At 45.5% G+C, this 115,343-nt stretch carries 91 protein-coding genes (1 of these 91 only partly in view); 42 read left to right on the top strand and 49 right to left on the bottom strand.

Annotation, left to right across the window (positions count from 1 at the left end):
* The first annotated feature begins 3 nt into the window (after positions 1-3).
* Positions 4-4,119 (top strand): sialate O-acetylesterase, encoded by a 4,116-nt coding sequence (locus QE357_RS12580; RefSeq protein WP_309707870.1) that lies wholly within the window; start codon positions 4-6, stop codon positions 4,117-4,119.
* A 455-nt stretch (positions 4,120-4,574) separates the two neighbouring features.
* Here the strand turns inward: QE357_RS12580 and QE357_RS12575 are convergent, their stop codons facing one another.
* Positions 4,575-5,024, bottom strand: a complete 450-nt coding sequence (locus tag QE357_RS12575) for a GNAT family N-acetyltransferase (RefSeq protein ID WP_309707867.1) — start codon at positions 5,022-5,024, stop codon at positions 4,575-4,577.
* Positions 5,025-5,267: 243 nt separating this feature from the next.
* Between QE357_RS12575 and hisG the strand changes: the two genes are divergently transcribed.
* The 4 genes from hisG (at position 5,268) to QE357_RS12555 (ending at position 9,239) form a co-directional block, all read left to right on the top strand.
* Positions 5,268-6,131 carry an ATP phosphoribosyltransferase gene (gene hisG, locus QE357_RS12570; RefSeq protein WP_106638255.1) on the top strand — a complete coding sequence of 288 codons (864 nt, stop codon included), beginning with the start codon at positions 5,268-5,270 and terminating at the stop codon, positions 6,129-6,131.
* Positions 6,132-6,149: 18 nt separating this feature from the next.
* Positions 6,150-7,418, top strand: coding sequence for a histidinol dehydrogenase (hisD, locus tag QE357_RS12565; protein WP_309707857.1), 1,269 nt, complete (start codon positions 6,150-6,152; stop codon positions 7,416-7,418).
* A 107-nt stretch (positions 7,419-7,525) separates the two neighbouring features.
* Complete coding sequence (gene hisC / locus QE357_RS12560; RefSeq protein ID WP_309707855.1) at positions 7,526-8,590, top strand: histidinol-phosphate transaminase; 1,065 nt, start codon at positions 7,526-7,528, stop codon at positions 8,588-8,590.
* A gap of 97 nt (positions 8,591-8,687) precedes the next feature.
* Positions 8,688-9,239, top strand: coding sequence for a hypothetical protein (locus QE357_RS12555; RefSeq protein WP_309707851.1), 552 nt, complete (start codon positions 8,688-8,690; stop codon positions 9,237-9,239).
* A 111-nt stretch (positions 9,240-9,350) separates the two neighbouring features.
* On the opposite strand, the gene QE357_RS12550 is transcribed toward QE357_RS12555, so the two are convergent.
* Positions 9,351-10,184: an IS3 family transposase gene (locus QE357_RS12550; RefSeq protein ID WP_309704883.1), complete on the bottom strand. Its 834-nt coding sequence runs from the start codon at positions 10,182-10,184 to the stop codon at positions 9,351-9,353.
* Positions 10,185-10,186: 2 nt separating this feature from the next.
* On the bottom strand, positions 10,187-10,693 hold the full coding sequence (locus QE357_RS12545; RefSeq protein WP_309704884.1) for a transposase: 507 nt from the start codon (positions 10,691-10,693) through the stop codon (positions 10,187-10,189).
* 380 nt (positions 10,694-11,073) lie between these two features.
* Between QE357_RS12545 and QE357_RS12540 the strand changes: the two genes are divergently transcribed.
* The 3 genes from QE357_RS12540 to QE357_RS12530 all read left to right on the top strand — a co-directional run bounded on the left by QE357_RS12540 (position 11,074) and on the right by QE357_RS12530 (position 17,530).
* Positions 11,074-14,436, top strand: coding sequence for a UvrD-helicase domain-containing protein (locus tag QE357_RS12540; RefSeq protein ID WP_309707849.1), 3,363 nt, complete (start codon positions 11,074-11,076; stop codon positions 14,434-14,436).
* 133 nt (positions 14,437-14,569) lie between these two features.
* The gene (locus QE357_RS12535) at positions 14,570-16,675 is read left to right on the top strand and encodes a Tex family protein (protein WP_309707847.1); all 2,106 of its coding nucleotides are present in this window, start codon (positions 14,570-14,572) and stop codon (positions 16,673-16,675) included.
* 228 nt (positions 16,676-16,903) lie between these two features.
* Positions 16,904-17,530, top strand: coding sequence for a C40 family peptidase (locus QE357_RS12530; protein WP_309707844.1), 627 nt, complete (start codon positions 16,904-16,906; stop codon positions 17,528-17,530).
* Here the strand turns inward: QE357_RS12530 and QE357_RS12525 are convergent.
* The 6 genes from QE357_RS12525 to QE357_RS12500 form a co-directional block, all read right to left on the bottom strand.
* Positions 17,527-17,814: a GNAT family N-acetyltransferase gene (locus QE357_RS12525; protein ID WP_106638250.1), complete on the bottom strand. Its 288-nt coding sequence runs from the start codon at positions 17,812-17,814 to the stop codon at positions 17,527-17,529. The genes QE357_RS12530 and QE357_RS12525 overlap by 4 nt on opposite strands.
* A gap of 71 nt (positions 17,815-17,885) precedes the next feature.
* On the bottom strand, positions 17,886-18,899 hold the full coding sequence (locus QE357_RS12520) for a glycosyltransferase (RefSeq protein WP_309707840.1): 1,014 nt from the start codon (positions 18,897-18,899) through the stop codon (positions 17,886-17,888).
* 65 nt (positions 18,900-18,964) lie between these two features.
* Complete coding sequence (hemL, locus tag QE357_RS12515) at positions 18,965-20,257, bottom strand: glutamate-1-semialdehyde 2,1-aminomutase (RefSeq protein WP_309707838.1); 1,293 nt, start codon at positions 20,255-20,257, stop codon at positions 18,965-18,967.
* A gap of 54 nt (positions 20,258-20,311) precedes the next feature.
* On the bottom strand, positions 20,312-21,976 hold the full coding sequence (locus QE357_RS12510) for an ABC transporter substrate-binding protein (protein WP_309707836.1): 1,665 nt from the start codon (positions 21,974-21,976) through the stop codon (positions 20,312-20,314).
* Positions 21,977-22,121: 145 nt separating this feature from the next.
* Positions 22,122-23,921, bottom strand: a complete 1,800-nt coding sequence (gene yidC, locus QE357_RS12505) for a membrane protein insertase YidC (RefSeq protein ID WP_309707833.1) — start codon at positions 23,919-23,921, stop codon at positions 22,122-22,124.
* Positions 23,922-24,191: 270 nt separating this feature from the next.
* Positions 24,192-25,850: a CTP synthase gene (locus tag QE357_RS12500; protein ID WP_106638246.1), complete on the bottom strand. Its 1,659-nt coding sequence runs from the start codon at positions 25,848-25,850 to the stop codon at positions 24,192-24,194.
* A 200-nt stretch (positions 25,851-26,050) separates the two neighbouring features.
* Between QE357_RS12500 and QE357_RS12495 the strand changes: the two genes are divergently transcribed.
* The 4 genes from QE357_RS12495 to QE357_RS12480 all read left to right on the top strand — a co-directional run bounded on the left by QE357_RS12495 (position 26,051) and on the right by QE357_RS12480 (position 30,509).
* Positions 26,051-26,497 (top strand): hypothetical protein, encoded by a 447-nt coding sequence (locus QE357_RS12495; RefSeq protein ID WP_309707821.1) that lies wholly within the window; start codon positions 26,051-26,053, stop codon positions 26,495-26,497.
* A 125-nt stretch (positions 26,498-26,622) separates the two neighbouring features.
* Complete coding sequence (locus QE357_RS12490) at positions 26,623-26,940, top strand: hypothetical protein (protein WP_157830458.1); 318 nt, start codon at positions 26,623-26,625, stop codon at positions 26,938-26,940.
* A 1,025-nt stretch (positions 26,941-27,965) separates the two neighbouring features.
* Complete coding sequence (locus QE357_RS12485; RefSeq protein ID WP_309707818.1) at positions 27,966-30,173, top strand: heavy metal translocating P-type ATPase; 2,208 nt, start codon at positions 27,966-27,968, stop codon at positions 30,171-30,173.
* Positions 30,174-30,296: 123 nt separating this feature from the next.
* Positions 30,297-30,509: a heavy-metal-associated domain-containing protein gene (locus tag QE357_RS12480; protein ID WP_106638243.1), complete on the top strand. Its 213-nt coding sequence runs from the start codon at positions 30,297-30,299 to the stop codon at positions 30,507-30,509.
* An 85-nt stretch (positions 30,510-30,594) separates the two neighbouring features.
* Here QE357_RS12480 and QE357_RS12475 read toward each other — a convergent pair whose 3' ends face one another.
* Together QE357_RS12475 and QE357_RS12470 are read right to left on the bottom strand one after the other, a co-directional pair.
* Positions 30,595-31,812 (bottom strand): saccharopine dehydrogenase family protein, encoded by a 1,218-nt coding sequence (locus QE357_RS12475; protein WP_309707815.1) that lies wholly within the window; start codon positions 31,810-31,812, stop codon positions 30,595-30,597.
* A gap of 169 nt (positions 31,813-31,981) precedes the next feature.
* Positions 31,982-32,428: a hypothetical protein gene (locus tag QE357_RS12470; protein ID WP_309707813.1), complete on the bottom strand. Its 447-nt coding sequence runs from the start codon at positions 32,426-32,428 to the stop codon at positions 31,982-31,984.
* Between the two features lie 132 nt (positions 32,429-32,560).
* Here QE357_RS12470 and QE357_RS12465 point away from each other — a divergent pair, with 132 nt between their 5' ends.
* Both QE357_RS12465 and QE357_RS12460 read left to right on the top strand, forming a co-directional pair.
* Positions 32,561-33,703: a DEAD/DEAH box helicase gene (locus QE357_RS12465; protein ID WP_309707811.1), complete on the top strand. Its 1,143-nt coding sequence runs from the start codon at positions 32,561-32,563 to the stop codon at positions 33,701-33,703.
* Between the two features lie 148 nt (positions 33,704-33,851).
* On the top strand, positions 33,852-34,640 hold the full coding sequence (locus QE357_RS12460) for a tryptophan-rich sensory protein (protein ID WP_309707808.1): 789 nt from the start codon (positions 33,852-33,854) through the stop codon (positions 34,638-34,640).
* 133 nt (positions 34,641-34,773) lie between these two features.
* Here the strand turns inward: QE357_RS12460 and QE357_RS12455 are convergent, their stop codons facing one another.
* From QE357_RS12455 to QE357_RS12445, 3 genes are all read right to left on the bottom strand, one after another.
* Entirely contained in the window at positions 34,774-35,592 is an 819-nt protein-coding gene (locus QE357_RS12455; protein ID WP_309707806.1) for a hypothetical protein, read from the bottom strand.
* Between the two features lie 628 nt (positions 35,593-36,220).
* On the bottom strand, positions 36,221-37,510 hold the full coding sequence (locus tag QE357_RS12450) for an acetyl-CoA hydrolase/transferase family protein (RefSeq protein WP_106638237.1): 1,290 nt from the start codon (positions 37,508-37,510) through the stop codon (positions 36,221-36,223).
* Between the two features lie 167 nt (positions 37,511-37,677).
* Entirely contained in the window at positions 37,678-38,109 is a 432-nt protein-coding gene (locus QE357_RS12445; protein ID WP_309707803.1) for a hypothetical protein, read from the bottom strand.
* 154 nt (positions 38,110-38,263) lie between these two features.
* Here QE357_RS12445 and lepB point away from each other — a divergent pair, with 154 nt between their 5' ends.
* A complete protein-coding gene (lepB, locus tag QE357_RS12440) occupies positions 38,264-39,409 on the top strand; it encodes a signal peptidase I (protein WP_309707801.1) in 1,146 nt (381 codons plus the stop codon).
* Positions 39,410-39,495: 86 nt separating this feature from the next.
* On the opposite strand, the gene QE357_RS12435 is transcribed toward lepB, so the two are convergent.
* From QE357_RS12435 to QE357_RS12420, 4 genes are all read right to left on the bottom strand, one after another.
* Positions 39,496-39,882, bottom strand: a complete 387-nt coding sequence (locus tag QE357_RS12435; protein WP_309707798.1) for a hypothetical protein — start codon at positions 39,880-39,882, stop codon at positions 39,496-39,498.
* Positions 39,883-39,966: 84 nt separating this feature from the next.
* Entirely contained in the window at positions 39,967-42,117 is a 2,151-nt protein-coding gene (locus tag QE357_RS12430; RefSeq protein ID WP_106638233.1) for a glycosyltransferase family 39 protein, read from the bottom strand.
* A gap of 307 nt (positions 42,118-42,424) precedes the next feature.
* Positions 42,425-44,323 carry a CocE/NonD family hydrolase gene (locus QE357_RS12425; protein WP_309707793.1) on the bottom strand — a complete coding sequence of 633 codons (1,899 nt, stop codon included), beginning with the start codon at positions 44,321-44,323 and terminating at the stop codon, positions 42,425-42,427.
* Between the two features lie 31 nt (positions 44,324-44,354).
* Positions 44,355-44,825: a hypothetical protein gene (locus QE357_RS12420; protein ID WP_106638232.1), complete on the bottom strand. Its 471-nt coding sequence runs from the start codon at positions 44,823-44,825 to the stop codon at positions 44,355-44,357.
* A 248-nt stretch (positions 44,826-45,073) separates the two neighbouring features.
* On the opposite strand from QE357_RS12420, the gene lepA reads away from it, so the two are divergent.
* From lepA to hslV, 4 genes are all read left to right on the top strand, one after another.
* Positions 45,074-46,864, top strand: a complete 1,791-nt coding sequence (gene lepA / locus QE357_RS12415; protein ID WP_106638231.1) for a translation elongation factor 4 — start codon at positions 45,074-45,076, stop codon at positions 46,862-46,864.
* A gap of 240 nt (positions 46,865-47,104) precedes the next feature.
* Positions 47,105-48,232: an acyl-CoA desaturase gene (locus QE357_RS12410; protein ID WP_307143294.1), complete on the top strand. Its 1,128-nt coding sequence runs from the start codon at positions 47,105-47,107 to the stop codon at positions 48,230-48,232.
* A 325-nt stretch (positions 48,233-48,557) separates the two neighbouring features.
* Positions 48,558-50,234: a pyruvate dehydrogenase complex dihydrolipoamide acetyltransferase gene (locus QE357_RS12405; protein ID WP_309707788.1), complete on the top strand. Its 1,677-nt coding sequence runs from the start codon at positions 48,558-48,560 to the stop codon at positions 50,232-50,234.
* A 190-nt stretch (positions 50,235-50,424) separates the two neighbouring features.
* The gene (hslV, locus tag QE357_RS12400) at positions 50,425-50,970 is read left to right on the top strand and encodes an ATP-dependent protease subunit HslV (RefSeq protein WP_106638228.1); all 546 of its coding nucleotides are present in this window, start codon (positions 50,425-50,427) and stop codon (positions 50,968-50,970) included.
* Positions 50,971-51,222: 252 nt separating this feature from the next.
* Here the strand turns inward: hslV and nspC are convergent, their stop codons facing one another.
* Both nspC and rfaD read right to left on the bottom strand, forming a co-directional pair.
* Entirely contained in the window at positions 51,223-52,356 is a 1,134-nt protein-coding gene (gene nspC, locus QE357_RS12395; RefSeq protein ID WP_309707785.1) for a carboxynorspermidine decarboxylase, read from the bottom strand.
* Between the two features lie 185 nt (positions 52,357-52,541).
* Positions 52,542-53,507, bottom strand: a complete 966-nt coding sequence (rfaD, locus tag QE357_RS12390) for an ADP-glyceromanno-heptose 6-epimerase (protein WP_106638225.1) — start codon at positions 53,505-53,507, stop codon at positions 52,542-52,544.
* Between the two features lie 361 nt (positions 53,508-53,868).
* On the opposite strand from rfaD, the gene QE357_RS12385 reads away from it, so the two are divergent.
* Positions 53,869-54,291: a 6-carboxytetrahydropterin synthase gene (locus QE357_RS12385; RefSeq protein ID WP_106638224.1), complete on the top strand. Its 423-nt coding sequence runs from the start codon at positions 53,869-53,871 to the stop codon at positions 54,289-54,291.
* Between the two features lie 115 nt (positions 54,292-54,406).
* Positions 54,407-55,507: a lipid-A-disaccharide synthase gene (gene lpxB / locus QE357_RS12380; protein ID WP_309707781.1), complete on the top strand. Its 1,101-nt coding sequence runs from the start codon at positions 54,407-54,409 to the stop codon at positions 55,505-55,507.
* A gap of 56 nt (positions 55,508-55,563) precedes the next feature.
* Here lpxB and QE357_RS12375 read toward each other — a convergent pair whose 3' ends face one another.
* The 5 genes from QE357_RS12375 to QE357_RS12355 form a co-directional block, all read right to left on the bottom strand.
* Complete coding sequence (locus tag QE357_RS12375; RefSeq protein ID WP_106638222.1) at positions 55,564-56,127, bottom strand: 1-acyl-sn-glycerol-3-phosphate acyltransferase; 564 nt, start codon at positions 56,125-56,127, stop codon at positions 55,564-55,566.
* A gap of 58 nt (positions 56,128-56,185) precedes the next feature.
* A complete protein-coding gene (locus QE357_RS12370) occupies positions 56,186-57,337 on the bottom strand; it encodes a site-2 protease family protein (RefSeq protein ID WP_309707777.1) in 1,152 nt (383 codons plus the stop codon).
* Positions 57,338-57,378: 41 nt separating this feature from the next.
* Entirely contained in the window at positions 57,379-57,990 is a 612-nt protein-coding gene (locus QE357_RS12365) for an HAD family phosphatase (RefSeq protein WP_307143286.1), read from the bottom strand.
* Between the two features lie 54 nt (positions 57,991-58,044).
* On the bottom strand, positions 58,045-58,998 hold the full coding sequence (locus QE357_RS12360; protein ID WP_106638219.1) for an acetyl-CoA carboxylase carboxyltransferase subunit alpha: 954 nt from the start codon (positions 58,996-58,998) through the stop codon (positions 58,045-58,047).
* A 163-nt stretch (positions 58,999-59,161) separates the two neighbouring features.
* On the bottom strand, positions 59,162-60,580 hold the full coding sequence (locus QE357_RS12355) for an MBL fold metallo-hydrolase RNA specificity domain-containing protein (RefSeq protein WP_106638218.1): 1,419 nt from the start codon (positions 60,578-60,580) through the stop codon (positions 59,162-59,164).
* A gap of 281 nt (positions 60,581-60,861) precedes the next feature.
* Between QE357_RS12355 and dacB the strand changes: the two genes are divergently transcribed.
* Entirely contained in the window at positions 60,862-62,340 is a 1,479-nt protein-coding gene (dacB, locus tag QE357_RS12350) for a D-alanyl-D-alanine carboxypeptidase/D-alanyl-D-alanine-endopeptidase (RefSeq protein WP_309707775.1), read from the top strand.
* Positions 62,341-62,374: 34 nt separating this feature from the next.
* Positions 62,375-62,908 (top strand): DUF1003 domain-containing protein, encoded by a 534-nt coding sequence (locus QE357_RS12345; RefSeq protein ID WP_309707774.1) that lies wholly within the window; start codon positions 62,375-62,377, stop codon positions 62,906-62,908.
* 172 nt (positions 62,909-63,080) lie between these two features.
* Here QE357_RS12345 and QE357_RS12340 read toward each other — a convergent pair whose 3' ends face one another.
* Positions 63,081-63,629 (bottom strand): hypothetical protein, encoded by a 549-nt coding sequence (locus tag QE357_RS12340; protein WP_309707772.1) that lies wholly within the window; start codon positions 63,627-63,629, stop codon positions 63,081-63,083.
* A gap of 208 nt (positions 63,630-63,837) precedes the next feature.
* Here QE357_RS12340 and QE357_RS12335 point away from each other — a divergent pair, with 208 nt between their 5' ends.
* A complete protein-coding gene (locus QE357_RS12335; RefSeq protein WP_309707770.1) occupies positions 63,838-64,140 on the top strand; it encodes a hypothetical protein in 303 nt (100 codons plus the stop codon).
* A 177-nt stretch (positions 64,141-64,317) separates the two neighbouring features.
* Here the strand turns inward: QE357_RS12335 and QE357_RS12330 are convergent, their stop codons facing one another.
* From QE357_RS12330 to QE357_RS12320, 3 genes are all read right to left on the bottom strand, one after another.
* Positions 64,318-65,607, bottom strand: a complete 1,290-nt coding sequence (locus QE357_RS12330) for an aminopeptidase P N-terminal domain-containing protein (protein ID WP_309707768.1) — start codon at positions 65,605-65,607, stop codon at positions 64,318-64,320.
* Positions 65,608-65,726: 119 nt separating this feature from the next.
* Positions 65,727-66,491, bottom strand: coding sequence for a class I SAM-dependent methyltransferase (locus QE357_RS12325; protein WP_309707767.1), 765 nt, complete (start codon positions 66,489-66,491; stop codon positions 65,727-65,729).
* Positions 66,492-66,620: 129 nt separating this feature from the next.
* A complete protein-coding gene (locus tag QE357_RS12320; RefSeq protein ID WP_106638211.1) occupies positions 66,621-67,397 on the bottom strand; it encodes a DUF1080 domain-containing protein in 777 nt (258 codons plus the stop codon).
* 260 nt (positions 67,398-67,657) lie between these two features.
* Here QE357_RS12320 and QE357_RS12315 point away from each other — a divergent pair, with 260 nt between their 5' ends.
* Positions 67,658-68,080 carry a hypothetical protein gene (locus QE357_RS12315; protein ID WP_157830455.1) on the top strand — a complete coding sequence of 141 codons (423 nt, stop codon included), beginning with the start codon at positions 67,658-67,660 and terminating at the stop codon, positions 68,078-68,080.
* Between the two features lie 40 nt (positions 68,081-68,120).
* Here QE357_RS12315 and QE357_RS12310 read toward each other — a convergent pair whose 3' ends face one another.
* Positions 68,121-68,267, bottom strand: coding sequence for a hypothetical protein (locus QE357_RS12310; protein WP_198555320.1), 147 nt, complete (start codon positions 68,265-68,267; stop codon positions 68,121-68,123).
* Positions 68,268-68,525: 258 nt separating this feature from the next.
* On the opposite strand from QE357_RS12310, the gene hisS reads away from it, so the two are divergent.
* The gene (gene hisS, locus QE357_RS12305) at positions 68,526-69,887 is read left to right on the top strand and encodes a histidine--tRNA ligase (protein ID WP_307143555.1); all 1,362 of its coding nucleotides are present in this window, start codon (positions 68,526-68,528) and stop codon (positions 69,885-69,887) included.
* 433 nt (positions 69,888-70,320) lie between these two features.
* On the opposite strand, the gene QE357_RS12300 is transcribed toward hisS, so the two are convergent.
* The 3 genes from QE357_RS12300 to QE357_RS12290 form a co-directional block, all read right to left on the bottom strand.
* Entirely contained in the window at positions 70,321-71,076 is a 756-nt protein-coding gene (locus QE357_RS12300; RefSeq protein WP_309707764.1) for an NIPSNAP family protein, read from the bottom strand.
* A 97-nt stretch (positions 71,077-71,173) separates the two neighbouring features.
* A complete protein-coding gene (locus QE357_RS12295) occupies positions 71,174-72,139 on the bottom strand; it encodes an NAD(P)H-quinone oxidoreductase (RefSeq protein WP_106638208.1) in 966 nt (321 codons plus the stop codon).
* A gap of 12 nt (positions 72,140-72,151) precedes the next feature.
* Complete coding sequence (locus tag QE357_RS12290) at positions 72,152-72,649, bottom strand: DinB family protein (protein WP_309707763.1); 498 nt, start codon at positions 72,647-72,649, stop codon at positions 72,152-72,154.
* Positions 72,650-72,867: 218 nt separating this feature from the next.
* Between QE357_RS12290 and QE357_RS12285 the strand changes: the two genes are divergently transcribed.
* A complete protein-coding gene (locus QE357_RS12285; protein ID WP_309707762.1) occupies positions 72,868-73,944 on the top strand; it encodes an L-dopachrome tautomerase-related protein in 1,077 nt (358 codons plus the stop codon).
* Between the two features lie 68 nt (positions 73,945-74,012).
* On the opposite strand, the gene QE357_RS12280 is transcribed toward QE357_RS12285, so the two are convergent.
* On the bottom strand, positions 74,013-74,201 hold the full coding sequence (locus QE357_RS12280) for a hypothetical protein (RefSeq protein ID WP_106638206.1): 189 nt from the start codon (positions 74,199-74,201) through the stop codon (positions 74,013-74,015).
* Between the two features lie 80 nt (positions 74,202-74,281).
* A complete protein-coding gene (locus QE357_RS12275; protein ID WP_106638205.1) occupies positions 74,282-74,491 on the bottom strand; it encodes a DUF2945 domain-containing protein in 210 nt (69 codons plus the stop codon).
* A gap of 57 nt (positions 74,492-74,548) precedes the next feature.
* Here QE357_RS12275 and QE357_RS12270 point away from each other — a divergent pair, with 57 nt between their 5' ends.
* Positions 74,549-75,055, top strand: a complete 507-nt coding sequence (locus QE357_RS12270) for a 2'-5' RNA ligase family protein (RefSeq protein WP_309707759.1) — start codon at positions 74,549-74,551, stop codon at positions 75,053-75,055.
* Between the two features lie 348 nt (positions 75,056-75,403).
* On the opposite strand, the gene QE357_RS12265 is transcribed toward QE357_RS12270, so the two are convergent.
* The 7 genes from QE357_RS12265 to QE357_RS12235 all read right to left on the bottom strand — a co-directional run bounded on the left by QE357_RS12265 (position 75,404) and on the right by QE357_RS12235 (position 86,255).
* Positions 75,404-76,120 (bottom strand): 3-ketoacyl-ACP reductase, encoded by a 717-nt coding sequence (locus QE357_RS12265; RefSeq protein WP_307143270.1) that lies wholly within the window; start codon positions 76,118-76,120, stop codon positions 75,404-75,406.
* Between the two features lie 130 nt (positions 76,121-76,250).
* Positions 76,251-79,445: a S41 family peptidase gene (locus QE357_RS12260; RefSeq protein WP_309707756.1), complete on the bottom strand. Its 3,195-nt coding sequence runs from the start codon at positions 79,443-79,445 to the stop codon at positions 76,251-76,253.
* Between the two features lie 365 nt (positions 79,446-79,810).
* On the bottom strand, positions 79,811-80,425 hold the full coding sequence (locus QE357_RS12255; protein WP_309707754.1) for a DUF1080 domain-containing protein: 615 nt from the start codon (positions 80,423-80,425) through the stop codon (positions 79,811-79,813).
* Between the two features lie 124 nt (positions 80,426-80,549).
* Positions 80,550-84,029 (bottom strand): pyruvate carboxylase, encoded by a 3,480-nt coding sequence (locus tag QE357_RS12250; protein WP_307143267.1) that lies wholly within the window; start codon positions 84,027-84,029, stop codon positions 80,550-80,552.
* Positions 84,030-84,480: 451 nt separating this feature from the next.
* Entirely contained in the window at positions 84,481-84,948 is a 468-nt protein-coding gene (locus QE357_RS12245) for a DUF3592 domain-containing protein (RefSeq protein WP_309707752.1), read from the bottom strand.
* Between the two features lie 521 nt (positions 84,949-85,469).
* Positions 85,470-85,637: a hypothetical protein gene (locus QE357_RS12240; RefSeq protein WP_307143265.1), complete on the bottom strand. Its 168-nt coding sequence runs from the start codon at positions 85,635-85,637 to the stop codon at positions 85,470-85,472.
* 63 nt (positions 85,638-85,700) lie between these two features.
* Positions 85,701-86,255, bottom strand: coding sequence for a CopD family protein (locus tag QE357_RS12235; protein ID WP_307143264.1), 555 nt, complete (start codon positions 86,253-86,255; stop codon positions 85,701-85,703).
* Between the two features lie 182 nt (positions 86,256-86,437).
* Between QE357_RS12235 and hemN the strand changes: the two genes are divergently transcribed.
* The 4 genes from hemN (at position 86,438) to QE357_RS12215 (ending at position 91,059) form a co-directional block, all read left to right on the top strand.
* On the top strand, positions 86,438-87,772 hold the full coding sequence (gene hemN, locus QE357_RS12230) for an oxygen-independent coproporphyrinogen III oxidase (RefSeq protein ID WP_309707749.1): 1,335 nt from the start codon (positions 86,438-86,440) through the stop codon (positions 87,770-87,772).
* A 482-nt stretch (positions 87,773-88,254) separates the two neighbouring features.
* The gene (locus QE357_RS12225; RefSeq protein ID WP_309707747.1) at positions 88,255-89,301 is read left to right on the top strand and encodes a DUF4421 domain-containing protein; all 1,047 of its coding nucleotides are present in this window, start codon (positions 88,255-88,257) and stop codon (positions 89,299-89,301) included.
* Positions 89,302-89,373: 72 nt separating this feature from the next.
* Positions 89,374-90,495, top strand: a complete 1,122-nt coding sequence (locus QE357_RS12220; RefSeq protein ID WP_309707745.1) for a lactonase family protein — start codon at positions 89,374-89,376, stop codon at positions 90,493-90,495.
* Between the two features lie 87 nt (positions 90,496-90,582).
* Complete coding sequence (locus QE357_RS12215) at positions 90,583-91,059, top strand: GNAT family N-acetyltransferase (RefSeq protein ID WP_309707743.1); 477 nt, start codon at positions 90,583-90,585, stop codon at positions 91,057-91,059.
* Here the strand turns inward: QE357_RS12215 and QE357_RS12210 are convergent.
* Both QE357_RS12210 and QE357_RS12205 read right to left on the bottom strand, forming a co-directional pair.
* The gene (locus QE357_RS12210) at positions 91,054-91,572 is read right to left on the bottom strand and encodes a GNAT family N-acetyltransferase (RefSeq protein WP_309707741.1); all 519 of its coding nucleotides are present in this window, start codon (positions 91,570-91,572) and stop codon (positions 91,054-91,056) included. The two genes, QE357_RS12215 and QE357_RS12210, sit on opposite strands and share 6 nt — an antisense overlap.
* Before the next feature lie 896 nt (positions 91,573-92,468).
* Positions 92,469-93,548: a cellulase family glycosylhydrolase gene (locus tag QE357_RS12205; RefSeq protein WP_309707739.1), complete on the bottom strand. Its 1,080-nt coding sequence runs from the start codon at positions 93,546-93,548 to the stop codon at positions 92,469-92,471.
* A gap of 361 nt (positions 93,549-93,909) precedes the next feature.
* Here QE357_RS12205 and QE357_RS12200 point away from each other — a divergent pair, with 361 nt between their 5' ends.
* The 10 genes from QE357_RS12200 (at position 93,910) to QE357_RS12155 (ending at position 108,932) form a co-directional block, all read left to right on the top strand.
* Positions 93,910-94,569: an RNA polymerase sigma-70 factor gene (locus QE357_RS12200; protein WP_307143258.1), complete on the top strand. Its 660-nt coding sequence runs from the start codon at positions 93,910-93,912 to the stop codon at positions 94,567-94,569.
* A gap of 35 nt (positions 94,570-94,604) precedes the next feature.
* A complete protein-coding gene (locus QE357_RS12195; protein WP_157830460.1) occupies positions 94,605-95,579 on the top strand; it encodes a FecR family protein in 975 nt (324 codons plus the stop codon).
* A gap of 24 nt (positions 95,580-95,603) precedes the next feature.
* Positions 95,604-99,083, top strand: a complete 3,480-nt coding sequence (locus QE357_RS12190; protein WP_309707735.1) for a TonB-dependent receptor — start codon at positions 95,604-95,606, stop codon at positions 99,081-99,083.
* 10 nt (positions 99,084-99,093) lie between these two features.
* Positions 99,094-100,971, top strand: a complete 1,878-nt coding sequence (locus QE357_RS12185) for a RagB/SusD family nutrient uptake outer membrane protein (RefSeq protein WP_309707733.1) — start codon at positions 99,094-99,096, stop codon at positions 100,969-100,971.
* 14 nt (positions 100,972-100,985) lie between these two features.
* Positions 100,986-101,678 carry a DUF3823 domain-containing protein gene (locus QE357_RS12180; protein ID WP_309707731.1) on the top strand — a complete coding sequence of 231 codons (693 nt, stop codon included), beginning with the start codon at positions 100,986-100,988 and terminating at the stop codon, positions 101,676-101,678.
* Between the two features lie 281 nt (positions 101,679-101,959).
* Positions 101,960-102,955 (top strand): glycoside hydrolase family 43 protein, encoded by a 996-nt coding sequence (locus QE357_RS12175; RefSeq protein WP_106638264.1) that lies wholly within the window; start codon positions 101,960-101,962, stop codon positions 102,953-102,955.
* Positions 102,956-103,140: 185 nt separating this feature from the next.
* Entirely contained in the window at positions 103,141-105,561 is a 2,421-nt protein-coding gene (locus tag QE357_RS12170; RefSeq protein ID WP_309707728.1) for a glutaminase domain-containing protein, read from the top strand.
* A gap of 832 nt (positions 105,562-106,393) precedes the next feature.
* A complete protein-coding gene (locus tag QE357_RS12165; protein WP_309707725.1) occupies positions 106,394-107,422 on the top strand; it encodes a glycoside hydrolase family 43 protein in 1,029 nt (342 codons plus the stop codon).
* A gap of 167 nt (positions 107,423-107,589) precedes the next feature.
* Complete coding sequence (locus QE357_RS12160) at positions 107,590-108,096, top strand: transposase (RefSeq protein WP_309704884.1); 507 nt, start codon at positions 107,590-107,592, stop codon at positions 108,094-108,096.
* A 2-nt stretch (positions 108,097-108,098) separates the two neighbouring features.
* Entirely contained in the window at positions 108,099-108,932 is an 834-nt protein-coding gene (locus QE357_RS12155) for an IS3 family transposase (protein ID WP_309704883.1), read from the top strand.
* Between the two features lie 67 nt (positions 108,933-108,999).
* Here QE357_RS12155 and QE357_RS12150 read toward each other — a convergent pair whose 3' ends face one another.
* From QE357_RS12150 to QE357_RS12130, 5 genes are all read right to left on the bottom strand, one after another.
* The gene (locus QE357_RS12150) at positions 109,000-110,085 is read right to left on the bottom strand and encodes a hypothetical protein (RefSeq protein ID WP_309707723.1); all 1,086 of its coding nucleotides are present in this window, start codon (positions 110,083-110,085) and stop codon (positions 109,000-109,002) included.
* Positions 110,086-110,262: 177 nt separating this feature from the next.
* A complete protein-coding gene (locus QE357_RS12145; RefSeq protein WP_232793825.1) occupies positions 110,263-111,534 on the bottom strand; it encodes a DEAD/DEAH box helicase in 1,272 nt (423 codons plus the stop codon).
* A gap of 321 nt (positions 111,535-111,855) precedes the next feature.
* Complete coding sequence (locus QE357_RS12140; protein WP_309707721.1) at positions 111,856-111,990, bottom strand: hypothetical protein; 135 nt, start codon at positions 111,988-111,990, stop codon at positions 111,856-111,858.
* Between the two features lie 308 nt (positions 111,991-112,298).
* Positions 112,299-114,911 (bottom strand): ATP-dependent chaperone ClpB, encoded by a 2,613-nt coding sequence (gene clpB, locus QE357_RS12135; RefSeq protein WP_309707719.1) that lies wholly within the window; start codon positions 114,909-114,911, stop codon positions 112,299-112,301.
* Positions 114,912-115,171: 260 nt separating this feature from the next.
* A protein-coding gene (locus QE357_RS12130) for an SDR family oxidoreductase (RefSeq protein WP_106638268.1) crosses the window boundary here: on the bottom strand, positions 115,172-115,343 show its 3' end. It continues 746 nt past the right edge of the window; 172 of the gene's 918 nt are visible here — the last part of the coding sequence; the start codon falls outside the window, past its right edge — the gene reads right to left on this strand; it ends in the stop codon at positions 115,172-115,174.

Below are 115,343 nucleotides of genomic sequence, written 5' to 3'. Positions count from 1 at the left end.
TATATGAAATTAAACTATACCTTCTTCATTGGTTGTCTGTACTTATTATTTTCTTCTTCTGCATTTGCTCAGGTAAACATTACCTTTCCAGTAAAACGGATCGTTTTTCAGCGAAATGCGAGCAACAATGCCAGCGTAACTGTCTCGGGTAACTATGCGAATAATGCAGATAAAATTGAAGCTCGCTTCGTAGCTCGCAATGGTCAGGGAACCAGCACTAATTGGACTCCCATAGCAGCGGGCAGTGGGGTTTTTCAGGGAACCGTCCAGGTTTCCGGGGGCTGGTATGACGTGGAGGTTCGCTCTTCGGCGGGGGGAAATGTATTATCCAGCGGTAAAGTGGAGCGAGTAGGAGTAGGGGAGGTTTTTGTTATCGCCGGGCAGTCTAACGCTCAGGGCCGCAAAGACCAAACGGACATTCCTGAACCTCAGGACGACCGGATAAACGTCATTACCAATTTTACAGAAAATGAGAATAGCAGTCAGGAACCCGGAAATTCTTTTCCGGAATTCAATAAAATGACGGCTAGTATCAAATACGCTCCTTATGGCTATACAGCCTGGCATTGGGGACATTTAGGCGACCTACTGGCTCAACAATATAACGTGCCCATTTTGTTTATTAACTCGGCTTTCTCTGCAACGGGAGCTTATAACTGGGAAGAAAGCTCGAAGGGATTGGCTACCAAGAATCCCTTTGCTGATTTTAACCTCCCCATGGGAATGCCTTATGCCAATCTCAGGATTTCTTTGCAATATTATGGAAACCTTACCGGGGTTCGGGGGGTACTGTGGCATCAGGGCGAATGGGACGGATTAAATAACACCAATCCTGAAACGTATTATAATCAGTTAAAGACGGTCATTGAAAAATCAAGGGCTGATTTTGGTGGGAAAAACCTGTCCTGGATGATTGCGAGAGTGTCCTTATATGTAGGAGCAAACAATGCAACATTTACCAGTAGTAATGTGATTCAGGGGCAGAATTTGGTCGCTGAGCGTGTCTCTAACTGTTTCAAAGGTCCTGAAACGGATAATATTCAAAATCCCAGGAATCCAGCCGATCCCGCTCACTTTTATGGTTCGGAGTATCATAAAAAGCACGGTCAGGCTTGGTTTGATGCCATCAACAGTACTAACTTTTTAGGAGCATCCCAGCCGCAAACGGCAGCCAACATGTTGCAAACGGCTTTTGCCTGTGCGGGTTCCAGTCAGTTTAGCTTAACGCTGCAAAGTGCGACGGGTCAGGGACTTTGGATAAATTCCAGTAACGGTTCTACTCAATCGGGACAAAGTATTACCGGACAAGCAGGCGTAACCTATTATGCTCGTAGCAAAGATGGAGTAGGTAATTCGTCCTTTGCTCCTCCCTTTACGGTTCCTAGCGGAATCGGTACGCCCAGCATTTCAGCCACTAGTCTTGCGTTCTGCCCCGGCGGTAGCACCACCCTGACGGCTAACGGAGCTGGTACTAATTTCGTTTGGAGTAATGGACAAACGGGAAAGAGTATCACGGTGAAAGAAGCCGGAAGTTATACGGTAAAAATTAAGGATGCGGGTGGATGCGAATCGGGTAACTCTGCTCCGGTAGAAGTGAAATTATCGTCGGCTCTTGCGGCCCCTGAAATTACGGCTTCTACTAGCGTAGTTTGTGAAGGAAGCTCGGTAGTTTTAAGTGTTCCAGCGAATAGTAGTTATCAATGGAGCACGGGAGCTACTACCCAAAGCATTACGGTAAATGCGGCAGGAAGTTATACCGTCAAGGTAAAAGATGCCTTCGGCTGTGAGTCGTCGGTTTCCAAAGAGTACAAGTTAACCACTTCGCCCTTACCGGCGGCACCAACGCTAACGGCCTCTGGTTCTGTAACTAACCTTTGTCCCGGAACACAGGTAACTCTTAGTTCGTCTGCCGGAAGTTCTTACAAATGGAGTAATAACTCAACAGCACAAACTCTGGTGGTAACTCAGCCCGGTCGTTATACGGCTCAGGTAACCAATGCGAACGGATGTGTATCGCCCGTTTCGGCGGCCATTGAGGTTACGTACACCAGTAAGCCAAACACACCCGTTATCACCGCTTCTGGTAAACTGGACATTTGCGAAGGAGAGACAATCAAGCTTTCTTCCAGCAAGGCAGATAATTATTTTTGGTCGGATAATAGCAATACGCAGGAACTGACCGTTAGCAAATCCGGCGAGTTCAACGTGTATTCGACGAATGCCAACGGATGTAAGTCAGATCTTTCCAACACTATTCGGGTTACGGTTCATGCTCTTCCTGCGAAGCCTTCGGTAGTGGCTCAGGGGCCTTCAACCGTATGTGATGGGGTGGCTGTGAACTTAAATTCTACGGTTCAGGCTGCCACGTATAGCTGGAATACGGGTGAAACTAGTCCCAGCATCAGTACTACCAAAGCTGGAGATTATACAGTACTTGTGAAAGACCAGTATGGCTGTACTTCGCCCGTCTCAGATGCGTTGAAAGTTATCGTACGGTCGTTGCCCGCTACGCCCACCATTGCGGCAAGTGGCCCGGTAACTAACTTCTGTCCTGAAAATCCAGTAACGCTTACTTCTACTTCTTCTCAAAAATACACCTGGAATAATGGCTCTGCTGATCAGTCCATTAAGGTTAGTCAGGAAGGATCATTTACGGTGAAAGTGACGGATGAATTCGGGTGTACCTCTCTGCCTTCGGCAGTGGTTCAGGTAAAACCCTTCCCGAAACCTGCGACTCCAGTAGTAACGGCTTCAAGAAATCCTTCGTTTTGTGAAGGGGAAAGTGTAACGCTTTCGTCCACGCAGGCGGATACTTATAATTGGTCAGGAAATCAAACTACGAAGGATATCGTTGTGAATCAATCCGGCGTGTTCTCGTTGTTTGCCGTGAGTACTAATGGCTGTCGTTCCGACCAGTCAAATACAGTAACCGTAACTGTTCACCCATTACCGGCAAAACCTCAGGTAGTGGCCAGTGGTTCTACTTCCTTGTGTACGGGTGGATCGGTTAACCTGACGAGCTCTTCTGGATCGGGTTATTCGTATGTGTGGAGTAATGGAGCCAACCAGCAAACCATTAATGTTTCAACGGCTGGGAATTATAAAGTGAAAGTAATGGATGCGTTCGGTTGCGGTTCGGCTGAATCGGACGCGATAGCGGTAGTGGTGAATCCTCGTCCAGATAAGCCTGTGATTCAGGTGCAGGGTTCCCCGGTATTCTGTGCGGACAAAAACGTAACGCTTCAGGCGAATTCTGCGGAGACTTCTTTTGTGTGGAGTTCAGGTGAGAAAACCTCTTCCATCGTAGTCACCAAAGCAGGTACCTACAGTGTGCAGGCGATGAACATCTATAACTGTCTGTCAGTAGCTTCTGATGCAGTTAACACTACCGTTCGAGCCTTACCTCAGGCTCCGGTGATTCGGGCGTTAGGTAACCTGGAATTCTGTGAAGGCGGAACGGTTACACTAGCCTCCGACAACTCAGCTCTGAAACATAGTTGGACTAGCAATACTGCTACTCAAAATAGTATTGTGGTTTCACAATCGGGTACTTATACGGCTCGGGTAATGGATGAGCTGGGTTGTACTTCAACCACGTCTAATGCCATTACCGTGAAAGCAGATCCCCTTCCCACGACGCCAACGATTACGCAGGTGGGTACGTATAAATTACAGGCTGGAGGCACAGGAACGGTCTTCAACTGGAAACGCGATAATCAGGCTTTGGCTACGGAAGAATCAGTAATTAAAGCCTCCGCTTCGGGTACATATACAGTTCAGGCCGCTCTGGTCTACCGATTGGCATCAGGTAATAATTTAACCTGTTTTGCCAAAGAAACGGCAAGTTTCCGCTTCGTATTGGACCCCAACAGTCAGGAACTTAGCGTTTACCCCATTCCTGCGGTCAATGGTCGGGTAACCGTTGAGACGTTAAAAGGCTTGAAAAATGTGACGATCCGCCTTTTCACTATGGCTGGAAAGCAGGTATATGAACACAAGATGGCTTCATTGGAGGATACTCAAACGATTCTCGTCAATGAAAATTCAGGTCTATTAATCATGGTAGTAGACGCCGACGGATTCCACGCCAGCAAGCGGATTGTGGTTCATTCGTATTAATAGATAAGATGAATGAGTAATAGAAAATCCCTGGTCAATTTAATGACCAGGGATTTTTGCTTTTATAGACGTAGTGACGTGACTTTTATCGCGTTTGGTTGCCTACTCGCAGTCGCTCGGCTCTTACGCCGTGGTTGGTGTCTCACCAATTACAGTTTGCATACAAATGGCTGGTGAGACACCAGCCATGGCGGGAGATCTGATCCAAATGTATTTTAATACCAATCGGCCAGAGGCCTATCATTATTTCGTCACTCGGCTCTGCCGAGCGACTGAGGGTAGAGGTGGTTTTTCTATAATGTAGAGACGCGATGAAGTCGCATCTGGTTAAGAGGCAGCTTTTTAGCTGTGGTTGGTGTCTCACCAACTACAGTTTGTGTACAAATGGCTAGTGAGACACTAGCCATGGCGGGGATTATTCCTATCGCCTGACTAGACGCTATCTCATCGCATTTCTATAAATTTTTTTTCATGCAAATGCTATTATCCATGCCTATATACTGACCGTAGTTAGGAATAGGTTGGTAGCCACTGCGGGTATAAAGAGCAATGGCTGGTTGCTGGCGTTTTCCCGTTTCCAGTACGCAGTATTCATACCCCAATGCTTTCGCCCAGGTTTCCAGTTCCGTTAAAATCTGAGGAGCAATCCGTTCGCCGCGGCGTTCGGGCTTCACAAACATTCGTTTTACTTCAGCAGATTGCTCGTCAAAGGCCTTAATAGCTCCACAACCTACCGGTTCTTTTTCATCATAAGCGACGATAACCTCTTTGATAGAATCAACTTTATTGTATTGATCGTAAAACGCATGTTCCTCTCCATCGGTAATGGCAAGATAGGCGTCGAGTTCTTTAATTAACAGTCGGAAATCGGAGTTTTCAGAATTGGTTCGCAGAAACGTAATCATGGTTTTAGTAAAGCCTGGGCGTTAAGAAAGGAAAGACATTTTCACTTTTGCGAAGTAAGAAGAAAAGAGTTATATACCCAAAGGCCGCCCGATTCTGGCTCTCAATGCAGCAGTAGCTTCCCTAATCGAACAAATCCTGCCAAACAATCTTCGTTCGATGAGTCTTATTCCGTACGAATAGCTAATTTTGGGACCTAAATCGTACGTATTCCGAGCTGATGCCCGGAGCTTTAGTATTTACTCATGAGCCAGGATTTCCTCCGTATAGCCGTTCAAAAGTCCGGTCGCCTCAGCGAAGACTCTCTTTCCTTATTTAAAGAATGTGGAATCAAGTTCGATTCCAAAGCCGGAAAACTCAAGACCACTGCCAGCAATTTCCCCGCTGAATTTCTCTTCCTTCGGGATGATGACATTCCCGGTTACGTAGAAGACGGCGTGGCCGATATCGGGATTGTGGGCGAAAACGTACAGGTAGAAACTGGACGTAAGGTAGACATCGCCAAGAAGTTAGGTTTCTCGAAATGCCGTTTATCCATTGCTATCCCTCGCGGCGATAGTTATGAAGGGGTAAAAGACTTGCATGGAAAAAGCATCGCCACCAGTTACCCCGTCATTCTGGGCAACTTCCTGAAAGAGAACGAAATCGAAGCCGAAATTCACGAAATCAGTGGTTCGGTAGAAATCGCACCCAGTATAGGCTTGACCCACGCGGTTTGTGATATCGTTTCTTCCGGTAGCACGTTACTGGCTAATGGCCTTTCGGAAGTGGAAGTAATCTTCCGTTCGGAAGCGGTAATGATTGCCAATACTTCGCTCAGCGAAGAGAAGAAGGCGATTCTTTCGAAATTGCTGTTCCGTATTCAGGCCGTTCAGACAGCCAAGAATAACAAATATGTAGTACTGAATGCCCCTAATGAGAAGCTGGATGCCATTACGGCTCTGCTTCCCGGCATGAAAGCCCCAACCATTGTTCCGTTGGGAACGGAAGGCTGGTCTGCCGTTCATTCGGTATTAAGCGAAGAAGATTTCTGGGATAAAATTGATGCCCTGCGTCTGGCCGGAGCCGAAGGAATTCTGGTCGTGCCGATTGAAAAGATGATTTACTAGTTTCGAACGCATACACTCATGCAACTTATTCGTTATCCCGAACCGGAAACCTGGGGCTCCGTTTTAGCTCGTCCGGTGCAGCAAATGGCTCAGATTGAGCAGTTGGTTCAACCCATTTTGCAGCACGTCCGGGATCATGGCGATGCAGCCCTGCGGGAATACGCATTAAAATTTGATCAGGTTCAACTGGATCGTCTGGATGTTCCTCTGGACGTAATAGAAGCGGCCGAGCATCTGCTTTCTGCCGAACTGAAAGAAGCCATCCAGCAGGCGGCTTCCAATATCGTTACCTTCCACTCAGCCCAACGGCAGTTACCCGAAAAGATTGAAACCATGCCCGGCGTGACCTGCTGGCGTAAATCAATCGGCATCGAGAAAGTTGGGATTTACATTCCCGGCGGCACGGCTCCCTTATTTAGCACAGTGCTGATGTTGGGCATTCCGGCTCAGTTGGCGGGTTGTAAGGAGATTATCTTATGCTCACCCAGTCAGCACCCCGCCATTCTTTACGCGGCCAAGCTGGTGGGGGTCACCAGGGTATATAACATCGGAGGAGCCCAGGCCATTGCAGCCATGGCTTACGGCACAGAAAGTATCCCTCAGGTATATAAGATTTTCGGACCGGGCAATCAGTTTGTAACGGCAGCGAAAATGCTGGTGGCTAAAGAAGGCATCGCGATTGATATGCCCGCCGGCCCGAGCGAGGTCGCCATATTTGCCGATGAATCCGCAAATCCCGCTTTCGTTGCGGCTGATTTGTTATCACAGGCAGAACACGGTAAAGACAGTCAGGTATTACTGGTTTCTACTTCGGAAGAAGTATTAACCCGTAGTATGAAGGAAGTAACGAAGCAGGTTCGGGAGTTACCCCGCGAGGATTTTGCCACGCCGGCTCTCGAAAACTCTAAAGCCATTCTGGTAAAAGACGAACGTGAAGCCCTTGATTTATTAAACGCTTACGCGGCTGAACACTTGATTCTGTCCGTAGAAAATGCCGAGGCTTTATCCGAGGAGATTACCAACGCAGGTTCAATTTTTCTGGGTCATTACACGCCGGAATCTGCGGGCGATTACGCTTCGGGAACGAATCACACCTTACCCACGAACGGTTACGCCCGGGCGTATTCCGGTGTTTCGCTGGATAGTTTCGTGAAGAAAATTACGGTACAATCCATTTCGCAGGAAGGACTGAAAAATATCGGTTCTACCATCATGGAAATGGCCGCCGCCGAGTCCCTCGACGCCCACAAAAAAGCCGTAGAAATTCGACTGAAAGAGTTGGGCTAGTTTTCAGTTGACGGTTTTCTGTTTTCAGTTTTTAGTCATTAAAAAATGATTTCAGTAAACCTGGCAGGTAGCACTGTAAACTGAAAACTATAAACTGAAAACAGAACATGTTTATTCTAGAAAAACTAATACGTCCGCACTTGCTGGCTTTGACGCCTTACTCTTCCGCTCGGGACGAGTATAGTGGCAAAGAAGGCGTGTTTCTGGATGCCAACGAAAACCCGCTGGGTTCTTCGACTAATGAAAATTTTAACCGTTATCCTGATCCGTACCAATGGGCGGTAAAGGAGAAACTGGCTCCGATCAAAGGCGTTCGTACGAGTCAGATTTTATTAGGAAATGGCTCTGATGAGCCCATTGACCTTTTGGTTCGGGCTTTTGCTGAGCCAAAGGAAGATCATATCCTGATTTTGCCACCTACGTATGGGATGTATGAGGTTTCGGCCAATATCCAGAATGTGGCGGTAAAAAAAGTGCCTTTAACTACCGACTTCCAGATTGATGTGGATGCCGTTCTGGCAGCGGTAGAAGAGCATACCAAGATTATCTGGTTATGTTCGCCTAATAATCCCTCGGGCAACCTGCTGCGTCGGGAGGATATTTTGCGAATTATTGAAGGAACGTCGTGTATCGTGGTGGTGGATGAAGCCTATATTGACTTCGCTGCCGATGCGACCATGGTTCCTTTACTCAATCAATATCCTAATCTGGTGGTGTTACAGACGTTCTCCAAAGCTTGGGGACTGGCTGGTTTACGCGTGGGGATGTGTTTTGCCAGCGAAGCGATCATTGCTCTGCTGAACAAAATCAAATCGCCTTATAATATCAGTAGCATGACCCAGCGGTTGTTACTCGAAGCCCTGGATCATGTCGAGAAGAAAAACGAAATGGTGGAAGTAATCGCCGTGAACCGTACGCGGTTACGCGAGCGTCTGGAAGCCCTGCCGAATGTTGAACACGTATTTGCGACGGACTCTAACCAACTGTTAGTCAAGTTTCAGGATTCGGCGGCTGTTTTTTCTTACCTACTTGAACACAAAATTATCGTTAGAGATCGTTCTAAAGTCAAACACTGCGACAATTGCCTCCGAATCTCGGTCGGCACTCAGGAGGAAGATGATGTATTGATGCAATCATTACAACAATTTGCTCGGGAGCTTGTCCATAGTTAATGTTAGTTTTGCTTGTGTGTTGTGAAGGAGATCTGTCTCGGGTCTCCTTCACTGTATGCAAGGTTTCCTCCAGCCGAATCACCTATCTAATTGGTCCATGAAAGTATTCATTATCTCTGCATTGGTAACCCTAGGCTTGGTTACTTCTTCCCTTGAAAGTAAAGCCCAGGAAATCAACACCTCTCCTCAACGCAAGTATGCGGTTGGCTTTAAAGTAGGAGAACCCCTGGGCCTGAATGCCCGTATTTATACCCGAAACAACCGTGGCCTGGACCTAAGCTTTGGTACATACGGAATGCTTTGGGGCAGTAACCGTAAGTATGGCCCACACGGCAGATTCAAGAATACAGGCTGGGCCTTAAGTGCCAATTATATCTTTCACACGGATAACGAAGGGAAAAATTTCCAGGCTTATTACGGCTTTGGTGGACAAATCACCAGCCGCCGAAGTTATCCCGAGCGTCTAGCTCCTTATAATGCTTACGAAAACCGGACGGGTATTGGAGCGAGTGGTCTGGCTGGTGTAGAATACTTCCTGCCTCAGTCGCCCTTGTCTATCTTCGTCGATGCCGGTTTGTACCTGGAAGTGATTCCTGTTCCGGCATTCATGCACGTGCAGGCCGGTATCGGAACCCGTTTTAATTTCTAATATTAGGTTAGACAGGTAGGAACCTGCCTTATTGTAGGAACCAGTTGGATAAAACCACGGCCCAAGTAGAGACGCGACTTTGGACTAGCCCCAAGAAGTTGGACGGTTGTTTTAAAAGCCAGCGTTGATGCGGAAGTCTACGGGACTCATACCCTGTAGGTTCAAACGGATTCGCTGGTGATTGTAATAGTGAATGTACTGCCTGATGTCTTTTTCTAAAGCCTGGATACATTCATAACTGTTAAGGTAAAATAACTCACTTTTAAGCGTACCAAAAAAATTTTCCATCACCGCATTATCCAGACAATTCCCCTTTCTGGACATACTTTGGATCAGACCCTGCTTTTTCAGTCTTCTCTGATAGGGTTTCATCTGATATTGCCAGCCCTGGTCCGAGTGTAACAAGAGCCTCGTAGGAGCAGGCAATTTAGCTAAGGCCTCTTCCAGCATCCGACTTACCTGTTTAAAATTGGCTCGCTCCGAGAGATCATAACTGACAATCTCACCATTGTAAAGATCTAGTATGGGGGATAAATACAGTTTTTGAGCACCCACTTTGAACTCGGTGACATCGGTCACCCACTTGGCAAAAGGCTTTTCTGCTGTAAACTCCCGATTCAGTAGGTTGGGAGTGGTGGGAGCCTTTTCTCCCCGATAGGACCGGTATTTTTTGAGGCGAATCCGGCTTCTGAGCTGCAACTCTCCCAAGAGTTTGAACACCGTTTTATGATTGAGCGTATAGCCTTCTGCCCGTAGAACAGAGGTCAGGCGTCGGTAGCCATAGCGTCCCTGATGTTGCTGATAAAGCTGGCTCAGCCGCTGTTTATGGGGAGCATACTTGCCTAACCTATCCCTGCTTTTGAGTTGATAGTAGTACGTACTGCGGGCGAGCTGAGCGGCCCTTAGTAGCAGCGATAGATCATAATCAGGCCTTAATTCATGCACAATCAGGGCTTTTTGCCTTTTTTCTGGGCCTGAATCAAGGCTCGTAACTTTTTTAGGTAAGCCACCTCCGCCTGCAGTCGTTTATTCTCCTCAACGACTCGCTCGTATTCACTGGCGGGCACTCGACTCGATTGGGATGAAGCCATAGGGGGGAAATCGTTAAGCTCATCGCTCTGCTGGGGGTAATTTGCCAGGGCCCTGTTAATCCAACCCCGAAGCACACTAGTCGAGCGAAGAGAAAAAGTCAAACAAACTTCCCGCAAAGATAAGTCTTGAGTCAGAAAAGCGGCAACGGCGGCAGTTTTGATCGATTCGGAATAGCGATGTTGATGCGAAACGCATGCCAGAGCCGATGGCCCAAAGGCTTCATACCCATCGATCCATCGTCGTAGCATGGACTCGTGAATACCGTAAGCTCGGGCTAGGGCGTGAATCGATGCTTTACTCGACTTGGCCGCTTCCACCGCTGCTTTCTTAAAGGCATAACTATACTTCTTTTTCTTTTGCATTGCTCCTTTCAGTTAATGTCTAACTTTTCGGGGGCAATCCACTTTATCGCGTCTGGGTAAGAGGCGGTTTTGTTACCTTGACGCCATGTTTGGTGTCTCACCAAACACAGTTTGCGTATAAATGACTGGTAAGACACCAGCCGTGGCGGGGTTCTTTCCATCCCCCAGCCAGACGCGATAAAGTCGCGTCTCTACCATTTCAAAACTAAAACTTCTGGTTAAACTGTGTACATCACAGCTTCCTATACCCATTTATTTGAAATATCATTTTTAGACAGTCTCTAAGATTTTCAAGAGAAAGTAACAGGAATTGTAGGAAAGCATTGTAAATTCATACTTCATACAAGCTAAGCAGGCTCAGCCTGCTTTTTTCTTCATTAATGTTTACCATCTATGCTGCCTCTGCTGGTTCTGGAAAGACCTTCACGCTAACGAAAGAATTTTTAAAGCTTGCCCTAGCCGATCATCCTGATCTTGAAGAAGAGGGAAAATGGAAATTCAGTCCGTATTACTTTCAGCATATTCTGGCGGTAACCTTTACCAACGATGCCGCTCACGAAATGAAGAAGCGGATTCTGGATACCTTGCTGGATTTAAAAAAGTATCAGGATCTTGACCCCGCCCGTCAGAAAAAAGTAAAGGCTTTGCGGGAGTTACTATTGGTCGAAATCACGGATCCTGTCACGGGTGCGGGGATTAGCGAAGCAGAATTACAACGACGGGCCGCCCAGACTTTTCAGGTGTTACTACATCAGTATGGACGCTTGTCGGTATCCACCATCGACAGTTTTACGCAACGCGTAGTATCCGCTTTTACGGAAGAATTAGGCATTCCTTATAACTTCGAAGTAAGCCTCGAATCGGACGTACTGGTGGCGGCTGGTGTGGAGCAGTTACTTTCCAAAGTAGGCCAATCGGAGTTTAATCAGTTAACGCTGGTGCTGGAAGAATTAGTGGCAGAACTAGCCGATCAGGGAAAGAGCTGGAAGTCGCTTCAAACGGAGTTATTATCCGTTGGAAAAAAAATACTGGACGATAAGCACCGCGATGCCTTAAAGAAACTGGAAGATTTAAGCATAGCCGATTTCTGGGAAATTCGAAAGAAAATACGGGACTATTGTGCTTGCCAGGATACCGAGTATCGGCGTTTGGGGAAAGTAGCGGTAGAGTTAATTGAAGAAAAGGCAACTTTATCCATTGCCGATTTTAGTTATGGAGCCAACGGGGCGGCGGGTTTTCTCCAGAAAATTCGGGATGGCCATAAAACGTTTGCCGAAGGAATTTCCAGCCGTCTTTATTCCGTCGTTCGTCGGGAGCAAAACTGGCTGAAGGCCAAAGTCGCTTTACCCATCTTGTCCAGTTTTGAAACCATTGAATCGGAGCTGGAAGTGGTGGGGCGAGAGCTAATACAACTGCACGAATCCCAAATTCAGAAGTACACCCTCTGTCTGGAAATTGATAAACATTTGCATAAACTGGCCTTGCTCAAGCAGTTATCCGACGAAGTAAAGGCCATTGAAGATCATTCCGGACAAATTCACATTTCGCGGTTCAATCAGTCCATTCTGAACATTGTCCTGGAAGAACCGATCCCGTTTCTCTACGAACGCCTCGGCGAGAAGTTTCATCATATCCTGATTGATGAGTTTCAGGATACTTCCCAGCTTCAGTGGCTCAACTTTATGCCGCTGATTGACAATAGTTTATCCGCCGATTACTACAATCTTGTGGTAGGCGATGCCAAGCAAAGTATCTACCGTTTTCGGGGTGGAGAAATGGAGCAACTGGTGTATTTGCACGAAGGGAAAGACCTTACGCCCATGTTACCCGCTGGCAATGAGATTAACTGGAACGTGGGCGACCGACTTTTAACGATTAAAGGTAAGCTAGTGCCTCAGGTGCTGGACTTTAACCGTCGGAGTTGTCGGGAAATTATAGATTTTAACAACGATATTCTAAAACATATCCTGGCTAACCAGGTGCCAGCAGATTGGGAGGTAACTCCTCGGATTTACAGTGCTTACGTTCAAAAAGCACCCGATAACCCTAAATGTGGCGGCCATGTGCAAATTGATTTTCTGGATAGTGAGAGGCCAGCCACGCCCGAGTTTATTCTGAACCAAATCTCGGAATGCCTTGCCGACGGGTACGAGTATAAAGACATTGCGATCCTTTGTCGAAAGAACAAACACGCTCGTGAACTAGCCGATACCCTGACTTCCCAAGGGATTCGGGTAATCTCGGCGGATTCGTTATTGGTCAGTGCCTCACCAGTGGTTAACCTGGTTATTGCTTTTTTACGAGTACTGAATACGCCCGATCAGCCGCTGGCCAAATATGAAGCGGCCTATTTATTCCTCAAGGAAATTCAGGGGCAGGTTCCTGAAGAACAGGTAAACACCCGCATTCGCCAAATGGTGGAAGCACCGGATATGGGTGCATTCTGGACCTGGGTACGGGAAAAAGAGCTGGAAAAAATAGCTGATTTACCGAAGGAAGTAGCCAGCACCCAACTCAATGCTTTTCTCATGCAGAAAGCCAGTCTGTTTGAAAGTTGTGAGGAGTTAATTGCTCGGTTCAAACTCTTTGATAAACCTGATCAAGCGGCTTATTTATTCCGTTTTCTGGATTATGTACAGGATTTTTCAACGCGAAAAAGCGGCCATTTAAGTGATTTCTTACTCGACTGGGAGCAGCAGAAGTTCAAGCTTTGCGTAAGCTCACCGGAAGGGGCTAATGCCGTACGGATTCAAACGATCCATAAATCCAAAGGGCTTGAATTCCCAGTTGTATTACTGCCTTACGCCAACTGGAGCTTCAAAAACAACCTCTGGGATGAAATCTGGGGCGATCTGGAAAGCATGGAGGCTGAGGAGTTAACATTGGTGTCAGCGGATGATAAACCATCCCGTAGTTTGAAAGTGGCTCCGTTTTCGGTTTCCCAACGCCTGGCAGCTACCCACTTGAAAGAAGCCTACGAAAAAGAAACAGAACAGACCTTTCTGGACAATCTGAATTTACTATACGTAGCCCTGACTCGCCCCGTCGAAAGGGTGTATATCTCGATGGAAACCAAGCTTTCGAAAAAAGGGGAGGTAACGGGACTAAAAGATACCGTGGGGGTATTCTTTTCGGATTATGTAAATGCCTGCGAAGGCACGCACATACTCAAACAGGGGGAAAAGCGAGTTAAGTCAGAGAAAAAAGAACAGGAAGATAAAGTGGTAATTACGGGAGTTATCACCCAAGATCGCCGGGGTAGTATGCGTCTGCGGCGGCAGAAAGATCGGTTAAGTGAGCTGGATTCTTTTGCCATGCAGAAGGATTGGGGGAACAAAGCTCACATCGTCATGCGGGAAATCAACTCCCCTGAAGATGTACCCATCGTAATTGATCGGATGCAGAAAAGGGGCTTACTAGATGAGACGCAGGTGTTGCGAATGACGGAAGCCATTAATCGGATTTTGAGCAAGGAAGAAATGAAACCTTACTTTGAAATGCCCGCAGAGTTTTTATCAGAACGGGAAATTCTCATGCCCAATGGAGAAGTCATTCGCCCCGACCGGGTAGTCATTCGTCCCGATCAGACCGTCGCTATTCTTGACTATAAGACGGGTCAGGCCAGGGATAGTCATAAAGATCAAATCAAAAAATACGCCCGTCGTTACCGCGAAATGGGTTATAAACACATCGAAGGCTGGATCGTCTATCTGGAATCCGGCGAATTGGTTCAGGTTAGTTAATGGTTCGTTTTCTGTTATCACGAACCACAGCGTTATGCAGAGTTTGGCACTGAGTAACGCTGAGTAAAACATTGTGAAACTCTGTGGTTATTCAGTAACGAACTAACTTTCCTTCAATCCTAAATACTTCATTATGAATACCGCAGTAGCGTTTATCTCAAGTCAGTTATCCCTTTCGGCTCGTTCGGTTGAGCAAACCATTCAATTATTAGATGAAGGCGGAACCGTGCCTTTCATTGCCCGCTATCGGAAAGAAGCTACGGGCAGTCTGGATGAAGTCCAGATTCAGCATATCAAAGACCAGTACGAGAAGTTTAAGGAGGTTGAGAAACGTCGGGAGAGTATAATCCAATCCATTAGCGAGCAGGGCAAACTTACGGCTGATTTGCGAAAGCAACTGGAGCAGGCCACAACGTTAACTCAACTCGAAGATTTATACCTGCCGTATAAACCCAAGCGTAAAACCAAAGCCAGCATTGCGATTGAAAAAGGCCTGGAACCTTTGGCAAAACTGATCTTCGAACAACGTGAACGAGACATTGAAGCAAATGCCCAGAAATTTATTACTGATAAAGTTCTGACGCTGGAAGAGGCTTATCAGGGAGCCAGTGATATTATGGCCGAATGGATTTCTGAAAATGCCGACGCCCGTACAGCCGTTCGACGGGTTTTTGAGCGGGAGGCCATCGTTTATTCAAAGGTAAAAAAGAACAAGGAAACCGAAGGAGCCAAGTATCGGGATTACTTCGATTTCTCGGAAGAATTACGCAAAATTCCCTCGCACCGATTGCTGGCCATGCGTCGGGGAGAAGAAGAAGGGATTTTATCGGTGAGTATCACACCGGATGAGGAAAATGCTCTTAATCAGCTAGACCGATTGTTCGTTCGGGGGCAATCTCCCGCAAAACCTTTTGTCGAAGATGCCATTACTGATAGTTACAAACGTCTGATTAAGCCCAGTATCGAGAACGAATTTGCCAAGCTTTCCAAAGAAAAGGCCGATGCTGAAGCGATTACGATTTTCACGGGTAACCTCCGACAATTGCTACTATCTTCACCTTTGGGACAAAAACGGGTATTAGCCATTGACCCCGGTTACCGAACGGGTTGCAAAACCATTTGTCTGGATGCTCAGGGTAACCTGGTTGCCGATACTGTGATTTATCCTTTTGATAAAAAACAAGAAGCTGAAGGTAAAATTCGTCAACTCATTGCTACCCATAGAATGGAAGCTTTAGCTGTTGGTAACGGAACGGCAGGACGCGAAACGGAAGATTTCCTCAAAAGCTTAAATCTGGATTTACCCATTTTTATGGCTTCGGAGCAGGGGGCTTCCATTTACTCAGCTTCGGAGGTAGCCCGAGAAGAATTTCCCGATAAAGACATTACCGTTCGCGGAGCCGTGTCCATTGGTCGGCGATTGATGGACCCCTTGGCTGAGCTAGTAAAGATCGATCCCAAATCCATTGGTGTAGGTCAGTATCAGCACGATGTGGATCAAAGCGATTTGAAGAAGAGTCTGGATACCGTTGTCGAGAGCTGTGTGAACGCCGTCGGGGTTAACCTGAATACGGCCAGCAAACACTTGCTGAGTTATGTGTCAGGGCTGGGTTCTTCGCTGGCTCAGAACATTGTTACCTATCGCAAGGAGAACGGGGCATTCAAGTCCCGAAAAGAACTTATGAAGGTGCCACGGCTGGGCAGTAAGGCTTTTGAGCAGTGTGCGGGATTCCTTCGTATTCCTGAAGCGGGCAACCCTTTGGATAACTCGGCAGTTCACCCCGAAAGTTATGGCATCGTTGAGCACATGGCAAAAGATCTGGGTATTACCGTTAAACAACTCATTGAACAGCCCGAACAGCGAAAAAAGGTTTCGTTAGCCAAATACGTTACTGAAAAAGCAGGATTACCCACCCTACAGGATATTATCTCTGAGTTGGAAAAACCCGGTCGGGACCCTCGTCAGCCCCTGGCTGCATTTGAATTTGATGCTTCCGTTCGCAAACCTGAAGACTTGAAAGAAGGCATGATTCTGCCCGGAATTGTGACGAATATTACCGCTTTTGGTGCGTTTGTAGACGTTGGCGTAAAACAAGACGGCCTTGTTCACGTTTCTCAATTAGCCAATCGTTTCGTGCGTGATCCGAATGAAGTCGTTAAGTTACAACAACAGGTTCAGGTGAAGGTAGTAGAGGTCGATTTAGCCCGCAAACGGATTGCCCTGAGCATGAAATTCTAAGCTTATACAAGTCTTTTATCGGATTCAGGGATCTGAAAAATATGCTTGAAAAATTGTCGTTTTCAAAGCTGAAACATTACCTTCAAGCCGATAAGAGACTTTTCTATGCAAAGTTTTTTACGAGCCAACCACTTTTAATAAGTTGAAAATCAGACCTGTTCTGTGATTCGCTTTCATCATTTACTTAAACTTCGGCCTATGAGTTTTCGGATATTTCCGCTCCTTTGTATGCTGAGTATTTTACTTAGTTCCTGTGAATTATTTCGTACCACTACGCGATCAGCTCCGGCCACCCGGCAAACCGCTGGTCGTGCGGTACATCGGCCTGCTGCCGGTAACGCTGGTCACGTAGCCCGCTCGGCGGGAGGAACCGCTTCCAGTAATATGGCCTCCCGGCCTTATATTCCGATGACTAAAAAAGCGGAGTATAACCCCAAGGCGGTTCGTTACAACAATTATGTCGTTAATGACTTAATCAACACGGCGAAAAGTTACGGCGGAACGAATTACCGTACGGGTGGAGGCACCAGTGTGGGGCTAGACTGCTCGGGGCTAGTTCAGGTAAGTTTCAAACAGATTGGCTTGAAATTACCCCGCACCGCCTCCGAACAGGCTGTGGTAGGGCAGACCATTCACGTGAATGACTTACGCCCCGGCGACCTCGTTTTTTTCAATACCGATTTTAAAGGAAAATCCATCTCCAAAATCAATCACACGGGCATAGTTACGCACGTGAACGGAGATCAGGAGGTTATGTTTATCCATGCTTCCAGTAGCCGCGGAGTCATTGAAGATAACCTGTACGCGGATTACTGGCAGCGGGGATTTATCAAGGCCACTCGGCTGCTTGACTAAGCCCGAAGTCTTTCCCAGTCGGGGTGTCTCTGCAGATAGATCCGAATAAAAGGGCAGTACGGCACCATTTTCAACTGGTTTTCTTCAAGGTATTGAAAAACCTTTTCAACGATGGCTGAGCCTACCCCTTGCCCCTCGTAATGCTCCGGTACTTCGGTGTGATCCAGTGCCAGCGTCTGATCATCCAGCCAGCGGTAGGCTACAATAGCCATGTCGTTTTCAAGGGGTAACTCAAATTGTTGATCAGCTTCGTTATGGTGAAGGGCTATCTTCTTGATTTCCATAGAGATAAGTTGGTAATGCTCAAGTAAAAACGTTGAATATCCCTCGCTGAAAGGTGAGGGATATTTTTGAATCAGGCGGAAGGATAATCTACTTGTTCTCCCGTATGAATGGTGCCTTTGGGTTCACGCAGGTACTTCCATCCTTCACTTATAAATCCTGTTCCATAGCCAATCATTTGCACAAAAACGGCCTGAATACTGAGACTTGCCACTGTAATGCTTTTATTCTGTCGCCAGGAATCAAAGAAAATCATCAGGCAGTACATCAGTAATACCAGCACTGAAAATTGAAACAAGGGTTTGAAAATAAGCAGTTGCAGCGGGAAACTGAAAATCCAGACGGTAAAGGCCGCCGGGAAAAAATGAACCAGCTTTAACGTATCCGGGAAAAAGCGGGTTATGTTAATCCGGGCCCGACCAAAGAACTTCAACTGGCGGAAGAAGGCCGGGAAGTTACTGCGGCGTTTATGGTAAATGAAAGCTTCGGGTATCAGGGCACTTTTAAAGCCCAAAGAAAGGGCTTTGATACTAAAAATGATGTCTTCCCCCATGCGGGTAATGCGAAAGCCGCCCGTCTCCTCCCATACGTTTCGGCTCAGTCCCATATTAAAGCTCCGGGGATGAAAAGTTCCTCCGGCGTTTTTCGCTTTGCCACGAATGCCTCCGGTCGTGAACAGGGAAGTCATGGAGTAACTAATGGCTTTCTGAATGGGGCTGAAACTGGGATGGTCGCGGTCAGGTCCACCAAATAAATCCAGCTTTTGCCGATCAATTTCCCGATTGACAATTTCCAGGTAATTCGGCTCTACCAGAGCGTCCGAATCCAGAATAATAAACCAGTCGCCCGTGGCTCGTTGCATGCCGTAGTTACGGGCAAAGCCCTGTCCGCTGTTTGGTTTTTCGTAATAATGAATCGCCATTTGAGCGGCAAACAGCTTGGCTACTGCTTCCGCCCGAATCTGGGACCCATCCTCAACCACGACCACCTCAAAATAGGGGTAGGTTTGCCGGGCTAAAGTTTCAAGTAACTCTGCCAGTTCGTCCGGGCGATTATAAACGGGAATAATGATTGAAAAACGACGCATAGAAAACGAAAGAAGGACAAAACTATAAAGCTTTGCCCTTCTTTGTATATGAAATTTTGAACGAATTACGCTCCGCCTAATACTTCGATCAGGGATACTTCGTGAGCCGCGATGATCTGGTCTACGATTTCATCCGTCAAGGCATGCGAGAGGAAGAGGCTTTCAAACTGCGAAGGAGCTAGGTAGATACCACGTTTGAGCATCGCCTGGAAGTAGGCTCCGAAAAGCGTCAAATCAGAAGCCTTCGCTGAATTGAAATCGGTTACTTTTTCTTCGTTAAAGAAAAGCGTGTACATCGAACCAATCCGGTTGATCGTATAGTTTTTCCCAGCTTTCTTGTTTCCGGCTCGTAATCCATTTTCCAGCTTGGCTCCAATACGATCCAGCTCGGCATAAACGCCGGGATTTTCATTCAGGTACGTCAACATGGCTTTACCCGCCGCCATCGCGATGGGGTTACCCGAAAGCGTTCCTGCCTGATAAACCGGGCCCGCCGGAGAAACGAAATCCATGATTTCTTTTCGTCCGCCGTAAGCTCCTACGGGCATACCACCGCCAATGATTTTCCCTAAAGTAGTCAGATCAGGACGAACGGAAGTAATGCCCTGGAAACCGGAAGCTGAAAGCCGGAATCCGGTCATTACTTCATCGAAGATTAATAAAATTCCTTCCTGATCGCAGAGTTCGCGAAGACCTTCCAGAAAACCAGGTTCCGGCAAAACCAGCCCCATGTTACCTACGACGGGTTCCAGGATGATTGCTGCGATTTGGTTTTTGTTGGCATCAACCAGAGCTTTAACTGCAGTCAGGTTGTTAAACGGTGCGGTTAAGGTATCATTTGCCACCCCCTTAGTCACACCGGGGCTGTCAGGAACACCCATGGTTACGGCACCGCTACCGGCAGCAATCAGAAAGCTATCGCCATGCCCGTGGTAACATCCTTCAAACTTGATCATTTTTTCGCGACCTGTGAAGCCACGAGCCACACGAATGGCCGACATGGTAGCCTCCGTTCCAGAGTTAACCATGCGAACTTTCTCAATCGAGGGAACCATCGAGATGATTAACTCGGCCATTTCTACCTCACGACGCGTAGGAGCTCCGAAAGAGAAGGAATGCTGAACGGCATCCGAAACAGCCTTTTGAATCATTTCGTTGGCATGCCCCAGAATCATCGGACCCCAGGAATTAATCAGATCAACGTAGGTGTTATCGTCTTCATCGACCAGATAGGCTCCTTTCGCCGATTTAATAAAGATCGGGTTACCACCCACCGCCCGGAACGCCCGAACCGGAGAGTTCACACCGCCCGGAATGACTTCTTTTGCTTGCTGAAAAAGTTGTTCTGAATTAGTCATAGTATAGAGCTAAGCAGAGTAACCGAGGCATTTGCCTGTCTGGTACTTCGCTTATTATTTGACGGGAATGAATTGATAGTTACTGAATTTAAGAATCGTAAAGTTCTGATTGTCGTTGGATTGACGATAATCGAAACCGCCCAGCGTGTACCCGTTTGTATAGGCCTGACTGTGGGCTCCTTTTGTAAAATCCGAACCAAATTTCCCCAGCATCCGACCAAAAAACAGCATAGTGTCATAGCCCAAATAAGCATAAGTAGAGGGGAAAAGGTTATACGTATTCAGGTATTGCTGACGAAATTCCAGCGTAACCGGTTCGGCATCGTTGGCGTACATGGAGTCAAAAAAATAAACCTGAGGACCTTTAAAAGTGTAAGCGGATGCCGTTGCCATGTTGAAGGATTGATAAGAAACCAGCAGAGGCGACGGAAGCGTACTTTTATTATACCAGGACATCACGCTTGGGCCGGAATTCTGGTAAAGTGCCAGGATATGTCCGGGCTTTTGTGCTTTTAAATCCGTAGTAATCGTTTCGCTCAATCCGCGTTTCAGTCCCAGAATTTTAAATCCATTTTCTTTTGCCAGGGATGCATACGTAACCGCCAGCAACGAATCCTGACGACTGCTACCATAGGTGATGTACGTGGTTTTAGGCGTAAAACGGTTGGCAAATTGTAGCAATGCTTTCGCCTGTGATTCGGTGGAAGGCTGGGTTAAATACGTCAGATTCTTGAGCAGGGAGCTATTGGTCGAAATCGGGTTAACAATGGGAATATTCCGTTCCGCCGCCCAGGCAGAAGCAATTTCGTAACTAATCGGATACAGCGGCCCGATTAATAAATCCGTTTGCTGAAATGGTTCGTTTCCAATGAGCCGCTTCATGCTGGCTTCTGAATTATCTACTTCATACGCCTGAATATTGATGGTAACCGATTCTTTCTGAAGCTTCTTTACCGCCATCTGAATGCCATCGTATAAGTCTATAATAAACTGATTTGAGTTGTTGGAAGTACCTAACTCATTGAGCCGGAATGGGAATAATACGGCTACATTATACGACTGTTTTTTACCTTTTGCGGGAACGTTAACCGTAGGCTTTTTCTCCGTTATCGCTTTTTCAATGGCTTTGGGCTTGATAGAAAAACGATTGATGAGTTTATCTGCCAAATCCAGATCGGCCTTGCTGGACGAGCGTTTACGAATGAGATAAACCAGGTTTTCAGCGATAACAGGATCCGTCGAGTACTTGGCATTCAACTGTTTTAACGTGGAAATATCCGTGCATTGAGACAGGTAATAATTCTCCATCGTGCGGGCATCTTCCGAGATTCTGGAGTCGGGGAGCCGTTTGAGAGCGTCTACTGCCGGGATGTATTGTTTTTCTTCGAAGAGGATATTGGCGTAGAGGTAACGGGCCTCGTCAATTTTATTCCATTTGGGATAACGAGTTTCAAGCTGACGCAGATAGGAGCGACTTTCCGCAAGTTTATTACTCTTGAGCGAGGCCAGAGCCATAAAGTAATGACTGTACGGAACGAGTTCGTTCTGGTAACGGGAGGAAGTCAGCGGAGCAAAGTATTCACGGGCCTGCTCGTATTTTTTTTCGCGAATGGCCCGCTCGCCTTTCTGATATGCCTGTTGATACTCCTCAGGAATCGTTTGAGCAATGGAGGTGAGGGTAAAGAAAATTCCCAGAAAAAGGATGATGGTTCTACACATGAAAAAGTCTTTAAGCAAAAATAGGAACAGGATCAGTGAGGGACGCTATTTCTAAAAAGGTTTCGTGAAAAAGAAGATGCCATTAAAGTACAAAAAGCCCCCGACCAGTGCAGTGAGGGGCTTTTCGTAGCTTCATGAGCTGAAATTATTTTTTCTTCTTAGCCTGAGCTTCTGCCTGCTTTTTCGCCTCTTCTGCGGCTTTCAGTTGCTTATCAAGCATTTCTGAGAATTTCGAACGTTTTTTCTCGCCTGTAGCGATTTTACGACGGTTTTCATTCAGAATAGCTTTGATTTTGTCTTCGTCCACAAATCGCTTAATGATCTGCTGTTGTCCAACGGTAATCAGGTTGGATACCAGATAATACCAGGCCAGACCCGCAGGGAAGGAATTCATAATGAAGAAGAACACCAGTGGCATGATGTAACCCAGCGTACGGTAATCCACCGGACCAGCCGCAGCGGGAGTCGTCTGGTTGTTATAATACGCAAACAGAATGCTGGAACCCGTCATCATCAGGGTAAACAAGCTGATGTGATTACCAAGAACGGGCAATGAGAAACCGAAATGAATCAAATCGTCATACGCCGAAAGGTCATTTGACCACAGGAAAGGCTGCTGACGTAACTCAATCAGGTTTGGGAAAAGGAAGAACACCGACATCAGAATGGGCAGCGTGAGTAACTGTGGGATACAACCGGAAAGGGGGTTGACACCTACCTGCTGATACAGTTTCATTTGTTCCTGCTGCATTTTCTGAGCATCGTCACCGATCTTTTCTTTCAGTTCGTTTAACTCAGGTTGCAGCACCCGCATTTTCGCCATCGAGATATAACTCTTGTACGTTAAAGGAGTCAGGATTAACTTGATGATTAATACCAGAACCAGAATCAGAATACCGTAGTTCGAAATAAATCCACCCAGAAGGTTGAATAGGGGAACGAACACAAAACGGTTGACGGGTTTCAGGAAAGCATAACCCAGGTATACGTTTTCGTTGAATTCGGGAGCTACCTGCGAAGTCAGTTGGTAATCGTTAGGGCCAAAGTATAACTTGAATTTACCCTTACCCGCTGCCAGATCAGCCGCCGGGATTTGCACTTCTGCTTCCAGCGTTTTCAGGTTTTCCTGATTGTTATCAGGGAAGGCCGTTGATTTCAGCTTAACTCCTGAAAGATTGGTGCCTTCACCTATCAGACCCGAAACGAAGTACATTTGCTTGAAGGAAAGCCATTTAGCGGGCTCTTCGAGCGTTTTTTCTTCCGTTCCTGAACTATTGGGGCTTAAATGATCGAAAGATTCGTCAGCAGTGAAGTAGTTAATGGTACTCTCGTTACGGAGTTTATTCACATCCTTTTCTGTCCGATCTACTTTGTGTGACCAGAACAGACGAGCGTTGCCACCAAAATTTTTAGCGGCCACGTCATAGGCGATGGAGAATCCGCTACCACCTAAGGTATAGCGTTGTTCGATGGTTTGACCACCCGCCAGAGCGAGGGTAAATACTACTGAACCCGAACCTGCTTCCGCTACTACCTGGCTTTGGCTGTTCGTGGCGAAAAATAATTGGCTCACGTCTACTTTACCGGGGCCATTGGGTAACTCAAGACCGAGTTTAGAACCTTTTTCGTCGAACAGGTATAGAGGTTTCTGATCGAAGGTCTTGTAGTTTTTCAGTAATACTTCTTTAATCTGACCACCCTTCGTGCTGAATTTGACGCGAACGTCTTTGTTCTCAAGGATGACATCTGAAGCAGTGCCTTTGGCGGCTGATGCGAATGTTCCTAAGGCGGCGGTATCAAGCGTGGCGGTAGGGGCGACGTTTTTCTGAGGGACTCCGGCTTGCTGGGGTTTCTGGGGTTGCGGCTTTTCTTCAGGCACCAAAAGCTGATACCCAAGTAACATGCCAACAATCAAAAGCAACCCAATGATGGTATTACGATCCATAAGGATGTTTTAAGTGGGGAGATTATTCGTCTCCGGCTGGTAATGAAATGAGACAATTTAAAAATAAGCACGCAAAGTTCGTAAACAATCACGAAAGCCCGACCTATGGATTCAATTTTTCCAGAAATGAATGGAAATTTAGTTTGAACGGTAAAGTCGGCACGAACAGAAGTCAAGCTTATAAACGTAGAAATTACCCAGTCGAAACTAAAGAACACTTTAGAGACAACTGGGTAACTACTTATTAACTAGTGCATTAAGAACATGATCTTAGTTAGCAGGTACGCTAACAGACTCCCGCTTTGCCAGCGAGTAAGTCAATGCGGCTTTCACGAATTTCACGAAAAGCGGAGCCGGGTTTAACACCGTACTTTTATACTCAGGGTGGAACTGAACCCCAATAAAGAAGGGGTGTACTTCTGATTTCAGCTCGATAATCTCAACCAGTTTGCTCTCGGGGTTAATACCGGATGTAACCAGTCCCGCCGCATTCAGTTGTTTCAGGTACGCGTTATTGAATTCATAACGGTGACGGTGACGCTCGGAAATTTTCGTCTTTCCGTAGATCGCATGAGCTAAAGAATCCTTTTTCACATCGCAGGGCCAGGCTCCCAGACGCATCGTACCGCCTTTGGCCTTAATGCCTTTTTGCTCGGCCATCAGATCAATAACGGGGTTTGGCGTTTCAGGCTCCAGTTCGGACGAAGAAGCATTAGCGATACCAGCCACGTTACGAGCGTACTCGATAACGGCCATTTGCATCCCTAAGCAAATACCAAAGAAAGGAATCTTGTTTTCGCGAGCCAGTTGTACCGCCCGGATTTTACCTTCCAGACCGCGTTCTCCGAATCCCGGAGCGACCAGAATGCCATCCATACTCAGTAATAAGTCGATAGTATCCTGTTGTTCCAGCGTTTCGGATGAAATCCATTCTACTTTCACGCGGCATTCGTTTTCGGCACCTGCGTGGTTGAACGCTTCCGCGATGGATTTATACGCATCTTTCAATTCAACGTATTTACCGACCAGAGCCACGGTAATTTCTTCCGTTGGGTTTTTGAATTTACCCAGGAAGTCCTTCCACGAGTCCAGATCGGGTTCCTGATCGTTATACAGGTTGAGTTTGTAGAGAGCCCGCTGATCGAGTTTCTCTTTTTTCATCAACAAGGGAACGTCATAGATCGTATCGGCATCGATGGACTCGATTACGTCATTAGGCTGTACGTTGCAGAACAAAGCGATCTTCCGACGCATGTCAGTTGGGATCGGATGCTCCGTGCGGCAAACCAGAATGTCAGCTTGAATACCGGATTCTGAAAGCGTGCGTACCGAGTGCTGCGTGGGCTTGGTTTTTAACTCACCCGCTGAACTCAGGTAGGGTACCAGCGTCAGATGAATAAAGAGCGTGTTGTGTTCTCCCAATTCGTACTTGAGCTGACGGGCCGCTTCAATGATCGGTAAGGATTCGATATCACCTACGCAACCTCCAATTTCCGTAATGACAATATCAAACTGGCCGGTATTACCTAAAGCCGTAATGCAGCGTTTGATCTCGTCCGTAATGTGAGGAACCACCTGAACCGTCTTGCCAAGGTATTTACCCTCGCGTTCGGCCATGATGACGTTGTAGTAAATACGACCCGTGGTAACGTTGTTGTCCTGAGACGTAGGAACGTTCAGGAAACGCTCGTAGTGACCTAAATCTAAGTCGGTTTCGGCCCCGTCATCGGTAACATAGCATTCGCCGTGCTCATAAGGATTGAGCGTTCCGGGATCTACGTTGATGTAGGGATCAATTTTTTGAATGGTAACTGAAAGGCCCCTGGCTTGCAGAAGTTTAGCTAACGAGGAGGCGACAATGCCTTTGCCGAGAGAAGATGCAACCCCGCCCGTAACAAAGATATATTTCGTCGGTTTGACCGTGGACATGAAACGACGTGATGTTTGTGTACGGGATGCAAAGATAATAGCAAAAAAGTAGATTTGAAGGTATAGGCTAGACAGTTTTTTTTGAAGTGGGAGGTAAGATTTTGGTCATCAGCGGGTTGTGTAGCTCAAAAAATGTTTAAAAATAACAGAGTTTCCAACCTTAAAGTAAAATCTGGGGTCTGATTGAAAACTTATATCCTATGAAAAATATACTTTTAATTCTGGTTGGATTATCTCTGGTAATGTCCTGTAAAAAGGAGGCCGAAGTCAAGGTTGATGCTTGTATGAACGCCGGGGCAACGGACGTCAGTACTGCAGAAAAACTACTGGTAGGCATTTGGCAACTAAAATATAGTAGGGGCTGGACCTATTCTGAAGATGTCCCATCGGTAGTGTTAGCCTTTCAGGACAACAAGCAGGTAACTGTGTCTAAAAACAATCAGGTCATTTACAAAGGAGTTTACGGCATTAAAAGCTCAAATCAGTCGCTGTTTTTAATGGATTCATCCGGTAAGTATCAATACAGAGGAACGGACTATCTAACGGGCCAGATTCAGGTGTGTGAGCAGAATTTAATCATAGATCAGGGTTCTGCGGCAGATTGGCCCATTTATGGCTATACTAGAAAAGATACTTTACAGAAATAAAAAGAGCCTGGATTTGCAAATCCAGGCTCTTTTTATGCGAGATATGTTGTTAAAACGGCACTTATTGGGCTATTGTTGTGTTTATGAAAAATAAGGCCATAGTTTTTCATGAAATTAACCCAGCAATGCAGCAGCAACCAATTTATGAACTAAATATTCAGCCTTACCCAGCTTTGGCTGAACAGCGGCGACGCCCTCCTTCAGTGGTGTATTTCTCTAATTTAACTAAAACGGTAGAATTCTTATTAACCACTTTACAGATTCATGGATGGGACGCTCAACTGAGTTACTCGACCATCTACAGAAACTTACAGATCAGGGACAAATTCTGGCAGGATTACGAAGTGAGTGGAGTGAAATTCTTCCGGGTCACGATTTCCAAACAGCTATTGAACCCGGTGTTACCAACCGTAGAAATGGAAGATTATCCTAGAAAACGGTAAATGAGTTTTGAGCGGCCGCCGCTGCGGTTTTGAGTTTTGAGCGACCGTCGCTACGGTTTTGAGTTTTGAGCGACCGTCGCTACGGTTTTCAGTTTTGAGTTTTCAGTTTTCAGTTTTGAGTTTTCAGTTTTGAGTTTTGAGTTTTGAGTTTTCAGTTTTGAGTTTTGAGTTTTGAGTTTTGAGTTTTCAGTTTTCAGTTTTCAGTTTTCAGTTTTCAGTTTTCAGTTTTCAGTTTTCAGTTTTCAGTTGGAAAGTGAAAACCTATAAAGGTAGGGAAGAGGTTTTGAAATGAGAATTATAACCCCGGAGGGCGTTGAACCTGAATAGCCCCGGATGCTAATCCGGGGTTCCCTATGGATGGACCCTGCCTATGGCTGGTGTCCTCACCAGCCGGTCTGCCAAAGAATAATGGTTGGTGAGGACACCAACCATGGCGGAAAGTGCAAATTTATAAGGGTAGAGAAGACGTTTGGAAATGAGAATAATAACCCCGGAGGGGTTGAACCTGGATAGTCCCGGATGCTAATCCGGGGTTCCCTATGGATGGACCCTCCCCATGACTGGTATCCTCACCAGCCAGTCTGCCAAAGAATAATGGTTGGTGAGGACACCAACCATGGTGTAAAGTGCAAATCTATAAGGGTAGAGAAGGCGTTTTGAAATGGGAATCATAACCCCAGAGGGGTTTAATTATGAATAGCCCCGGGTGCAACCCGGGGGAACAATTTGGGGACGACGATTAGGGAAGGCGTTCCCCGAATTGTAATTCTCTGGCCATGTCTCAATTTCTGAAGGAAGTGGTTGGTGTCCTCACCAACCACAGGGGAAGTTTACACCAACCACGGAGAAGGGGCTGTTCCTATTCAACTCCTCTGGGGGTTAAGTCACTCATTTTATAAACACCTTCTCTACTTTTTTCTTCCCAACCCAGAATCCTCCACCCAAAATCCTGCAACGATCTTCTGAAAAGTTGTAAAGGAAACCAGTCCAGAAAAGGCGAAATTTGTAGAGTAATGAAAACGGACATGGAAACAACAGAAGCAGCAGTGAATAAAGTACGTATACCCGTAACAGGTATGAGCTGTGCGGCTTGTGCTCGCAGTGTTGAGACAGTGCTTTCCAAACAACCCGGCGTTTCTGAAGTAGCGGTTAATTTTGCGGATGAGTCGGCTCGGATTACGCTCAATCCTCAAGAAACCTCATTAGAAACCTTACAGAAAGCCGTCCAGAATATAGGATATGGCTTAATTCTGGATGCTGAAAATGCTCAGGAAAAACAGGCCCAGTACAAAGAAAACCGTCTGAAAAATCTTCAGAAAAGCCTGATCTGGTCGGCGGTCTTCACCTTTCCGGTTTTTATACTCGGCATGTTCTTCATGGACTGGCCGCCTGCCAATTACCTCATGTGGGCCTTAAGTACACCCGTGCTCTTCTGGTTTGGCCGCAAGTTTTTTGTCAATGCAGTAAAGCAGGCCCGTTATGGGCAAACGTCGATGGATACACTCGTGGCCATGAGTACGGGTATTGCGTATGCATTCAGCGTTTTTAATACCGTATATCCTGAATTCTGGCATCGCCAGGGCTTACATCCGCACGTTTACTTTGAGGCGGCGGCTGTTGTGGTGACCTTCATTCTGGTAGGTAAATGGCTGGAAGAGCGGGCAAAATCCAATACGTCATCCGCCATTAAAAAACTGATGGGTTTACAGCCTCAAACGGTTATTCGGGTTGAAAATGGGGAAGAAGTAGAAGTTGCCTTATCCGAAGTAGGCGTAGGAGATCGGCTCGTAGTAAGGCCGGGCGATAAGATTCCAGTGGATGGTCAGGTAAAGTCAGGACAATCGTATGTCGATGAAAGCATGATTTCTGGGGAACCCGTTCCTGTAGAAAAATCAAAGGGTAAAAAGGTATTCGCGGGAACCGTCAACCAGCAGGGAAGTTTTCACTTCATTGCTCAGAAAGTAGGCTCAGAAACCTTATTGGCTCAGATTATTCAAATGGTGCAGGAAGCTCAGGGAAGCAAAGCCCCTGTACAGCGGATGGTGGATACAATCGCCGGAATCTTTGTGCCCGTTGTGGTCGGTATTTCGATCATTACTTTCATCGTATGGCTGATTTTGGGGGGCGAAAACGCTTTAACCTATGCCTTACTTAATGCCATTACGGTATTGGTAATTGCCTGTCCTTGTGCCCTCGGGCTGGCTACGCCGACGGCGATTATGGTGGGAGTAGGGAAAGGAGCCGAGTTAGGCATTCTGATTAAAGATGCCGAAAGTCTGGAGCGAGCTCATCGGGTTACAACGGTGATTTTAGATAAAACCGGAACCATTACTGAAGGAAAACCAACGGTTACCCAGACGCTCTGGAAAGATGAACGCTATAAAGCCGCATTGATGGGACTGGAAAGTCAATCAACGCACCCCCTGGCTCAGGCGGTAGTGACCTATCTCAAAGCTGAAAAGATCAAATCGGCTTCATTCAGTAATCTGGAGAACGTTCCCGGAAAAGGTATTCAGGGGATTGCCGATGGTGAGCTTTTTCAAGTGGGTAATCCCAAATGGATGCAGGAACAGGGCTTTTCGCTGGACGGCTGGCCCGTGTCCCAGTGGCAGTCAGAAGCCAAAACGGTAATTGTCTTTGCTAATCAACGGGAGGTCATTGGATTATTGGCTGTTACCGATCCCGTGAAAAAAACGTCTCGCGAAGCCATTACGCAACTGCATAAAAATGGCATCGAAGTCATGATGCTGACGGGCGACAATGCTCAAGCAGCGGCAGCCGTAGCCCGTGAAGTAAACCTGGATCAGTTTCGGGCGGAGGTCTTACCGGGCGAGAAAGCCGATGTGGTGCAAGCATTACAGGCTCAGGGAAAAGTAGTGGCCATGGTAGGCGATGGCATCAATGACTCGCAGGCACTGGCTCAGGCAGATGTTAGTGTCGCCATGGGGCAAGGCTCGGACGTGGCGATGGATGTCGCAAAAATGACGCTCATTTCAAGTGATTTGCAGCAGTTACCCAAAGCTTTACGACTCTCGCGATTAACCGTCAAGGCTATTCGTCAGAATTTATTCTGGGCCTTTATTTATAACCTGATTGGAATTCCCATTGCGGCGGGTGTGTTATTCCCCGTGAATGGATTTTTATTAAACCCCATGATTGCCGGAGCCGCTATGGCTCTAAGCTCAGTATCGGTGGTGACGAATAGCTTATTACTGAAATATCGTAGGGTTTAATTTTGAATGAGTGAAGGATAGAATGAGTGAATTTTTGCTTTGACTCATCACCATAATGGTTTGGTGCCTTCATCAATTAACCTAGGAAAAAACAACTGAAAACAAACAACCGTAAACTAACTCATGGAAACGCTTCAATTTAAAACCAATATCAACTGTAGTAACTGTGTCGCTAAAGTTTCTCCTTTTCTGAATCAGGAAGATTCGATTGATCACTGGAAAGTGGATACTAACAATCCTGATAAAATTCTCAGTGTCGAAGGAGAGGAACTGGATTCGGATGAGATTATTAAAACCGTTGAGAAAGCCGGTTTTAACGCGGAAGTAGTTGGTTAATTCAACTTCATGAAAGTTTTTAACTTTCGGGAAGTTCAGTAAAAAAGGAGGCCGATTCTAACTTAGAATCGGCCTCCTTTGCTTATTAGGCTTCTACTGACAGCGGTTGGTTAACCGCTTCGTGCCAGGGTAAACCGTGCTGGTTCAGTAACTCCATGAATGGATCTGGATCAAGTTCTTCGCAGTTCCAAACGCCGGGTTGCATCCAAACGCCGTCGCACATCAGCTTGGCACCGATCATTGCGGGAACACCCGTTGTATAACTTACACCCTGAGCTTGTGTGTCTTTATAGGCATCCTGGTGTTTACAGTTATTCCAGACGAAATAGGTCTTCTCTTCACCGTCTTTACCGATACCACGAATCTGGCAACCAATAGAGGTTTCGCCCGTATAATTTTCGCCCAGCGTTCCGGGTTCGGGTAATACGGCTTTCAGGAATTCCAGTGGAACGATGTCCTGGCCCTGGAATTTGATGGGCTGAATGCTGGTCATTCCGACATTTTCAAGAACCTGAAGGTGAGTAATGTACTGCTGACCAAAAGTCATCCAGAAACGAGCCCGTTTCAGGGTTGGAAAGTTATTCACCAGCGATTCGAGTTCCTCGTGGTAAAGTACGTAACTTTCTTTTTCACCTACGTTAGGATACGCAATGGGCTTGTGAATGCTCATCGCGGGGATTTCTACCCATTCCCCATTTTCCCAGTAACGACCCGGTTGCGTAATTTCCCGGATGTTAATTTCTGGGTTAAAGTTCGTGGCAAACGCTTTTCCGTGATCACCCGCATTACAGTCCACGATATCCAGGTACTGCATTTCGGAGAACTGATGTTTGTTTGCGTAGGAAGTAAACACCTGCGTAACACCGGGGTCAAATCCGCAACCCAACAGAGCCATCAAACCCGCTTCTTTGAAGCGTTCCTGATAAGCCCACTGCCAGGAGTATTCAAACTTGGCTACATCTCTAGGCTCGTAGTTGGCCGTATCGAGGTAATGCGTTCCCGTTTCCAGACAGGCATCCATGATGGTCAAATCCTGGTAAGGAAGAGCCACGTTGATGACCATGTAAGGCTTAAATTCATTGATTAATGCAACCAGTGCAGGAACATTATCCGCATCAACGGCTGCGGTTTGGATAGGCGTAGGCAGACCGTGTTCGGCTGCTTCCGCTGCAATTTTATCGCATTTAGACTTTGTACGAGAAGCCAGCAGAATTTCACTGAAGGAATCCGGGTTCATGGCTACTTTTTTGGCAACTACGTTACCAACGCCACCTGCACCAATAATTAAGACTTTCTTGCCCATTTTCAGTTGTGTATGAACGAACGAGTGTTTTGAGGGTTCTAAACGTAACCAACAACAGAAGTTACCCCTTTTCAGACCTGAGCCCTAAGGCTGGATTTTAGCTTCTTTTGAGTTCTTCGGCCGCAAAAATAGTAGTTCCAGTGAAAAAGGGGTGACTATTCCTCGTTGTTTACAAAAATTTAAAACCAAAAACAACTCCCCACACAAAGACATAATGGGCGAAAAAGATGGCCACGAGATAGGCCGAAAGCTTTACCCGGGGTGGTCGGGGATGAATTTTAAGCACAGTGCCCCAGAAGCCAACAGCCAGAATTCCGCTGGCCGTACCCAGAATAAGAACAGACCACCAGTCGGGCTGTAGAAGTTCTTTCCACCAAATCCAGCCATAGACCAATGCAAAAGCAAAGCCTATAGCGTAATGAACCAGCGTGCCAACAATCACCGCCAGGGGGCTTGTCGATAATTCACCGTTGGGTCCGGCCTGGAAGGTAAGTAAGGTGCCTAATACATTGATAACTTTTGTTCTATAACCCGTTATAAAACTTAGGATATACATGAATAAAGTCATGGCAGAAGTACCCGCCAGACTGGCGATAAAAAGGGCAGGAAAGTTCATGGATTGGTAAATTGGTTTCCTCAACTGGGTAAAGAAGTATTCCAATTTTGACCGTAATGGGTGCTAATACTCAAGTAAAAATAAAATAAACTTTTGCCTTAGTATCTTTGCAGGGTATTGTTATCAATTCTTATGTCATTCCACTCTCTGGGTCTATCCGAGGCTTTACTTCAAGCCATTGCCGAGCAGTCATACACCACACCTTATCCTATTCAACAAGAGGCCATTCCGGTTATTCTGAATGGAAAAGATGTGTTGGGAATTGCTAAAACCGGTTCGGGGAAAACCGCCAGTTTTGCCTTGCCTGTTCTGGAGTTACTTCAGAAAACCTCGCCCGCCCGCAATCGCTTTATCAAAGTTCTGATTCTGGTGCCCACGCGGGAATTAGCCGTTCAGATTGCCGAAGTCTTTCAGGGATTTAGTAAAAAATTACCCCGAAAAGTGCGAACGCTAGCGGTATACGGTGGAGTTTCCATCAATCCTCAAATGCAGCATCTGCCCGGAACGGACGTATTAGTGGCCACGCCCGGACGTTTGCTTGACCTGCTGGATAATCATGCTCTTTCGCTGGCTCAGGTTAATACGTTGATCTTGGATGAGGCCGATAAAATGCTGAATCTGGGTTTTGAAGAAGAGATGAATAAAATCTTCGCCTTATTACCCCGAAAGCGTCAGAACCTCCTGTTTTCGGCGACACTAGCGGATTCAGTAGACGTGGTTCAAAAAAAGATATTAACCCAACCCGTTAAGATTGAAATAGAAGAACCCGAACTTGACCTCGATCAGATTCACCAGATCGCTTTTGCGGTAACAGCCGAGCGGAAGGGCCCGTTTTTACGCTACCTGATTAAGTCTGAAAACATGAAGCAAGTGCTGGTCTTCGTTTCATCCACCCGAACGGCTGATAATCTGGTTGTCAAGCTGAACAAGAACGGCATTCAGGCGTATGCCATGCATGGTCAGAAAAGTCAGGGAGCGAGGATGATGGCGTTGAACCGCTTTAAATCCGGTGAAATTCAGGTATTAGTCGCCACCGACCTGATTTCTCGTGGAATTGATATTCAGTTTTTACCCTACGTCATTAATTTCGAACTACCTCGTTCCCCGAAAGATTATGTCCACCGGATTGGCCGGACGGGTCGGGCTGATGCTTCCGGCGAAGCCATTTCGCTGATTACACCTGAAGATGAACATCATTTCAAGATTATTCAGAAAAAGATGAAAAAGCGGGTAGAAATTCTGGAGAGCAACCACATCGATTTACACGGGTATTAATGAGGCTCAGTTGATAGTTCTGAGTCGTTGTTTATTCGTATTTTCATCAGCGGCAGTGTCGCGATACGTCACAAGGAAACGAATTATTTGGCACTGGTTTTTAAAAAATAACGGAAAGAGTTAATACAGAACAAAACCTTTATTTTTTATGAATACCATTTCCATTCAACGAGTAGGTACCGCCATTGCTGTTGTAGGTAGCATTGTCGGTACTTATTTTTTTACCCGTTCCCGAACCCAACGTAAAAGCTCTTTTAGCAAGCAGCGGAAAGAGGTAGACGAAAATCTGTTAACTCCGGCCAATGAAACCTTCGGGATTATGTGGCCCACGATTTATACCGGAACTACGGCTCTCGCCGTTCACCAGGCCTTACCCGATCAGCTCGATAATACCCGTTACCAGAAAGCGGTGCCTTGGTTAGTAAGTAGTTACGCTTTAAATAATGTCTTTACGTACTTCTTTGCTAAAGATGATTTGCTAAGTCGTCGTGCTGCGGCTTTAACTACGATTGCCTTATTACCCAATGCGTTGATGCTGCATAAAGCACTGGAAATTGGTAAAACCAACGTTCCGCAGCCGGAACGCACTTTTCAAAAATCGATCAGTCTATATGCTGGTTGGTTAACGGCAGCTTCGGTGATTAGTGGAGGAAATTTGTTGTTACAATCGGGCATTAAAATACCTGAATCCTTAAAAGGGCAATTAACCTGCGGGGCTTTATCGCTGACGGCTACGCTGGGCATAGGTGTCGCCCGCAAACTGAATGATCCTTATTATTTAATTCCGTTCATCGCCGCCCTTGCTGGAATCGCCGCGAAACAGAAGAATGAGCGGAAGGAAGTAGCCCTTTGTGCTGCTACGCTGGCTATAACGGTTGCTGGAGCTTTTGCCAAGCAGTTACAGGAATCCAAGCCTTTGGAACGTATTGAAGAATAGAGGGATTTTATGGTAAATATAACTTCCCGAAAACAACGTGCCCCGGTTTAAACTTTCGGGAAGTTATAGAATTCTTACCTAGATTTACAGAATCAATTAATTGTAGAAGAAAAAAAAGTTACTGCTAAGAACATTAGATCGTATCATTTTTCTTAACAATTGCCATTCCTCTTCTTGTTTTTGAAGCATCAAAGCCGACGGCAATCCGCAAGTTAATATGGCTACCAGATAACCCTGATACAAAATTGGTTGGATTGACAGATAGTCGGGCTTTATAGAAAAAGAAAGCTCGTTCCTGATAATCACTTTTTGTTTTAAAAATACGACAAATTTCGATTCCGGCAGTTGGACCATATCCGATTAAAATCCGATCATCATCTTTATTTTTGCGGGGAGTAAACTCATTAACAGCAGCTCCAACAAAAGGAATATATACCCAATGATTGCGTTGAATTTTTCGCCCGTAAGTTAATTCTATGGCGGCCAGGTTCGTTTTAGTAGCAGGTAACCAGTCTCCTTTTCTGTAAAAGTAATCTCTGGTTTTATTGCCTCCTAAATTCATGTCAAAGCTGATTCTGGATTTAGCATGATCGAAGGAGAAACCCAAATTGAAGCTAGTAGCATCCGTAAAATACGATTTTGTCTTTCCTAGGAAAAGGTTTCTGCCAATGCCCGTATACAGGCCAATACTCCATTGAGTAAAGGTTTCAACTACCTCAACTTCAGGTGTTTGTTTGATTAACTCTGCAACTTTATTAGCCCAACGTTGAAGTGTAGCGGCGGACGGATCGGCGGTTAATTCCTGTTCAAATGCATTTTGCATTTGATTGGTGTTCTGTCTAACCTGAGCGTATAAATCATCCAGAATTCGTTGGGCGTGCTGAGGAGAATCCTTAATATCTCCAAGCTGCATAACCTTATATTTCAAAACTCTTGAAGCATAGCCCTGCATATCAAAAATAATCTGAGCGTATTTTAGATTTCTCGGATCTTCAGATTCCAGAGTCGAATGCCTCGGATCAAAAACTACTTCAGAAGTAACAATGGGTCTGAAACGCTGAAAGGTTATGGGGTTAATTTCATAATTAAAATTTAACTGTATATCCAGATAATTTCGAGTAGTAACTTCTGAAAAATTTCGAAAGGACAGTTCAGTAGAGGGTGTCCAAATGATACGGTTTGACTGAGCAAAAGAGCTTACCGAAATCACTAATAAACCAATTACTTGATAGAGACGGGACATGTTAGGAAGGTGCAATTAAATGACTTACAAATGTACCGATTTTAAGAATTTATTACCAAAGGAAATAAGCACCTACGAAAAGAATCAGCTTAATATATGGGTTCTTTGTCTTCCTAAGTAATGCATACAGCGAGGCAGTCAGAACTAAAGTTTCCAGCGGTCTGTGCGAGATGTCATCTCGTTCCTACCCAAAATAGATATGTATTGATGTTTCTGAATCTTTATTTAATACTTGGGCCAGTTGGAGGGTAAAACCAGAAGTAATCAATAGTGAATTAAATGAAATATAAAAGTCCGGCAAGCAATTGCCGGACTTATGAACGGGATTGGATAGCAGTTAATAACGCATTTGCTGTAATCGATCAAAAGCGGCTTCTTCCAGAGCTTCCTGATGGTCAGGGTGAGCAATGTGAATCAGAGCTTTAGCTCGCTGAGCCAGGTTTTTACCGTATAAATCAGCAACGCCGTATTCGGTCACGATGTAACGCGTGTGGGCACGTGTCGTTACCACGCCTGCTCCCTGTTTGAGAAGAGGTACAATTTTAGATTCACCCCGATTAGTAACCGAAGGAATGGCAATAATGGCTTTCCCATTCTGAGACAAGGTGGCTCCCCGAATGAAATCCATCTGACCGCCTACGCCCGAATACATCCGTGTCCCGATGGAATCAGCACAAATTTGTCCGGTAAGATCTACTTCAATAGCACTGTTAATGGCCGTTACTTTAGGATTCTGACGAATAATGGCCGTGTCGTTAACATAACCAATATCCAGCATAGACACCCCCGGATTATCATCAATAAAATCGTAAAGCTTACGACTACCAACGGCAAAGCTTGACACAATTTTTCCGGGGTGTATTTTCTTATGTTTACCCGTAATGATTCCTTTATGAACCAGAGGTAATAACCCATCGGAGAACATTTCGGTATGAACACCCAGATCGCGGTGATTTTCCAGATAGAGTAATACGGCATTAGGAATACCGCCAATTCCCATCTGAATGCAGGCTCCGTCTTCTACCAATCCCGCTACATTCCGACCAATGGCCGATTCGACGTCCGTGGGTCGGCTCAATTCATGCTCATACAGCGGACGATCCACATAACTCATCGCCGTAAATTGCTGAACGTGAACAATTCCGTCTCCGTGTGAGCGGGGAACCTGCGGGTTAACCAGAGCGATTACTTTCTTCGCGGATTCAACGGCAGCTCTACTCACATCCACTGAAGTCCCAAGCGAACAATACCCGTGCTGATCCGGCGGTGAAACCTGAACGATAGCGGTATCCAGCGGCCAGATTCGATTTCGGAATAAATTGGGTACCTCACTTAGAAAAATGGGCAGGTATTGGGCGTATCCTTCCGCAACGGCTTTCCTCAGACTTGAACCAATAAAAATGGCATTGGGGAAAAAAGCGTGGCGAGCTTCGGGCTCAACCAGAGGAAAAGTTTTTCCCTCCAGGTGCATGTGAATGGTGTGTACGTCCTCCAGTTCGGATGCTCGCTGGGCCAGGGCCTCAATCAACGGCATGGGCGTAGCGGCGGCGGCCTGTATAAATACACGTTCGTGACTTTCAATATGACGAACCGCCTCAGCGGGCGATACATAGCTGTAATGATTCATGGTAATCTTTTGTCGAAAGAAAGGTCAAATTTGACGCGTCAAATTCGTACAAAAAATGAAGAATATCAGCTTTTGAAGAAAATTATTTAGAAATATTCTAAATAATCAAACTTTCCATGAAGTTAGATGGCCGATGCTCAGGAGGGTAACCCTTGAAGAGAGGTAATTTACTTGACCCGAATGTACTTTTCAACGATGGTATGATTAATACCCAGTTCTTTGATTTCCTCCTTGCCCGTTTGAATGAGGGTATCCTGACGAAATTCAACCGTAAACTGAAAGCTTTTGCCTTCATAAGGCCGATAGCTGCAATACTCTACGTGTTCGGTGTATTGGTCCCCTTGCCAAGTGTAGGTACCACCGCCTCCGGCAAAAAAGGCAGTAGACGAATCTTTCCCGGCCTTCAAATCATGATTCAGAAAGGAGAAGTGAGTGTCATTGAGGATCTTGATCATTTTCCGACCGGAAAGGTCATCCGAAGTAGTCTTTCCCGCTTCAATTTTCTGGGCAGCCACCAGTTCCCAGCTTCCTTTTAATTCATTTTTGGGTTGACACGCGGTAATGAAAAGGAGAGCGAAAGCACAAAAGGCGAGTTTCATTAGAGTATCATAGGTTTTATAAGTCGTGAAGTAACAAAAAAGCATTGGATTTGAGTGTCTTTCTACTCAGATCATGGACCGTTGGTGTAAAAGATTTAGAGTCAGCTTCAAAAGCTTTCTACTTTGAGACCAAGTCTTTATAACTATCGGTCCTATGTTCAAATTCAAGTCAAAGAAACCAGCTTCGGCGAGGAGAGAGTGGTTAAATTCACTGGTGTTTGCGGTCATAGCTGCTACACTGATTCGTTTTTTCACTATGGAAGCCTTTGCCATTCCTACGCCTTCGATGGAAGCAAATCTGATGGTAGGCGATTTTCTGTTGGTGAGTAAGCTTCATTACGGCTCCCGCACGCCACAAACGCCCCTGCAATTACCATTGACGCACCAGAAAATCTGGGGTACTGATTTGCCTTCTTATACCGATGTCATTCAGTTACCTACGTATCGGCTGCCCGGATTCACGGAGGTGAAAAATAATGATGTCGTCGTATTTAATTTTCCTCCCAAAGTGAACGGCGAGAAGGACCATCCGGCCGATTTGCGAAAACATTTAATTAAGCGATGCATCGGTATGGGTGGAGATGTGATTGAGGTGCGTCAACAGCAAGTGTATGTCAATGGAAAGAAACAAGCCATGCCTGAGAAGGCTCAGACAAGTTACCTGCTCAAAACCAGTGAAGTGCTAGACGAGCGTTTCTTTAGAAAGTATAATCTGGTGAATGATTACCAGTCAGCCGAGGGCCCATTTATTAACTGGAACCCTATAGAGGTATATAATCAAAAAACACAAAAAAATGAACTTGTAGGGTATCAGATTCAGACTACAGAAGCTACAGCCCAGCAGTTACGCCAACTGGATTGGGTAAAAGGAGTAGAACCCTTAACGGCTTTGGCGGGGGAGAAAGAATCGGGCATTTACGGTACCTCCGTTTATCACTGGAACCGGGATAACTTTGGTCCTTTAGTCGTTCCCAAACAAGGAATGACCATTCCCATAAATGCAAAAACCATTGCCCTTTACGGACCGGTCATTGAACGTTACGAGCATTTAGAAAACGTGAAAGTAAACCCTGATCAAGTTGAAATTAACGGTAAAAAGATTCAATCGTATACCTTCAAACAGGATTATTATTTCATGATGGGAGATAGCCGACATAACTCCGACGATTCACGATACTGGGGCTTCGTTCCCGGCGATCACATCGTAGGGAAAGCCGTGTTCGTCTGGATGTCCATCGACCCGGTAGCGGCACAGGTCTGGAATAAAATTCGCTGGAACCGGTTGTTTTCGGTTATATAACTAAAGAATGAGGCTAATGTCTCATTCTTTAGTATTTTTCGGCCTTATGGTTGGTGATGCTCCGCTAACTCTAACCATAAAGTAGCTTACTTAAGTTGCTTGACTTGTTTCTTAACATCCGTATAAAATGAATCAGGTAATTTGGGAAAATTCTTTCTATACGCTTCTTCTAAAAATGTAAGGATTTCTGAAAGATCTTTGGGATGTTTGGCTAAGTCTTTTCTTAATTCATGAATAATTCCCTTACTAATGGCTGTATAATAGCCATATTTAGCAGTGGGGTACATATCTTTAAGCTTATGAGTGCCCCACTTCGCATCTCCAATTTCTGAAGTGTCTCCTTGGGCAATCAAATCAAATTGACGAGCTGCAAGTGTATTATAAAGTTCTAAAGCTTTCTCTGTACGAAGCTCTTGGGCCGCTGTGCAAAAGGAAAAGCTTAAAATTGTAAAAAAAGTGATAGTGATTTTCATAAAGTAAGGTTTATTTTAACTTCCTGTATAGCAAATCATGCATATGTTGTAGGAATAAACTCCATACTTGTACAAAGAAATAAATTAGTAAAGGAATTTTTTATTAGAAAAAGCTTTCAGTTTAGCTAGGCAATGTTCTGAAGAACGATAAATTGTATCTATTTGATTAGTTAAAAACAATTCACGGATTAACAATGGATCATCACCTAATATGTATTGATACGTAAAAGGGGTATTAGCATTTTTTAATTTATTAAACTCTTTTCTATACCTAACGTATTGAATATTACTAGGGATTTTTTTGTTATCTCTAATTATGTTCCAATAATGATAGAAACCTTCCTGCCCCCTAAATATGATTCCAATATTAGAACCAGCAGTAATGTGAGGCAATAAGGTTTTAATGCTATTATAATGATGAATATGATTAATAAAAGCCAATTCTTGTTCACTTTTATTAAAAATAGTTGCGTTTTTCAATTCATTATAGTACCCTGAACGATCTAATATATCAAATATTTGTTTTCGGTTCGAAAAAGATTGCCCCTTTTTTAAAGGATAGCAGTCAGTAGAAGAGTTAAAATTGTAATAATGACAAAGATCTTTTTTTAATGTAATATTATCGGGCTTGTCTGGTATACATACGTATGCCGGGACATAACTTGTGTACTTTTTAATGTAATATCCGAAAGGGATGATTGGCTTACTCGGATTAGCAAATACGAGGAAAAGAGAAATTAATAGTAGGGGTATTGTTAAATAAGATAATCTAAGGTTTTTGTATTGAGTGTATACATAAGAAACAATTATAACACCCAATGAAAAAAAAGGCATATGTGTTCGAGTACTCCAAGCTTGGTATTTTAACAAAGTACAAAAAAGAATAAAACCAGCAAAGGTACAAATCAAAAGTGAGACTAATGAATTGGGCTTTTTTACGAAGAGAAAGATAATACTGCCGACAATGATCAATAACAAGTGAATGTTATTAGGAATCATATCTTCATGAATGGTAAAGCGTATTAAGAAGGGATCTAGTCTTTGAGATATTTCGTCTACGTTAACTCCAAGCCAATGATGAAAATGTACAATAACTTTCTCATTCAAAGTGTTAATTTCATTATTTGGCACACCGATATGCAAGCTTATGTTCTTTACTATACCTGAAATAGTATATTTTAAAGAATGTTTGCCAACAGGAATATTCTCCACAAAAAGATCATCCCCCGGTATGGGACCTATTGCTCTTCCGAAAACTTCATAGTTTCGTTGTATAAAAGGATAAAATACTATAGATTGAACAATAATGAATAGGAGTAAAATACGTATAGCATATGAAAATTTATACTTTTTAAGAATTTTAATGCCAAAATAGAAAGCGAAAGGAAGTGTAAAAATAAATACAGTATATTTTGTAAATCCTCCAAAAGCTAAGGAAGTGATAAATATAAATATTATTTTACTGTTATGATTTTTAACTAAGCTAAAACCAGCATAAACGAATACTAGAAAGAAAAAGCAGGCTACTAGATCAACCTGAGTACTAGTGCTTTCGAAAATAAATATAGGTATTGTTAACAATAAAATTGTAGCCAAGTATTGCCCTCTGATAGTTATTCCCAAAAGCTTTGCTAATAGACCTATTGTACATAAAGAGCCTATAAATGCTGTATATTGTACTAATCCTGCAACATGATCAGTATGAGCGAGTAGAATACTATCAAGAACAAGATATTCTGCAAATACATTGAGATACAACTGCTGGAGATGCTGAGTAGGATAATGGTTTAGATTGCCATTGGTAATCCAGTAAATAATCCTGTTCAGATGGTAGGCATGGCTGTCAAAATTATTGGGAGATACATAAACTGATAAAAAAAGCAAGGGTAAAAGTATGCATAAGCAAATCAAAGTGGTGCTAATTTTATAAGGATATGTTTTAATAATAAATAAATCTTTGTATAGACTTACTATAAAATTATTATGTTTTAGTTTAAGAATAAATGCTGTACTACTTATAATTAGTACAAATCCCCAATAGATAGAAGCAGTATTAGATGAAATAAAATTGAAGTAGGAGGCTGTTTCATTGTAAATAAATACTAGAGTAGATAATGATAGTAAGGTAAAAATTAAAGAAATCCGAATATTACTATAAAATCCTAATTCTTTATTGCTATCATAATTGAGAATAAAGATAACTAAAAAAGTTAATATCAGTAGTAAATAACTCATGGGTAGGATGTTTAGGAGAACACTAGTTTATACAGAATTAGTTATCTACTATATCCATTTCTCAAAAAGGTTATCAATGCGATTTCACCTATTACTCACCATTGTTGATATTTAGCGAAGTATCACCAATGATGATGGGTAATAGAGATTAAAATAATTTACATAAAATGTAATTGATAATTAAAAAAACTAATAGGCAAAAGTCAGTACTACTTATTTCAGAATGAACAGATTATTGAAATTTTTCATATATGAAAAAGGGCGAAGAAACTCTTCGCCCTTTTTCTATATAACCTAACTTAACAACCTACTTCACCACCCGCACCTTCACATGCGAAGGCTGGCTGGGCGTAGAATATACCTTGTGCATAGCCTTCTGGAAATCGGATTCGCTGGCTTTATAGATGTTTACAAATTTCTGAGGGTTGCGGTCTACCAGCGGGAACCAGGAGCTTTGGACCTGCACCATGATTTTATGGCCCTTCTTGAAGCAATGAGCCGCGTCCTGCATGTCGAATTTTACTTCTTCTACCTTGTTAGGTACCATAGCCTCGGGTTTGGAGAAGCTTTTACGGAATTTGGAACGCATCACTTCGCCGCGTACCATTAACTGGAAGCCACCCATTTTTGTCCCCGGAATCGGGCTGTTGTTAGGAGCGTCGCCGGGGTACACATCAATGAGTTTTACCACAAAATCTGCGTCAGTTCCGGTGGTAGAGACAAATAAATCGGCCATAACGTTACCCGAAATGACTACGTCTTCCGTGAGCACGTCTGATTCGTACACCAGCACGTCGGGGCGGGTAGCTGCAAAACGCTGATCTTCGTACATAAAGTCAGCTCCACGGACGTTACGAATTTCGCTGGTAAAAGGCACGGGCTTGTTGGGGTCGCTCAGGTATTCCATAAAGCTGGTGGGAGTCGCTTTCGGAGCCTCGAAGGATAACTTACCGTTTGCGTGGAAGTACAAGTTTTTTTCCTGTGACTGCTTCGGCGGCCAGGCGTCGTACTTTTTCCAGACGTTCGAACCCGTTTCGAAAATATAGGCTTTCGGTAATTGTGGGTCTTTTTCGCCTTTCAGGTGATGATTGAAAAAGGCCAGCTCGATGTTTTCCCGGTAAAAAGGCCCGGTATCTGAATCGAAGCGGATGTTACCCAGCACATCGCCCTTCACCCGTGACCAGCCGCCGTGAATCCAGGGACCCATCACCAGAAAATTGGAAGTTTTCGGGCTGTTTTTTTCGATTCCGGCAAAGGTCTTCAGCGGACCGTATAAATCTTCCTGATCAAACCAGCCACCCACGGTTAAAATTGCCGGAGTAATGTTTTTCAGGTGCGGCACGGGCGTGCGGGACTTCCAGAATTCGTTATAACTCTCGTTCTCCATCATCTGATTCCAGATGACGTTTTCGCCCTTTAAAATCTTCTCGTTAATATTCTTGATCGGTCCAATATTCTTGTAAAACTCGTAGGAATCAGGCGTTCCGAAGTTGCTGAATTGGGGAGCCGTCTGTGTGGTAGGCTCGGGGCGGGGAGCACCGTAGGAAGACAGAAACGAGAAAGTTCCCATCAAAAAGAAAGCTCCATTATGGTGGCGGTCATCACCCATGAACCAGTCCGTTACCGGAGCCTGGGGCGAGGCCGCTTTCAGAGCCGGGTGGGCTTCAATGGCCGTCATAGTCGTGTAAAAACCCGGAGCCGAGATGCCCCAGGTACCTACTTTGCCATTATTAGTGGGGAGATTTTTCAGTAACCATTCGATGGTATCATAGGTATCTGAGCTTTCGTCAACATCGGTTTTTTTCGTCTTGTTAGGGATGAAGGGCTTTACCGCCACAAATTCGCCCTCAGACATGTATTTACCCCTGACATCCTGGTAGACAATAATATAGCCTTCCTTGGCAAAGAGCATCGAAGGGCCCAGACTCATTTTATATTTATCTTCCCCGTAAGGAGCAACGCTGTACGGCGTACGATCCAGCATAATGGGATATTTCTTTGACTCGTCTTTAGGTACATAAATCGAAGTAAATAGTTTCACCCCGTCCCGCATCGGAATCAGACGCTCGAGCTTACTATAGTTCTTGCGGATGTAGAGAGAATCTTCCCGCAAATTCCCGGGAATTTGGGCGAAAGAATCCGTCGCAGTAGTAGCCAGTAGGATGCTGGTTGCTACCGTGACCATGGTTTTGAAAACGTGTTTCATATCAAATGGTTATGTGAATGCAAGAAAGGCTTTAGTTCGCAGGGGACGTGAGAGCATCGCGATTACGAATCCAGACGGCTTGTTGCAGGCGGTTATTCGCCATGCCGCTAACAACGCCGTTTCCGAGTCCAATGGCAATACCGGCTCCCCACCAGGCCCAGTAAGAGCGGCCTCGATTACCACTCACCTGGGTCAGACCCACAATGGTAGTGCCGAGGGACGCAACGGTTAGGATCGACGAGATATTTTTAAGCTTACGGTACCCCCGGTATTCAGCCATACCGTAAGGGGAGAACTCAAACTCCTTTTGCAAGTTGCGTTGACCTAAACCGGACGAATAGGCTTGACCTCCTTTGGCAAAGCGGGTGCCATTGGCAAAAACAAAAATGGTTTCACGGTCATAAGCCCGGCGAAGGCTGTCCCGGCGGAAGTCCTGGAGCGTTTGAGATTTGGCGGGATGAAGACCCGCCAGTAAAAGCACTAAAATCAGTAATTTCTTCATGGGAGAGGGTTTACTTCTTCCATTGCAATATCGGACGAAGAGTTGATTTTTTCACACGAATGCGATTTCCCGTATTCATTTAAGGCCTTTTCGCAGGAGTATTGCGACTTTTCAATAGATTGAGTGTATTTTTGTAGATTGGAAGGAAAGTCGAGTACACGCGTCCCGGCGTTTCGATTCATTCCAGGTATTCAGATAGCCTATAAGCTAAAAGCCAGCAGCCTTGGCTGTTCAACTAAACATAACACGTGAATAACATTCGCAATTTCTGCATCATTGCCCACATTGACCACGGCAAGAGTACATTGGCAGACCGACTAATTGAGCAAACCCAGACCGTATCCCAGCGACAAATGCAAAATCAGTTGCTGGATGATATGGATCTCGAACGTGAACGGGGCATTACCATCAAGTCGCATGCCATTCAGATGGATTATACGTTTGAGGGTCAGAAGTACGTGCTGAACCTGATTGACACGCCGGGTCACGTCGATTTTAGTTATGAAGTAAGCCGTTCCATCGCTGCCTGCGAAGGAGCCTTATTGGTAGTGGATGCTTCGCAGGGTATTGAAGCTCAGACGATCAGTAACTTGTATCTGGCTTTGGGACATGATCTGGAAATTATTCCTGTATTAAATAAAATTGATTTACCGGGTGCCATGCCCGAGGAAGTATCCGACCAGATTGTGGATCTGATTGGCTGCGACCGTTCCGATATTATTCATGCATCGGCGAAAGAAGGCATTGGCATTGCGGAAATTCTGGCGGCGATTATTCACCGTATTCCAGCCCCCAAAGGTGATCCCCAAGGAGGATTCCAGGGTTTGATTTTTGATTCGGTATTTAACTCTTACCGGGGTATCGAAGTAATCTTCCGGGTATATAACGGCGAAATTCGTAAAGGCGATAAGATTAAATTCATGGCGACGGGCCGTGAATATTTTGCTGATGAAATTGGCGTATTACGTCTGGAAAAGGAACCCCGTGACGTAATTAAAACGGGTGACGTAGGGTATCTGATTTCGGGTATCAAAACGGCAAAAGAAGTAAAAGTAGGGGATACGATCACCCGGATGGATAATAAGGCTACGGAAGCGATCAAAGGATTCGAGGATGTGAAGCCGATGGTATTCGCCGGGATTTATCCCGTGGATACCAGTGAATTCGAAGAACTTCGCGAAGCCATGGAAAAGCTGCAACTGAACGATGCAGCCCTAATCTGGGAACCCGAAACATCGGCGGCCCTGGGCTTTGGTTTCCGTTGCGGTTTCCTGGGCATGCTGCACATGGAAATCGTGCAGGAGCGGCTGGAGCGTGAGTTCGATATGACGGTGATCACCACAGTTCCTTCGGTACAGTTCAACGTGGAGACGACGAAAGGGGAACACCTGAAAGTATCGGCTCCTTCGGAAATGCCCGAGCCTAACCACATTGATAACATTGAAGAACCCTTCATTGCGGCTCAGATTATCACCAAAAGTGAATACGTCGGAGCCATCATGAAGCTTTGTATGGATAAACGCGGCGTGCTGAAAAATCAGGTATATCTGACTTCAGACCGAATTGAGCTGCAATTTGAAATGCCACTTTCTGAGGTAGTTTTCGACTTTTTTGATCGTCTGAAAACGATTTCCCGCGGGTACGCTTCGCTCGATTATCAATACCTCGGATTTAAAGAAGGCGACATGGTGAAGCTGGATATTATGCTGAACGGGGAGAAAGTAGATGCCCTGTCGGCCATTGTTCACCGGGATAAAGCCTATGAGTGGGGCAAACGTCTGTGTGAGAAACTCCGCGAGTTATTACCTCGTCAGCAATTCGAAATTGCTATTCAGGCTGCTATCGGACAAAAAATCATTGCTCGCGAAACGGTAAAAGCTCTTCGGAAAGACGTATTGGCGAAGTGTTACGGTGGTGACATCAGCCGGAAGCGAAAACTGTTAGAGAAACAGAAGAAAGGTAAAAAGCGGATGCGTCAGGTGGGTAACGTAGAAATCCCGCAGGAAGCGTTTATGGCCGTTCTGAAACTAGAGAGCTAGCAAGTAGTTCAGGTGTGATACGGTTTGCATGTGTAAGCAACTGAATGACCCCTTTTATATCATCCGTATCGTTTCGTACTGTACAAGTATAAAAACACGGGTTTTGAAAAAGACTCGTGTTTTTATATACATTATACAAGCTACTTCGTTTTTATTCTCGTAAGTTTGAGGGATTGCCTTTACCAAATAAAGCCTAACCTACATTTCTTACACTTTCATCTAACCCTTTTTTTACTCTGAATGTCGAAACTCCGATTTGTTGACAAGCGGCGATCTACTTTCTTCGCCGATGCCCGCCACCGAGTTGATGCGTACTTCACTGAAAACAACATTCCTAAAACTGGAAACCGTGCGATGTGGAACAAGACCATCTTTTATATGGTCGTTTTTTGGGGTCTCTACGGACTGATCATTTCCAATCAGTTCAACGTTTGGGTGATGTTAGTGCTTGCCATTGCTTTAGGCATGACCTGTGCCTTCATTGGTTTTAATATTTGCCATGATGCCGTACACGGCTCTTTCGCCGCAGATTCAAAAACAAATAAGGCTTTAAGTTTGTGTTTTCACTTGATTGGTGGAAATCCTTACGTCTGGAGCCTTTCCCACAATGTGGTGCATCATACGTATACGAACATTCCTGGTCACGATGAAGATCTGGAAATTGCTCCTGGTTTGGTGCGTATTCACCACGAAGAACCGAATAAAAAGATTTACCGTTTCCAGCATTACTATGCCTTTTTGCTATACGGACTGGCTTCGTTGAGCTGGGTATTACGGAAGGACTACGTAAAGTTCTTTCAGAAGGATATTGGAAAAACGGCCAGCGGCAAACACCCCCGTAAAGAGTATTTCAACCTCTTTTTCTATAAAGCGGTTTATTACGCACTCTTCATCGTGCTGCCTTTGTGTGTGCTTTCCATTACCTGGTGGCAGTTTCTGATTGGCTTCCTGGTGATGCATTACTTTGAAGGACTGGTGCTGGGTTTAGTGTTTCAGTTGGCCCACATTGTGGAACATGCTGAATTCCCTGAGCCTAATGAAGACGGCAACATCGAAGAATCCTGGGCAGTCCATCAAATGCAGACCACGGCAAATTTCTCCTGTAACAGCCCCGTGGCTACGTTCCTATGCGGAGGTCTGAATTTCCAGATTGAACACCACTTGTTCCCCAAGATCTGCCACATTCATTACCCCGAGATTTCTAAAATCGTGAAGGCCACTGCGGCTGATCACGGCATTCATTACATTGAGAACAAAACCTTCTGGACGGCTCTGCAATCCCACTACCGGGTTTTGAGAAAATACGGGAAAGAGGAGTTTACACTGGAATCCGTAGAAGAACTTCAGCCTGTGGCCGTTCGAGCCTAATATTCTGATGGGACGAAGAAAATCGTTAGGCTTTGATTATCAGGAATTGTAATTGTATAATTGTAATAATGAAATGAGAAAAGAGAGAAAACCCCTGCTGGTTTCTCTCTTTTTGCTTTATTTTGAGGGATTATTCAGGATTCTTTCCGAATCAGACGCAAAAGCTGAATCAAAAGGTAATCTTAAATGGTTGTATATAAATAGGTTTAAACGAACTGATAATCAGTAGCATTGGAAAACTTAATAGGTTCCAATGCCGAAATCTGAGAATCAGACGTATTTTTGACTCGCAATTCTGTTCTAAACCCTTTCCGTTAGTTTACACATGGCAGAAGTAATTCGTATGCCCCTCCTGAGCGACACGATGACTGAAGGGGTCATCGCTGAGTGGCTCAAAAAAGTGGGCGATACCGTTAAATCCGGGGATATCCTGGCTGAAGTTGAAACCGACAAAGCCACGATGGAACTGGAAAACTACGCAGATGGTACCCTCCTGTACGTAGCCGCCGATAAAGGCCAGGCTATTGAAGTAAATGGTGTACTGGCTGTGGTAGGTAAACCAGGTGAAGATTATCAATCTCTTCTGGATGGTGAAGGTGGATCATCTAATGGTGCAGCCGCTGAAACTAAAGCAGAACCCGCTCCTGCTGAACAACCCAAAACTACTGAAGAGCCTAAAAAAGCAGAAGCCCCCAAAGCTGCGGTTGACTTATCCAGTATTAAAGCTACGGCTGTTCGCATGCCTCTGTTGAGTGATACCATGACTGAAGGTGTCATTGCCAACTGGGTAGTGAACGTAGGTGATAAAGTGAAAAGTGGTGACATTTTGGCTGAAGTCGAAACCGACAAAGCCACGATGGAACTGGAGAACTACGACGACGGCGTTCTGCTGTACATCGGGGTAGAAGCAGGTAAAGCTGCTCAGGTAAACCAAATCATTGCGATCGTAGGTGAAGAGGGGGCCAACTTCCAGGCTATTCTGGATGCTGAAAATGGCACTTCGTCGGCTCCTGCGGAAGCAAAAGAAGAAGCTCCTGCCGCATCTGTAAATGGATCTTCCGCTGAAGCTAGCCAGTCTAGTGATGCAGAAGGCCGTATCAAGGCTTCTCCCTTAGCTAAGTCTATTGCGAAAGATAAAGGTATTAACCTGTCTGACGTAACAGGTTCCGGTGAAAACGGACGTATTGTTAAGAAAGATCTGGATACCTTTACGCCAGCAGCGAAAGAAGCTCCATCTCCAGCGGCTGCCGCTACTCCAGCTGCAAAACCGGCTGCGGCGGCTCCAGCTCCGAAACCAGCGGCGGTTCCTGAACCAGTCGGTGAGTACGAAGATCTGCCCGTAACGTCGATGCGTAAAACCATCGCTCGTCGTTTATCGGAGTCTCTGTACACCGCTCCACATTTCTATCTGACGATGGAAATTACGATGGATAACGCGATGAAATTCCGGGGTCAGGTGAATGAAGTTTCTCCCGCAAAAATCTCTTTCAACGACTTTGCGATTAAAGCTGCGGCTTTGGCTCTGAAACAACATCCTGCCGTTAATGCTTCGTGGTTAGGTGATAAGATTCGTCGTTATAAATACATCAACATTGGTGTAGCAGTAGCGGTTGAAGATGGTCTGGTCGTTCCTGTGGTTCGTAATGCTGATCAGAAAACACTTTCTACGATTTCTACGGAAGTGAAAGATTATGCAGGTAAAGCGAAAAGCAAGAAACTTCAGCCTAAGGAGATGGAAGGTTCTACCTTCAGTATCTCTAACCTGGGTATGTTCGGCGTAGAAGAATTCAATCCGATCATTAACTCCCCTGATTCCTGTATTCTGGCCGTTGGCGGAATCAAGAAGACCGTAGGTGTTAACGACGCTGGTGAATTCTTTGTTACCAACATCATGAAAGTAACTTTAGCGTGTGATCACCGGGCCGTAGATGGTGCCACGGGTGCAGCCTTCCTGCAAACGTTCAAGCAACTCATCGAGGATCCCATGCGTATGCTGGTATAAATAGTTTGTTGTTAGTTTTTAGTTGATGGTTGTTAGAAATCAATTACAATTAAAACTAACTCATCCTTAAAATAAAAGGATTGATTGTTAGGTGTAGTTGAACTAACAACCGATTAACAGTCAACCAACAACTAAAAAGCGGCTCCGGAATGTTATTCGGGGCCGTTTTTATAACCATGAAAATGATACTATGAAACCCGTGGAAATTCATTCGACTACCGTATTAGGAATTGTGCATAACGGCGAAGTAGTCGTTGGTGCCGATGGACAGGCAACGATGGGTAATACCGTTGCGAAATCCAATGTGAAAAAAATTCGTAAGCTGGCTGGGGGTAAAATCATAGCTGGTTTTGCAGGAAGCACTGCCGATGCGTTTACTCTGATCGAACGTTTTGAGGAAAAACTCAATGCCTATGGTCAGAATATGAAACGGGCGGCCATTGAATTAGCCAAAGACTGGCGTACTGATCGCTACTTGCGGAAATTGGAAGCCATGCTGATCGTGGCTAATGCGGAAGAAATATTAATTATTTCAGGAACGGGAGATGTCTTGGAACCCGAAAATGGCATTGCGGCTATTGGTTCCGGTTCAAACTTCGCTCAGGCTGCCGCAATTGCTCTGAAGAAGCATGCGACAAATCTGACAGCCGAAGAAATGGTTCGCGAGAGCCTTCACATCGCTGCGGATATCTGTATTTATACGAACCATAATCTGGTTGTAGAGAAAGTAGGGTAACTATCATTGATAAAAGCTGGCATTGACATACCTAACTAGTAAGGGATATGCCGATGCCAGCTTTTTCGCTGGCTTCATGAGTTAGTGGAATTGTAGTAACAACAAACAAGTGATGGCTAGGGTAGTTGATGCCAGCCTTTCCGTTGGCATCACGAGTTATTGGATTCTAGTAATGAAAGAATAAGCAATGCTGAAAATGAAAGATGCCAGCTTTTTTGCTGGCATCGATAATATTTCCGTCAATCGAAATTTCTAAGAAAGACGATCTTTATAACTTTCATATCCATAACTACGAACGAGCTGGAAGGTATCATCTTCTTTCCAGATACCAATGCTGGGCAGGTTAACTCCATTAAAGGTCGTCGTCTTTACCATCGTGTAGTGAATCATATCATCCAATACAATCTTGTCGCCTTCTTTCAGCTCTTCATCGAAACTATAATCGCCCATGTAATCGCCAGCTAGACAGGTAGTTCCTCCCATGCGATACGTAGGTTTACCAGCCACAGGGTCCTGATGAGCTCCTAAAATGCGGGGTTTGTAAGGCATCTCCAGCGTATCAGGCATATGAGCGGAGAATGAAACGTCCAGCATGGCAACATCAATACCCTGAGCGTCTACTACATCCAGAACGGTAGAAACCAGTACTCCCGTTTGCCAGCCGACGGCTGAGCCCGGCTCCATGATGATTTTCAGGTGTGGGAATTTCGCTTTAAAATTCTTTAACACCTGAATTAAATGTTTGGGATCATAATCGGCACGGGTAATGAGGTGACCACCACCCATGTTGAGCCATTTCACCTGCTGTAACAAATCCGCAAAGCGTTCTTCTACATGTACGAGTGTCCGCTCCAATGTGTGAGAATCGTTCTCACAAAGGGTATGAAAGTGCAGACCTTCAATTTCAGCGGGTAATTGTTCAGGCAACATGGCCCGGGTAACGCCTAAACGAGACCCAGGAACGCAGGGGTTATATAAATCAGTGGTAACTTCAGAATACTGAGGGTTAATGCGAATCCCTACCGAAACGCCGGCAGCAGCAGCCTGCTTTCCAAACTTCTCAAACTGTCGCCAGGAATTGAAAGTCAGGTGAGAAGACCGTTCAATTAACTCTGCAATTTCGTCTTCGCGAATGACTGGGACGTAACTATGAGCTTTTGTACCCCATTCTTCATTAATGAGCCGGGCTTCATTGATACTACTGGCAGTAGCTCCTGCCAGGTATTGCCGCAGAAGGGGAAAGGTGCTGAACATGGAGTAACCCTTCAGGGCACAAATAATCTCCACACCAGCTTGTTGCTGTACGTACTTAAGCAGAGAAAGATTACGCTTCAATTTGGCTTCTTCGAGCACAAAACACGGAGAAGGAATCAGATTATAGTTCATGCTGACAAAAATAGCTATGGCTTTCAGAAATTATTGAGAACCTATAGAATCAAATTGTTAACTACTCGAATGAGTTCGATTCTAGGCGAAAAGTTTATTTGAATTTGAGAGAGAAAGTTTTAAAAAAATAACGCCTGAAGAATTCTTCAGGCGTCGGTATTTTCAGACACGAAAACGTTACGTTATTAAACGTACTTGGCGTCGTTCAGGTACTTCGTTACGTATTCGGTTACGCCTTCTTCCAGCGTGTGGAAAGGTTTGTCGTAACCAATCGAACGAAGTTTGCTCATGGATGCTTCCGTGAAATATTGGTATTTATCGCGAATGTCAAGCGGCGTATCGATGAAGTCAATGTTAGGTTCCAAGTTCATGGCTTTGAATGTACTCGTAACCAGATCCAGGAAAGTACGGGCTTTGCCACTACCGAGGTTATAAATCCCGGAGTCTTTGCGACTGTACATCAGGAACATACAAACTTCAACCACATCGCGGACGTATACGAAATCACGCATCTGTTCGCCGTCTTTAAAATCGGGATTATGCGAACGGAACAACTTCATACCACCCGTCGATTTAATCTGACGATGAGCGTGCATAATCACCGAAGCCATGCGGCCTTTGTGGTATTCATTAGGACCGTATACGTTGAAGAATTTCAGGCCCGCCCAGAAGAAAGGCTTCTCTTCCTGTTGTAGGGCCCAGATATCAAACTGATTTTTTGATTCTCCGTAGGGGTTCAATGGTTTCAGTTCTGGAATGAGACTTTCATTATCTTCATACCCTAACTCACCTAAACCATAGGTTGCAGCTGACGAAGCGTAGACCAGGGGAATCTGATAGGCTACGCATTTCCGCCAGATTTGTTTGGAATAATTAACGTTTAAATGATCTAAGATCTCGTAATTAAACTCCGTGGTATCGGTGCGGGCTCCAATGTGAAAAATGAATTCTACTTCATGATAATTCTGATCGAGCCACTCAAAGAAATGCTCCCGATCAACGTATTCCTGAATGTTTTTATCTTCTAGATTTTTCTGTTTTTCAACATTCGAAAAATCATCAACGGCAATGATAAAATTGAATTTATCCTCGTTTAACCGTTGAATAAGATTACTTCCTATAAAGCCAGCGGCTCCGGTAACGATAATCATAGATCCTCGCAGTGTATGGAGAGTTTCGTTCGAATAGAAATTCTTTAAATAGAGAACAAAGGTAGGGGCATCGCTAGGTAAAACCTAGTCAAGATTTTGTGAAAAAATTGTATTTATTTAATAATATTCTTAATAAGTGTAGACTTTAGCGTAGGTGAAATAGTACGTAATTAATAAATCGACTAAAAATTGAAAGCTAATTTCTGCTCAAATTCAGGAAAAGGAAAAATGTGGTTTTAGTTTGAATCGAAAAGAATAAATAGTAATAGAAAACCGTACCTTTGCGGTCTGTTTTGATCGGTGCTAGGTCGTTCCCACCGGATCAGAATCGGAAAATGTGGAACTTAGCAAGCACTGAACGATGGTATATGTATCAAGAGTAGAGCATTTTAATGCAGCCCACCGGGTTTATAATCCGAGTTGGAGCGATGAACAGAACTACGAGGTTTTCGGCAATTGTGCCAATCCTTACTTCCACGGTCATAATTTCGAACTGATCGTTACGGTGAAAGGCCTTCCGCACCCCGATACGGGCTTTGTGATGGATATGAAGCAGTTAGGCAAATTGGTTAAAGAACACATCGTTGAGAAGGTAGACCATCGCAACCTGAATCATGAGGTTGATTTTCTGAAAGATAAAATTCCGACCTGTGAGGTATTCGTCATGGAAATCTGGAAAATTCTGGCGGATAAAGTAACCGAATCCACCGCAGGCCGCAGCCAGCTTCACAGCCTAAAACTAATAGAAACTCCCAAGAATTTTGTGGAGTATTACGGAGAATAAACTAGTTTTCAGTTTGCTGTTTTCAGTTTTCAATTTCGAGTAACGGGCTTTTACTTGCTTATGCCATTTTAACTGAAAACTGCAAACTGAAAACAGTAAACAGTAAACTAAGCCCATGAAGTACTTTCTCATTGCCGGCGAGCGTTCGGGTGATTTACATGGTTCCAATCTCATCAAGGGCATTTTGCAGCACGACGCTTCGGCTGAGATTCAATGTTGGGGTGGGGAGTTAATGGAGGAAGCCGGAGCTCATCTACTGCATCATTACCGCGACTCCGCGTTCATGGGTTTCTGGGAGGTTGCCAAAAATTACGGAACCATCCGACGGCAGATGAAGGAGTGCAAACAGCATATACTTGCGTTTCGTCCCGATGTTCTGATTCTAATTGATTACGCTGGCTTTAATCTTCGCATGGCGACTTTCGCCAAACAACACCAGATTCGCACGTTCTATTATATCTCGCCCAAAGTCTGGGCCTGGAATCAGAAACGAGCGTTAAAAATCAAGCGGGTAGTGGATCGGATGTTCTGCATCTTTCCCTTTGAAGTCGATTTCTTCCGCAAGTTTGATTATGAAGTAGATTATGTGGGCAATCCTTTGCTGGATGCCATTGCTTCGTTTCAGCCCAATCCTGCTTTCAAAGCTAAACACGGACTGGACGAACGTCCGATCGTGGCCATACTGCCGGGTAGTCGGGTGCAGGAAGTGAAGCGGATGTTACCGAAGATGTTGTCCGTGCGGAATCAGTTTCCTCAGTATCAGTTCGTAATCGGAAAAGTTTCGAATCTTTCCGATGCGTTATACGCAACGGATGTAGCCGATCTATCGTTTGTGACGGATGCTTCATATGATCTACTATCCGTTGCTCATTCGGCTCTGGTTACCTCAGGGACAGCTACGCTGGAAACGGCCTTATTCAATGTTCCCGAAGTGGTTTGTTATGAAGCAGGAAGTTTAACCTACCTGATCGCCAAACAATTAGTCAAAGTCCCATTTATCTCTTTGGTGAATTTGATTGCGGATAAAGAAGTAGTAAAGGAGCTAATTCAGGAGGAATTTAATACCGAACGAATTGCGAAGGAATTAAAGCTGACGTTGGAAGGAGCATCCCGCCAAACGATGCTGCAGGAATACAAACGACTTCAGGAATTGATAGGTCAACCCGGAGCCTCCGAACGTACCGGAGGGCTAATGGTGAAGGCTTTGAAAAAGTAATGGTACCGTTAGAATAGAACTTCCCGAAGGGTTTAAACATTCGGGAAGTGAGTAGACTAAGCTTCCGATAAGTAATGCTGAATCCAGGATTTACGCGTTCCCTGCACCGTATTAAAGAAGCGGGCGATTTCGACTTTATCCTGATTCCAGTTGCCGGTAGGGCGAAAAGGTTCTCCGAAGTAAACCAGCTTTCTGGCGTAATCAAAAGCACAAAATATAATCGGAACCTGAGCTTTTAAGGCCATATAATAAAAACCCGTCTTCAGCTCCGTAACGTCGCCACGGGTACCTTCGGGAGTAACGCAAATGCGAAATTCCTGGTGATTGTTAAACAGGTCTACCACACTATCTACAAAGTTTTTGGTTTTGCCGCGATCAACCGGATAACCACCCATGGCCTTCATAAACCAGGCTACCGGAGCAGGTTTAAATAACTCTTTCTTACCCAGGTAATAAATCCAGTGACCTATAGCGGCCCGAGCTCCAACGCCTACGAAAAAGTCTTTAGATGTGGCGTGGGGAGCTACCATCAACACGTATTTGGATAAACTCGTTGGATAGGGACCTGCGAGCTTCCAGCCTGCTAAGCGAAATAGAGAAGCGGCAATCCAGCGAAACATTTTTTGTGTTCAGTTTAGAGTGTACGGTTTACAGTTTTGAAAAACAGGGCTTCAGGACTTACTCAAACATGATGAATGGTTTCGGACTAAAGCAAAGTACAAAAACCAGTAAAGAAAACCAGCCGAGTAACTGACGTTTCCAGCCAATGGGTACTTCGATTTCCGCTGGCGGATGGTAAACCCCCAGAAAACGTCCCAGCATGACCGCAAAAAGCAAAAATCCACGGTAACCTTCAACGGCTGGGAAAAAATAACTAATCACCAATTGCATCAGTACCATGCCCAAAGCCAGAGCAGCCACCGTCCAGCGATCGGGATGCAGGCGGCTCATGGCCATGAAATTCAGGCCAATATAGGCTGCCAGATAACCCGCCTGAATGAGAAACTCGTCGGTATTACTCTGGTTAAAGTCCTGATATTTAAACCAACCGAGGCCCGCGTAAAACAGAAAAGCCACAAAGATGATGGGCGAAATAATACGATGCCAGCGACGACCTACTAATCCATACAGAATGTGCCCGCCGTCTAACTGACCGATTGGGAAAAGGTTGAGAGCCGTGAAAAAGAGTGACAAATACCCCGCAAACAGAAAGGGATAATTCGCCATGTCGTACGGAGAAGGAACGGGTCCGGTGGCAACGAATTTCTCGAAAAACCAGAATAATAAGTTATCGCCCAGTTTGACAGCTCCGCGTCCGGCCAGAGCTTCTTCGGTATAGACGTGTTGCGGATATTGATCACCCAGGGCTTTCCACTCGGGGTGAATGGTGAAGATATAATCTGCGGGTGGTAAGTGCGTAAACCCGTACCAAAGCAGGCCCAGAGCAACGAAAAAACCCGCCAGTGGCCCCGCAATACCAATATCAAAGTATTGCTTGTTGGTCTTGACCCGGCTTCTAAGCTGAATAAAGGCCCCCATGGTGCCCATGGTGGTAAAAGGGCCAAACCAGAGTGGAATATAAAAAGGTAGGGTAACTTTTACCTTATTGTAGCGAGCCGTGAAATAGTGACCAAACTCATGAAACGTTAACACCAGCAGAAAAGGAACGGAAAAGTATAATCCCTCTAAAACCTGCGTAAACGTAAGTGGCGGATTCGCATAAAACAAGGAAGTACCATGCATCCACTCGGCTCCGGCGATAGTGGTGGTAACGAGGGTTACTACGAATAAGAGTATCTGAATGAATAGTCGACGCCGGGTGCGGCTCATAGATATACGTTTTCTTAAGTGTGGGCTGAATGAATAAATGGCTAGTAATCCAGCAATTTATCCAGAACACTGCCAATGGGATTCAACCAGATCGTTTGTATGCCAACGGTGGCAGCCGCTTCAATATTATCGGCGTTGTCATCAATGAAGAGGGTTTCTTCCGGTAATAATCCGCCACCTTCCCGCAGAGCCTGTCGGTAAAATTCGGGATCTGGTTTCATGAAACCCATTTCGTAGGACAAAAAAGGTTTCTCAAAAAGACTCATAAAATCGTACCCAAGCGAATCGGCACGCTTCAGAATCTCCGTTACATGGATGGAATTAGTGTTACTCAGTAGGAAAACGCGGTATTTTTTAGCCAATTCCTGAATACGTGCCAGACGTTCTACGGGCATTTCGAGTAATAAAGCACACCAGGCCTTATCGATTTCTTCGTCCGTCCAGCTTCCGTTAAATTCATTGCGGAGCGAATTACGAAAATCGGCTTCGTTTACTTTTCCAATTTCAAATTGATGAAAGAAAGCTTTTTCGTGAAAAAGTCGGGTAGCTTCTTCTTCCGAAAGATTAGCCATTTGAGCAAAAGCCCGGTAAGTCAGCGGAACGTCAATATCAATAATGACATTCCCCATATCGAAGATAATATTCTTGATCATAAGATAGGTTATGAAGGAAAAATGGTTTCGAGCCGCAACCCGAAACCATTCGTATTATTCTGAAAAAACGCCCATTTTCGAGAACTTCTCGATTCGTTGATCAATGCGTTCTTCGGGAGACAGGGCTAACAAGTTATGAATACGGGTAAGTAATTCATTCTTGAGAATTTCAGCCATTCGGTCGTGGTCGAGGTGAGCTCCTCCCAGTGGTTCAGGAATGATTCCATCAATCAGACCATTATTACTCATGTCCGTTGCCGTTAACTTAAGAGCTTCGGCTGCCTGTTCTTTGTAATCCCAGCTTCTCCAGAGAATAGAAGAGCAGGATTCGGGTGAAATAACAGAATACCAGGTGTTTTCCAGCATTAATACCTGATCGCCAATGGCAATCCCTAAAGCACCACCAGACGCACCTTCACCGATGATGACACAGATCACGGGAACTTTCAGCATGAACATTTCCCGTAAGTTACGAGCAATGGCTTCTCCCTGACCGCGTTCTTCCGCTTCCAAGCCGGGAAATGCACCGGGCGTATCAATCAACGTAACAATAGGAACATTGAATTTCTCCGCCATTTTCATCAGGCGAAGGGCTTTGCGGTAACCCTCAGGGTTGGGCATTCCGAAGTTACGGAACTGACGTTCTTTGGTATTACGGCCTTTTTGCTGACCAATGATCATGACGGGCTGCCCATCCAGAGTGGCAAAACCACCGACGATGGCTTTATCGTCAGCTACCTGGCGATCTCCGTGAATTTCAATGAAGTCCGTGCAGATGCGGTGGATATAATCCTGTGTATAAGGGCGATCGGGGTGACGTGAAACTTGGACCCGCTGCCAGCGAGTCAGGTTACGGAACGTCTCTTTTTTAAGATCTACTAGTTGGTTTTCTAATACCGTGGTGGCCGAAGAAACGTCTAGATTTTTTTCGGCGGCCAGCCGTTTCATTTCCTCAATCCGGGATTCCAGTTCGGCTATGGGCCGTTCAAAGTCGAGTAAAGTTCGCATAAACAAGTTTCTGGGTTCCTATTCGTTAGCCAGGGGCTACGTACCAAAAATGGTTAGGGCGGTGCAAAAGTAATAAGAAAAGCGGGTGATCGCAGTTCTTTTGACGTTTAGCTACCTAGTTTTAACGGATTTGCGGTTGAATGGGTGGCTCATTACGAAGTTATTATAAATCGTAACTCTGCCCTTTAAGCGGAATTTCCACGTTTGCATACCCTTCGTCGTTCAGTAAATTAGCGAAGGTCTGCATGGATTTTTCTTCCCCGTGAATCAGGAAGATACGCTTTAATCGCGTCGGAGACTGGTATTTAACAAAATTCACCAGATCCTTCTGATCGCCGTGACCACTAAAGACATCGATTTTTTCAATCTTTGCCTGTACCGTATGTTCTACGTCTTTGACACGCAAAGTATTCTGACCATTCAGTAGTCGCCAGCCCAGGGTATCTTCAGCGGCATAACCTACTAAAAGAATGGTACAGTACGGGTTTCCAATGTTAGCTGCCACGTGCTGTTCGACCCGACCGCCAGAAACCATCCCTGAAGCCGAAATGATGATGCAGGGTTCGTTATGGTTGGAGATGGCCCGGCTGGCTTTTTCGCTTTCAACGAAAGTAAGGTTCTTGAAATCAAATAACCGACCATGCTTTTCCTTGAAATCCTTTGCTTCCTGATTCAGGTATTTAATATTGCGTTCGTAGACTTTCGTTGTGGAATGAGCCAGCGGACTATCACTGAACACCCGAATGGGTTTGAAACCTTGCTCTGAGTATAAGCGGTTGAGTGTAAACAGCAACGCCTGCGTTCGGCCCACCGAGAAGGCTGGAATAATCAACCGACCGGGAATGTTAATGCAGGTTCTGCGAATAACATCCGCCAAAGCTTCCTCTGGCGAGCGGGTGTCTTCGTGCAGACGGGCTCCATACGTACTTTCGCAAATCAGGTAATCTACCTGTGGTACGGGAAAAGGCTCGCTGTGAAGCGGATAGTTTTTACGACCCAAATCGCCCGAAAAGCAGAGGGTTTTCGTTTCTCCGTTTTCAGTAATTTCCAGCACGATATGAGCAGCCCCTAATAAGTGACCTGCCGGAATAAAGGTAATCCAGAGACCTTCCTGAACCTGAAATTTCTGATTGAAGGCAATCGGAACAAAGTTTTCCAGCGAGTCATCGACGTGCTTATCCAGATAGATGTCGCCTTTCTTCTCAATCCGGGCCATGCGTTTCCTTTTCTTGTTGGAATCGCCGGTAGCCCGGGTTAATCGTTTCTGGTTCAGATGGGCGGCATCCAGTAATAACAGCCGGGTCAGATCATAACTAGGGGAGGTGCAGAGCACTTGTCCTTCGTAGCCATCGCGGTAGAGGTTGGGAATGTTACCGGAATGGTCAATGTGGGCATGCGTTAGCAAAACCAGGTTAATCGTCGTAACATCAAACGGAAATAATGCTTTTGGCTCTTCTTCTTCCTCCACGCTGCGACTCATGTTGGTGCCGCAATCCACTAGAATCCGGTAATTATTCGCCAGTTCCAGCAAATACATACTACCCGTGACCTGCCGGGCAGCACCCCAAAAAGTTAGTTTCATTGTATATCTTCAAAGCCACTATAGCCCAAGCACTCTAGTCGAAAGGCCGGTTCTATTAGGTACACCTAAAATCGAAGGGTCGTTTGTCGAGAAGAGATTTCCACTTTGCTGCCTGAAGAATAGAATATTCGATTCAGAAGGGCACAGCCCCGTATTCAGGCGGAAAAGCGGTGTAAATTCGCGTCGGGCTACACCAGTGGCTTATGGTTAGTGACTAGCAAATCAGGCAAATCTACCAAAAGAAACCCGAACTTGAGCATCCTCAGTATATCCAAACCCGAATGAACCGCATCTATTTCCTGATTATTTCCGTCTTTTTTGCTTCTTCCTCGTTTGCTCAAAACATTGACACGTTGGCCCAGGAGGCTCTGATTCGCCGATTGGACTCTTTGCAAAACAGCTTTTTTATGCAGCATGGAAGCGTTTCGGCCTGCATCAAGTCCGTGAAAACCGGGCAAACGGTATTGGCTTTCCACCATCGGAAATCGGTGCCTCCGGCCTCAACTATGAAGCTGATTACCACCGCAACAGCTCTGGCCGTATTGAATCAGAGCTTTACGTATACCACGACGCTTGAGACAGACGGAGTTATTCGAAATGATACCCTGTTTGGTAACCTGTGGATTCGGGGTTCGGGCGATCCTTCGCTGGGCGGTGGCCGTTTTAAATCAACACCGACCTTACCCACCTTATTAAAAAGCTGGGCGACGGCTTTGCGAGATAAAAAAATACGTCATATGACGGGTCGCGTTATCGGAGACGGTAGTGTTTTTGACGAAAATAGTATCCCCGGCGGCTGGCCCTGGGAGGATTTGGGTAACTATTACGGAGCTGGAGTTAGTGGACTCAACATGAACGAGAATAAATTCCGAGCTGTTTTTAAACCCGGTACTGAGCTTGATGATCCAGCAGGCTTGATTCGTACGGAACCTGCCTTGCCCGGTTATACCTTGATTAACCGCGTGAAAACCGATGGTCCCCGGTCGGGCGATCAGGTCACTATCTATTCAACGCCGCTGGGGTCTCAGTATTTCCTGGAAGGATACGTACCCCAGGGTCCGGCGGAATTCGGGGTACAGGGAAGTCTGGCTAATCCCAGTTTGTTCACGGCCACCGCTTTGCAGCAAGTATTACTGGAAAATGGCATTACGGTGGGCGATACCTCGCAAACGTCTTTCGATTTTTTGAGAAGAAATCAGGCCTTAGCTTTTCGGGATACGCTGGCAAAAGTTCAATCACCCACCTTAAAAGACCTGGCAACCGAATGTAATTTCCAAAGTATTAACCTCTACGCCGAAGCTTTTCTGAAAACCATTGGAGTGGCGTTGAATTACGGAAATACGACGCAGGACGGAGTAAAAGCTCTGGAAAAAATCTGGACATCGAAACGCGTAAGTCTGGCTGGGTTTCGGATTAAAGATGGAAGCGGACTGTCGCCCCAAAGTGTGCTTACACTCGACACGATGACAGATATCCTGGCCGTAGCCGCCCGGGAATCTTACTTCCCGGCTTTCTATTCGACCATTGCTGTGTTGGGGAAAAATGGAACGGTTAAGAACATGGGTAGGGGTACCAAAGCAGCCGGTAATGTCAGAGCTAAGAGTGGAAGTATCGGAGGGACCCGGGCTTTTGCGGGCTACTTCAATGGAAAAAACGGGCAGCTTTACGCATTTGCCTTCAATATTCAGCAGTATGATTTAAACTTCGGCAGTTCCACTCGTGAACTGGAAAAGTTAATGGTAATGATGGTCAATTTATAAAATAAATTATTATAACGATTTAATAACGTTAAAAATGATGAATGATTCACATAAGTTCAGAAAGCTCGCTCACTTGAAAAAAGTGGAAACGGAACTCGAAAGCTCGGATCAGACCTTGCAGCAGGTACATTCGTGGGTAAGGGAAACGATTGTAGATGAGACTTTAATCACGCAGAAAATTTCGGAAACGGAGGCAGACGAGCAGCCCAGTTTCGGTAATCGCATGGCCGATGGGGTAGCGGAATTTGGGGGAAGCTGGAAGTTTATTCTCAGCTTCATGGCCTTTCTCATCATCTGGATTGCGATTAACAGTCTCTACTTTATTCTACAGAAACCCTTTGATCCTTATCCATTTATCCTGTTAAATCTCATCCTTTCCTGCGTAGCAGCCATTCAGGCTCCGATTATCATGATGAGTCAGAACCGACAGGAAGCTAAAGATCGGCAACGGGCCAGGAACGATTATGCCACGAATCTGAAAGCAGAAATCGAAATTCAGCGTTTACACGATAAAATGAATTTTCTGCTGGATGAAATTGCAGATTTAAAGGCGAAGCTTGGGCAGTGAAAGGTTGGGATTATAACCCCGCTCTTTCGGATTGTAAATCCGAAAGAGCGGGGTTATAATTTGTTGAACTAAGTTAATTATCCTTTCTAAAAAAGATTAATTTCTTAGAAAAGCGTTCGTGACGCTGAGATTTTCTAGAAAATATTTAAGTCACACTGAGTTTACTTGGCTTTTATTTAAATAATGTCCAATTCTCAATTTTTAACTGGCCACCCCAGTATGGGTAATTGTTTTTTTGAAAAAAAATACCTAATACACGATTTTTATAAATAAAATTACCGCAATTAATTTTAAATTTTACAACCGATTTAGGTAATAAAATTGGACTGCTAGGGAAATTTATTTCATAAAATAAAGGTCTAAAATGTGAAGAGTTATACTTGCGAACAAATATTTCACTGATCTTTTCATCATTGGATACAGTGTCTTTTAAGATATAAATAGCATTTTTGGGGGATAGCGTAAGAGTATCAGTTGAGTTATTGTTAATAGTAAGGTAAAATGATTTTTCATCTATAGCTTGTAAGTCAACTTTTATTTTTGATTTTGCGAAGGGATCTCCACTCAGGTTAGTATCAACTTTATCAAATGTTGAAAAAACATAATCTTGTTCAATCTGTGGTACATCTATGATGCTGAATTCCTCTATTGTCACTTCTTTTTTTTCACTTAAAGTACAGCAAATACAAATAGCTAATAGGAGGATAGGTAATGCTTTCATAAGTTGAAATATATTTATTGCTAATATTAAATTAATTATTGAATCTGAATAATGAAAAGTATAGATTGATTTCAATACTCTAAGTGTTATTCTCATTTGCAACGCAAATTCTCGAGAAAAGCGTTAGCGAGGATTACAAATCCTGGACAGAAGGCTTTCGGATTTACAATCCGAAAGAGCAAGTGCCCAAACGAAGCTCTTTTAATCTATGATGGACAACATTATATTAGTTATCATACTTGCATTACCAATTATTATGAATGTAAAAGGGTACTATCATTTACGATTAGGAAGATATTATTATGGAGATAACTTCTCGAAAATATTTTTTGTCCCTTTTACTAATCCTTTCTTTTGGATCAAAGCTGCAATGCCATTCGCTATTACACCACGTTCTAATTTAAAAGATGAATTGATTTTAGTAAATAGAGTAAATGCATTAGTTTATCTATTCTGGATAGATTTACTTTTATTATTGTTAACAGCAATTATCTATCAAATTATTTCATAAGTTAGTCCAAAATTTCATTGCGATTCTTGAGAAACGCGTATATAATGCTAACACTAACATTATATACGCACCTCCGCAACACCGTCCCAAACAAACCGATTTCAAAAAAAAGACTCTGGCCCATGAACGAGCCAGAGTCTTTTTTAGAATTAAAATTGGAAACTGTAAGCTGAAAACTTAAGCATTCATCAGCGTTTCAATTTCGTCGGCATCTACTGGGATGGAGGCCATCATGTCGATGTTGCCGCCTTCCGTAATCAGAATGTTGTTTTCCAGACGGATGCCTAGTCCTTCTTCGGGAATGTAAATACCTGGTTCGCAGGTAAAGACCATTCCGGGTTCGAAGCGACGGTATTTACTGCCTACATCGTGTACGTCAAGGCCGAGGAAGTGAGAGGTTCCGTGCATGAAGTATTTTTTGTAAGCCGGCCAATCAGGGTCCTGATTGTCAATGTCATGCTGACTGATCAGTCCCAGACCTTTCAGCTCGCTTTCCATGATTTTACCTACTTCGTAGTGATATTCATCCCAGAGGTTTCCGGGCACAAGCATCGCTGTAGCTTCTTTCATAACGCGATGAACAGCATCGTACACCTGACGCTGGCGGGGTGTATAACGACCCGAAACCGGAATGGAACGCGTTAAATCGGCATTGTAATTGGCGTACTCGGCAGCCACGTCTAGTAGGATAACGTCACCCGCTTTGCATTGCTGATCGTTAGCCAGGTAGTGAAGTACACAGGCATTCGCTCCTGAAGCAATAATAGGCTCGTAAGCAAAGCCTTTGGACCGCTGACGAACGAATTCGTGTAATAATTCGGCTTCAATTTCAAATTCCCACACACCAGGCTTCACAAAGGAAAGCAAACGACGGAAGCCATCTTCGGTAATTCGCATGGCTTCCTGAAGCAGCGGAAGTTCTTCTTCCTGCTTGATGGCCCGAAGGTTATGCATCAACGGAGCCAGACGCTCGAATTTATGAAGAGGATACAGTGACTGATATTTTTGTACAAATCGAGCCTCACGAGTTTCCACTACGATGTCTGCCCGAGTATGTTCATTGGCATTCAGGTAGATATGCTCGGCTTCAAAAATCAGGGTACGAATAATCGTATCAAATTGACGAGTCCAGTAAACGGTCTGAATACCGGATACTTCCCGAGCGTGTTCTTTCGTATATTTATATCCTTCCCAAACGGCAATGTGCTCGTTGGTTTCTCTCAGGAAGAGAATTTCACGGTGTTTTTCATCGGGAGCATCGGGGAATAATACCACAATGCTTTCTTCCTGATCAATACCTGAGAGATAAAAGAGGTCGCTATTTTGACGCAGACGTAGCGTTCCATCGGCATTGGTCGGCAGAATGTCGTTGGAGTGAAAAATAGCGATAGACTTGGGTTTGAGCAGGTTACTTAAACGATGGCGATTACGGATAAATAGCTTGTTCGGAATGGGGTGATATTTCATGCGTTTAATTGATTTCGCGTTCTGGTAAAAAATGACAGGATGAAGAAGCAGTGAGATATTACTTGCTAATCACGGTTCGATCATCAACAGTCTGCCAAAACCACCTGATGGCTTAGACACTATTTTTGGCAGTAGTAAATAATCTCCTTGCTGGGCAAGGCATAACGTTCCACTTTTTCGCGGGGCATTTCCAGCACAAAGCGATCCTCGCGAACGTTAAAACCACCTTTGGCTAACTCCTGACCATAGTCTTGTCCGAAGAGCCGGAGGTGGTCATTTTGCCAGAAAATACGCTCGCGTTCTTTAGGATCGGTAATCGTCGGATCTTCGAAGGTATAAGGCTTAGACCAGTCCTGCGGCGATTGAATAATGGCCCAGCCGCCGGGTTTCAGTACCCGGTGCAATTCCCGAGTGGCCTGATGGTAATCGTCAACGTGTTCGAGAACGTGGTTACAGAAGGCCACATCGAAGGTGTTATCAGGGAAAGGTATCTGGTGAATATCCATTTTTACCTTCGCCAGTGGACTTTCAATATCCGCCGTGATATAGCCATCTCCGTGTATTTTCTCGAAACGTTCCATGAAGCAATGCTCCGGAGCTACGTGAAGTACTTTCTTTTTTCCCTGGAAAAAATCGGTTCTTTCTTTTAGAAACAGATACATGAGTCGGTGCCGCTCCAGAGCCAGACAATTAGGGCACAGAGCGTTGGCTCTCGACTGTAAACGTCCGTAGGGTAAGAAACGACGAAAGGTTTTGCCACAAATGGGACATTCCTTGTCATTTCCACGTAAGAAAAAAGCAGTGATTTTCAGGGGAATATAACTAACCCGTTGTAAAACGGGTCGGGGTACTGTACGAAGAACTAAGGAGATTAATCGCTTCACTTAATGAAATGCTAAGAGTGATAGTCGGCAAAGATAAGACATCTGCGTTATCTGCGGATGTTTGACTGGCTGGCAAATAAAAAAGGGTAGAGCCCCGCTCTACCCTTAGGTCTATAACGAATGGAAGGCTTATAACTCCCGAATCCAGATGTTACGGAAGCTTACGGCATTCCCATGATCCTGTAAACTGATGGGGCCTTTGCCGTGAGGGACATTTTTAGGAGCTCCAATGTATTCCGTTGAACCCTGAATTTTCGTGTGGTTCTGTACAACAATACCGTTGAAAATCACCGTTACATAAGGAGGGGTCTCCACGCCACCATTCTGGTTAAAGCGGGGGGCCGTATAAATAATATCGTAAGTATTCCATTCACCCATCGGACGAATAGGGTTAATCATCGGAGCCGTTTGTTTGTAAATCGACCCGGCCTGACCGTTACGATAGGAGCGGTTCTGGTAGCTATTCAGCACCTGAACTTCATACATACCCTGCATGAAAATACCGCTGTTTCCTTTACCCTGACTTTTTAGTGTTTCGGGTTCGTTAGGCGAACGCCATTCGATGTGGAGTTGGTAATCCTGGAAATCCTGCTTGGTGGAGATATTACCGGCACCTTTCACAACCGTAAAAGCACCGTCTTTTACTTCCCACTTGGCGGGGCTGCCATCTTTTACAGAAACCCAGTTATCCAGATTTTTACCATCAAAAAGAACAATGGCGTCGGATGGGGGAATACCGTAAGCTTTTCCGGGAGTTACCGTTGGAATTTCGGGGTCCCAGAACTCAGTTTCTTCAGGTTTAACGAGGTAGTTTTTCTTGACAGCTCGTTGGTCCTGAGCTGAAACATAACCCAGGGCAGTTAATGATAAACACAGCGAGAGTGTTAGCTTTTGAGCGATCTGCATTGGTCAATACAAAATTTGAAAGTAAGATTGTGGCTGGAAATTACGCCAACAGATTCGTATATAGCTAATTTTTCAAAAAAAAAGGATTTTTTGGTACATTTTTGGTATAAAAATATAAAAATTCGGTTATATACGATAGTCCTGTTCAGAAACAGAAAACGTTTAAGCAGCGATAAGCTTAGTAGGAATTAAAAAAGTTAGGGTTCTGTTTTGATGGATCATACGATCCCCCTGGTACTCTTAAATATGTCCTTAAGGTTATGAAAGTTATTGAAAATAAAAAGGCACCCGGAAGGCAACTCGTCAAGCACATGAGTTTGCGGACCAAGTGGATTTTGCTGTCTGTTTTTAGTATGATTTTATCCAGCTATGGGATCATAGTGCTGGTACGGGCGGTTTGGCTTCAGGCGGCGGGGGAGGTCTTTAACCGCTGGTTTCTGTTGGGAATTTATGCCCTGGTATTAATGATTACCGGGTTTATCATGTATGGAAACGCGTTGCGAATTCGTACCCGGATGGACACCCGACGGGAGATGCGTCGTTTTATTCGAAAAAATCGGCGATTATTTGCCAAACCCAAGGCGATGATCGTCAAGAAGAAAACGCAACGGACCAAGCAACAAAACCCGGATAAGGAGAAACCTAAAGAAGCTACAAAAGAAAACCCTGCTAAACAATCGTAGCAGGGTTCCAGAAAATTAAGTTAACCATTGTGTTAACTACTTATTTCTTTTCGAAAGAAGCTTTGATTGCTTCTACGTCTACTTTCTTGATAGTAGGTTTCAGTGTAAGGCGTTTGATCGTCGTTACTTTGTTATTCGCGATAGCCTTATTTCTGCGATCCTTGCGTTTCAGTTGTGATACACCCATGATTTTGGAAGTTTGGTATTACTGGTTACCGGTTCGAGTAATCCAGGAATACCTGATTCTCATACTCAGAACCTAAAATGAGCCGCAAAAATACTGGTTTTTCGGCAAATGTCAAATCTCATTCCTCCGAAATATCAAGGAAATTTAGATTAATACGGAAGTAAAGGGCTTTCCCTACTATTTTTGCAGCATCAAATCATTCATTTAGCTTTTATTCGGGAGATTTCCCCTGCTTCCGGCATCCATACCATCATGAGTATACAAAAACCCAGCCTTCCCCGAGGGACCCGCGATTTTGGTCCAGAGCAGATGGTGAAGCGGAATTTTATCTTTGATACCATCCGTCGTACGTTTCAGAAATATGGTTTTCAGCCGCTGGAAACACCCACGCTGGAAAATCTCTCGGTGCTGATGGGTAAATACGGCGAAGAAGGCGACCAACTGTTATTTAAAGTACTGAATTCGGGTAATTTTTCTGAAAAAATTCAGCCTTCCGATCTGGAAGAAGGCTATAAGAAGTTAACTCCAAAAATTGCCGAGAAAGGCCTGCGTTATGACCTGACGGTGCCCTTTGCCCGTTACGTGGTGATGAATCGGGGTGAGTTAACCTTTCCTTTTAAACGTTACCAGTTACAGCCCGTCTGGCGGGCCGACCGTCCGCAAAAAGGACGTTACCGGGAGTTTTATCAGTGTGATGCTGACATTGTAGGTACGGATTCCTTGCTCTGCGAAGCCGAAATCGTAGCGATGTTGCACGAAATTTTCCAGGGACTTTCCATCGAAAACTTCACGATCAAGATTAACAACCGTAAAATTCTGAGTGGAATTGCGGAAGTAATTGGCGTAGCCGGCATGGAAACGACTTTGTTCGTAGCAATTGATAAACTGGATAAGGTAGGTAAAGAAAAGGTAGAGGAAGAGTTGCGGGAAAGAGGAATTTCAAACGATTCGATCGATAAACTGCAACCTCTATTCAGCAGCCTGACTTCTAATGAAGAAACTTTTGCCAGTTTGAAAAGCTGGTTGCAAAGCTCTGAGGTAGGAATGAAAGGCGTGCAGGAACTGGAAACGCTATGGCAGATGGTTCGCACGATGGGGCTCCCGGAAAACCAGATTCAACTCGATATTACCCTGGCTCGGGGGCTGAGTTATTACACCGGAGCTATTTTCGAAGTGAAAGCCAATGGCGTTCAGATAGGGAGTATCTCAGGCGGAGGGCGTTACGATAACCTGACGGCTGCTTTTGGCGTGCCTAATCTGTCGGGCGTTGGTATTTCGCTGGGAGTAGACCGGATTTATGATGTGATGGAAGAACTGAAACTCTTCCCCGAGAATCAGCGTGTAACGACGAAGGTTCTTTTCACTAATTTCGACGCTCAGGCAGAGATGTATTCATTGCCTTTATTACAAAAAGCTCGTCAGGCAGGTATCAATGCCGAATTATACCCTGATTCTGCCAAGCTTAAAAAACAGCTTGATTACGCCGACCGTAAGAAAATTCCTTTTGTGGTATTAATCGGTTCAACCGAAATGGAAACGGGGGAGTTAACCCTAAAAAATATGACTACCGGTGAGCAACAGAAAGTTACCGCCGAAGCATTAATTGAGTTATTGAAGTAAGGGGACAATGGGTTAATTGTATCCACATCAAAGCAAAAGGGCACCTAATCATCAGGTGCCCTTTTACTTTTCCTCTGCCAGCGTGACCCGGCCAGCTTTTTTGCTGGCAGCCATAACGCATTTCCCTTTCTCTTTCATCCAGAGCGAAGGAACTTATGCGAATTTACGAACCTACTTGGTTTTAAGGGAACGTTAATAAACTCAGAACCGCCTCATGCTACAGAAGGTCTCTCACTTCGTTCAAGATGACACTTAGGAGAAATTACTATTTGCAATCACTGGTGCGAGACTCCATTTCGTTCCTAAAATAAGGCAGGTTCCTACCTGCCGTTATCCCTCAAGCCTGTCACCACAGCGAAGGGAGGGAACCCTCAAAGTTTCAAAAGCTACGATTCGCGTGAGAGTCCGACGATTATATATTTTAAATCCTCGCTTAAATTTGAGAAAAAGTGACGGGCTCCAAAAATACGCGTTGAATTCTAGACACCGTATTGGCGTATTCGGGAAGACCGGAGATTCGTTTCCAGTCGGCATCGTTACCAAATTTCTTCCAGTTAGCGTCTCTTACTTCCATGGATGGAAAGGTTAGCAAGTACGTCAGGCAAGGCAGGGAATCGCCAATTTTCACTTCACCAAAAAATACGGGCGTTAATCCTACCTTATTAAAGACCTGAATCTCAGCGTCGTTGAACATCGCAATTTTGCGGCGAACGGCGTCTTCGCTAAAGCCCTCGTAGGTTCTTAATTCAAAAATCCGACTTTCGTTTTTAGGCACAGCCAGTTGGGGAAATCCCGAAAAAGCCTGCATGAAAGAAGATTTATAACGAGCGTAAGAGGCTCGGTCAGGTAACAAATTCCGGTAGCTTTCGCTGGCTTTCTGGTACTCCGAATCCTGAGATAAGCGACTATTTACTTCAGCAAAAGCGTTGATTGAAGGGTAGGGAATTAGCACGTATAAAAGTGGGGGTTCGCCTTTTCCTAATTCCCGAAACACGCCCACATTTTTAATTCCCTGGCGGTTAAGGGCTGGCACCAGGGCCGACTTTAGATAATTTTCCTGAGCATTCCCTTTCAGTTCGTAAACCCGTAATTCGAAATAACTTGTGGTGTCAGCGGAAGTAGAAAAAGGTTCTGCCACGGCAGCAGTACCCGCCATTAGTGTAGACGAGACGAAAGTCCGACGATTCATGAATGTGTAGAGGTTATTGATTTATTCGATCAAATATAATAGACAAAAATCCCGTCAGTAATGATTCTGACGGGATTTTTGAAAAGGTATTGACGATTTAGATCGTAAGAATGATCTTTCCAATGTGTCCACCCTCTTCCATATACGTATGAGCTTCAGCAGCCTGTTCCAGTGGAAAAGTTTTGGAAACGTGCGTTTTCAACTTCCCCTGAGCCACCAGCGGCCAGACCCGCATTTCCACATCGGCAGTTAACTGGGCCTTGAAATCGTCGGTACGGGGCGAAAGTGTGCTGCCGGTTAGGCTCAGTCGTTTCGTCATAATATCCATGATGTTAATCGTCGATTTGACGCCTTCCATTCCCGCCAGCCAGCAGAGGCGACCTTCCGGTTTAAGAATTCGCAGGTGTTTAGCCGTGTAATCGCCACCAATGTAATCCAGAATTGCGTCAACACCGATGGGAGCTAGCTCCTTTTCAAAATCCTGGGTTTTATAGTTGATGCAACGCTCGGCTCCCCAGCTTTGGGCAAAGGCACATTTTTCGTCGGACCCTGCTGTGGCAAACACCCGAACGCCAAAGGCCCGAGCCAATTGAATAGCCGTTAAGCCAATGCCGCTGGTACCTCCCTGAATGAGCAGGGTTTCTCCCGTTTGTACCCGCATTCGCTGGAAAACATTACTCCAGACGGTTAAGACAGTTTCGGGTAAACCCGCCGCTTCTATCATCGAGACGTTTTCAGGAATGGGTAAGCAATGACGGAAATCGGCTACGGCATACTCAGCGTAACCCCCGCCACGAATCAGGGCACACACCCGATCTCCTTTCTTCCAGTGGGTTACTTTCGGCCCGCAGGCACAGATCGTTCCGGCTACTTCCAGACCCAGAATTTCTGGAGTATCTTCTGGCTTGCCGTACTTGCCCTGCCGCATCATAACGTCGGCCCGGTTCAGGCCCGCTGCTTCTACTTTAATAATTACCTGATTTTCGACGGGTTGTGGCGAAGGGCGTTCGGCTAGTTGCAATACTTCCGGGCCACCAGCTTGGGTAACTATGATTGCTTTCATGGGTAAAGAGGTTTAAGATAACACACGAATTGTCACGAGTAACTGGCCTACATGTCGCATGGTATGCTCTGCCGAATGAACATAAAGGCCAAGTACGGTAGAAGGTAACTGAGCCCGGCCCACGCCACGTACCTGGGTCAGTTGATCGGGATGGGTCTGGCGAAGTTGCTCCAACGCTTTTTCTACCTGAGTATTAAAACGCTGCACCAGCTCTTCCGTACGTACATCGGTTGCCAGGCCTTCAGCCCTGAGGTATTCCAGTTGCGTTTCCGTAAGGGCTTCGCCGCGAGCATAGGTGTACAGGCGATCAAGAACGCCCGTCAGGTGTTGCAGGTGAAAACCGGGTGAAGCTAGTTCAGAAGGACGCTCCCAGAGACGAACCGAAGGAAAATCCTGGGTGAGTTCAGCTAGTTCTTCCCGAGCCTGAAGCAAGGCATGAGCTACAGGCTGTAATAAAACGGGCATATCGGGTAGGGGACCGCGTAACCACACTTCACGTTTTTCTGCCATGATATTTTAATCTAGTTTATGTGTTAGATGGGTTAGAGAGGTTTTGAAGTTTTCTTTCAAACATAAAATCAATTCCACGGGTTAGCCCCGGCGGTTGATACTCATGTTTTGGTTAGTAAACGGTATAGAAGAACGTTTCCAGCAGTCCTCATCAACGATACATCATTATCTAAATTAGTTTGCCGCTGAAATTTATCGACTAAAAGTTCATCATTCTTATGAAAAAGCAATTGCTTTGGTGGGGAGCGGGGGTCTTATTGAGCAGTACAGCCCTGGCTCAATCCACTAAAAATAAGCTCGAAGAAGCTCATCAATTTGGGAAATATCAACCTGTGGGCTTGGCTATCTCAAAGGAGGGCCGAACCTTTGTAACGTTCCCCAAATGGTCCAATGATTATAAAAATGCCTTGATTGAAATTAAGGCTGACGGCTCGGAAGTACCCTATCCCAATCAGGAGTGGAATACCTGGGATACTACGCATGTACAGGATCGTTTCGTCAGCTTACAGGCAGTTTTCATTGATGATACCAACACTTTATGGGCTTTAGATCCAGCCAATCCTGATTTTGGAAAGTCGATTGCGGAGGGAATCAAGCTATTGAAAATTAACCTGGCTACGAACCAGATTGAACGCATTTATCGATTTGAAGATTTGCCCCGTAGCAAAACCGGACTTAATGATTTGAATGTCGATACTAAACGAAATCTGGCGTATTTATCTGATCCTAGTCGGGCAGCCCTTGTGGTGCTGGATTTAAAAACGGGCAAAAGCCGAACGGTACTGGAAAAAGACGCTTCAACCACGGCCGACCCTACTTATCATTTGCACATTGATGGCATTGAAGTAAAAGATCAGTCAGGAAAGCCTTTCAGTAGTAACGTGAATGGCATTGCTCTGGCGGGCGAATACTTCTATTACCGACCCATCACGCAAACCAAATTATTCCGAATTCCAACGGCGGCTCTGGCGGATGCTTCGTTATCGGCGGAGCAGTTGAAAGCTAAAGTAGAGACCGTAGGTGTGGCAGGAATTTCCCATGGTATGTTTGCGGACAAAGCGGGAAATGTTTACATGGGTGATTCGGAAAAGAAAACGCTGCATCGGTATAATGCCAAACGCAAGCAATTCGAAACGCTTGTTCAGGACGATCGGTTGTTATGGCCCGATAGCTACGCCATTGGCCCGGATGGCTATTTATACGTTACCGCAGCTCAGTATCAGCGATTAGCAAAGTTTAATCAAGGAAAGAATAAAGTAGAGTATCCTTTTCGGATGTACAAGCTAAAATTATAGCCAGTAAATAATAAAAGCCCTGAATAGTTGAGATTCAGGGCTTTTATTATTTATGTCAGAAAAGGAAATTAACGGCCACCACCGAAGAGTTTTGAAACGACCCAGATCACCAGAGCAACGCCTAAAACGACCAGGATAATACCGCTCCAAACACCGGCTTTAAAAATACCTTTAATGGCTTCGCAACTGGTTAAACTTACCATTAAGGTTGCGAGAATAACGTAGATAGACAGGCGAGAGTTTTGTAATGTTTTCATAAGGGTAAAGGGATATGTGAACAAGAAGTTAATGAAATCTATACGTTAAAAATCCATTCCAGTTTATAAGAGAAAAGAGGTTATTCCCCTTTGCTGACTTCTGAGGCCAGTTTCAGCACCAGATCGCCATCTTCCTGTTTAATAACCAGAGCCGGATTGTCATCTGTGCCGTGTCGGGTTATTTTCTCGCCTTTGATGGTCTTTTCATACGTTTCTTTATGTACGGAATCAATCGTTCCGTGAGCCTTCCCATTTCCCCACTTCCAGCTTACTTTATCTCCTTTTTTCATTGGTCTTATTATTTGTTTAAAAACTAAGTACTAATAAATCATTCCAGTAATTATTAAATGATGAATGAATCCATTCCGTTGATCCTGACGGTCAAGCTAGACCCAACGTCACAGACGTATTTTGATGACCTACGAAAAAGATATTTTCCAGTAGAAAAGAACTATCTGAATGCTCATTTATCCTTATTTCATCAGTTACCGAATGCTGACCCTGGGATAGAGAATACTTTACTTGAGGTCACCCAAAGAGAAGCCTTCGAAATGCAGGTGAGTGAAGTAAAAATGATTGGAAAAGGAGTTGCCTTTCGAGTGGAAAGTAATACGCTCAAAACTTTACATAAACAGCTTCAGAAAAGTTGGAAGGAATTTCTGATTCCACAGGATCAGCAAGGGTTATGGCCGCATATTACCGTGCAGAATAAAGTAAGCCCGAAAGAAGCGAAGCAACTGGCTGCTCAATTAGAGGAGACCTTTGAGCCTTTTGCGATTACTGCTCAGGGGTTAATCTTGTGGGAATACCATCAGGGGCCTTGGAAGTTCCCGAAGGAATTTGAGTTTAAATAAGAGCGATTATGGATCGGCATGATTATCACGTAGAGACGCGACTTCATTGCGTGTGGCCGGTCGATGAAAATAATGTAGAGGTAACAAAATGGTCATCCGCCCTGGCTAGTGTCCTCACTAACCACTATAGTTTTATTCATGGCTGGTGAGGACACCAGCCAAGGCGGGAGGTGACTAGCCAGGGTGGGAGCGTCTAGTCGGGCGATGAAAAATAATGTAGAGGTAATAAAACCGCCTCTTACCCAGACGCGATGAAGTCGCGTCTCTACAGTAGTAATTATCTGGGAGGTTAACAAACAAAAATCCCTTCGTTTTTTGTAAAACGAAGGGATTTTTAGAGAAACATCGTTAAGGATTAGTCGACCACAGACCGGCTTCTTTCACGAACGTCCGTCGATTGAGTTTCAGGTGAGCAATGACCAGCTCTGCCAGATCTTCGGCCTGCATTACCTTTTCAGGATTACCATCCGTCAAATTCAATTCGATAGCCATGTCAGTAGCAATCGTGCTTGGCGTTAAAGCCGTCACACGGATGTTATGCTTGCGAACTTCCTGCATTAACGATTCCGTCAGGCCCAGAACGGCAAATTTTGAAGCACTGTAGGCACTCGTTGCTGCTGCTCCCCGTTGACCTGCGGTAGAAGAAATGTTAATAATGTCACCGGACTTACGCTCAATCATGCCGGGTAATACGGCTCGCGTTGCGTAATAAACGCCCATCAGGTTTACCTGAATAATGTTTTCCCAGGTTTCGGGTTCCAGTTCAAGAAATTTACCGAACGCAGCAATACCAGCGTTATTAATCAGAATATCAATCGCACCGAAGCTGTCTTGAATTTGATGGATCGCCATTTCTACCGAAGTGCGATCGCTGATATCAGCTGAAACTACGGCGGCCTGAACGCCCTGAGCTTTTACCTGTGCCGCTACAGCTTCCAGGTTAGCCGTATTGCGTCCCAGCAGAGCTACGTCAACGCCTTCGGCCGCTAAAGCCAATGCAATGGCTTTTCCGATTCCTTTGCCGGCTCCGGTAACCAGAGCCTTTTTTCCTTGTAATGATTGCATAACAACTGTTTTGAGCGGCCACCGCCGCGGTTGAGGGTTTTGAGTTTAGAGTTATATCAATCCATTAAATAACCCGCTAGAAGTAATAATTCTTAGGTAAAGAAGGTTCCATAACTCTAAACGCAAGACGCTATTTCAACTCTTTCAGAATTTCCTCGATGGCTTTGTCGAGTTGGGGTTCTTTGCCGTCCAGACGGTCGGTGAAGGTTTGCCGCACGGTAATATCGGGCTGAACACCTTCACGCTCCAGGTTTTTACCATCGAGCGTATAACAACCCCAGGAAGGTAAGCGGTAGAATGAACCATCCACAAGACCTTTACCCGAGGTAAAGATAATCCAGCGATAGGTTTCCGTTCCGATCAGTTTGCCCAGTTTCAGAGCCTTGAAGCCTGCGGAGGTCATTTCAGCATCACTCAGCGATTGCTCATTAATCAGCACCACGATGGGTTTACCCGACGGGCTAAAGTTGGGTTGAGGCGAGCGGGCACCGCCCCGGTATTGCCACTGTAAATAAGGACGCTGACTGAGGAAATTCAGAACCAGATCATGCACATTACCACCCGTATTATAACGTAAATCCATAATCAGAGCATCTTTCTGATTCCAGTCTCGGGCCATGTCAATGACGAATTTCTCGTATTCATCCATGCCCATATTCTTCATGTGAACGTAAGCGATTCGATTTTTGGATTTGGCATCGACGTACTTCTGATTCTGGTCAATCCATTCATCGTAAAGCTGTCCTACTAAGGCACCAGAACTTTCGGGGTGAACTTTTACCTCAATGGCCTTCCCGTTTCGCTCCAGAGTCAAGGTCATTTCCTGATCCATGGATGGCTGCTGGAAGTAAAAATCACGGTTTTGTTTCGCGTCTACTTTTTCACCATTCACTTTTACCAGAATATCCCCGGGTTTAACATCCTTGTCCTGTTTATCCAGGGGTGAATCTTTGACAATGGCTTTAACCTGATACGGATTTTCATCTTCGAAAATCAAACCCGATGTTAGCGTGCGGGTCGAGTAGAAGTTCGTTTCTTCTGGACCAAAACTACTGAAGCCCGTGTGGGAAGAATTCAGCTCACCAAGCATGTCGTTCATCAACATCCGAAAGTCAGTACGGTTATTGGCTCTGGGAACGAAGGCTTCGTATTTCGTGCGAAGGCTTTTCCAGTCTACCCCGTGGAAGGTTTCGTTGTAGAAGTTTTCCTCTACGTTCGCCCAGGTTTCTTCAAACATCTGTTTGAATTCATCGGCGAAGTTTTTGCGGAAGGTATACTGAATGTCAATCTTATCAACCTTATTGGCGTCCAGATTAAGTTTGTGAATATTGCCGCTTACAATCAGGTAATACTTGCCGGATGCTTCCAGGAAATCGGAAGCCCGCATGGTACCTTCGATCTTCTCAGTTTTAGTAGGAACGAAAGGCTCGAGGGTTGTTTTCCACCAGCTTGATCGGCCCTGATCGTGATTGGAACTGTAGAGAACGAAGGTTTTCGAGTCTTTCTGAATGACAATAGGGTCGTAAGCTGTTCCGAAATTCGGGCTGATTTGCTCCAGACGATCCATCAATCCTTCAAAATCAATAACAATCGGCTCCGTCTTTTTGGCTTCTTCTTTTTTCTTAGGCTCTTCTTTGGGCTTGGTTTCTTCTTTCGTTTTCTTGTCCGTCGTTTTAGAAGAATCCGTCTTCGTTTCCTTTTTATCGTCCTTTTTGAAAAGCTCGTCAAACTTGTCAGAACGGTAAGGAGCCTCAATTTTGCTCAGAGCCATTCGATAAATGTGAGCGTCTTGCATGCCAAAAGGATAGGAGGGCTTGAGGCGATTACTGGCAAAATAGATGTATTTTCCGTCGGGCGACCAGTAAGGCGACGCTTCCGTAACGCCCGTATTGGTCAGATTATACGTCTTGTTATCCGCAAATTTGTAGATGAAAATGTCCTGCTCGAAGTTTCGGTGTGAAGTGAAAACAATGTATTCATCGTTGGGTGAAAACATGGGCGAAGAATCCTGGAATGCCCAGATTTCTTCTTTCGAAACCAGCGTTTTAGACGTAAATGTTTTTAAATCCAGCAAGCGGACTTCGTCGCGACCGCTCAGGTAAACAGCTTTCGTCCGGTCTTTGTTAATGGAAAGATTACGGTTGCTGCGAAGGTCGTTAGTGAGAGCTTTTTCATCTCCATTACCATCGGCGGGAATGCTAAAGTAATTTTGGTAACCATTCACGGTCTGGTTGAAAACCAGCGTGCGGTTATCCGAAAGCCATTTTACTTCCAGTACACGACCGTCAACCCGGGTATTGAGTTGCTTGACGTACTTTCCTTCCAGATCCGAAACGAATAACTTTCCGCGAGAGGAAAAAGCCATTTTTTTACCATCGGGAGAAACGTCGAAAAAGTTAATATTTCCCTGCACGATAAAATCCTGAGCTTTGGGTAATGTAAAGTTTCGGGAAATATTCAGTTTTACTTTTTCAGATTTCTTACTGGCAATATCGTAGGACCAGAGCTGGTAATCTTTCTCGAAAATAATTTTCTGCCCGTTTGCACTTACCTGTGGACGCTTCACTGATTCTTTGAAAGAGGTCAGAGCCGTTTTTTTGCCATTCACGAAGGTATACAGGTTATACTCCCCATTAGCTTCATCCGATACGAAATATACGTTGCCAGCTTTGTCAATGGTCGCCCACATATCCTTCCCGTTGTAATCCGTATAGCGTTTGTAGGCTTTTGTTTTACGGTTATACGACTGAATGTCAGGATTAAATTCCCCTTTATATCCTTTGCGATAAGCCTGGTTATCGCTTTCCCAGGTATCATTAAAGAATAATTCTCCCGAAGAAGGGTGCTCGGAAACGCTGTGAATGCGGTTGAAGTAATGCCCGAAAATGCGTTTGGGCGTGCCGCCGCTGGTGGAAATGGTATAAGCCGTCCCACCATTGAAGGCCGTTGATTCAAAGTAAATGGTTTTTGAATCCCAGCCCCAACTGTCCATGACATCGTTGCCATCGTGAAAAGTTAATTGGCGGATTTCACCCCCTTCGGCGGGCATGAGGTAAATGTCATTGTTCCCATACTGCGTTCCAGAGAAAGCCAGCCATTTGCCGTCGGGAGAAAAACGAGCCCGTGTCTCGCTACCCTGCATGGCGGTTAAGCGGGTGCTGACTCCGGTAGCCAGATCGGTCTTCCAGAGGTCGTTTTCGTACGTAAAAACTAGCGTTTTAGCATCGGGACTGATCGTAGGATAGGAGGTAAAGTAAACGTCCTGAGCCTGTAGCTGAGAAAGCCCCGCTACGGCCAAGATCGCCGAGCATACAAGTTTCTTCATGTCAAGGGGGTATTGAAGTGTTTATCGGAAAGATACAAAACAGAAGGCAGTCGTTGCACAGAAGAAAGGACTAATGGTTTATTTCTGGCGACAGGGTGACATTTGTTGTTCCTGTATGTCTGAATTCCCCGGATTTGCGGATGAACATAGGGTTGGTTGCATACCTGTGGCAGCTGACTTATTGCCTGAATTCCCCGGATGAAATCCGGGGCTATTCATATTTAACCCCGCTGGGGTTTTGGGATTAGATTGGTTAGTCCGCGTTTATAAGTCGGATTCGTGAGAATGGCGTCTGTGACGCTTCGCATTTACAAAAAACGCTACCCGGTTTACAGGTAGCGTTTTTATTACTAATTATCTAGGGCTTATAAAGTCCGAACCTTGATGTTTTTCCAACGAACTTTAATACCTCCGCCATCGTGAATTTGCAAGGCGATGCTGCCCGCACGCGAACCAAACGCATCGTCAGTCATCGTTACCATTTCCTGACCATTGAGCCAGGAGGTTACTGTGTTCCCCTGCACTTTAATTTTCATCGTATTCCATTCGCCCATTTTCAGAGCTTTATCCTTAGCAGGGTCGGGTTTAATGAGCCAGCCGCGACCGTAAGATTCATAAATACCACCCGTCGAATGATTCGGGGGGGCCACTTCTACCTGCCAGCCGGATACTTTCGTTCCTTCGATGGACGAGTGAAAGAAAATGCCACTGTTGCCATCCGCTTCCTGTAGAAACTGGGCTTCTACTTCAAAATCCTTGAACTGCTCTTCCGTAGCCAGGTAGCCGTATTGTTTGTCCGGGCCACTTTCGCAGATGAGTTCGCCGTTTTTCACGTACCACTTTTCGGTACCGTATACCTTCCAGCCCGCAAGATCTTTCCCATTAAAAAGTGACTTCCATTTTTCTTTCAATGGGCGTTCAGCCGACGCAACGAAGCTGAGACAAAATAAAGCAAGAATAAAAATAGGTGACGTACGCATGGAATAGAGAGTTAAGTTAAAATGTTTAATCTGAGATTTTCCCTAAAAAAGGGAGAAGGCCCAATTTAGGGATCGAATGTGTGATCCCCAAATGTGGGCCTTCTCTTCATTGATTTGGAGATTATTATTCGATGGTAACTACCCAATCGTCCTGTTCAACCACCGTGCCTTCACTTAGAGCAATGGACGTGATTTTACCGGCAATCGGAGCGGCTACGATACTTTCCATTTTCATGGCTTCAATAACGAAGAGCGGTTGATTTTTCTTCACCTCTTCACCTTCTTTCACCTGAATACGGCTCAAGCGACCTTGAAGCGGAGCACCTACCTGTCCGGCTTTGGTTACTTTTTCATTTTGGGATTTCGTAGCCTTGAACGCATTATCCTTGATCGAAATCCGGCGGGCCTGACCGTTCAGATCAAACGTTACCGTACGGTGGCCTGTTTCGTCAGGCTCCGATACGTAAGACAGTTTGATCATGATCGTCTTTCCTTCCTGAATCGTTACCAGAATTTCCTCGTCCAGTTTCAGACCATAGAAAAACGCTGGAGTGGGAAGCTTACTCACATCACCGTAACGATCAGAAGCAACGTAGAAATCTTCGTAAACTTTCGGATACATTTTGTAACTCAGGTAATCCAGGAAAGCTCCGTCGTTACCCATGTAGAATTCGGCGTTCGGGAATTTCTTCTTGAATGCTGCGAAATCTTCTTCCAGGTCGAGTGGAGGTAAGCTATCGTTCGGACGGCCTTTGATGGGTTCTTCATCCCGTAAAACGATTTTCTGAAGCTCTTCGGGGAAACCGCCCACGGGTTGACCCAGTTCGCCTTTCAGGAATCCTTTAACAGATTCAGGGAAACTTAAAGAATCGCCACGAGTGAATACGTCTTCCGACGTCAGATTATTGGAGGTCATGAAAATAGCCATGTCGCCCACTACTTTAGACGACGGGGTCACCTTCACAATATCCCCAAACAACTGGTTCGCCGTGATGTAGTTTTTCTTCAGTATTTCAAATTTGTCACCAACGCCCAGTGAAATGGCTTGTTGACGAAGGTTTGAGAACTGACCGCCGGGTACTTCGTTTTCGTATACCTCAGCCGAGCCCGAACGCATACCACTTTCAAAGGGATAATAGTACTCCCGTACATCTTCCCAATACGTCGAATATTGATTCAGTAAAGGAAGGTCAATCGGATGTTCCCGCTCGTGTCCTTCCATCATCGCCACTACCGAGTTGAAGTTGGGCTGAGAAGTCAGACCAGACATCGCCGCAATGGAACAATCAACCACGTCTACTCCTGCTTCAATCGCTTTTAGGTACGTAGCAGGCTGAATGGACGAAGTATCATGCGTGTGTAAGTGTACGGGAATGCTAAGTACTTTCTTCAGTTCACTTACCAGAATCGAAGCCTGCTGAGGCTTCAGTAAGCCTGCCATGTCTTTGATACACAGCATGTGAGCCCCTAAATCTTCAAGCTGACGAGCCAGATCCAGGTAATACTGAAGTGAATATTTGTAATTGGGATTATTCTTATATTGGAGGAAATCACCGGTGTAACAGATCGCTGCCTCGGCAATACCGCCCGTACGTTCCTGAACGGCTTTGATGGATACTTTCATCGCATCAATCCAGTTGAGCGAATCAAAAATGCGGAAGACATCCACTCCTGATTCCCAGGATTTTTCAACGAAAGTCTCAATTAAATTGTCTGGGTACGCTGAGTAGCCCACCGCGTTACTACCCCGGAATAGCATCTGGAGTAACATATTCGGCATGGCTTCGCGGAATTGACGCAGACGAGTCCAGGGGTTTTCATGAAGGAAACGCATGGAGACATCAAACGTGGCTCCACCCCAAACTTCCATGGAGAATAATTGCGGGAATGATTTCGCAAAACCGGAAGCCACTTCCAGCATATCGTCGGTACGAACCCGCGTAGCCAGCAGTGATTGATGACTGTCCCGGAAAGTCGTATCGGTGTATAAAATCGTATTATGTTCCTTTACCCATTCGGCGAATTTTGCAGGACCCATACGATTCAGGCGATCCTTATTACCCAGAGGAAACTCGCTGAAAGGATCAACGGGAGGCACAATGGGAGTGCGGAATGTCTTCTCGTTTTTAATCTTTACATCGGGGTTCCCGTTCACGATTACTTCGCCCAGGTAACGTAGCAGCTTCGTCGAGCGATCCTGTGATTTGCGGAAATTGAAAAGCTCAGGAGAGTTGTCGATGAACTGCACCGTACACGCACCCGACTGGAACGTAGGGTGGGCAAGTACATTCTGAAGGAAAGGAATGTTGGTTTTTACCCCACGAATCCGGAATTCAACCAAAGCTCGTTCCAGACGTTGAATGGCTCCCTTGAACGTTCGTCCAGAGGAAGAAACCTTCACCAGCATTGAATCGAAGTAAGGAGAAATCTTCATGCCGGGGTACGTCGAACCTTCGTCCAGACGAATACCGAAACCAGCGGCGTTACGATAGGCGATGATCGTACCAAAATCAGGTTTGAATCCGTTGGCAGGATCTTCCGTCGTAATCCGACACTGAATGGCAAAGCCATCCATTTCGATATCTTCCTGTCCGTGCAGGTAAATACCATTGTCGGACAGTTTATAATTCATCGCTACCAGTAACTGGCTGCGAACCAGATCAATACCTGTAATTTCTTCGGTAATGGTGTGCTCTACCTGAATCCGGGGGTTTACCTCAATAAAGTAAATGTTTTCTTCTTTATCGACGAGGAACTCAACCGTACCCGCACAGGAGTAATTCACTGCTTTACCAATCGCAACGGCATATTCGTAGAGCTTCTCCCGGGTTTCCTGTTTCAGGTTTACCGAGGGAGCAATCTCTACTACTTTCTGGAAACGACGCTGAACCGAACAATCCCGCTCAAAGAGGTGAACCAGATTTCCGTGCTGATCGCCGAGTAACTGAACCTCAATGTGTTTGGGGTTTTCAATGAACTTCTCAATGAAGATGGTATCATCGCCAAAAGCATTTTTAGCTTCGTTACGAGCTTCGTTATAAGAACGCTCCAGCGATTCTGCATCCCGTACCACCCGCATGCCTCGACCGCCACCACCCGCGGCGGCTTTCAGCATCAGAGGATAGCCAATGCGTTCGGCTTCGGCCAGTACTTTCTCTGCGGGTTCGCCTTTGATTTTCGCATCCTGAATAACGGGCAAACCGGCCTTAATGGCAGTTTCCTTCGCAATTACCTTATCGCCCAGAGCCTGCATAGCTTCCGGCGATGGACCTACGAAAATGATATTTTCTTCCCGGCAACGAGTCGCCAGATAGGTATTCTCACTCAGGAAGCCATACCCAGGATGGATGGCGTCGATCTTCTTACGCTTAGCCAGAGCAATCAGCCCTTCTACATCAAGGTAAGGTTTCAGCGGATCTTCGTCACGGCCAATCTGGTAAGCTTCGTCAGCCTTATATCGGTGAAGGGAATAACGGTCTTCATAGGTATAAACAGCAACGGTCTGTATGCCTAATTCCGTAGCGGCCCGCATGATGCGAATGGCAATTTCACCGCGGTTAGCTACCAGCAGGCGTTTAATTTTACGGACGTATTCAGGAGTCATGCAGTAATGAGGTTAAACAAAATAAGTCTATTACGTTTGGAGGCGAACCGCAGTTCACAGAATTTTCATACTAAAAACCTCTTGACTGCAAATATGCAAACTTGCCAAAAGAAATGCCGTATTCTTTGAGAATTTCTAAATGAAATTTGGCTAATCTTAAAAAATTCACAAGAACACTTGGTTATTTACAATACGACTATTAAGGTATTATACCTATCGGTCTATCCATAAAGGACAGATCTGGGCCAAAAGAACCATTCCCGCCAGACGGTAGGGCTATGCATTTCCCGAATGGATCTTTACATCTTTAATTGACTTAATAGCAGATGCTGGAAGATAAGTAAAACTGGAAGAAATTTATTAAAGGTGAGGTAAATCTTGCGGGATAAGCACAAAAAAGCCCCGTGTTATTTTGAACACGGGGCCGAAGTAGAGGGAAACGACTGCTTATTTATAAGGCAAACAGAACACCGATGGCAAAAAACAATCCACTTACAATATAAAATACTTTGGGTTGGACGCCTGGTACGTGTTCGGTACCAAGGGTAGCATCTTCGGGATTTCCTACGTTGTAGCGAACGGGTATTCTTGAACCTACCTGTAGAGGATTATTAAAACCTTCTTCGCCTAGAGCTAAAAACTGATGATTACCTACGTTGAATTTAACCTGAGGGAAGTGCAGAGGGTAATTTCCCATTTTATCATCCCGGTTGTATTTTTTAAATACTTCAACAACGACTCCTTCAGCCGTGGCCGACTGTTGTAACCATTGCTGGCGACGATTCGCAAAATAAAATCCAACGCCCAGGCAAAGAATAGCAATTCCGATGAAGGGTAACATAAATTCCGCACCAGGTTGAGTCATACCCGGCGTGCGGGGTAGGGACATCGTAAGTATGTTATTAAAAAACAAATTCATGGCTTTATACAAGATGATTGCTTCGAGTGCAAAAAGACACGAGTGATAATAGAAGTGTCTTTATTTTTGACAAAAATCTTGTATTTATAGCAGATAATCAAATACTTACAATGGCGTAATGCGTGTGAGGCAAGTGACAAAAAGAGGCATTTCGAATAGAAAAATGCAGTTTTAAGCAAAAACAGGTTTTCTAAATAGGATGCCAAACAAAATATTGTTCGATTTGTAGAAAAATACGTTTTAAAAGAGGGTAGAAAAAAAAATAAATAATTTTGACCTGATTAATTGTACTATTCTTTGATAATGTTTTGTTACGGTCGGGTTTATGCATTAGCTGATCTAGGTATTTACACCCGAGCCAAATGATTTTTTAGTAGGTATTTGATTTTGTAAAATAATATTTGGCAAAGAATACTTGAAAAATAATTTACGCATTCATGAAAAAGGCACAAAAAAAGTCTGACCGAAGCCAGACTTTTCTGTTATGATCATAAAATTCGAATCCCCCAAAGGGCTGAATCTTAGTAGTGACGAGGGGAGTTGTAAGCAGCAAAAGCAGCTCCAACCAGCAGGGTGCCCAAAATTGCAGTAAGCGTATCTCCGAAGATCCAGAGAATCGCAGCTATTAATAAGAAACCACCTAATTGAGGAGCCTTTGCAGAAGAGGTTGATTCGCTATTTGATGACATGATGAAATTCTTTTTAGATATGGCACAAAAATAAAAGCTAAGGCCTAAACTGCCAAGTACTTTTTAAGGCTTTTGCTGCTTTTGTTCACGACGACGCTTCACCAGACGTACCGCAGTCATGATTAACACCGCAAAAATGATTAATCCGATAACTCCGTAAATCCAGTCGAGAGCATTTTTCAAAACGACTAGAAAAACAATGGCGAAGAGTAACACGGTGGCTACTTCGTTCCAGAGCCGCAATTGAATGGAGGTATGCCGAAAGTGGTCTTTCCGCAATTCGAGAATTAATTTCCGACAGTAAAAATGATAGGCAATGACCCCGGCAACGAAGGTTAACTTCAGGTGCATCCACGGTTGCTGAAGCCAGAAGGGGAATAAATAAAGCATCCAGCTTGCCGAAAGGATTGTTAACCACATGGCCGGAACCATGATGGCATTGAAGAGTAACTTCTCATTGCGTTTGTATTCTGCAGAAAGAATGCCGCGAGCAGGCTCGGGCTTGGCATGGGCTTCGGTATGATAAACTAGGAGTCGGGGTAAATAAAACAGACCTGCAAACCAGCTCACCACAAAGATGATGTGCAATGATTTGAGATATTCGTATGGAAAAGGCATAATGTAGTAATGAAGAATGATGGATGCGTGAATCCACTACAAATATACAGCCCGACAAGGGGTAGAAGGGCACGACGGGTAATAAATGCAGGGAGTTTGGATGATAAAAGTCATTGGAATGCCTGCGAAGGCGAGGGAGCTTTGTGTCGTAACGGTTAGTAATGCGAGAAGCCCAAAGAACAATGAACGAGTCCGAGTTAATCCAGAAATATGACGTGGCCGGGCCACGATACACGAGTTACCCAACGGTTCCCTTTTGGGACGTGGATACCTTTTCTGCCGAAATCTGGAAGCAGCGATTGCGGCAGCAGTTTCAAAACACTGGTGGTCAGGTAAGCCTGTATATTCACTTGCCCTATTGTGAAAGTCTGTGTACGTTCTGTGGATGTCACAAACGCATTACTAAAAACCACGGCGTCGAAAAAAGTTACCTGGAAGCTGTATTGAAGGAATGGCAATTATATCTGGATGAGCTGCCAAAACGTCCCAGCATTGCTGAAATTCATTTGGGGGGCGGCACCCCCACCTTTTTTTCAGCCGAAAACCTACGTTGGTTTCTGGAGCAATTATTGATTGGAGGGGAGCTGGCAGAACACATTGACTTTGGCTTTGAGGGGCACCCCAATAATACAACGGCGGAGCATTTAACGGTTTTGCATCAACTGGGCTTTCGCCGGGTCAGCTTTGGCGTTCAGGATTATGACCTGCGGGTACAAAAAGCAATCCATCGAATTCAGCCTTTTGCGAATGTGGAGCGAGTTACCACGCAGGCTCGCAACATAGGGTATACATCGGTGAGCCATGATCTGGTCTATGGCTTGCCCTTTCAGACGATGGAAGGAGTAGAGGAAACCATCCGAAAAACCATCGCTCTGCGACCTGATCGTATCTCTTATTATTCCTACGCCCACGTGCCCTGGATCAAAGGAACCGGACAACGAGGGTTTCAGGATGAAGATATTCCGAAAGGAGCCGTCAAGAGGGCTTTTTATGAACGGGGCCGGGAGTTATTACTCGCAGCCGGTTATACCGAAATTGGCATGGATCATTTTGCCTTACCGCATGATCCGCTCTGTCAGGCGATGCAAGCGGGAACGCTACACCGAAATTTCATGGGGTATACCACGACTCGTTCAGAAGTGATGATTGGGCTGGGAGCTTCTTCCATTTCGGATTGCTGGACGGCTTTTGCCCAGAATGAAAAGGACATTGAGGCGTATATTGCCAAAGTCAGTGAAGGCATTTTGCCGCTTATCAAAGGGCATGCTCTGACCGACGAGGACTTAACAATCCGGCAGCAGATCCTTAACCTGATGTGCCGCTTTGAATCCCAGGGTATGCCTGCATCGCTGGAAATGCTTGAAGAGCTCAGGAATGACGGGCTGGTGACGTATAGTAAAGAACGTGTCGTGATTACTGAAAGGGGCCGAGCTTTTATTCGGAATATTTGCATGGCCTATGACAAAAAACTTAAAGAGCAGAGCAATGCCGAACGGCTCTTTTCCAGAACGGTGTAATGGCTTGAGTGAATGAAAATTCAAGAACCTAAGAGCTTATCTAAAAGGTAAGAGTTACATAATAAGGAAGTAAGCCTCTCCCCACTTCAGAGACGGTTGGAGGAAGCGTTTATGCAGCCATCGGTGATCGAAAGCGAAGGAGCTTACTTGACCTCGGACAGGTTTCTGTTGGTAACTCGTTACTTCCCCGGATTTCATCCGGGGCTATCCAGCCCGGGGTCCATCCAGCCCGGGGTCCATCCAGACCGGGTCTACCTATATTGAACCCCGCTGGGGTTGTTGTTAAAATAGGTTTACAGAAAATAACCCCGGAGGGGTTAAACACAGATAGCCCCGGTCTGGATGGACCCCGGCTGGATAGCCCCTAATGAAATCCGGGGCATAGCAAATCGAATAAAATCTACCACTGGTGCGAGATGAAATATAGAGGCCTCTACTGGCCTTATTTTTTTAGAGGTTATCGATTAAATGTAAGGCCCGTCATGTTTCGTTTTTTCTGTTTTTTTTTATTTTGCTTATGCTGGGCCACCGTTGGATGGACTCAGGAACTGGATGAATTAGTCTTGCAAACCAAGGAATCTGTTCACACCATTGATACTACCTATATTAAATCCTTCGAACGACAACTGGCGGCCCGGGTTTACCTTTCTCAAAAATACAGTCGCTTATTAATTAAAACGCCCTCTAGTAAAATAGCTTTTCATCCTAATTCAAGCCTTAATCTGGGGATAGGAGCTACGTACGAATCCGTTACGCTCAATCTGGCCTTAGGTTTTCCTTTTCTAAATCCTGAGCGTGGCCAGGGGAAATCAAAATACCTAGATTTGCAGTCGCACCTCTACAATAGAAACTGGGTAGCTGATATTTACGGCCAGTTTTACAAGGGATATTACCTTACCTCCCAAAGCCTGGCGGATAACATCCCGGAACCCTATTACCAACGCCCCGACGTATACCTTCGCATGGGTGGAGTATCGTATTATCGCCTGACGAACGGTAACCGCTTTTCCTACCGGGCAGCATTGGTTCAGAATGAATGGCAGAAAAAATCCGCTGGTACCTGGCTTTACGGAGCCGAAATTTTTTATGGAGCCATGGGCGGCGACAGTACCCTGGCTCCAACGGCTTATATCCATGATTTTAAGGTAAGTAAGATACGATTCTTTAAGCTGGGACCAGGGGGGGGGTATGCCTATACCTGGGTTATGAATCGCCATTTCTTTGTGACGGGCTCTTTGACTGCAAATCTGAATTTATCCATGAGTTCAGAGAATACGGGAAATGCATTCGGGAAGGTCAATGTTCATGTACGGCCTAACTTTAATTATCGGGCTTCCATTGGCTATAACTCTGAAAAATGGATGCTTAAGCTGTCGCTGGTGCAGTCGGACGTAAGCGTCAATGGAGCTTCTGATACTGAATATTTGGTTCGAACCGGTAACTATCGGTTCACGTATACCCGCCGCTTTCCGCCGGGTCGTAAGCTTAGGAATTTAGCGGACCAAAAACGTAAATTACTTGGGAATTAAGAATTATGTAGTTTTGAGTTTCCATTGACAAACGGGTTTTAGTAACCTTGGCCCTCTAAATCGTATCCCTATATGTTTGCAAAACTTACCTTAAGTGCCGCCCTTTTAAGCCTAGTTCATATGTCAAACGCTCAGAAAACGGATGATTACCATCTGCTGGTAGGAACCTACACTCAGAAAGAAAGTGAAGGAATTTATGTGTATCATTTCAATACCAAAACCGGAGAATTTAGTCGCGAAAGTGTGGCCAAAGGGTTGAAAAATCCCTCTTTTCTGGCTATTTCTCCCGATCAGAAAAAGGTATATTCTGTTGGAGAAATGGACAACGGGGGAGCCGTATACGCCTTTTCGTTCGACAATGCTTCCGGGAAACTGGAAAAACTCAGTACGGAATCGTCGGGTGGAGCGGGTCCCTGCCATATTGCCGTTGATAAGACCGGAAAGTGGGTGATGGTGGGTAACTACGGCGGTGGCAGTTTAAGCATCCTTCCGGTATTACCTACGGGCGGGGTTGGTGCTCCCTTGAAAACGATTCAACACGAAGGCTCGGGGCCGAATAAGCAACGCCAGGAGAAAGCTCACGTGCATTCCATCAATATTGCCGATAATAACCTGGATGTCTACGTACCTGATTTGGGAATCGACGAAATTACGCATTACCAGCTCGACTCAAAAAATGGCACCCTTAAGGAAGCCAAGCCTACCCGTACCTCGCCCGGAGCGGGGCCTCGCCACTTTACTTTTCACCCCAGTCAGAAATTCGCTTATGTGATTAATGAGCTGGACATGACCGTCACGGCTTATAATTACAATAAAGATGGTTCATTATCGGATATCCAGACGATTTCAACCGTTCCGGCAGATTTCAAGGGAACGAATATTTGTGCCGATATTCATATTTCGCCCGATGGTAAATTTTTGTACGGATCCAATCGGGGCCATGACAGCATTGTCTGCTATTCTATTGATTCCAGCACGGGAAAACTGACTTTAGTCGAAATAACCCCCTCGGGAGGGAAACATCCCCGTAACTTTGCCATTGATCCCTCGGGTCGGCTGGTGTTGGTAGCCAACCGTGACACAGATAATATTGTCATTTTCAATCGCAATGCTCAGACGGGAAAATTAACGCCCACAGGTAAGGAAATTTCATTATCTATGCCCGTTTGTTTGAAGTTAATCCCGAAAAAATAAGAAATGATCATCAGCCCGATGTTGATTGATCCAATGTCGAGCTGACGGTCAATGCAATCACCTTTCTATTTCCCATTAAAAGCTACTATGGTTTTTCGTCTCATTCAACCGTCAGATAATAAGCGTCTGGCTGAAATTATTCGTTCAGGCATCGAAGAATTTGGGGTGCCGCTGGAAGGTACAGCTCACACTGATCCTACGACGGATGATTTGTACATGCTTTTTCGGAAATCGGGTTCCGTGTATTGGGTGGCAGAAGTAGATGGCCTGATTCTGGGTGGTTGTGGCGTTTCGCCAACGCCGGGGTTACCTGATGGCTGTGCGGAATTAGTGCGTTTCTTTTTAAGCCCCGAAGCTCGGGGAAAAGGCATTGGCAAGTACCTGATGCAACGGTGTTTTGAAACCGCCATTACCCTCGGTTACCGACAGTTATACCTGGAAACTTTTCCGGAAATGTCTTCGGCGGTAGGTATGTATGAGCACATGGGCTTTTACTACATTCCGCAGGCTCTGGGTAACTCCGGGCATTACAGTTGTACAATCTGGATGCTGAAAGATTTATAACGTTTTTTCGTACCAGTGGTGGCTCTGATTCTCGTAGTAAAAATCTTCGATGATCTGGAACCCCAGCTTTTCCATGATCCGGCAGGAGCCTGTATTTTCGACATCTGCGAACCCAACGAGTAAGGGGAGTTTCATTACCTCGAAGGCGTAGGTGCAACAGGCTTCGGCTGCTTCAAAGGCGTAGCCCTGTTGCCAGTAAGCCGGAAGAAGCCGATAGCCGAGATCATGGAAGTTTGTTTTTCCGTTAAGGACGCAATCATTCATAAATTTGAGTCCACACCAGCCCATAAAAGCTCCCATTTCGCGGTGTTCTACCATCCAGCGACCAATGCCATTTTGAATATACTGAGCTCGAATGTATTCAATCATTGCTTGACTTTCTTCAATTGACTGGGACGGCTTTCTCAAGAATTTCATTACTTCTGGATTCGAATCTAGTTCAAAAAGGGCTAGGGCATCTTTCTGTTCCAGGTCTCTCAACGTTAATCGCGGGGTTTGTAAATGAACATTCATGGTCTGGTAGGGGCTAGGTATATGTAAAAAATCCCCATCCAAAGGACGAGGATTTATAAAATTATAGCGGCACCCAGGTGGATCGTTTACCTGAATTGGGCACTTTATGAGAGCACCTCGCTACTGTTGTTTGGCGGCGAAGCTAACAAGTACCGGTAGAAAAAGAAAAGTTTATTTAATTATTGATTTATCAGTGATTGATGAATAATCTTCAACAGCGTCCGTCCAGGGCTTGGAACCTAACGCAAATGGTAGTTGCTAAAACCTTCACCGATGTTATGGTTACTCAGGTTCCTGCATACCACGTTCGTCCAAGACTTTGTCACGAATGGTTGAGGAAAGCGTCTGCGACGCTGAGCGTTACAAATGCTTTTTTCACAAATCCGCGTTGGAAAAGCGGACGAACAGAAACAATAGGGAGTCTCGCACCCGTGGCTGAAATAGCACCCCTCCCTCTGTCATCTCGAACGCAGTGAGAGAACTTCTGTAGAATGGGACGGCTTGGATTTTGTTAGCGTTTCCACAAAGCCAAGTAAATGATTAAAAGGTAATCTTGTGCCCCTCAAGCGATAGATGTTATTGCCCACCGTGGTTTCGCAGTGTCCCCGGATGGAATCCAGGGACGACGTAACATTCGAGAACAAAAAATTTCCCGAGATCAAGTAATGCCCCAAAGATCATAAGGTCCTTCGCTCTGGATGGCAGAGTGGAAGATCGATCTATAGATAATACTGTTCTTCTGCGACACTTAGCGTTACAAACGCTTTTCTCATGAATCCGCGTTGGAAACGTGGACTAATGGGGTGTAAACGAAATCCTCCAACGGTTTTCTAGCTTCTTTGCAGAAAACCGTTGGAGGATTTCGTTTATTCAGAATGTAGGCTCTTAAAACTAAATTATTTCTTAGTTAGCTCCCGGATCACGTTCACTTCTTCGACTTTGTAGGGGCTGCCGTCTTTTCGGAATACTTCGTGAAACCAGAGCTTGGGCTCTTCACCACTCGGAATGGGTTCATCCCAGGCATAATAGGTATTGGTTTTTCCCTGAACTAAACCCCAGTTGATAGCTCCGACCTTATACTTTTTGAAAATGGGTAAACAGGTTTCGAACAAGCTGTTATGCTTACGAGCCATGTATTCGGTGCAAATCATGGGGCGACCTAACTTCTGAAGTTCCAGAATCTGCTTCTCCAGATTATCCGCAGGTTTGTAATTGTGGAAGGAAATAATATCCGAATTGGCAAACATGAATTCGTTCGATAACGGATGCTCCGTCCACCAGCCCGAAGTGATAGGTTGCGTAGGTTTCGCCGCCCGTGCCCATTCAAATGACTTGATGAGCAGAGGCATGACCGCATCGTTATAACCATTGTTAGTGGGTTCGTTGAATAAGTCCCAGCCCCAGACGCGTTGATCTTTTCCGAAGGCGGTAATTACGCCTTTCGTATAGGCTTCCAGACTACCCCAGGTCCGGGAATCGAACATTCGTTTAGTACCCGGTGCCCGCAGCCAGCCTGAGTTATGTACGCCGGGTTTAGGTTCGGGTTGTTTACCCAATTTCGGGTCGTCATTCCAGCAGGAATCAAAAAGCACAAACAGAATTTTGATCTGGTGTTTATCCGCGATGGTGAGGAATTCGTTCATGCGTTTTTTTAGCCCCTCGGGATCTTTCTCCCACAAGAGATTATGCAAAAACACCCGCATGATGTTCATCCCGATGTCATGAGCCCAGCCCAGTTCTTTATCAATCGTTTTCGGGTCCCAGGTGTCTTCCTGCCAGAATTCCAACTGGTTGATAGCCGTGCTGGGTGTGAAATTGGCTCCCACAGGCCAGGGCTGTCGGGCATACCATTCATTGGCTTTTTGAGCCGACCAGCGTCCCGGGATAACCTTTACGGGTTCGCCCGTGGTGGTTTGGGCCTGAGCAGTGCCCAGTAACAGAGAGAAGGTAAGGAGGGTAAGAAAACTATGGATCATAAGAGGTTTGAGGATTATGAATAACTGGTGTTAAGAAATAAAGATGAAGGTAGATGAAATCGCGGGTACTAAGTACTAAACGTGGGTTGGGTTACCATCACAAGTAGCGAATGCCTTGCAAAGGTATTCGAATAAATGCAAGCAGGACCAAGGACAAGTACGCGAGCTTTCCCCTTGAGTGACTGAAGCGATTAATGGAATAATTCACAGGATTAATAGACTTTGATTTCTGCATTGAAAAACTTATTCTTATAAAGGTTGAAAAAAATATATAAAAAATTATAAAACAGACTCGGGGTATCGCTCGCTCCACTTGTCAATATGCTCAGTTATCCCATTTATCCTCTGGCCCGACTAATCTATGTCATTACCTGTATCTACTCCGGGAATCCGTACCATCCCTGCCGCCCGATTGGTGGACTTCAATCCACGTAATCAGATGGGAAAAGATACGGAAGAATCGTTGCAGTTATTATTTAAGGAAAATCCCAAAAAGGGTTGTGAGGCACTGTTTAAGCAATATTATGCGGCCTTGTGCAGTCATTCGGTTCGGCTGGTATACTCGAAGGAAGTTGCTGAGGATATTGTTTCAGAAGTATTCTGCAAATTCTGGAGCGACCGGGTCTATGAAACAGTAACGACTTCATGTGTAGCGTATTTGTATCAGGCTGTTCGAAACCGCTCCTACAATTACCTTCGCTGGGAACTCCAGAAAGCTCGTCAAAGCACCGACTCCCATGAATTAGCCGTAGTAGCGTACGAGCCATCGCCCGCTGAAATGGTGCAGTTTGACGAGCTTCAACGCAAAGTTGAGCAAACGATTGAGCAACTTCCCTCGCAGTGTAAGCGGGTTTTTCTGTTAAGCCGCTTTGAAAATCGCAAATATCAGGAAATCGCGGAAGAACTTCAGATTAGCATTAAAACCGTCGAATCGCACATAAGCAAGGCCTTAGCTACCCTCCGTTTCGTTCTCAAAGACGAATGGATTGGGTGTGTTCTTCTTGCCCTGCTTACCCTTTAAGGTTTTTGTCCCATCTCTATCATTCGTTTCAACTTATGCAACCGATTACCCGCGTTCAATTGATGGACTACCATGCCGGGCGAGCTACGCCCCTGCAAGTTCGTCAGGTAGAAGAATGGCTTCAGCAGCCCGAGAATCGAAATCTATTTTACGAGACCCTTCATGAATGGGAAAGCGGAAATCTTCAGTATCAGGCTGATACCGAAGATGCTTTTAAGAAATATCAGGAGTTCATGGAGCAGGGCGTTCGTCCGGTTGTCGTTGAAAAGAATCCTAATCATTTCTGGTCCTGGAAACCCTGGCTGGCCGCCGCTGCTGTGCTGGTGGTTTGCTCCGGCTGGTTTTTTCGGGACGAGCTTCAATATAAAAGCTACCAGACGGCTTACAGTGAAATAAAACCGGTGGTATTACCCGATGGAAGCCAGGTAATACTCAATGCCAATTCTACCCTCAAGTACCCACGATTTGATTTTGGAAACGGCCCCCGAAACGTAATCCTGAGCGGAGAAGCTCGCTTTTCGGTAGTACACACCAAAGACAACCGCCAGTTTGTAGTAAAGACCAACCGGAATCTGGATGTGGAAGTGGTAGGAACTGAGTTCGTAGTGTTTAACCGCAACCGGGGCACCCGAGTGGTATTAATGAAGGGAAAAGTACAGCTCAACTTTCAGGAGCAGGGGAGAAAGTTAACGATGAAACCTGGCGATCAGGTAACCTTAACTGCCGTGGGGGCTTACGAACTAAAAAAACAGAGTAAACCCGAAACGCTGGCGGCCTGGACTCACCATCGGTACGTGTTTACGGATACTTCGCTGTCAGAAATCGCGGAGTTAATGAAGGAAAATTACGGCTTCGAAGTAAAAATTCCCGATCAGAATCTGGCAAAACGGCTGGTAACCGGAGATTTTGTTGCTAAAAACGGCAATGAATTACTGCACGTGCTGGAAGTAATGCTACGCCTCAAAATTGAACGTACGGGTAAAACGATTACCCTAACCGAGAAAAACTAACACTACCTCTTGCATATATTATCTATGAAAAAATCACTACCCCTGTGTCTCTGGGCGGGTTTGGCGATGGCTCCGGGATTAGGGAGCTCCCAGACCTTTGCCCGAGCCGAAACCCTGCGGCAGGAAACGAAAAGTAAATTACCGGCGTATCGGTCGTTAAGGAAAGCCTTACAGGACATCAAAACGAATTATAAAGTTGATATTCTGTTTGAAAACCGCACGGTGGATCACGTATCCATTCCCATTGAACGCCTCAAGGGCCATGCGTCGGCTGAACAAGCATTAAAAGCCATTCTGACTCCGGTAGGGCTGAGCTTTCAGAAAATGAAGGAGAAGTCCTACATTATCATTCAGGAAGAAAAAAATGTACAGTCGGCTTCTCCCAATACGTCCTTTGTACTGCCGCCAATCAATGGGGTTTCGCCCCTGTTATCCCTGCGGCAAACCAGCCCAGCGGCGGATATTCCGGTGCGGGGAACCGTGCGGGATGAAGCTACGGGTGAAGGCTTACCCGGCGTAAACGTGATTGTAAAAGGAACTTCCAAAGGAGCCACTACCGATGCAACCGGAGCATTTCGGCTGGACGTTCCTGATGGAAATGCAATCCTGATTTTTTCTTCGGTGGGGTATCAATCGCAGGAGCTAGCAGTAGGATCACAAACGATTCTGAACATTACCCTGAAAAACAGCGATCAGGCTCTGAATGAAGTGGTAGTGGTGGGATACGGTGAGCAGAAGAAAGAGTCCATTACCGGGGCCATTTCAACCATTACCAGCAAAGATCTCGAAAAAGTACACGGGGGTTCGACGGTCAGTAGCGGCCTGGCGGGGAAGATTCCGGGAGTAACCTTTCGGATGAATGACGGTCGGCCCGGCTCTAGTGCCAATATCCAGATTCGGAACATGGGTAACCCTTTGTACGTAATCGACGGAATCCAGAAAGATGCGGGGCAGTTCAATAACATTTCACCCAACGACATTGAAAGTATTACCGTATTGAAGGATGCGTCGGCGGCCATTTATGGAGTTCGGGCGGCAAATGGTGTGATTGTGGTCACGACGAAACGCGGAAAAATGGGCAGCTCTAATACGATAAATGTTGATGCCTACACGGGTTTTCAAAACTGGACGCGTTTTCCGAAAACGACGAATGCCTATCAGTGGATGCTGGGAAAGGCCGATGCAGAAATGAACCAGTATGGACGTACCGACATCACGCAGGAGGAACTAAACAAGTGGCAACAAGGCACGGAAACGGGGTATAAAAGCTTCGACTGGTTTAAGTACATTGTCAAAAGAAACGCTCCGCAGTATAACTTCAACATCAACGCAACGGGCGGTTCGGATAAAATCAATTACTACATCTCGGCGACGCACCTCTTCCAGAATTCAGTATTAGGCCGGGAATTTACTTTTAAACGAACCAATATTCAGAGTAACGTTGATGCCCAGATTACCAATTCGCTGAAAGTGGGCGTACAGATCAATGGTCGGATTGAAACGCGGGATAACCCCGGCGTTCCGGGGGCTGATGATTATTGGGCTCCTCGTTTTGCCTTGTTCCGCAACCGTCCCACCGAGCGTCCTTTTGCCAATGATAACCCGGAATATCTGAATGACATCGGGCATAATGATACCAACTGGGGCTTATTAAATAAAAATAAATCAGGGTATTGGCGGGAAGACTGGCGGGTACTACAAACCAACTTCGTCGGCGAGTATCGGTCACCCATCAAAGGCTTGACGGCAAAAGCCACGTATTCGTATTACTTCGCGGATCGCCTGATGAACGGCCATGAGTACACGTACGATGCCTACACTTATTACAAAGACACCGACAAGTACGTTCGAACGGGTGGAAGTACAAACCCCTGGCGGGAGCGGGGCACCCGAAAAATCCTCGAAAACGTAACGCAGGGACAGATTAACTATCAGAACAGCTTCGGCAAACATAATTTCGCAGCCACCTTCGTAGCGGAACGGATTGCCCGTCGCGAACTCGACGTATGGGTACACTCAGTACCTCAAACCAATGAGTTACCCCTGCTGCAATTTGCCGACATGGATACCTATAACGATAGCGATATTCAAACGGCCCGGGCGGGTTACATTGGTCGGATTAACTACAATTATCAGAACAAGATTTTCCTCGAAGTGGCCGGACGGCGGGATGCGTCCTACAAGTTTGCTCCTTCCAAACGCTGGGGTTTCTTCCCCTCTGTCTCGGGTGGATGGCGAATCACGGAAGAGCCATTCTTCAAGGATTTAACGGGTGGCGACCGGGTATTAACGAACCTGAAGCTTCGGGGTTCGTACGGGGCTCTTGGGGATGACGATGTAGGGATCGGTGATTTTGATTATGTATCGGGCTATAACTATGGTTCTTCAACGGTAATTATCGATGGTCAGGTCATTAAAGGCTCACGTGATCGGGGTGTTCCCATTACTAATATCTCCTGGTTTACGTCAAAAATCCTGGATTTGGGTCTGGACTACACGCTTCTGAACGGAAAATTCAGCGGCTCGCTCGACTACTTTAACCGGAAACGTTCGGGGTTACGCGGTCGGAAATATGACGTACTTGTTCCTTCGGAATTGGGTTATGGCTTGCCGGACGAAAACGTAAACAGCGATGCCCAGATTGGCGGCGAAGGTTCGCTGTTTTATAGTACCAAATTCAATGAAGTAAACTTTACGATTGGCGGTAACCTGTCGTACTCTCGCCGCAAATTTCTGTCCTCTTATAAACCCCGCTGGAATAACTCCTGGGATTATTACCGCAACTCTAGTGAGAACCGCTTCAATGATCTTTACTGGGGCCATCACGTGATCGGTCGGTTTGAGTCGCTGAGCCAGATTGCCGAATACGGGGTAAATATTGATGGTCAGGGAAATAAGACCCTGTTACCCGGAGATTTGATTTATGAGGATACCAACGGGGACGGCGTGATTAACGATTCCGATATGCGTCCGATTGGGAATGGCGTAGGAGCTAACCCTACGATTAACTTCGGTCTGAACCTGCAACTGGCCTGGAAAGGATTCGATTTCACGGCTGACTTCTCGGGTGGATCGGGTTATTCCGTGGTTCGTAATTACGAGTTACGCACGGCTTTCCAGAATGGTGGAGCTTTACTGAAAGATTTCTATGAAGATCGCTGGCACCGCGAGAATCCCTTTGATCTGAACAGTGCCTGGGTGGCCGGAAAATACCCCGCTTTACGCTTCAACGACGGCGGTCATAGTAATAACCGGGCTTCTGATTTCTGGCTCACCAACGTAACCTATCTGCGAATGCGTACGATGGAACTGGGGTACTCGGTACCTCAGCGAATCCTCGAAAAAGTGAAGGTGAAACGGGCTCGGGTTTACCTGAACACCTATAACCTGTTCTCGATCGATAACCTGAGAAAAATCGGTATTGATCCTGAAATTACCGAAGAAAACGGTCTGGCTTATCCTCAAAATAAATTCGTCAACGTCGGAGTGAATCTCTCACTTTAATCTGCTGACTATGAAAAAGATACATTACGTAAGTTTCCTGGTGCTGATGTGGGTAGGCTGGTCCTGCAACGATCAGAAGTTTCTGGATAAAGACCCTACAAACATTCTGACCAACGATAAAGTCTGGCAAAGTCCAAATCTGGTATTAACCGTTCTGGTGGATTTGTACGACCGTTACCCAGAAGTGCAGAGCACCGAAAAATGGGTGGAATATGCCAACTTCGACGAGGCCTTTGCTTCGAGTGCGGGGGAGTATTACCGTCATAAAAACCAAGAGTATAACTACGACTGGTGGAATTACTGGGATTACGGCTACCTGCGAGAAATGAACCTCTTTATCCAGAAATGCACGGCAGCCACCCAACTGGACGAAGCCAGCAAAAAGCGTTTTCTGGCCGAGGCCCGTTACCTGCGGGCGTCATTTTACTTCGAGGAGGTAAAGCGAATGGGTGGCGTACCGTTAATTCTGGAGCCTTTGCAATACGATTTCAGCGGCGATCCAACCTACCTGCAATACGCCCGATCCAAAGAATCAGAGATTTACGATTTTGTGATTTCGGAAATGGAAGCCATTAAAAACGACTTGCCGAGCGATCCCAATATTAAATCCAGGGCTACGAAAGGACTGGCGTTGGCTACGGAAGCACGGGCGGCTTTGTATGCGGGTTCGATTGCCAAATACGGCGTGAACACGCCACAGGTTGCTTTACCCGGCGGAGAAGTAGGAATTGAAGCGAGTAAAGCCACGGCTTATTTTCAGCAGTCGTTGAAGGCTTCGGAAGAGTTGATCGCGTTAGGACAGTATGCGTTATACCTGAAAAAACCGACGGATTTATCGGATAATTTCGCCAGCTTATTCACCGATAAATCGAATAATGCCGAAGCGATTTTCGTGAAGGATTTTAAACTCAAAAGCGGAAAGACTACCGACTGGACGATCATCAATCAGCCTCGTTCGGTAGCGGAGGAGCAGCAGGGTGGACGCCTGAATCCTTCACTAAATCTGGTGCAATCCTTTGAAAAGCTGGATAATACGTTTGCTACCTATGGGTATACCGATGCCAGCGGAGCGAATCGTTACTTTTCCAATCCACTCGAATTATTCGCGGGCCGTGACGCTCGGCTGGCCGGAACGGTGATTCTGCCGGGAAGTCAGTTTAAAGGAAAAACCGTTGACATCTGGGCGGGGTATCTGTTAACGAATAATACGGTTATCTCAGGAGACAATTTTGGGGCTCGGAAAGTATTACCCGGCAAAACGATTGAAGAACAAGTCGTTGGTTTCGACGGCCCAATTGACGGGCTGGAGTTCAGTGCTCAGACGGGTTTTTACGTACGAAAATACCAGGACCCTACGGTGGGCTCGGGGCAGCTAGGTACCCGGAGTGAGGTGTGGTGGATTCGGTATCGGTATGCTGAAGTAATACTCAACGCTGCCGAAGCTGCTTTTGAACTCGGACAGAATGCCAAAGCGGCGGGTTATCTGAATCAGGTTCGCAAACGGGCTGGATTTACGAAAGACCTCGTAGCGGCGGATATTACCTTCGATCGCATCGTTCACGAACGAAAGGTAGAGTTGGCTTTTGAAAACCACATTCTCTGGGACATGAAACGCTGGCGGCTGGCTCATGTGGTCTGGAACGGTAACGCAACCGACCTGACTACACAACCCGGCGTCGCAACCGAAACCAGCACCCGCATTTTTGGTCTCTGGCCTTACAAGGTATACGCTCCCGGAACCGAGCAAAACGGCAAGTGGATTTTCAGAAAGATTATTCCTTCCAATGTAACCAATCCGCACCGCTTCCGGCTAGGTAACTATTACTCGCTTATTAGCGAAGAAATCCGCAGTAATAATCCCAAAATTGTCAAGAATCCGAATCAGTAAACGCATTCGAACGGATGAAAAAATATCTCTTTTTGTTGTTGATAGGAAGTTTAGTAACCTCCTGCAAATTAGATAACTACGATCCGCCAGCGTCGGAATTGAAGGGTCGGATCGTATACAAAGGTGAACCCATTGGCGTAGAATACAACAACGTAACTTTCGAGTTGTGGGAGCCGGGTTGGGGTAAAAAAGGCTCCATTAACGTCAACGTCGATCAGGACGGATCCTATGCCACGCAATTATTTGATGGGAATTACAAACTCATCATTCCTTCGTATCAGGGACCGTTCAAGTCCATTCCGAACGCGGAGACGAAATCGGATACCATTCCGGTTCAGCTTCGGGGTAATCGCACGATGGACATTGAAGTACTGCCTTATTACATGATTCGCAACGCAACATTTACGGGTGGGGAAAAGAAGGTTTCAACGCAATTTTCCATCGAAAAAATCATTACTGATGCCTCGGCCAAAAACATCGAAGAAGTGGCTCTTTACATTAGCAAAACCTCCTTTGTTGATGTTCGCACCAACATTGCTTCCCAGGTAATCAAAGGAGTGGATTTAAAAACTATGAACGGCATTCAGATGCAGGTAACCGTACCAACCATTACGCCTGCTCAGAATTTCGTTTTTGCCCGGGTGAAGTTAAAAGTAAGTGGGGTAGAAGACCCGATTTTCTCGGCTATTCAGAAGGTAACTTATTAACTGTTTTCCACTTCCCGAAAGCTTTGAACTTTCGGGAAGTGCCAATCTGCCAGGACCCTTTATGCACTTTTCAAACTCTACATTTTACTTCCGAATGAGTTAAAACAAGACCAATCGTGCTTTTATTAGTATCCTCTCAGAAATCGCCAGAATGTGAAGGAGTTAGTATCTTGTAAAAGCAAATAGCCCTAGCTTTTACCTTTTCTTAACCCTGATTCATCGCAGTGCTGAAGAAATAAAAGCCGTTTTACATTCCTCTTAAACACTAGTTAGTCTCGTTCATGCGGAAGTTACCTCAATCCCTCAAACGTAAAAGTCTCCTCCTCCTGGCACTGGCTGGGGCGGCCTTTGGAGCCGAAGCTCAGAAAACCAGCTCTGGTAACCCCGTTTTTCCTGGCTGGTATGCCGATCCCGAAGGCATCATTTTTGGTAAAAATTACTGGATTTATCCTACCTATTCGGCTCCTTACAACAAGCAGGTGTTCATGGATGCGTTTTCTTCACCCGATTTAGTGAACTGGAAAAAGCACCCGAATATCATTGATACCAGCTCGGTAAAGTGGGCGAAGCGAGCCCTATGGGCCCCATCCATTATCGAGAAAAAAGGCAAGTATTACCTGTTTTTTGGAGCAAACGACATTCAGAATGATCAGGAAAAGGGGGGAATTGGGGTAGCCGTAGCCAACAAGCCTGAAGGGCCATTCAAGGATTATCTGGGTAAGCCACTCGTGGATAAATTTCACAACGGAGCACAACCCATCGATCAATTCGTTTTTAAGGATAAAGACGGTGAATATTACCTGATTTACGGTGGCTGGAAACACTGTAACATTGCTCACCTGACGCAGGATTTTAAGGGATTTATTCCTTTTGAAGACGGCAAAACGTTCAAAGAAATTACGCCTGCTAATTACGTAGAAGGTCCCCTTATGTTCATTCGTAACGGGAAGTATTACTTCATGTGGTCGGAAGGTGGCTGGACGGGACCAAACTACTCCGTGGCTTATGCCGTGGCCGATTCTCCGTTCGGACCCTTCGAACGCGTTGGGAAGGTGCTTCAGCAGGACCCTAAAGTAGCGACGGGAGCGGGCCACCACTCGGTTATTCAGCGGCCCGGAACGGATGAGTGGTATATTATTTATCACCGTCGCCCCCTCAGCGAAACCGATGCGAACCACCGCGAAACCTGCATCGAACGGATGTATTTCGACGAAAAAGGCATGATTCAGCCCGTGAAGATCACCTTCGAAGGCGTTCAGAAACAGACAGTTAAGTAAGGTTTGATGGAATTTGAAAACTGGTTTGAGTGTTTGATGGGGTTTGACTAACGAACCGCTAGTTAACATCCCCTCCGACGCTCAAATCCCATTAGACAATTTCAAACCTTTCAACCTATCTCAAACCTCATCAAATTAGATCAACCTTCAAACTTTCTCAAACCATTTCAAACCTCTAAACTTTTATGAAAAAACGTTTTCTCCTGCTGGCCGCTTTGGCTACGCATGGCTGGGTACAGGCTCAGGTAGGCCGGGCACCCGCGTATCCCCTCATCACGCACGATCCTTATTTTAGTGTTTGGTCAACAACGGATCAGTTAACGTCTTCACCTACGAAGCACTGGACGGGTGCCGATCAGCCTTTGTTCGGCGTGTTGACGGTTGACGGCGTGAATTATCGTTTTCTGGGTCAGGAAGCCAAGGGCTACGACGCCATTATTCCCACGGCTGATGAGGAAGGCTATGCCGTGAAATATAGTGAAAGCGAACCCAAATCAGGCTGGAATACCGTGAATTTTTCGGATAGCGACTGGAAGACTGGCAAAGCTCCGTTCAGCGACGATAAAAATCACGCGGCTACGCACTGGGATAGCCAAGATCTTTGGACGCGTCGGACCTTTGATCTAAAGCAGGTTCCGTCAGAGCAGGTTTTCCTGAAACTCCAGCATGATGATAACATCGAAGTGTATCTAAACGGCGAGAAAGTGTATTCGCATAAGGGCTGGATTCATAAGTTCAATTACATCCCGCTCAAGTCAAAACTGAAAGCTGGTAAAAACGTACTGGCGATTCACATTGCTAATACCGCTGGTGGAGCATTTTTGGATGCAGGTTTAGTGAAAGAAAAGGTCTCGAAAGAGAAGGTAATCATGCAAACGGCTCAGCAGAAAAACGTTGAGTTCTCGGCTACGCAAACTAAGTATACCTTCGCTTGTGGTAAAGTAGATCTGGACGTAACCTTCACTTCACCCTTGCTGCTCAACGATTTAGATCTGTATGCTCGTCCAGTTACTTACGTGACCTATCGCGTAAAAGCGAACGACGGAGCTTCGCATCAGGTGAATTTCTACTTCGGAGCATCGACTAATCTGGCTACGAACGTACCCACACAAGCGGTAACGGCTACGGCGGCTTCCACGAATGAATATACCGCTCTGAAAACCGGAACGAAAGAACAACCAATTCTGAAAAAACGCGGCGATGACCTCCGCATTGACTGGGGTTACTTCTACGTAGCGGCTCCGAAAAATAATCAGGTGGTGCAAACGGTTAGTGCGATGCCTTCCCTGAAAGGTCAAAAATCGTCTATTAGCGAAGGAAAATCATTATTCCTGAATACGACGGTAAATCTGGGTTCGGTAAATTCCATGCCGAAGGAGCAATACCTGATGGTGGCTTATGATGACGTAGAGTCAATTCAGTACTTCGGCCAGAACCTTAAACCCTGGTGGAAAGAAAGTGGATCGACGATTGAAAAAGAGTTATCCAAAGCCATTTTGGAATACCAATCGGTGATCGAGAAATGCGAAACTTTTGACAAGCAGATGTTTGCCGATGCTAAAAAAGCGGGTGGTGAAGACTATGCGAAACTTTGTGTATTGGGCTATCGTCAGTCGGCAGCGGCTCACAAACTGGTGAAAAGTCCTAAGGGAGAAACGCTGTACCTCTCGAAGGAAAATTTCAGTAATGGTTGTATCAACACGGTTGATGTAACGTATCCTTCCGCTCCTTTATTCCTGCTGTATAAGCCTGAGTTACTAAAAGGAATGATGAATGGAATTTTTGAATATAGCGAAAGCGGAAAGTGGAAAAAACCTTTCGCCGCTCACGATTTAGGAACGTATCCTTTAGCAAACGATCAGGTCTACGGCGAAGATATGCCCGTAGAGGAATCTGGTAACATGCTGATTTTAACGGGTGCGATTGCAAAAGCCGAAGGAAACGCAGCATACGCCCGAAAACACTGGAAAACACTGACCACCTGGGCTGAGTACTTATTAAAAGACGGTTTTGATCCCGCTAATCAGTTATGTACGGACGATTTTGCGGGTCACCTGGCTCGGAATGCGAACCTTTCCGTAAAGGCGATTGTCGGTTTGGGTTGTTATGCCATGTTAGCTGAGCAACTGGGAGAGAAAGAAACTGCCGAGAAGTTCCACAAGAGTACCCAGGAAATGGTACAGAAATGGATGCAAATCGCGGATGATGGCGATCATTACGCCCTGACTTTCGACAAAAAAGGGACCTGGAGTCAGAAATATAATCTGGTTTGGGATAAGGTATTAGGCTTGAAACTATTCCCTAAATCGGTGTATGACAAAGAGATTAAGTATTACCTGACGAAGCAGAATTCTTACGGTTTACCACTCGATAGCCGTAAGACCTATACCAAATCTGACTGGATCGTGTGGACCGCTACGTTAGCGGATAATCAGAAAGATTTTAACGCATTAATCGAGCCATTACTGAAATACGCTCACGAAACGTCGTCACGTGTCCCCATCAGCGACTGGCATGAAACAACCGATGGTAAAATGGTTGGTTTTCAGGCCCGTAGTGTAGTGGGGGGATATTTTATGAAGTTACTGGAAGAAAAAATGAAGTAACTTGGAAATCGTTTGAATGAAGGATGCCAGTCTAAACAGCTGGCATCCTTCATTTCGTAGAGACGCGATTAATCGCATCTGGCTGGGGAATGCCTGATCATGAAAAGGGAACCAGCTACTTAACTTCTGCCAATTCCCGGTCATCTCGAACCAAGTGAAAGATATTAACGGCACTATGCAGCTTAGCTACGATGGAGCCAATCGTCTGGAAACGGCTATCGGACAAGACAGCTTTGGGACAACGCAGGTACGAACCTAACGTTATAGTCTGGTAGGCCTCTGGCCGATGGTAGCAAGCCTGTTTTGGTTGGGAAAAATTGTTGGCTGATCCGCTAGAAGTTCGCAGTCTACCGGCCAGAGGCCTAGAGCTAGGTAGTCACTCGGCTAGAGCCGAGCGACTGCGGGTAAATAGGAACCCTTGCTCTGCCATCTCGAACGCAGGGAGAGACCTTGTATAGAAATGAGACGGGCTTAGTTAAGTTACCGAATGGCCCAACAAGCTTGATAAAGGTTATAAGATTCTTCGCTTCGCTCAGAATGACAGATGCTGAGGATTAAGGAGTCCCCGGATTTCATCCGGGGCTACTCATATTAAACCCCGCTGGGGTTGTTGTTACAATAAAATTACGATAAATAAATCCAAAGGAGTTAAACACAGATAGCCCCGGTCTGGATGGACTCGGATGAAATCCGGGGATGCAACATTCATAAGGCTCCCTTTCACTCTCAACCACAGATTACACCATAAACTCTTTCTTGAATAGTCCCCCGAAGTGGAGAAAGGCTTTGTTACTTTTATTTAAATCTTATTTTCAAACACTCTCTAAAACCTATGAAAAAACTAGTATTGCTATGTCTGATGGCTTTGGGAACTCAGGCTCAGACGTTCACCAACCCGCTATTACCTTCGGGAGCTGATCCCTGGAGTGTGTACCATGAAGGCAATTATTACTACATGCACACCACCGGAAATTCCTTACAGTTACGCACTACTAAATCCATCACTGACCTGAAATCAGCCGCTCCGAAGACCATTTGGAAGCCCCCTGTTTCCGGCCCTTATTCTAAAGATATCTGGGCACCGGAGATTCATTTTTTGGAGGGCAAATGGTATGTCTATTTCACGGGTAATGATGGAAAAAGTGGCGATAACCGCCGCATTTATGTACTGGAAAACAGCTCACCTAACCCCATGGAAGGGGAGTGGACCATGAAAGGTAAGATGAGTGATGAAAGCGACCAATGGGCCATTGATGGGTCCGTATTTGAGTATCAGGGGAAATTATACATGATCTGGTCGGGCTGGGATCATGCGAGTAAAACCGATGAGACGCAAAATATTTACATCGCTGCTCTCAAAAATCCCTGGACGGTGGAAAGCAAACGGGTATTGATTTCTACGCCTGAGCTACCCTGGGAACGTTATTGGGATAATACCACGGCGGGCAAGCCCGGTCGGCCCGTGTATGTCAACGAAGGACCGCAGTTTCTGAAGCATGGGAATAAGGTATTTATTGTTTACTCGGCCAGTGGCTGCTGGACGAATACCTATGCTTTGGGTTTGTTAACCGCGAAAAATGGAGCAAACCTATTGGACCCTAAAAGCTGGAAGAAGAATGATAAGCCCGTTTTCGAACAATCTCAATCAAATAAGGTGTATGGAACGGGCCATAACTCTTTCTTCAAGTCGCCAAATGGGAAAGAAGATTGGTTGTTATACCACGCTAATTCCGGTCCCGATGAAGGGTGCGGAGGGAAACGGGCCCCCAGGGCTCAGAAGATCAAATGGAAAGCTGATGGAACGCCTGATTTTGGCAAACCTCTGCCCGATGGCGTAGCAATTAAAGAACCATCTAAATAAGTAATACCTGCGTTTTCCTTTGTAGGGACGCGACTTTATTGCGTCAGGCTTCCCTTTGCCGTGGTTGATGAGACACCAACCACGGCGTAAAGGTAAAAAACCGCCTCTTACCCAGACGCGATAAAGTGGATTGCCCCCGAAAAGTTAGACATTAACTGAAAGGAGCAATGCAAAAGAAAAAGAAGTATAGTTATGCCTTTAAGAAAGCAGCGGTGGAAGCGGCCAAGTCGAGTAAAGCATCGATTCACGCCCTAGCCCGAGCTTACGGTATTCACGAGTCCATGCTACGACGATGGATCGATGGGTATGAAGCCTTTGGGCCATCGGCTCTGGCATGCGTTTCGCATCAACATCGCTATTCCGAATCGATCAAAACTGCCGCCGTTGCCGCTTTTCTGACTCAAGACTTATCTTTGCGGGAAGTTTGTTTGACTTTTTCTCTTCGCTCGACTAGTGTGCTTCGGGGTTGGATTAACAGGGCCCTGGCAAATTACCCCCAGCAGAGCGATGAGCTTAACGATTTCCCCCCTATGGCTTCATCCCAATCGAGTCGAGTGCCCGCCAGTGAATACGAGCGAGTCGTTGAGGAGAATAAACGACTGCAGGCGGAGGTGGCTTACCTAAAAAAGTTACGAGCCTTGATTCAGGCCCAGAAAAAAGGCAAAAAGCCCTGATTGTGCATGAATTAAGGCCTGATTATGATCTATCGCTGCTACTAAGGGCCGCTCAGCTCGCCCGCAGTACGTACTACTATCAACTCAAAAGCAGGGATAGGTTAGGCAAGTATGCTCCCCATAAACAGCGGCTGAGCCAGCTTTATCAGCAACATCAGGGACGCTATGGCTACCGACGCCTGACCTCTGTTCTACGGGCAGAAGGCTATACGCTCAATCATAAAACGGTGTTCAAACTCTTGGGAGAGTTGCAGCTCAGAAGCCGGATTCGCCTCAAAAAATACCGGTCCTATCGGGGAGAAAAGGCTCCCACCACTCCCAACCTACTGAATCGGGAGTTTACAGCAGAAAAGCCTTTTGCCAAGTGGGTGACCGATGTCACCGAGTTCAAAGTGGGTGCTCAAAAACTGTATTTATCCCCCATACTAGATCTTTACAATGGTGAGATTGTCAGTTATGATCTCTCGGAGCGAGCCAATTTTAAACAGGTAAGTCGGATGCTGGAAGAGGCCTTAGCTAAATTGCCTGCTCCTACGAGGCTCTTGTTACACTCGGACCAGGGCTGGCAATATCAGATGAAACCCTATCAGAGAAGACTGAAAAAGCAGGGTCTGATCCAAAGTATGTCCAGAAAGGGGAATTGTCTGGATAATGCGGTGATGGAAAATTTTTTTGGTACGCTTAAAAGTGAGTTATTTTACCTTAACAGTTATGAATGTATCCAGGCTTTAGAAAAAGACATCAGGCAGTACATTCACTATTACAATCACCAGCGAATCCGTTTGAACCTACAGGGTATGAGTCCCGTAGACTTCCGCATCAACGCTGGCTTTTAAAACAACCGTCCAACTTCTTGGGGCTAGTCCAAAGTCGCGTCTCTAGGTTTTTAGAAAGAAGATTTTGCTAAAATGCTTCACCGGTGATGATGTAAAATCCTGGTCCTTCGGAGGTTAATCCCATGTCGGCCCGTAGGAAAATGTCCTTTTTAGGAAACATCAGGTAACGAAGTCCAACCCCGGCGGCATAGACAAACTGACGCACATTCAGTTGACCTAACTTGGGAGCCACGGCTCCCGCCGCGGCAAAAACGGTTCCGCCAATCCGCTTACTGAATCCGAAGGGTAACATCCGGTATTCAAGCTGGGTGGAGACCAGGTTATTGTCCCGGTAGCGACCCTGATAAAAGCCCCGCATAATCATGTCGCCTCCTAGCAATGATTTCATATTGAAGGGTACATTTCCCCACATGAAGCTTCCGTAGACCTGCCAGGCTAATACATCCCGGCGGTTGATGGGGCGAAAAACGCGGTTGTCAAACGTAATCCCATCGAAGTTATAACGACTCGCCCAGCTTTTCCGGTAGGATAAGAACGAAAGTTCGCTGAAAAGACCTTTTCTGACATTCAGCACATTATGCCGATTATCATAAACTACACTAACGCCCAGACCTAAGCTGGTAGAGCCTTCGTGACCGAGTGGTAACTCAAAAGGTTGTCCCTCCGTGGGTTGTTTAAAGCGGGTATTGTATAAATTCTGAAAATCAACCTGCGGACCAACGAAGAAGTTCTTTACCAGTTTGCGTAGTAATCGCTGCCGGGCCTGAATATACATGGCATCAACAACGGCGGGGTTATCACCGCTGGTGGCAGGTCCTGAGCCATAATAGAGCAGGGGAAAACGTTGAAAACGCGTTCGGCCTAGTAAAGCCCATTTATCCTTATCTCCATAAATGAAGTTATCGAACCAGATACCATACTGCGATTCCAGGGTAAAAAAGGTAAAGGCAGTTACTTCACTCAGTCGGTTCAGCGTATCGTTTTTTGCCTGAAATAACAACATGGACGACAGCCCAAGTTCAACACTGGTTTCAGGCGAGTAACCCATGGTGGGATAAACCCGGAAACTCGGCTTTCCAGGAGCCGTACTGTCGGTGATCATGCGGTTGATCGTCCGCCGAACCCAGGAAGGGTGCTCCTGAGCGAGTGCCATAGGAGCGGACAGCCATCCGCAAACGAAAAGCACAAAAAAGTTAGAAAAATAGAAAGTGGCCTTAAAAACGTTGCCCAAACGTTGAATGAAGTGCATGAATATCAGAACCGTGCATGAGTATGAATTGTTTTTTACTAAAAAATAGATTCCAGGCTCACGTACGGCTCTCTCTTCTGCTTAGGAAGCCTGATTGGGATTCGGCTTTGAGGTCAGGGGATCCTTCTTTTTATGAAAAGGCTTCTTGGATTTGCCGTTGGAAGATTTAGCAGGCTGACCCTTGAAATTACGTTCAGGTTTGGACTGAAATTCAGGGGCAGGGCCCAGGCCAATTTCTTCCGTAATGGCTCTTTTTTCCAGCTTTTTTTCCAGCAGCTTTTCAATCCGTAACACGCGGGGCTGATCCTGCTTGTTAATGAATGTGATGGCTGTTCCTTTGTTAGCGGCACGGGCGGTGCGACCAATTCGGTGCACGTAATCTTCGGGATCGCGGGGGACGTCGAAGTTAACGACGTGGCTCAGGTTGTCAATGTCAATACCCCGAGACAGAACGTCCGTTGCTACCAGGATAGGAAACTGCCGGTTTTTAAAATCCCGAAGCATGGTTTCCCGATCATTTTGTTCGGAGTCTGAAGAAATGCCGCGAGCGTCCCATTTCATCTTTTTCAAAGCCCGGACAATGGTATTAACTTCCGATTTGCGGGAAGTAAACAGCACCATGCTCGGCGATTCCATTGACTTCATCAGGTGAATCAGCAAAGGAACTTTTTGCTCGTCAGAAGAAAGGTAAAACTGTTGGTCAATCCCTTCAGCGGGTTTCGAAACGGCCAGATTGATTTCATCAGGCTTATTCAAAATACGCTTAGACAACTCCCGAATCTTGGCTGGCATAGTAGCCGAAAACAGAAGCGTTTGCCGTTCGCTGGGAATGTACTTCAGAATGTTCATAATATCCCCGATAAAACCCATATCCAGCATTCGGTCGGCTTCGTCGAGAATCAACGTTTTCAACTGGTCGAACTTAACGTAGCCTAGTTGCAGGTGAGCGATTAATCGGCCCGGCGTCGCAATGATGATATCGGCACCCTGCGTTAATGCTTTCTTCTGTTGTTCCCATTCGGGGCCTTTGTTGCCTCCATAAATGGCAATACTAGTGGCATCCACGTAATAACCCAAACCCTGAACCTGCTCATCAATCTGCTGAGCCAGTTCGCGGGTAGGCACTAGAATAAGGGTACTAGTTTGACCTTTCGGATAACCAGGAACACGATCAATGACGGGAATGAGGTAAGCGGCTGTCTTTCCCGTACCCGTCTGAGCACAGGCTAAAAGATCAGAACCGGAGAGTATTTTAGGAATAGCCATTTCCTGAATAGGAGTGGCCTGCGAAAAATTCATGGAATCCACGGCGTCAAGGGTGTCGTCATGGAGGTTAAATTCGTAGAAATGCAAAGTATAAGGTGTTAATAGTTAACAGATTGAGGTTTCAACAATTAACTCATATAAAAACAAGATACCAGATCGGATACTACCTCTAGCTGTAAGAATAAAGTGAAAATCTCATTCAGTTGTTACAAAAATAAAAGAAATATTCGCTTTTCATAGTTTAATCAGCAGAAGTAAGCCTGAGAGGGCAAGAATTCACTGGATATTAACATAGAATGTACGCGAACGGTCAAGAATAGACAGTGTTGATTATAAAGCAGATTTTTGGGCCTGTATAAAAATGACATTTTATGATGAATCGGGAGATCGTAGGTTATGCTCTTTTCGTTAGGGAGGACCGTTGACGGTTACATTCACGTTTATTCCCCGAGCTCCTTCCAGCCGGTCATCCAGAGCGAAGCGAAGGACCTTAGCATAGGTTTGCGAATGTATGGGCCCTGTAGTAGCTTTAATCACGTCCACAGTCGCTCGACTCTAGCGGAGTGAGCGTTAAACTTTCCATTTCACTACAGGGCTGCCAGCGAAAAAGCTGGCAGCGGCGGGTTCCCAACTGCCTTGCATAAACTTACCACCTGGAGCCAAGCTCCGTTCGTTCGCGTTGTAAACGCTGACCGAACATTAATGTTTAAGGATGATCGCTCTGTTATACAGGATGAAGGAAGTTATTCGTAGAAGCCGAGATTATAACCTTAAACAGCCTCTTAAGAATAAACAAAAACCGGCAGAGCATAATCTGCCGGTTTTGTATTTCTAAGAAACGGGTACTTGGCTTATACCTCCAGCGTACCGTCTACGTTTTCAAAACTGATTTCACCTGCGTCGTCGAGATTCATCAGAATTACGGAGTCTTTACCAACCCTTCCTCCGAGAATATCCTTCGATAGGGCGTTGAGAATACGTTTCTGAAGAACCCGCTTGAGCGGACGAGCTCCGAAGTTGGGTTCGTAACCTTCCTCGGCAATTTTCTCCAGGGCTTCATCCGTTGCTTCCAGGGTAATGCCTTGTTCGAGTAACCGTCGCTGAATCTGGCGGAACTGAATGGCCACGATCTTGCGAATATTCTTGGCATTCAGAGGCTCAAACAGCACGATTTCATCAATACGATTCAGGAACTCAGGGCGAACGCTGGCTTTGAGTAACTCCATCACCGAACTCTTCGCTTCTTCTACTACCAGCGAGTGATTCCAGCCTTCATCTTCATTGAATTTATCCATAATAATCTGACTACCAATGTTAGAAGTCATGATGATGATGGTATTCTTGAAGTTGGCAATCCGGCCTTTATTATCGGTTAATCGACCATCATCCAGCACCTGAAGCATAATATTCCAGACATCCGGGTGAGCTTTTTCGATCTCGTCGAGTAACACCACTGAGTAAGGTTTCCGACGAACGGCTTCGGTTAACTGACCGCCTTCGTCGTAACCTACGTATCCTGGAGGAGCTCCCACCAGACGGCTTACCGTATGGCGTTCCTGGTATTCACTCATATCAATCCGTACGAGAGCATTTTCGTCGTTAAAGAGGTAATCGGCCAGCGTTTTCGCTAACTCCGTTTTACCCACACCGGTAGGACCGAGGAACAGGAAACTACCAATCGGACGTTTCGGGTCCTGCATGCCCGCCCGACTCCGGCGAACGGCATCCGCTACGGCCTCAATGGCCTCTTCCTGTCCGGCTACGCGTTTGTGCAACTCTTTTTCAAGGCCCAACAATTTCTCGCGTTCCGACTGAAGCATTTTGGACAGGGGAATTCCCGTCCATTTCGCTACTACCTCGGCGATGTCTTCGGCGGATACTTCTTCCTTCATCATCGTGCCTTCACTGGAATTTTCCTGCTGTTGCAGTTCGTCGAGGCGTTTCTGAGCTTCGGGAATTTTTCCGTAACGAATTTCCGCAACCTTGCCATAATCGCCGCTGCGTTCGGCTTTTTCGGCTTCCAGCTTCAGTTGGTCAAGTTCTTCGTTCAGCGTCCGAACTTCATTAACGGCTTCTTTTTCAGACTCCCAGCGAGCCTTTAACTCATTCCGGGCTTCACTTAAATCGGCAATTTCCTTACTTAATGAAGTTTCTTTATCCTTATTATTTTCCCGACGAATGGCTTCCCGCTCAATTTCGAGCTGCATTACCCGGCGGTTCAATTCATCCAGTTCTTCAGGAACCGAATCCATTTCCAGCCGTAGTTTCGCTGCCGCTTCATCCATTAAGTCAATGGCTTTATCGGGTAAGAAACGATCCGTAATGTAGCGGCTTGATAACTCTACTGCGGCAATAACGGCATCATCCTGAATGCGAACTCCGTGGTGTAATTCGTATTTATCTTTAATCCCACGGAGAATCGAAATGGCGTCTGACTCGGTAGGTTCATCAACAATAACGGACTGAAAACGACGCTCCAGAGCTTTATCTTTCTCAATGTATTTCTGGTATTCTTTCAGCGTGGTGGCACCAATGGCGTGTAACTCTCCACGAGCCAGAGCGGGTTTCAGCAAGTTAGCCGCATCCATGGCTCCTTCGCCACCGGCCCCTGCACCAATCAACGTGTGAATCTCATCGATGAAGAGAATAAGCTCGCCATCTGAATCAGTAACTTCTTTAATAACGGATTTCAGACGCTCTTCGAATTCACCTTTATACTTCGCTCCGGCAATGAGCAGACCCATGTCGAGCGAAACGATGATTTTATCTTTCAGGTTTTCAGGAACATCGCCCTGCACAATTCGTTGAGCCAGGCCTTCCACAATCGCCGTTTTACCAACCCCTGGTTCTCCTAAAAGAATGGGATTGTTTTTCGTACGACGGGAAAGGATTTGTAGTACCCGGCGAATTTCTTCGTCCCGGCCAATCACAGGGTCGATTTTACCCTGGCGGGCCAGTTCATTCAGGTTTTTGGAGTAACGTTCGAGGGAACGATACTTGGCTTCAGCATTCTGATCTTTCACGGAATTACCTTTTCCTCTTAGTTCTTTAATAGCAGTGATCAACTCTTTTTCCCTGAAACCCACTTCCTTCAGCATCGTACCAACGGCATCTTTGCCGCTGGCCAATCCCAGCAGGATCAGCTCAACACTGACAAATTCATCGTCAAATTCTTTCAGGTAAGATTGGGACTTCGTCAGGGCAGCTTGCAGGTCGTTCCCAATATAGGCCTGACCTCCGGAAACAACCGGATAACTGCTTACAATATTTTCTAGCCGACTCATCATAAGAGTCGTATTAACTGATAATTTTTTAATCAGAAAACCCATCGTGTTCGGGTCTTCTTCGAGTAATGCTTTAAGAACGTGCCCCGACTCAACGGCCTGCTGCTGATTGCCCTGAGCAATCTGGACAGCCTGTTGAATAACCTCCTGGGCTTTAACGGTATATTGGTTGAAATTCATGGCAAAAGGATGTTTTGAGTTTAGAGTTGGTGCGTTTTGAATTAGAGAGTGGTCCGACGGATAAGTCAACCAGAGCGTTAAACTAATTCAAAACGCTGAACGCTACCCTTTGGAATCAAAACTCTTTACCAAAGCTCCCTGCGTGCCTTTTTGGCTTAAGGTTACTAATAAGTATGTAAAAATGATGCCATTATGACCTAAAAACCAGAAAAAAAGACAGCCTCTTGTGAAGGCTGCCTTTACTAGATGCAGGGTTATATTCAAATTGGTAAGCTTTTGCGGGCGTATTTTTTATAGCCCCAAAATAAAGCTCCTGCAATTACCGCCAGAGAAACCAGCGTTGAGGCCGTAGAGGGAACTTTACTTTCAGTATTTTCTTCTTCCGAAGGACGTTCCATCAGTTTTCGCATCAGTTGAGATAAAAACGTATCT

Source organism: Siphonobacter sp. SORGH_AS_0500 (genome assembly GCF_031453245.1).
Taxonomy (GTDB): domain Bacteria; phylum Bacteroidota; class Bacteroidia; order Cytophagales; family Spirosomataceae; genus Siphonobacter.
The sequence above is the reverse complement of the archived record's forward strand: the minus strand, read 5'-3'. Positions and strand labels throughout refer to the sequence as shown.

What these genes read in the sequence shown, in the direction of transcription:
- QE357_RS12580 (WP_309707870.1), top strand. Translation starts at nt 4, where the DNA reads ATGAAATTAAACTATACCTTCTTCATTGGTTGTCTGTACTTATTATTT.
- QE357_RS12575 (WP_309707867.1), bottom strand. Translation starts at nt 5,024, where the DNA reads ATGATTACGTTTCTGCGAACCAATTCTGAAAACTCCGATTTCCGACTG.
- hisG (WP_106638255.1), top strand. Translation starts at nt 5,268, where the DNA reads ATGAGCCAGGATTTCCTCCGTATAGCCGTTCAAAAGTCCGGTCGCCTC.
- hisD (WP_309707857.1), top strand. Translation starts at nt 6,150, where the DNA reads ATGCAACTTATTCGTTATCCCGAACCGGAAACCTGGGGCTCCGTTTTA.
- hisC (WP_309707855.1), top strand. Translation starts at nt 7,526, where the DNA reads ATGTTTATTCTAGAAAAACTAATACGTCCGCACTTGCTGGCTTTGACG.
- QE357_RS12555 (WP_309707851.1), top strand. Translation starts at nt 8,688, where the DNA reads ATGAAAGTATTCATTATCTCTGCATTGGTAACCCTAGGCTTGGTTACT.
- QE357_RS12545 (WP_309704884.1), bottom strand. Translation starts at nt 10,693, where the DNA reads ATGCAAAAGAAAAAGAAGTATAGTTATGCCTTTAAGAAAGCAGCGGTG.
- QE357_RS12540 (WP_309707849.1), top strand. Translation starts at nt 11,074, where the DNA reads ATGTTTACCATCTATGCTGCCTCTGCTGGTTCTGGAAAGACCTTCACG.
- QE357_RS12535 (WP_309707847.1), top strand. Translation starts at nt 14,570, where the DNA reads ATGAATACCGCAGTAGCGTTTATCTCAAGTCAGTTATCCCTTTCGGCT.
- QE357_RS12530 (WP_309707844.1), top strand. Translation starts at nt 16,904, where the DNA reads ATGCTGAGTATTTTACTTAGTTCCTGTGAATTATTTCGTACCACTACG.
- QE357_RS12525 (WP_106638250.1), bottom strand. Translation starts at nt 17,814, where the DNA reads ATGGAAATCAAGAAGATAGCCCTTCACCATAACGAAGCTGATCAACAA.
- QE357_RS12520 (WP_309707840.1), bottom strand. Translation starts at nt 18,899, where the DNA reads ATGCGTCGTTTTTCAATCATTATTCCCGTTTATAATCGCCCGGACGAA.
- hemL (WP_309707838.1), bottom strand. Translation starts at nt 20,257, where the DNA reads ATGACTAATTCAGAACAACTTTTTCAGCAAGCAAAAGAAGTCATTCCG.
- QE357_RS12510 (WP_309707836.1), bottom strand. Translation starts at nt 21,976, where the DNA reads ATGTGTAGAACCATCATCCTTTTTCTGGGAATTTTCTTTACCCTCACC.
- yidC (WP_309707833.1), bottom strand. Translation starts at nt 23,921, where the DNA reads ATGGATCGTAATACCATCATTGGGTTGCTTTTGATTGTTGGCATGTTA.
- QE357_RS12500 (WP_106638246.1), bottom strand. Translation starts at nt 25,850, where the DNA reads ATGTCCACGGTCAAACCGACGAAATATATCTTTGTTACGGGCGGGGTT.
- QE357_RS12495 (WP_309707821.1), top strand. Translation starts at nt 26,051, where the DNA reads ATGAAAAATATACTTTTAATTCTGGTTGGATTATCTCTGGTAATGTCC.
- QE357_RS12490 (WP_157830458.1), top strand. Translation starts at nt 26,623, where the DNA reads ATGCAGCAGCAACCAATTTATGAACTAAATATTCAGCCTTACCCAGCT.
- QE357_RS12485 (WP_309707818.1), top strand. Translation starts at nt 27,966, where the DNA reads ATGGAAACAACAGAAGCAGCAGTGAATAAAGTACGTATACCCGTAACA.
- QE357_RS12480 (WP_106638243.1), top strand. Translation starts at nt 30,297, where the DNA reads ATGGAAACGCTTCAATTTAAAACCAATATCAACTGTAGTAACTGTGTC.
- QE357_RS12475 (WP_309707815.1), bottom strand. Translation starts at nt 31,812, where the DNA reads ATGGGCAAGAAAGTCTTAATTATTGGTGCAGGTGGCGTTGGTAACGTA.
- QE357_RS12470 (WP_309707813.1), bottom strand. Translation starts at nt 32,428, where the DNA reads ATGAACTTTCCTGCCCTTTTTATCGCCAGTCTGGCGGGTACTTCTGCC.
- QE357_RS12465 (WP_309707811.1), top strand. Translation starts at nt 32,561, where the DNA reads ATGTCATTCCACTCTCTGGGTCTATCCGAGGCTTTACTTCAAGCCATT.
- QE357_RS12460 (WP_309707808.1), top strand. Translation starts at nt 33,852, where the DNA reads ATGAATACCATTTCCATTCAACGAGTAGGTACCGCCATTGCTGTTGTA.
- QE357_RS12455 (WP_309707806.1), bottom strand. Translation starts at nt 35,592, where the DNA reads ATGCAGGGCTATGCTTCAAGAGTTTTGAAATATAAGGTTATGCAGCTT.
- QE357_RS12450 (WP_106638237.1), bottom strand. Translation starts at nt 37,510, where the DNA reads ATGAATCATTACAGCTATGTATCGCCCGCTGAGGCGGTTCGTCATATT.
- QE357_RS12445 (WP_309707803.1), bottom strand. Translation starts at nt 38,109, where the DNA reads ATGAAACTCGCCTTTTGTGCTTTCGCTCTCCTTTTCATTACCGCGTGT.
- lepB (WP_309707801.1), top strand. Translation starts at nt 38,264, where the DNA reads ATGTTCAAATTCAAGTCAAAGAAACCAGCTTCGGCGAGGAGAGAGTGG.
- QE357_RS12435 (WP_309707798.1), bottom strand. Translation starts at nt 39,882, where the DNA reads ATGAAAATCACTATCACTTTTTTTACAATTTTAAGCTTTTCCTTTTGC.
- QE357_RS12430 (WP_106638233.1), bottom strand. Translation starts at nt 42,117, where the DNA reads ATGAGTTATTTACTACTGATATTAACTTTTTTAGTTATCTTTATTCTC.
- QE357_RS12425 (WP_309707793.1), bottom strand. Translation starts at nt 44,323, where the DNA reads ATGAAACACGTTTTCAAAACCATGGTCACGGTAGCAACCAGCATCCTA.
- QE357_RS12420 (WP_106638232.1), bottom strand. Translation starts at nt 44,825, where the DNA reads ATGAAGAAATTACTGATTTTAGTGCTTTTACTGGCGGGTCTTCATCCC.
- QE357_RS12410 (WP_307143294.1), top strand. Translation starts at nt 47,105, where the DNA reads ATGTCGAAACTCCGATTTGTTGACAAGCGGCGATCTACTTTCTTCGCC.
- QE357_RS12405 (WP_309707788.1), top strand. Translation starts at nt 48,558, where the DNA reads ATGGCAGAAGTAATTCGTATGCCCCTCCTGAGCGACACGATGACTGAA.
- hslV (WP_106638228.1), top strand. Translation starts at nt 50,425, where the DNA reads ATGAAACCCGTGGAAATTCATTCGACTACCGTATTAGGAATTGTGCAT.
- nspC (WP_309707785.1), bottom strand. Translation starts at nt 52,356, where the DNA reads ATGAACTATAATCTGATTCCTTCTCCGTGTTTTGTGCTCGAAGAAGCC.
- rfaD (WP_106638225.1), bottom strand. Translation starts at nt 53,507, where the DNA reads ATGATTATCGTTACCGGAGCCGCTGGCTTTATAGGAAGTAATCTTATT.
- QE357_RS12385 (WP_106638224.1), top strand. Translation starts at nt 53,869, where the DNA reads ATGGTATATGTATCAAGAGTAGAGCATTTTAATGCAGCCCACCGGGTT.
- lpxB (WP_309707781.1), top strand. Translation starts at nt 54,407, where the DNA reads ATGAAGTACTTTCTCATTGCCGGCGAGCGTTCGGGTGATTTACATGGT.
- QE357_RS12375 (WP_106638222.1), bottom strand. Translation starts at nt 56,127, where the DNA reads ATGTTTCGCTGGATTGCCGCTTCTCTATTTCGCTTAGCAGGCTGGAAG.
- QE357_RS12370 (WP_309707777.1), bottom strand. Translation starts at nt 57,337, where the DNA reads ATGAGCCGCACCCGGCGTCGACTATTCATTCAGATACTCTTATTCGTA.
- QE357_RS12365 (WP_307143286.1), bottom strand. Translation starts at nt 57,990, where the DNA reads ATGATCAAGAATATTATCTTCGATATGGGGAATGTCATTATTGATATT.
- QE357_RS12360 (WP_106638219.1), bottom strand. Translation starts at nt 58,998, where the DNA reads ATGCGAACTTTACTCGACTTTGAACGGCCCATAGCCGAACTGGAATCC.
- QE357_RS12355 (WP_106638218.1), bottom strand. Translation starts at nt 60,580, where the DNA reads ATGAAACTAACTTTTTGGGGTGCTGCCCGGCAGGTCACGGGTAGTATG.
- dacB (WP_309707775.1), top strand. Translation starts at nt 60,862, where the DNA reads ATGAACCGCATCTATTTCCTGATTATTTCCGTCTTTTTTGCTTCTTCC.
- QE357_RS12345 (WP_309707774.1), top strand. Translation starts at nt 62,375, where the DNA reads ATGATGAATGATTCACATAAGTTCAGAAAGCTCGCTCACTTGAAAAAA.
- QE357_RS12340 (WP_309707772.1), bottom strand. Translation starts at nt 63,629, where the DNA reads ATGAAAGCATTACCTATCCTCCTATTAGCTATTTGTATTTGCTGTACT.
- QE357_RS12335 (WP_309707770.1), top strand. Translation starts at nt 63,838, where the DNA reads ATGATGGACAACATTATATTAGTTATCATACTTGCATTACCAATTATT.
- QE357_RS12330 (WP_309707768.1), bottom strand. Translation starts at nt 65,607, where the DNA reads ATGAAATATCACCCCATTCCGAACAAGCTATTTATCCGTAATCGCCAT.
- QE357_RS12320 (WP_106638211.1), bottom strand. Translation starts at nt 67,397, where the DNA reads ATGCAGATCGCTCAAAAGCTAACACTCTCGCTGTGTTTATCATTAACT.
- QE357_RS12315 (WP_157830455.1), top strand. Translation starts at nt 67,658, where the DNA reads ATGAAAGTTATTGAAAATAAAAAGGCACCCGGAAGGCAACTCGTCAAG.
- QE357_RS12310 (WP_198555320.1), bottom strand. Translation starts at nt 68,267, where the DNA reads ATGGGTGTATCACAACTGAAACGCAAGGATCGCAGAAATAAGGCTATC.
- QE357_RS12300 (WP_309707764.1), bottom strand. Translation starts at nt 71,076, where the DNA reads ATGAATCGTCGGACTTTCGTCTCGTCTACACTAATGGCGGGTACTGCT.
- QE357_RS12295 (WP_106638208.1), bottom strand. Translation starts at nt 72,139, where the DNA reads ATGAAAGCAATCATAGTTACCCAAGCTGGTGGCCCGGAAGTATTGCAA.
- QE357_RS12290 (WP_309707763.1), bottom strand. Translation starts at nt 72,649, where the DNA reads ATGGCAGAAAAACGTGAAGTGTGGTTACGCGGTCCCCTACCCGATATG.
- QE357_RS12285 (WP_309707762.1), top strand. Translation starts at nt 72,868, where the DNA reads ATGAAAAAGCAATTGCTTTGGTGGGGAGCGGGGGTCTTATTGAGCAGT.
- QE357_RS12280 (WP_106638206.1), bottom strand. Translation starts at nt 74,201, where the DNA reads ATGAAAACATTACAAAACTCTCGCCTGTCTATCTACGTTATTCTCGCA.
- QE357_RS12275 (WP_106638205.1), bottom strand. Translation starts at nt 74,491, where the DNA reads ATGAAAAAAGGAGATAAAGTAAGCTGGAAGTGGGGAAATGGGAAGGCT.
- QE357_RS12270 (WP_309707759.1), top strand. Translation starts at nt 74,549, where the DNA reads ATGATGAATGAATCCATTCCGTTGATCCTGACGGTCAAGCTAGACCCA.
- QE357_RS12265 (WP_307143270.1), bottom strand. Translation starts at nt 76,120, where the DNA reads ATGCAATCATTACAAGGAAAAAAGGCTCTGGTTACCGGAGCCGGCAAA.
- QE357_RS12260 (WP_309707756.1), bottom strand. Translation starts at nt 79,445, where the DNA reads ATGAAGAAACTTGTATGCTCGGCGATCTTGGCCGTAGCGGGGCTTTCT.
- QE357_RS12255 (WP_309707754.1), bottom strand. Translation starts at nt 80,425, where the DNA reads ATGCGTACGTCACCTATTTTTATTCTTGCTTTATTTTGTCTCAGCTTC.
- QE357_RS12250 (WP_307143267.1), bottom strand. Translation starts at nt 84,029, where the DNA reads ATGACTCCTGAATACGTCCGTAAAATTAAACGCCTGCTGGTAGCTAAC.
- QE357_RS12245 (WP_309707752.1), bottom strand. Translation starts at nt 84,948, where the DNA reads ATGAATTTGTTTTTTAATAACATACTTACGATGTCCCTACCCCGCACG.
- QE357_RS12240 (WP_307143265.1), bottom strand. Translation starts at nt 85,637, where the DNA reads ATGTCATCAAATAGCGAATCAACCTCTTCTGCAAAGGCTCCTCAATTA.
- QE357_RS12235 (WP_307143264.1), bottom strand. Translation starts at nt 86,255, where the DNA reads ATGCCTTTTCCATACGAATATCTCAAATCATTGCACATCATCTTTGTG.
- hemN (WP_309707749.1), top strand. Translation starts at nt 86,438, where the DNA reads ATGAACGAGTCCGAGTTAATCCAGAAATATGACGTGGCCGGGCCACGA.
- QE357_RS12225 (WP_309707747.1), top strand. Translation starts at nt 88,255, where the DNA reads ATGTTTCGTTTTTTCTGTTTTTTTTTATTTTGCTTATGCTGGGCCACC.
- QE357_RS12220 (WP_309707745.1), top strand. Translation starts at nt 89,374, where the DNA reads ATGTTTGCAAAACTTACCTTAAGTGCCGCCCTTTTAAGCCTAGTTCAT.
- QE357_RS12215 (WP_309707743.1), top strand. Translation starts at nt 90,583, where the DNA reads ATGGTTTTTCGTCTCATTCAACCGTCAGATAATAAGCGTCTGGCTGAA.
- QE357_RS12210 (WP_309707741.1), bottom strand. Translation starts at nt 91,572, where the DNA reads ATGAATGTTCATTTACAAACCCCGCGATTAACGTTGAGAGACCTGGAA.
- QE357_RS12205 (WP_309707739.1), bottom strand. Translation starts at nt 93,548, where the DNA reads ATGATCCATAGTTTTCTTACCCTCCTTACCTTCTCTCTGTTACTGGGC.
- QE357_RS12200 (WP_307143258.1), top strand. Translation starts at nt 93,910, where the DNA reads ATGTCATTACCTGTATCTACTCCGGGAATCCGTACCATCCCTGCCGCC.
- QE357_RS12195 (WP_157830460.1), top strand. Translation starts at nt 94,605, where the DNA reads ATGCAACCGATTACCCGCGTTCAATTGATGGACTACCATGCCGGGCGA.
- QE357_RS12190 (WP_309707735.1), top strand. Translation starts at nt 95,604, where the DNA reads ATGAAAAAATCACTACCCCTGTGTCTCTGGGCGGGTTTGGCGATGGCT.
- QE357_RS12185 (WP_309707733.1), top strand. Translation starts at nt 99,094, where the DNA reads ATGAAAAAGATACATTACGTAAGTTTCCTGGTGCTGATGTGGGTAGGC.
- QE357_RS12180 (WP_309707731.1), top strand. Translation starts at nt 100,986, where the DNA reads ATGAAAAAATATCTCTTTTTGTTGTTGATAGGAAGTTTAGTAACCTCC.
- QE357_RS12175 (WP_106638264.1), top strand. Translation starts at nt 101,960, where the DNA reads ATGCGGAAGTTACCTCAATCCCTCAAACGTAAAAGTCTCCTCCTCCTG.
- QE357_RS12170 (WP_309707728.1), top strand. Translation starts at nt 103,141, where the DNA reads ATGAAAAAACGTTTTCTCCTGCTGGCCGCTTTGGCTACGCATGGCTGG.
- QE357_RS12165 (WP_309707725.1), top strand. Translation starts at nt 106,394, where the DNA reads ATGAAAAAACTAGTATTGCTATGTCTGATGGCTTTGGGAACTCAGGCT.
- QE357_RS12160 (WP_309704884.1), top strand. Translation starts at nt 107,590, where the DNA reads ATGCAAAAGAAAAAGAAGTATAGTTATGCCTTTAAGAAAGCAGCGGTG.
- QE357_RS12150 (WP_309707723.1), bottom strand. Translation starts at nt 110,085, where the DNA reads ATGGCACTCGCTCAGGAGCACCCTTCCTGGGTTCGGCGGACGATCAAC.
- clpB (WP_309707719.1), bottom strand. Translation starts at nt 114,911, where the DNA reads ATGAATTTCAACCAATATACCGTTAAAGCCCAGGAGGTTATTCAACAG.